The sequence below is a fragment of the Bacillus zhangzhouensis genome, assembly GCF_000715205.1.
GTDB classification, from domain to species: Bacteria; Bacillota; Bacilli; order Bacillales; family Bacillaceae; genus Bacillus; species Bacillus zhangzhouensis.
This window is the reverse complement of sequence record NZ_JOTP01000001.1, coordinates 115344-230686: the sequence shown is the minus strand read 5'-3', so window position 1 is coordinate 230686 and position 115343 is coordinate 115344. Positions and strand designations below refer to the sequence as shown.

Here is a 115343-nt window from a genome sequence, read left to right as displayed (position 1 = left end):
AACGACGCCTTCTACTGGCACCGTCAGCACGTCTACTTCACAATGCGGGAAGTTTTGGGCAAGCTGCTCTTTCAGTGCGTCTCCCTTCCCTTTTTCAACGATGGTAAGGATCGTCGGCCCGGCACCGCTTAATGCAGTTCCATACGCTCCTTTTAGTGAAGCGACATGCTCCACCTTCGACAGCTCTGGGACAAGCATGGTGCGATAAGGCTGATGAAACAAATCTTTATTCATCATTTCCCCTACAAGTGGCCAGTTCTGCGTCATTAAGGCGGCGACAAGCACGTTACTCACAGCACTCGCACTGACGGCATGCTTATAGGAAAGATCCTCTGGCAGGACATCACGCGCATCCTTTGTCAACACTTCATAAAAAGGAATAACGACGACTACATCTATATCCACATGCTGCACTTTGACGGCATGTGTCTTCTCTTCTTCATGAAGGCCGATGAGTAAGCCACCAAATAGCGAAGCACCAGCATTATCTGGATGACCTTCTACTTCACTTGCAAAAAAGAGCTTCTGATCATCTGACATATTCAATTCAAGCAGCTGATTGGCAAGCTCAATGGCGGCCACGATAGCGGCAGCACTGCTGCCTAGCCCCCTAGCCAATGGAATATCACTCCACACTTTGACATGAACAGGCGGGAGTGTTTTTCCAAAGTCATCTGCGACCTTTTTGGCTGTTTGATAAATGAGGTTGTCGGTGCCTGATGGAATACCAGACACGACATCTGTTTCTGCTTCAAACAGCCAGCTATCATGGTCATAGACCGATAGCTTTAAATAGCGGCTGAGCGCCATTCCGACTGAATCAAAGCCTGGTCCTAAGTTGGCAGTGCTTCCCGGTACTGTGATTGAAAAAAGCATGGAGGCTTCACTCATACGCGTGCGGCCTTTTCTAAATGTTCGAGAATTAGATCTTCATCTGCATCGAGTGTGACCGGTTTGATGTGTGAAATATCAATGGCCGTATTCGGATCTTTCAGCCCGTTGCCTGTTAATACAGCGACGACTTTACTGCCTGGCTTGATTTCTCCAGATTTCACCTGCTTGAGTACGCCCGCAATGGATGCACATGAGCCTGGCTCTGCAAACACCCCTTCTTCACGTGCAATCAATTGATACGCATGAAGAATTTCCTCGTCTGTCACTTCATCAATTTTTCCATTTGATTCATCGGCAGCTGCAACAGCTTGCTTCCAGCTCGCTGGATTTCCGATACGAATGGCTGTTGCTACTGTTTCTGGTTGCTCAATTACTTCATTTCGAACGATCGCTGCTGCACCTTCTGCTTCAAAACCGCGCATAACAGGCAGACCAGTTCCTTTTTGCTGATGATATTCCTTGAAGCCTTTCCAGTAGGCTGTGATATTCCCTGCATTTCCAACAGGAATCGCCAATACATCTGGCGCAGAGCCTAGCTGCTCACAGATTTCAAATGCCGCTGTCTTTTGTCCTTCAATTCGGTAAGGATTGACGGAGTTTACGAGTGCAATCGGCGCTTTTTCACAGATGCTGCGAACAATTTTAAGCGCATCATCAAAGTTGCCGTCAATGGCAATGATCTCTGCTCCGTACATCACAGCCTGTGCGAGCTTACCGAAGGCAATTTTCCCATCTGGAATGATGACAATACATTTCATATCAGCGCGAGCTGCATAAGCCGCAGCCGCTGCTGAAGTATTTCCTGTCGAAGCACACATGATCGTATCATTGCCTTCTTCTTTTGCCTTTGCGACGGCCATGACCATTCCTCGATCTTTAAAAGAGCCCGTTGGATTGACACCCTCTGTTTTCACATACAGCTCAATTCCCAGCTTTTCAGAAAGCTTGGCGAGGTGGATCAGCGGTGTATTCCCCTCATTTAATGTTAGTTTGGGTGTATGTTCGTTTACTGGTAAGAATTCTTGGAATTCTTCAATGAGTCCATTCCACTTCATCAGCTTAAACCGTTCCCTTCTACTCGGTACGTGCTCTTCACTTGAACCACCACGTCGAGATCGTTTAATTTTTGCAGGATATTAGAGAAATCTTCTTCTGAAGTCTGATGTGTAATAATCACAATTTCAGCCAGCTCATCTTGACCTTTCACAGGAAGCTGAAGGATTTTTTCAAAGCTGATGCCTCTTTCAGAAAAAATAGATGTAATCCGGGAGAATGCCCCGACTTGATCTCTGACATGAATTCTTAAGAATTGCTGAGCAAAGACTTCCGATGATGATTTGATTTTCTTCTCAAATTGCGCTGCGATAAATCGGCTTCCATTCACGCCAAGACGCATGTTTTTCATCACTGCGACTAAGTCAGAAACCACAGCTGTTGCCGTTGGCAGACTTCCTGCTCCAGGTCCGTAAAACATCGTTTCTCCCACAGCACTTCCGTAGACATACACAGCATTGAATTCATTGTTGACGGATGATAGCGGATGATGATCAGGGAGTAAGGTTGGCTGTACACTGACCTCCACTTTCTCTCCGTCTCTTTGGGCAATACCGATCAGCTTCATTGTATAGCCAAATCGTTTGCTAAAATTAATGTCCTCATCAGAGATGTCAGAGATGCCTTTGACCTTCACATCTTCTAAATCAACATTCATCGAAAAGCCGAGTCTTGCAAGAATGGCCATTTTTCTTGCCGCATCCAGTCCTTCTACATCAGCTGTTGGATCTGCTTCTGCAAAGCCGAGATCTTGCGCTTCTTTTAATACATCTTCATATGCACTTTTATTGACATTCATTTTCGTTAAAATAAAATTCGTTGTGCCGTTCACGATGCCCATCATCTTTGTGATTCGGTCAGAGGCTAATCCTTCCTCCAGTGTACGCAGAATCGGAATCCCTCCAGCGACACTTGCTTCATAATAAAGATCACAGCCATTTTCTTTCGCAACATGTAAAAGCTCCGTTCCATAAAGCGCCATTAAATCTTTATTGGCTGTAATGACATGTTTCTTCTCGTTTAACGCATCTATTAAATATTGTTTTGTATCTTCAATGCCGCCCATCACTTCAATAATGACGTCGACCTCTGGATCTTTAATCACATCGTACACTTCAGTTGTGAAGACTTCTCTTGCTACATCCACATCTCTTTTTTTATCGGGATTGCTCACAAGCACTTTTTGTATTAATACCGGACAGCCGATTTGGTGCATTAATTTATCCTGATGATCTTGGATAATCTTAACGACACCGCTCCCCACTGTTCCTAATCCTAGTAGTCCAACTCGAATTGCCTTCACCTGAAATTCCACCTTTCTCCGTAAATGTCCTCTCTAAAAAGACATTTGTTAACCTAACACAGACATTCAATGTACACACATTATAAAGGGGTATCCTCATTTTGACAAGGTAATAAAATATAAGAATGTAAGAATGAAACCGCTTAACAGCTATTAATATCAAGATTCTATATTTTCAAAATATTTTTGTAAGAAAAGCTCCCGAAAGTCGGGAAGCCTTACATTATGGATGAACCGGCGTTTTGGCCTGCTGACCTTGTAAGACAAGCGCAATATTTTCAGCACATAAACGCATCATCGTTTTTCTCGTTTCAACACTTGCACTTCCGATATGAGGGAGAACCGTCACGTTAGGTAATGTCGTTAACGGATGAGCCGGGCTGACAGGCTCTTGTCTAAATACATCGAGGCCTGCTCCTGCAATTTTCCCTGTAGTAACAGCCTCATATAAAGCATCCTCATCTACAGTCTGTCCTCTTGATACGTTAATAAAATAAGCAGAGTTTTTCATCAGATCAAATGCTTTTTCATTAAACATATCTTTCGTTTCCGGAGTTAAAGGGGTTAGACAGACGATGAAATCAGACTGCGTGAGCAGTTCATCAAAGGTGGCATAGGTCACACCTAGTTGAGCCTCTGCCTTCGGCTTTCTTGAACGGTTATGGTAAAGCACCTTCATATCAAAGCCCGCTGCCCGCTTGGCAAGCGCTGTTCCAATGCTGCCCATTCCGACAATCCCAAGGGTTTTGTGATGAACATCGGCACCGGCAAGAAGAAGCGGTCCCCAGCCTGTCCATTTTCCTTCTTTAATCCAGTCACTCGCCTCAACAATCCGTCTAGCTGATGCCATCAGCAGGGCGAAGGCTAGATCAGCTGTGGATTCTGTTAATACGTCTGGTGTATTACACACTGTGATACCATGCTTTTTAGCTGCCCCAAGATCAATATTGTCATAACCAACAGCAAGGTTCGCGACCACTTTTACATTCGGGGCATTTGATAAAAGTGCCTCGTCCACTTGATCTGACAGCATTGTGAGAAGCCCATCAGCCTTAGCAGATTGTTTTTCTAACTCTTCTCGTGGACATGGCTCATCTTCGCTCGGCCACATCTCAATATGAGCGACTTCTTTTAATGGTGTAAGTGATGCTTCATCTAGCTTTCTTGTGATATAGACATATGGTTTCGTCAAGAAGAACACTCCTTTGGTTCATTTCTTTAAGCATAACGAAAAACGCCTCTAGAGAAAAGAGACGTTTCGTTTGTTCACTGAAACTTCAAATCAGCGGATTGATGAATCCATGCAACGGGGGGAATGAGATTCCCTCCGCTACGCATGGCACTCATTTCTTGAAAAACCTTGAGAAAATATTCATAGCGGTTGGCATCATTTAAGACGTAATCTAACCGCTCTTCATAATATGATTTTTCATTTTCTCCCGACATGTAGTAGCCTTCTACAATTTCAAAGTAATGAAGCGGGAACAAAAGGCGGCTGTATAACAATCGCTTTGAAAAGGATGAAAGGGGTGTAACCTGCTCATATTGCTGCAGAAAGGAAAATCCTTCTTCAATTAAATCTTCCTTATGCTGGACAAAGGTTTCTCTTAAATATTCGGCAATATCCCGGGTTGGATGATCAAAGACCCAATCAACAGGTAAACGAAGCGGCTGCTCATGCGGCCATGTCATACGTGAAAAACGCTGATGACAGACAGTGCCTGAGTCACATTCTTTCGGTTCATCATCCAGCTCTGTATCAACTAAATATTGAATGGCATTTTCCGTTAACCCAAGATAATACGGAAAGGATTCAATGAATTTTTTTTCAAACCGTTCAAGCGGTTTTTGATGCATTTGCTGCATCCAAAAGCCTTCCAGTTGATCTAACCGTTTTGCCCATAATTCCTTCCAGGCCCCCACCCGTTTTGTTTCAGATACCTCATACGGAAATCCTCTTCCCCTTACATGAAAAGCCGCCAGCTCTGACGCAGGCTGAAACGATCGGCTTGTGATCGGCGGTGCTGCCTTTAATAAAGTGTACAGCTCCTTCCCATGAGTAAAGGTCGGTTTCTCTTCATTCGTTAATTCAAATACAGCGACGTATGGGTCACCGTTATTCAGTAAATACTGACTGATATGATAAAGCTCTGTGAGTTCTTCTTCTCGCAAATGAGAGACTGGAACAATGAGGAAGAGAGCCTTCGCCGTTTGAAAGCTCTGATAGCTCCCATATGGCATAAATTGACGAACATCAATACCAAATGTGTGATAAATGGTTTCTTTCATGTTTTCACCTGCGTTCATATGATCAGTCTCTTATCATATCGTAGTCGCAGGTTGAGGGATTTATGAATACTATTTACTATCCGAAACTTTTCACAACGTTGTGGACAAATTACGAGGATTGGGTGAGGAATACATGCCGCATCATCATGAGATGAACGAAGTAGAAAAAACAGCAAGACGCCGTTTACAAGAGCGAGGCGTAACCATTCAAGATATAGCAGACCTTGTCTACTTTTTACAGGAAAAGTATCATCCTGGCTTAGACATGACAGAGTGCATCCACAATGTGGAGCGTGTCATCGCAAAACGTGAAGTCCAAAATGCTATTTTAACAGGTGTTGAACTAGATGTTCTAGCGGAGCAAAAGAAGCTGACCGAGCCGCTGCAATCAATTCTTGAAACAGACGAAAGCTTGTATGGCGTCGATGAAATTTTGTCCTTCGCCATCGTCAATATTTATGGATCGATCGGCTTTACAAATTACGGATATATCGATAAAGAAAAACCAGGAATTCTCGGAAAACTCAACGATAAATCCACAGGCGAGTGTCACACCTTTTTAGATGACATTGTCGGTGCCATTGCTGCAGCAGCATCAAGCAGATTGGCACATAGTGCGAGAAATGCGGAATAAACCAAAAAAAGAGGACGCGCGTCTAACGCTTGTCCCCTTTTTTGATTATGATAATCGCTCGATCCACTCGGATAAAGAATCTATGACATAGGTTGGCTGCTTGTCATACTGCTGAAGCAGCTCTTTTGTGGTCACGCCTGTATGAACGAGCAATGTATCCATTCCTGCATTCATCCCTGCCATAATATCGGTATCATAGTTATCACCGACCATGAGCGTCTCAGATACATCTGTCCCGAGCACCCGCATGGCTTGTTCCATGATGATCGATTCTGGCTTTCCAATAAACGTTGGCTGCACCGTTGTAGTGACTGTCAGGACAGATGTTAACGAGCCGTTCCCTGGCAACAGCCCTCTTTCCGTTGGAATGGCGATATCGCCATTTGTCGAAACGAATTGTGCTCCTTGACGGATGGCAATTGCACCTACTGCTAATTTTTCATATGTAATGCCTCGATCAATTCCAACAACAACGAAATCAGCATCTTCCTGACCAAACGTCAGCCCTTTTTCTTCAATGGCCTGCTTGATCCCTTCTTCGCCGATGACGTAAACAGACGCATCTTTCTTTTGTTCCGCAATATAGTTTGCCGTCGCCATACTTGTTGTAAAGACTTGTTCTTCCGTTGCTGGAATATTGAAAGAAACAAGTTTTTCCGCTACCTGCTTCGGGGTGCGTGAAGAGTTATTCGTGACAAACAAATAAGGGATGTTCAACTCATTTAACTTGTGAACAAATTGTCCAGCCTCTTCAATCTTTTCTGTTCCTTTATACATCGTCCCGTCTAAATCAATTAAATAGCCTTTGTATTTCATGATGCTCACAACTCCAATGGTTTATTTAAATGCTGATACTGGTCCAAGCTCCTGTTCCAAATAGGTGCGGATTCTGTTCGGAAATACTTGAAGCGCCTGTTCTACCTCGCTGATTACCTGCAATAAGTCGTGATGATCCACTTCCTGATATTGCTGAACAAGCGTTTTGCGGCACGAGACAAGCTTTTTCAGCTGGCTGCCTTCCTCTTTTGGTACGACCTTTTCGTCGACAAGAATATCCATGATGTCATCATAGCTTCCTGGATCACGCATAATAAAGCCATCAATCATGTCATTCCCCGTATCAAGAATACATTCGACGAGCAGGTGAACGATTCGTTCCAGCGCTTTTTTCTCTAGAGGACTTGTCCATGTTTGATGACTGCGCATCAAATCATATTGCTCTTCGAAAAAACGTAATGTCTCTTCAATCTTCTTTCTGTCTACGAAATACATCATGACGCTCCCCTTTGCGTTATTTTCTAATTCGTTTTAAGACAAAATAGGCACAGCCAAAGTTACAGTATTCATAAATGTATTCATCGAGTGTGCTGATTTTTGTATCAAATGTGGCCTTTTGGTTTTGGTCATCAAAGAACCCTTTCAGCCTAAGCTGATTGTAGCCCCAATCACCCACAATATAATCATACTTATTTAAAATATCTGAGTACCTTGCTTTAAACGCTTCCTCATCAAAGCCGTCTTTGATATCTCTCACAAGATCAAAGGTAGCATTCTGAATAACGATCATCTTCTCACCTCTTTTTAAACGATCCATCTTTAATGATAATTCATTGGAAGAACTCCATCAATTGCTAAAGCATGTTTTTTCCGTTTTAGTCGAAGCTAAAGAAAAAAGGAGGTCACATTTATGATGAAACAACTGACAGCCACTATTCTCCTCTGCATGCTTTTAGGCGGGTGCGGCTTTCAATCAGGTATGAACAAGCAGATGGATGAAGATTCTTCAAGTAAAACCATCCGGTTGTCTGATCGCCATGAAGGAAATAATTCTAACATGCCAGAAGCAGACACAAATAGAGCAGGATATGTTCGTTATCAGCGGCAGCAAGTAACGGATCAGAAAGAAAAAACACCTGCTTTAAATCGCGAGCACCTTGCCCACGTCATTACAAGTTTAGCTGTACAGCTGCCAAACATCAAAGATGCAGCGACACTTGTCACAGATGAGGATGCACTCATTGTGTATCGTACAGGAAACAAAAACAGAGATGAATCTGCCGATCAAGTGAAGAAAACGGCGGTTTCCGTTCTCCCTCGTTATTATCATGTATACGTCTCTGATAACCCAGAGCACTTTCAATCCATTGCCAATTTTTCACGTCTTCAAACCAATTCACGTGATTTTGATCAAATTTTAACAAAAACGATTCAACAAATGAAATATTCCCCTCAAGGTGGGGATATTTCAAATCAAGAAGATGCAAATGGCATGACGAATTCCGACCGCACCATGAGAAGAAACGCCCCTTACGGCCAAAATTAATACGAGAAAAAACGCCAGAGAGCTCTGGCGTTTTCTTTGTTATGCTTGCGCCTGACGCTTTTTAGACGCTTCGTTTACTTGTTCGTCTGCATGGTAGGAAGAGCGGACAAGCGGCCCAGCTTCACAATGGCTAAAGCCTTTTGACATTGCAATTTCCTTCAGCTCTGCAAACTCATCTGGATGGTAGTATTTTTGAACTTTCAAATGCTTTTTCGAAGGCTGTAAATACTGACCAATCGCCATGATGTCGACGTTATTAGCAAGAAGATCATCCATGACTTCAATGATTTCTTCCTTTGTTTCACCGAGTCCAATCATAATGCTTGATTTCGTTGGAATGTCAGGCTGCATTTCTTTTGCACGACGCAAGAATTCTAATGAACGATCATATGTAGCACGTGCACGAACCCTTGGTGTTAACCTGCGTACTGTTTCAATATTGTGATTTAAAATGTCAGGACGTGTATCCATCAACGTTTTCAAGTTATCATAATTGCCACCCATATCTGAAGGGAGAACTTCAATTGTGGTGAATGGACTTTTTCTTCTAATGGCACGCACTGTTTCAGCAAATACGCCTGCTCCGCCATCTTTTTGGTCATCCCTTGCAACCGCTGTTATAACGGCGTGCTTTAAATTCATCAAAGCCACTGAATCTGCAACGCGTTCTGGCTCTTGCAGGTCAAGCTCAGTTGGAAGTCCAGTTTTCACCGCACAGAAACGGCATGCGCGCGTACAAACAGAACCAAGGATCATAAATGTAGCGGTTCTTCTCACTGCCCAGCATTCATGAATATTCGGACATTTCGCTTCCTCACAAACAGTATTCAGGTTGTTTTCCCGCATCATTTTTTTCAAACCGGTATAGTTTTCATTCGTATTCAACTTAATTTTAAGCCAGTCCGGTTTTCTTACGTGCTCTTCCTTCTTTGCCAATTCCATCATCTCCATATGAATTCGTTAAAGGTGCATATACAAAAATCTTCCTGCTATATACGATGGATGCAGCCAGCAGCTACAAAAAATTGAATCTTCGGCCTAAAGCCTTTTCTTTAGACACTTTAACATAGTACAGATTGAACAACAAGAGAATGAGCTGCAAAAATACCCAAAAGCCTCCTAAAAAATCAGAAGAAAATTACTAACATTTTCTTCTTATGAAATATAGCGATCTAACCACACTAAACGGTAGAAGATGATGCTCGAAGAAAGGAGATGGACGTTTGTGAAAGTGGTTTTAGCCATCATCATCGCTCTTTCAATGATACCTTTACCTGTTCATGCACAAGGGGCGAGCAAGCAGCCAGATGAGTTGAAGCAGCGAATGGCACTATACGAAAAAGTCGCCATCACGACACAGGTCCCATGGTATGTACTTGCTGCTGTTGATCAGTATGAACACAATATTCGAAAAAGCAGAAGAGATTTACCGAAACAAAAAGGCGTCATTGGCATCTACATTCCCCGGGAAATGTGGATTGGACCAGAAAACCCGAATAAGCAGGATACCTCTCCCTTAAGCATTAAAGTGTTCGACGGCATTGGGCTTGATGGCAACGGGGATGGAAAAGCTGAAATCGATAACGATGAAGATGTACTGTTTACGTTTGCTCAATACTTGCTTCACTATGGCAGCAGCATCGACCAATTAAAAATTGCCTTATGGGACTATTATGGACGTGATCAAACCGTTGGAATCATTTCATCCTTTATGAAGCTATATAAGCATTACGGCCATCTTGACCTCGGAAAGCATGCATTTCCTCTTCCAGTCGGAGCTGATTACAGCTACCGGAGTACATGGGGAGATGCAAGAGGTTTTGGAGGCAGAAGAATCCATGAGGGCACTGATTTATTTGCTCATTATGGTCTTCCTGTTCGTGCGACATCATATGGCGTTATTGAAATGAAAGGCTGGAACCGCTTTGGCGGCTGGCGGATTGGCATACGAGATATTCATAATCATTATCATTATTTCGCTCATTTAAATGGCTTTGCAAAAGGACTGAAGACAGGCCTAATTGTGGAACCTGGACAGGTCATTGGGTCTGTCGGAAGCTCCGGTTACGGCCCTCCCGGCACAGCAGGAAAGTTTCCTCCACACCTTCACTATGGCATGTATAAGGACAACGGACGAACCGAATGGTCATTTGATCCATATCCTCATCTGCGCGCGTGGGAAAGAGCTGAGCGGAAACGATAATCATAAAAAAACAGCCCAATGACTTCTTGGGCTGTTACTCTTCTTTCTTCTTTTTCTCTGGCAGAACAATCGATGGAGCACCGGAATTTGTCCCGCTGCCATTATAATAATCTGGGACATCTCCTTGAACGGCTTGGATGGAGACAGGCACGGAATTTTTGACGACGATCGTTTCAGATGCAAACGGAATGATGACTCTCACCTTCACCTCAATCAGAACACTAATATCAATCAAGGCATTGTTAATGCCATAAGGCTTGATGTTTTTTTCAACATCCGTATGCGGGTCACCAATGACACTAAATCGTACAGGCACTTTTGGTCCTAGGTTTGCGATCAGTGCATTTCCAGACGCTTGCCCAAGTGGAATATTGTATATAATGCCGTCATGGCCATCTGTTTGATCTTTTAATGCCTCTTTCGCTTCCTTTTGAAAATTCCCCTTTTCAATGTCCTCTAAATTTTTTTGAAGGTGACGTGATAGGTCAGCCATTGCTTTCGATGTTGCTTGCGCATTGAAATCGATCGTCGTCACTTTTCCGTTCTCGCTTGTATTCATCACCACCATATCCTTCATATTCTCCTGATCGTCTGCAAAATCTTGAACAGAATATTGAATCAGATGATTGGCGATTCGCTCTGTTTCTAGTTCAGCAATGTGAATCAGAGTTGGTTTAATAGAACGGTTAATGAAGAATAGACTAATGACCGTTGAGAGCACAAAAAATAATATGGCAAGTAGCATGACGTAACGAAACGGCAAAGGGCCCTTTTTGTAGGGGCGATAACGGCGGTTCATTCTCAATAAAAAATCCCCCCTTCTCCATTACAAGTGTATGCAGACAGGCGGGGGGATAGGAATCATCTCTCCATTTTATTTCACCATTTTTAATAATGCGTCTCTGCCGATTGTTCCAGCTGGAATGCCTAGCGCTTCTGCGGCGTATGTCACAGATTCTAAAGGTGCATCAAGCAATTGCTCGATGGTTCTCACACCGACCGCTCTTCCTGCGATGATTCCTCTATCTGCAAGCTTTTCATTTAAGAGCCCGACATCAAGTGCACCGCACATAATATAACCATGCTCGTTTGTCACTGCCATAAAATTGGTCTTCGGCAGTTTGACGGTGACGGCTGTAAAGGAATGGCCATCAATTGTAATCGGTGTTAAATTCACCAAATCCCTTCACTCCCTTCATCACAATCTATGTGAAGGGAGGGCGAGTGTTGTTAGGCTGAAGCGGATTTCATCTTGCTTCCTTCAAGCGCCAGCTCAGCACATCACGTAAAAATTCCGGCATGAAATATTCAATATGTTCATGGTCACGTATATGAGGAAACAGGGAGCCGAGTGTATACATATCTACTGTGCCAATCGTATATGAATCATCCTCTTTGATTAATTGACCATGGACAAAGACTTCTTTCACCCGTCTGGCTTCGCCTTCTTCTAATGTATAGGTGAGTCCGCTGTATAGCATTTTCCCCATCAACTCACCTCTAAAGCCGAAGCCTTTGATGCGCAGCTGTTCCATTTTTTCTTCACATGCCCGTCGAACGGTTTCTAGCAGCTGTTTACCGGTAAGCGTCACCCGAATTGGATTAATTGGATGCGGACATATTCGGTGGATCTCTTCTCTTGTCACAACACCAGCCTCTAATGAATCAAGCAACATGCCTGCATTCATCATGCCGATATCTGCCCCGCACCATTCTTTAATGGCATCTGTTAACAGCTGAGGAAGCGGAGATTCATCGAACCACTTTGTTTCAAGCTTCGTCTCGATCGATGTCACTTTTTCCTGCATGAGTGATTTTGCTCTTCTTTCAGCTTGCTGTAAGGTTGTGATGGCTTCATCCGATTCACTAATGAGCTGATCCACTGATTGCACTGTCGCTTTTTTCTCTATAAGCTCGTTGCGCGTTGTGTCAATGGTCAGCTCTACACAGCCAATGTAATGCCCATACTTTTCAGCACATGCAAGAAGTACACCATTGTCCATCTCACCATGTTCTAACAGGTGATGCGTGTGTGAGCCTAGGATGATGTCGATTTCGGGAAAATCATGAGCTACCTCCCGATCATGGATGATACCAAGATGGGAAAGGAGCACAATCACATCAGCCTGTCCTTGTACTTCTTGCAGCATGTCCCGTATGCTGTCAAACGGGTCTGTAATGTCCCAGCCAAGCTTTTCATATACAGGTGTATAAGCAATCGTTACCCCTAAGAGGCATATCTTCAGGCCATTTTTCATTGTGATCATATGATAAGGCTTTGCCCACGATGGTCTTTTCCCTTTCTCAAATAAATTAGACAGAATCACTGGAAATTGAGCCTCTTTGTATAATTGATCCAGTTGATCATGAGGCAGCGTAATGCCTTCATTATTCCCAATTGTGACCCCATCATAGCTAAGCTGATTGAGGAGCTTGACGTTTACCTTTCCATAATCAGCTTCTGACACTAGGTTCACTCGGTCCATATGGTCGCCAATATCAAACAAAAGCATCTGATCGTGAACTTGACGCTTTTCTTCAATATAAGCTGCGATTTTTGGCCAGTTCTCAAAGTGGCTGTGCAAGTCGTTTGTATGATATAACCATAGCTTCTGCAGCATGTTGATCTCTCCCTCAAGTTGTCACTGAACCGTTTCATTCAGCTTGAAAGCCGCAGCTCTCATTTAACTAAATAAATCTAACTGCTTCGGAGATAAGCTTGAATAGGTAATATCCAGCAAATCAATCATTTGCTGGCCATTCGCCGCTGCATCTCCGCCGGAGTTATTATTAAACACGACATATACATCTTTCGATTGCTGATGCAGGATGTCGAGATTCTTTTTCCATTCCTTTAATTCAACTTCATTATATAAATATAAGTAACGTACTTCTCGCCAGTTCTCATGGTCTGCCGGGTGAAGCCAGCCCTGTTTATTTCTTCCGTGAAAACGGACTAATGTTTTATCACGGTGTGTGGCATGTATGACTGGCGGAATGGATCCTTCTCCGACTTGTGGTTCATCACAGACGGAATGAATCCACCCTTCATTCTCCATAAAGGACAAGGTTTGCTTATAAAATTCGTTTGAAAACCATGTCCGGTTTCGGAATTCGAGGGCACACGGAATGTCACCCATCTTTTCCTTACACCATCTTAAATATTGGACATGCTCTTTTTTGCAATCAAACCATGGTGGAAATTGAAACAGGACCATGGCCAGCTTCCCTTCTCGAATGAGCGGAGTCATTGAGAGGATAAAAGCGTCAAACATTTCTTCCTTCGAAGCAAAAGGAATCTCGCCTCTTTGATGTCCGGTCATTCCTTGGTATGCTTTCACGACAAATTGAAAGGTGTCCGGTGTATCCTTTATCCATTTTTCATGATTGCGCTCAGGCTGAACAGCATAAAAGCTTGCATCCAGTTCCACAATAGGGAACGTTGACGCGTAGTGAAACAGCTTTTGAGCGCTTCCTATTTTTGGCGGGTAAAGACTGTCATGATCCCCCCAGCCAGTTAATCCGATATAAATCATGTATCTCACCTCTTGCCACTTACGGGTATAGGCGGCTTTCTCACATCAAAGCCTTTGTCTCTTGGGATACCCATATTTCTGAAAGAAATTCTTCTGTCTACAACATATCACATTTGCCCGTAATTCTGAATGAAGATGACTGATGGCATGCGATTGTGTCCAGCCCACCCTGTTTGCTTGTGATATTAGTTGACAACTTTCTATGTAAAATGATTTTAGCTGATAACATAATGCATATCAGAGATGTTGACAGCGTTTGTCCATTTTTTTATTCATCTTCACCAACAGCTTTGGCTCTCAATAAAGGAGATTGAGTGGATATGAACATGGCCGATAATCATGTTGAAGCATTTAAAAAAATGACCCAAAGTATTCACAAACCTGCCTATTTGCTGAATCGTCATGGACGCATTCTCTACACCACACACACAATGATGACAAGTCCAGAGTTGATCCAAGTCCTTCACTTTTTTCAGAGCACGACAAGCCATTATTTTTCTATGGTACATGCTAAGCAAACCTTTTCCGTCTTTCCCATTTATATCACCGAACAAACATGTGATTATTTAGTGATTCCTTCCTTCATTCCACCACAGGAAAAAGAACTGCATGTGATGATTGAACAAGCAGTAAATGAATTGTCTATTGCACGAATGAAGCAACACGCCATCGAACAAACGGCCAAGCGAGCCCGAAATGAAGGGTTTCGCAGATGGATAGAAGGTTCGATGTCTTCCGAGCAAGACGTTGTCCGCCTTGCACAGTCGTTTGGATTAAGCACAGGAAGCACCTATTTATGTATGGTCTGTCAGTTTGATCAGAGTAGTGATTCCACGTGTGTCATTGAGCAGCAAATCGTTTTAGATCAAGTGGTTGATTTGCTTGAAAGCGCACTTCCAAGCTGTCCATTTCCCGCCTTTCTGTTTGTCAAAGGTGATATGGGTATTCTATTGATGGAAGAGACAGGCAGCTGGTCTGAGGTAAGCGGCATGCTCATCTCTTTTTTAAAACAATTGCAGCTGCTCGTGAAAAAATATGTGAATGGTACCATTTCCTTTGGTGTGAGCCTGACGGGACATCTCATCACTCATCTGCATGAGGGCTATAGGGAGGCATTGGATGCTTTTCAAGCAGGCCAGCTCTCATCGCAGACTGAATATATTCAGTTCTATCAGGCAAAGGACGTGCCAGATTTATTGAAGCTGATTCCAAGAAAGGATTTAGTCACGTTCCACCAACTGCACCTTCACCCATTATATGAACCATCACTAGTCGACCAAAGTATTCTCCACACCTTATCTGTATATTTAGAAACACATTGCCACATTTCAGAAACAGCCAAGCGTTTATATGTTCATCGCAACACTGTGATTTATCGACTGGAAAAGTGCGAGGAATTGCTTCGAATCAACCTAAAAGACCCTGACGCAACATTGCGGCTTCGCTTAGCTTTACGCATTCAAATGTATCTCTCCTCCCATTCTTATTGAATCTTTTTTTCCGGAGCTTCATATAGTTTGGAGGAGAAAAAGTGAGACACGAGGAGTGGTGACAAATGGATGAGGAGCTTCGTCACATCCCGCAGCCGATTCGAGAAGATGGCGCCGGTGCAACCGATTTAGGACCGCGAGACGTCCTTCGAGATATGGAGAATCCAGATATGCTGGTTCCTCCTAAAACCGATGCCGGGACGATCCCTAACTTAAAATTTTCATATTCAGATACGCATATGCACTTGAATCATGGCGGCTGGTCGAGGGAAATCACGGAGCGAGAGCTGCCTGTTTCAACAACTGTTGCTGGTGTAAACATGCGGCTTACACGCGGAGGCGTTCGTGAGCTTCATTGGCATAAGCAGGCGGAATGGGCGTATATGATTTTAGGCAAAGCCCGGATCACATCTGTGGATGCAGAAGGACGAAATATGATCGCTGATGTAGAAGAAGGAGATTTGTGGTATTTTCCGCCTGGCATTCCGCACTCCATTCAAGGTCTTGAGGGTGGCTGTGAGTTTCTTCTAGTTTTTGATGATGGCACTTTTTCTGAATTTGATACGTTCACCATCACAGACTGGTTTGCCCATACACCGAAAGACATTCTTTCCGCCAATTTTGGCGTTTCAGAGAAACAGTTCGACCACATTCCGAATAAGCAGCGCTATATGTTTCAAGGCTCTCCGCCGGCATCATTGGAAAGTCAGAAAGTACCTGATCCATATGGCAGTATAGAACCGCCCTTTACGTACCGGCTTCTTCGTCAAAAGCCAATCACGACGTCTGGCGGAACAGTACGAATCGTCGATTCACGCAATTTCCCGGTTTCTAAAACCATTGCGGCTGCGCTTGTTGAAGTGAAACCTGGAGGCATGAGAGAAATGCACTGGCACCCTAATAATGACGAGTGGCAATACTATTTAACCGGTACAGCCAAAATGACGGTCTTTGGAGCGGGCGGGACTGCTCGCACCTTTAATTACAGAGCAGGTGATGTCGGCTATGTTCCTTTTGGTATGGGGCACTACATACAAAATATCGGCCAAACGAGCCTTTGGTTTCTAGAAATTTTTAAAAGTGATCGGTTCGCAGATATCTCTTTGAATCAGTGGCTGGCCTTAACCCCTCCTCAACTAGTGAAAGAGCATTTACATGTAGATGATGCTTTGATTCGTGCGCTTCATAAGGAAAAATCCCCTGTCGTTAAATATGAGAGATGATGCTAGCTTGTTTTAAAAAAACCGATCGTTTTTATATGATCGGTTCAGGGTGTAGACAAACCCTCGCATTCGGTGTCAGTCCTGCGTGTCGGTGCTCACGAATCTCAAATTCGCTCCGGTACTCGTCCTTCCTAGACTGCAAAGGTTTTCTATCACGCTGAAAAAAAGCAGACAAAGGGCTAAAATAATGATCATTTTAGCCCTTTGTCAACAATCTGCGTTTTCTATCATTGTTTTAGGACGTTAAAGTTATCGGTACCAAGCTTTTGCTAAATTGTTTTTAAAGTTACTGTCTTTGAACGGTACGTTTGCACTTCCAAAGTTTGTTGTATTCAATGCGTGTCTTGCAGCAGGCGTCAAATCATCCCAGCCAATTAAAGGCTGCATTCCTTTTCCGCTCACATTGCCGCTTACGTTTAACTCGTGATTCAATGGCCAGTTGCTATCATAGCCTACCAATGGATTTGTCCCTAAAATACTTGCCGCACTTGGTGCTACTTTTTTATACTGCCCATGACCAGAATAGGCAATGGAATATACACGCGGGTTGGCAACAGCTGGGTTATCAATCCAAACAACAATGGATTCCCAATCATGACGATGACCAAAGCCTGGAGAAGGATTATCTTTTGGGAAATACCAAGCATACATCATCGCCCAGTTGCCATTGTACCAATCTGAACGTGAATATACTTGACCAATATTGCTGCTGCAGCCTCCATTATGTGAACCGCTTATGTTTAATCCTCTGCTTGTGTTTCCAGCAGCATCTACAGCTGGAAATGGCACACACCCATGCCATACTTTCAGATAAGGCTGAAACTTTTTCGCAGCTTTTTGGGTAACCGTTGTTGGGCTGACTTCCCTAAAACCAACCACTTTGTCATGATCAATCTCTGCCGCATGAACTGCTGGTGGCACCGCTGCACTAAATAGGGTGCCGACAAATAAGATCATGGCAAAAATAAACTTCTTCATTCTCTCAATCCCCTTTTGTCTTGATTTTTCAGTTGCCTCATGCTGTCGAGATTGATGTTACCATTGCAGAAAATCCCTATCAATCATTTTTTGCACAAAATGTATAATTCAGTATTCTATTAACAAACGTTTATAGATTACTCTTATTACCTAGATCAAATATATACTAGTTCTCATTGGAATTTTTCTAAATAGACTGTATTCAATAAAAAAGACTGTAGATCAACTACAATCTTCTTGGCATCGCATGAGTATGTTCTACTTTTTTCGCCCATACGATAGATGCAATAAAACTGGCGCAAAGCACAAGTGTCCCAAACATAAAAGGAAGCTCAATATTCACATCAAATAAAATGCCCGCAAGACTCGGTCCGACGATATTGGCAAGACTCATAAAGGATGTATTGAGACCGCCTGCTACCCCTTGCTGATTCCCCGCCATCTTAGACAGTAATGTATTGAGGGCTGGACGAACAAAAGAGGTAGCCGACAAAAATAAAATCGAACCTGTAAAGATCAACCAAAAAGACGGCGCAAAACGGCAGGCAATCAGCATGATAGCCGCACCTAGCAGCGCATAACGCACGACACGCATCTCGCCAAATCGTTTCACACAGGTATTCACTAACGCACCTTGGACAAGTACTCCTGCAAGTCCGGCCACCGTAATCACAAACGCTATATCTTTCGGTGTAAATCCGTGTTTTTGGTCTACATATAGACCGAAAATCGATTCAAAATGAATGATGCCAAAATTGAGGACAAAGGCCAATATAAACAAAAAGCCATAGGATGTCTTTAAAGCATGAGTCATCTGTACAAAAGGATTGAAATGAATGTCTTTGTTCAACCGCGCTTCTTCCTGCTTTTCCTTTGTTAGTGTTTCAGGTAAAAACAGGATGGATAACAAGGTAGAAAGTGCTGCAAAAGAACCTGCGATAAGAAAAGGAAAAGCGATTCCGAACTCAACCAAATATCCGCCTACGCCTGGTCCAATGACAAAACCTAGTGTCATCGCTGCACTAAATAGGCCCATCCCTTTCCCCCGGTCCTTTTCACTTGTGATATCGGCGATGTATGCAAACATAGCCGGCATCAGCAACGCCCCTGCAGCTCCGCCTAAAAACCGAGACACAAACAGCATCCAAAGCTGATCGGCAAACGCAAAAATAAATTGGGCAATGGTGAAGCCAGCAATCCCAGCAATAATCAATTTTCTCCGTCCAAATCGATCGGTCAGTACACCGGCGATCGGTGATAAAGCAAATTGTGTAAGACCCGTTGCAGCAACGAGAAAACCAAGTGTTTTTCCTGTTGCGCCAAAGGCTTCAATGTAACTTGGCATGACAGGAACAATGAGGCCAAAGCCAAGCATGGCAATAAAAATATTGAGCATCAAAATGTATAATCTGCCCTTCTTTTTCATATCAAAAAACCTCTTTCTGCAAAATAAATGAAAATGCTGACAAAAATGATAAGAACTTCTCCAGTATAGCGATATCGTCGTCTATTAGTCTAGTTTTTCAAAAATTAGGGTTCTTTTCCAAATAAAAAAATACCCGCAGATGCGAGTATGGGAAATCACTTTATTCAGCTTGTTCATAGATAGAAAGAGCCGCCTGTAGCCCTGCTCCGCATGTAATGGCCGCGCCGTATTTGATCAACATCGCTTCAAGTCCTGCTAAAACAAACAGAACGTTTTCCTTTCGGCAGCTATAGCCCATTGTGCCGATTCTCCATATACGCCCCGCAAGCGGTCCAAATGAACTCGCAATTTCAATTCCAAAATGATGGAGCAGATCGGCACGTACCGCTTCGCCATCAATACCACTTGGGATCAAAACACATGTCACAACCGGCATTTTACAACCCGGATCACCAAATAATTCAAGCCCCATCGCTTCAAGACCTTTCATTAAAGCTTTTTCATGAAACAAGTGACGCTGAAAACGTTCATCTAGCCCTTCTTCCAGCACAAGTCGAACCCCTTCTCTAAGTGCATAAAGCATGGTTGTCGCTTCCGTATGATGATTTAATCGCCTTGGGCTCCAATAATCTTGCAGCTGGCTTAGATCAAAGTAATTGCTTTTGATTGGAGAAATATCCATCTGTTCTTGCAGTTCGTCCTGTGTCGCAATCCCCTTTTCTACTTTCTTTCTCGATTCAACGACAGCCGCCACCCGGTCATTATATGTGATAGGAGACATGCCTGATGGAACAGACAAGCATTTCTGTGTACCGCCAACCGCCGCATCAATCTTCCATTCGTCCACCTTGACCTCGACCCCGCCAATTGTTGCCACGGCGTCTACAATGAAAAGAGCATCAAGCGCTCGGCACGCTTCACCAATTTGCTGCAATGGCTGCAATCTCCCCGTGGATGTTTCACCATGGACCATCGCGACGATTTTAGGCTTGACTCGTTTCATTTCATGGATGATGTCGCCAGGTTCAAAAACGGTTCCCCATTCACATTCCATTGTATGTACCTCAGCACCATAGCGCTGCCCTATTTCAATGAGCAAATGACCGAAGCGTCCAAAGATAGGAACAAGCATTAGATCTCCAGGCTCGATCACACTGGCAAGTACAGCTTCAAGCCCTGAACGTGACGTACCATCAATCGGATAAGCCCATTCATTTTCTGTTTGAAAAAGTGACCGCAATAAGGTCATGGTTTCATTCATAATCTGTGTAAATGCAGGATCAAATTGACCGAGAATCGGTGTACTCATCACACGCAGCACTCTCGGGTCTACTTCAACAGGTCCTGGTGTCATAATGGTTCTCGAAGGTGTTTGCAGTTCTTTCACGTTATCCATCCTCTCCCTTGCTGTCCATGCTTATATGCCCACTTATACAGCAATACTTCTAAAATAGCAATCTCTTTTCTCACGAATTGATTACATAAAATTTACGATAAATCCATTTATTTCTTCATGACAATATGATAGAAATAAAGAGAATACATTCTCTATCAAGGAGGAAATAGAATGAAAAGAACATTGTTTGGAACTGTGGCCGCCGGGATCATGATTTTCGGGACGTTAGCCACCCCGCTGCCTCCAGCTGCGAATGCTCAAGGATTCTCTCTAAATGAACCGAGCCAAACGATCACCTTTTCCCCGTTACAGCTTCAAACCGAAACATCTGCTCAACAAGCGCAAACAACCGCCACAAATCAAATCGATTCCTATTACCAATCTGCTACTGGCAAATCAGGACCCGCTCTTAAGAAAGCTTTACACGATATTATCGATGATCATACGCAGCTATCCTACAATGAGGTATGGAATGCATTAAAGAATACAGACGAAGATCCAAATCATCCAGACAATGTTCTTTTGCTCTATAGCGGAGTCTCCCGCTCAAAGCAAGCGAGTGGTGGAAATGTCGGCCAGTGGAATAGAGAGCATGTGTGGGCAAAGTCTCATGGCAATTTTGGGACAAGCCAAGGACCTGGGACAGATCTCCATCACCTTCGTGCGACAGATGTGCAAACGAATAGCACACGCGGAAATTTAGATTTCGACATAGGTGGAAATGAATACAAAGGAGCGCCTGGCAACTTCTACGATAGCGACTCCTTCGAACCTCACAGCCGGGTCAAAGGGGATGTGGCGAGAATGCTCTTTTATATGGCGGTTCGATATGAAGGTGATGACCGCTTTCCAGATTTAGAGTTGAACAACAAAGTGAATAATGGAAGCGCCCCTCTTCACGGCAAAATGTCCGTGCTTCTGAAATGGCACAAGCAAGATCCAGTCGATCAAATCGAACGGAATCGCAACGAGATCATTTATCAAACATATCAGCACAACCGCAACCCTTTCATCGATCACCCTGAATGGGCAAGCGCGATTTGGGAATAAAACAAAAAGGCACTGCTATGAACAAGCAGTGCCTTTCTTTTTTTCAAGCGGACAGACGAGACAATAATCAAGACTCTCCGATTTTTTCTCCAGCTTATAATACATACAACAAGTCTTTCGATTAGATGTTTCCAGTAAACTGTCGTCTAAGTTTAAACTGTGTTGAAAAGGATTTTGCTGAGCTCCAAATACATCCCCAGCCGCTTGCTTCAGAAAAAGATAATCCTCCTGAACGCGCTGTTTCACCGCAGGCTCTTCAGTTTCCCGTATCATGCTGCGGTAAAGAGAGTTGATACGAACCGCTACATTCTCCCACAAAATAGAATATGGAAGTCTTGATGTGCGGTTCAGCACGTCTAGAAGAGGTGTGACACACTGCGTAAACAGCTTGCGTACAACCTGCTCTCTCCACTCATGATGATCTCCATCCAGCTGCACAAATGAACACGCCGTCTCATCAATTTCGATTTTACGATCCTCTCTAAATGCACAGGCCGCCGGTGAAAACTGATAGACACCGTCATACATCGTCATCAGGTACAAAGTGGAACTAACAGCTAAGTATGCATAGCGCTTTGAAAACATAGAGGCCGCCACTGCTAGATTTGGTGCGTGCATGGCTGATTTTTCAGCTTCCAATAAACGCGTGACGGATTCTTCTGAAAAAAGCGCAGCAAGTGTGCGATCAGATGTCATTGGTCCCTTTGTGATGTGTACCCCGAAATCAAGTAATTCTCTCTCAACCCACTCTGGCCTCATATCAAAACCCCCATCTTTCGTTTATCGATTTCGCTGTTGATATAACAAATAAATAAAGAACGGTGCACCAATTGCCGCCGTAAATACACCTGCTGGTATATCTAACGGTAGAAACGCGGTTCTAGCAACAAGATCTGCCAGCATCACTAGAATACTCCCAACAAGCGCAGAGGCTGGGACAAGCGCAATGAAAGAACGGCCGATGATCATCCTTGCGACATGCGGTGCCATGAGTCCGACAAATTCAATGCCGCCTGCAAATGCCACCGCAATACCAGCTAATGTCACACTCATCAGCAGAAAGAATAACCGCTTTGCCTGTACTTTTACCCCAAGACCTGTTGCAAGGTCATCTCCAAGCTCCTTCACATTCATCGTTCTTGCTAACACCATGACGATCGGTAAAATGATCATCACCCAAGGAAGCATCGCGGTGACGTCCTTCATCGTAGAACCATATAAACTGCCCGTCAGCCATATGTATGACTTTGTCGTTGTCATCGTATCACTGAGAACAAGCGTAAACGTCACACACGCCTTCATAATGGCGGAAATACCGATTCCCATCAGGACAAGCGTGATAGGTTTGACCCCTTTTTTCCATGAAAGCAAATAGATCAAACACGATACCACAAAAGCACCTGCAATTGCCCATAATGACTGATAAGCAATTGGCACGGTGCCCATCCAAAAGACGATGAACATAATCGCACCAAACGAAGCACCACTCGTAATTCCAATAATATCAGGCGATGCAAGCGGGTTTCGAATTAACCCTTGTAATATAAGCCCTGATACAGCAAGCGCGGCCCCAACTAAGACAGCAAGCAGCGTTCTTGGGATTCGCAGTGTATTTAATACAAAATGATTTCCCTCTCCTTGACCGATTAAATGAAGCAGCACATCCATCGGCTGAATGAACCTGCTGCCCATACAGAGACTGAGAATAAATAAACCAAAGGCAATGGCCGTCAATAAAAGTAAAATGAAAAAAGTCCGCTTTGAAAATTGAAATGAAATGCGTCCACCCTTTGATCGCACTGTATATGTTTTAGCCACCTGTCTTCAACCCCCTGCGCACGAGATAAACAAATAGAGGCGCTCCTGCTACCGCCGTCATGACACCAATCGGCACTTCCTGCGGCATAATCAGAAAACGAGCCGCAAGATCTGCGACAAGTAAAAGCGACGCCCCCACGACGGCACAATACGGCAGTACCCAGCGGTGGTCAGGTCCGACAAGCTTTTTCACAATATGCGGAACAAGAAAACCAACAAATCCAATCGAGCCTGCAACAGCGACGGAACCTCCTGCTAAAAACACGACAAGTACCCCCATCGTGATTTTCAGTAGCAGCGTACGCTGACCAAGCCCTTTGGCAATATCATCTCCTGATAAAAGGACATTAATCGAGCGCCCAAGAAGCAGCGCGACAACAGTTGCCCCTACTATATAAGGCAAAACAGGAAGCAACATATCAATACTTCTTCCTGACACGGAACCAGCCATCCAAAACAGGATACTTTGAATCGACTGTTCATTCACGATTAAAAGTCCTTGAGTAAAGGATGCAAACAGTGCGGATATGGCAGCACCTGCGAGCACGATTTTGACCGGCGTCAGTCCATCTCTTCCAATGGAGCCCAAGAGAAACACGAGCATTCCTGCAATCGCAGCACCTAAAAAGGCTGTCCACATATAGCCTGTTAACGACTCTGTTGAAAAGAAGACAATCGAAATAACGATAAAAAATAGTCCCCCTGCATTAATTCCTAATAAATCAGGCGCAGCAAGCGGATTTCTCGTCAAAGCCTGCATCAGTGCACCTGAAATGGCTAGACTTGATCCAACGACTGTTGCGATTAAAGCTCTTGATAATCTGGATGTCATGACAATGACACTGTTTGGATCTGATTCATCAAAATGAAGAAAAGCATGGATGGTGGCTTTGAGGGAAATCGAGGTTTGCCCAAGGGAAATACTGAGCATAAAAAAGACCAACATCAACACAATGAATCCAGCAAATAGCAGTGCCTTACTCGAATCCTTTTTTAATAAACTTCTCATCTGATTCCCGCTTTCAATCTGTTATGGAAAAAAGGAGAAAATGGTGTTTTCACATTTTCTCCTCTGGTATGTCTTATTTATCAATTCCTAGACGATCGTAAATATCATCAAGCATCATATTTGCAGCAATGATACCGCCTGCCATGTTCCAAGTGATTTCATCGACTTTATGCACTTGTTTCGCTTTGACTGCGTCAAGCTGCTTCCATAAAGGATGACTTGTCCACTCTTTATATGCTTTTTCAACTGCCTTATCCTGATCATCCATGAAGTAATAGATCACATCTGCATTCATCTGTGGAATGCTCTCTTTGTCTGTTAGTGTCACGATATCTTGTTTTTTATCTTTGATATTCTTAGGACCTTCAAAGCCAAGCTCTGTTAAAATCGACCCTGCGAAACCAGTTTGATAGATTCTTGCATGATCTGCACGGAAGTTGACAACTGCCACATTCATTGGCCAGTTTTTGATGTCTTTTTTCGCCTTTTCTTTGAAGTCAGCGACGCGATCATCCCACTTCGTTAGCAATTCTTTCGATTTGTCTTGCTGATCTAACGCTTCACCCATTAGTTTCACTGTATCTTTAAATGTGAACACTGTTTCTGTTGCAACAGTTGGAGCGATTTCTTTGAGCTGATCAAAAATTTGTTCATGACGAACTTTTGATGCAATGATCAAATCTGGCTTAAGCTTTTCAATTTCCTCTAAGTTTGGCTGTGTTTCCTGCCCAACAATTTTAACATCCTTTAAATCATCTCTTAAATATTTATAAGTAGGTGTTTCAAGCCATGATTCTACAACACCAACTGGTTTAATACCCATAGCGACTGCTGCATCTGTAGCTCCTTGGTACAGCGTCACCACACGTTTAGGCGATCCTTTTATTTCAGTTGAACCGATAGCGCTTTCAACGGTTCTCGTTTTCTCTTTACTATCTGACTTGCCTTCACTGCTATTGCTGCCGCAAGCTGCAAGTAAAACGATGGAGAGCACAACTAACAACGACCAAAAAGATTTTCTGAACATGTACCTCACCTATCCATTCTATATGTAGTTATATCGTTTGATAACGATTCTCATTATCACAATTTGATTTTATCATAGAAAAAGATGGTGTCAATGTAAAATATGAAAATAACTGATGGTGATCTCCTAAAAACACAATTACAAATTATGGGAAAATACAATACTTTTGTCTCTTTTTTATCGTATTCTATTTTCCTATAATGAAGTTGTAAGAAAATACAGATTTTGGAAAGGGAATGATCGTAATGAAATGGAAAAAAACAATGACTGGTGTCGCTCTTTCTTTTGGGTTACTTCTTTCTTCGTATGTTCCAACAGCTAGCGCTACTTCAACAACAGACAGTACAACAGATGGCGTTGCACGTACAAGTGCTTTTATCACTTCCTGCCCTGATGAAATTTTAAGGAAATTCCGAAAATCAAACAAGCCTTATTTATGTATGTACTCGGACACAGCTATCTTTGCGAACTCTTTCACAGATAGCAATGGCGTAAAATGGTATTTCCACGGAAGCTCTGGACTCTACGCTTACTACGAGGGCTAAAATATCATCCATAAAGTAAAAAACACCGATAAGGGCATGTTGTGATCTTTAGCAACGTTTCTTTTATCGGTGTTTCTTTTAGATAAGAATTAGATAAGTGATTCACAATGAATCTTATTAAGTAATCTCCCGCAAAGGGAAAGTCTTGCTTTGAATAATGGCAACAATTTGTTTTAACGCTTTTTTTGCTTCGGGTATAGGGAAGACGTAATTTATTTCATAGCCATGCTTTTGGGGACAGTGTAATGACAATATTTCTAGAAAGAAATTTTATTTTTCAGCATCAATTTCTAATTCCGCATTCAACGATAATTCTTCATGAACAAATCCATTGATGATGACATACTTTTTTCCAGTTAATGATGTTCATTTTACTCGGCGGTCACAACAATAAGCCATAGGCTGATGAATTTCAGAACAACAATCATTTTTTATGATGATCTGTATGTATTGAATCTAATTGTTTACTAAATATACATTTTCTATTTTTGTTATAGACTTAGATTGCAAACTTTGACTATCCATTTCTACGTGAAGGGAAAAATCATTGTTTTCAACAAAAATTATATCGTTTCCATTATTAAGTTTTATTTTTAATGCATTGCCTTCTTTTTGAGTATTACGAAAGGTATTCTCAATCATATTGTAGTCTAATTCAGTCCACTTGCCATTGATTATCATTTTGGTCATCCCCATTATCTTATGACTGATACTATTGGGAGTCATTTTCTTTTGAAATTTTTCAGAAATATCTTCGTTATCTAATTGCTGAAATCCAATTTGAAAGGCCTCTTTTTCAAAATAAGGTAAGTACATGTTTCTCCATAGTGATGAAATTTTAAGTAGTCCAAATAACTTATATTCGATTCTTTCTGGCGTTTGTACATCAAATGCTTTGTCTAAAAGCGATTGATGTAAAGAATCAATATCTGATACATCAATCATTAAGCATATGGCTCCTCTTGTGCCTCGATGATACAACTCTGTCCAATCTTTTTTCCAGCCACCGCCATCCTTCTGTGTGATATTCACTAATTCAAGATACTCCTTTCCAATCCAAAGATTGCTTATTTTAAAGCCCTTTGTTCTTTTACCTTTTTTAGGTGCATACGGAAAACCATTTTGTTGTATCATATCTATCATTTTTTTGTCTTTTTGATATTTATCATCAACATTGATAACAATATGATCGATTTTATTCATCGGTTAACTCCCCCGTCTTCATTAAATGAATAGCTTCATAAAGATACTTCATTTTCATTTCTTCCATTTCATAAATGTAATCAAACGTTAGTCTTGTTAAAGGAGATAGATTCATTTGTTTCTCTTTTTCTTCTTCACCCTTTTTTATTTCTGCTAAATGTCTTTTTTGCGCTTCAATTTGAATATTTAATGATTTAACAGCTTCTTGTTTTTCGATTTCGTCAGCAAACATTAGTCCAGCAAAAAGTTGAGTTGGATAAGTATTTTGAGATTCCACAAGACATTTCATCACACATTCTTTCTTGCGTTTTTTTCCAATTTCTGTAATCTGGTAAATTTTAGTACTCTTTTTCCCTACCGTCCTAGTTTCACAAACTTTTATATAGTTTCCTTTTTCTAGTTTGTTTAGCGCATAATAGATTGAGCCAACTAGAATTCCTCCCCATCTATCGACCATTGTATTTTTTAAATTCTGCTCAACATCATACCCTGACATCGGTTTCATCGATATTAATCCTAATATATATAAGTCCGTCATCAGATTCCTCCTAAGCAATATCTATTTACACGATACTCAACATTGAGTATTATTTCAAGATTAGATTAAAACTTTCTTTCATGCTAAACACTTTTTCAGAGCTCTCAAAAAATCCTGTAAGCAAGCATTAGCGCGATGTTCATAAATGAAGAGGTGTGCAATACGATGAGTGATCCACCTCGATCAAACTAAAAAAGACGAACGGTAACCATTCGTCTTCTTTCATCACTTCACTTCCTCATGCTCTTGAGCAGAATGTCTTTTATTGGCGATAAAGAGTGCACAGGTCATAGCAAGAATGGCCAGCGCCCACCAGAACGTCGATACAGCCTGTTCATGATCGATGATAATCAAACGGATGACAGCTGTGATGCCAATATAAATGAAATAGCGAAGCGGGAAATGAAAGTTTGATTTAAAGTATTTAATAATTAAGGCAATAAACTCAAAATACATAAAGAAGATCAGCAGTTCTCCCAGCATGCCATAATAGCTTTCTCCTTTGTTAAACAATGTCTTGTAGACAAATTGTACAATGTACCATGTTTCACTGATTAAGAGGACGCTTAAAGCAAGGGCTAGAAAGAATAGACAGATATTCAGAAGACCTTGCAAGAGATCGGGTACCTTTTGGAAGTTGTTGAATCGTTTCATTGGATAGTCTCTCCATTCCAGTATATTGATTTGTCGTCTACATTTTGATGTTCCAAAAACGCAGCACGATGTAGTAAGTAGCGTTTCTTTCTTTACTTTCAAACTGTCCCTGCATGCGAGACATCATTCGCGCAATACTTCGTTCACCAAGTCCATTGCTTTCCGGCGTGACATTCATCTCTTTTATCGCATTGCTCACATGGATCTCAAAGATTTCTTGATCGGATAAAAACGTCATATTGATGTCCTTTTTTGGATCTGCGTATTTACGTAAGTTTGACATCACATTATCAAACACTCGGCCAAGCTCCTCGATATTCACGTTGATATAGCTGTCCGGCATTTCCCCTAAAATATGGACCGTGAAATTCTCCTGATGCAGCAAACCGACCTGATCTGATAGAAGATCATAAATCACTTCTTTGACTGCAACGGTCTCAAGCTCAGATTCATGCTCTTTATCAAGCAGAAAATAGGCAAACAGATTGTCCGACAAGTTTTTTAATTGCAGTGCTTTTCCATAGGCATTGGCTATATATTGATCTTTGCGGGTATCCGCTCCAGCCTCCGCTTTTTTTGCAAACTCCAGGTTCATCATCAGCGATGTCAGCGGTGTTCTCATATCGTGTGACATTTCGGTCACCAAGCTGCGGCTCTCTCCCTGCAGCTCGTCAATGGCTTGAAGCTTGTCCAGAAAAGCTTTACGAAGATCCTCAATACTTTTGGCAATCATGGCTAATTCATCATGCCCTTTTACCGTCATCTCATAGTCCAGCTCGCCACCTTCAAGAATATGGATTTCTTGGTGAATCGTTTGCAGGTAGCGTAAACTTTTGCGAATGCCAAGAAGAACAATGATGAGAAAAATAAGCGTCGCCCCGAGCAGTTCGAGTGTAAAGGCAAGATCGTGATATCGAGATGAATAAAAGCCATCTACCATAACACGGCCTTCACCGTCGCTGAACTGAACCGGATACGAATGATGCTGAGCGTACTGGGTCACCTTTTCTTTTCCGTACGCCGATTCATCGGCAGCGGAATAAATGGAATCATATTGTAGCACTTGATCCTTGAAGATGGTGAGATTAATGTAATTTTCTTTTTTCACCCACTCACCAAACGCTATTAGATCAGTTGAAGACAGCTCATTCTCTGACACGTAGCGGCTGAATTTTTGAATGTACTTGGCTGACTCTTCCTGATAATACTCATCCGAACTCAAATATCCTTCGATCAGGTGATCGGTCATCTTTTGCAGCGTCAAAAAGACAGTTCCACTCACAACGGCAGCCACCAAAATGAGCAGTGCCAGCTTTTTGGTCAGCATATATTTACGATGTGCCAAATCGATAGCCTCTTCCCCATTCCGTTTTGATATACACGGGACGAGCCGGATCCTCTTCAATTTTGGCACGCAGCTTTCGAATATGCACCATCACCGTATTGTTGGAACAATAGAAATATGGCTGTCCCCACACGCTCTCATAAATATTTTGCGCAGAAAATATTTTGTTTCGCCTGCTCATGAGCAGCTTCAACATACGATATTCTAAATCAGACAGCTTGATTTGCTGATTTTCTTTCCATACTTCGTTAAATTCTTCACTCACTCTTAGCTTGCCCCCAACAAGAAAAGTCTCATCCTGTTCCTTCTTTTCCTGATAGACGGTATACCTGCGTAATTGTGCAATGACTCTAGCATGAAGCTCCTCTTCTGAAAAAGGTTTTGTCATATAATCATCCCCGCCGGCAAGTAAGCCTTCGGTTTTATCGAATGTACTTGATTTGGCTGTCAGAAATAGAATGGGGACGTTAGAGGAGGCTCTCATCTGCTGGCACGTCTCGATGCCTGAGATGCCTGGCATCATCACATCCAACATCACCAAATCGAGCGAATCGTTCACAAGTTGCAATGCTCGCTCGCCATTCATCGCTCTTAGCACCTCATATCCTGCACGTGTCAGGGATTCCTGCAAAAGGTCTCCAATATCCTGATCATCCTCTACTACTAATATTCGATGGGTCATGTCTCTCTCACCTCATGATACGTGTCTTTTATGTCTTTACTATATATCATCTAGCTACGTGAAAAGAATACGGTATAAATCTTAACAGGATATGAAAGTGAAGGTCTGCCATCAATTTGTCACATTTATTTCCCAAAAATTGCTTCTTCATAAATGGTTAAGAATTGGTCTTTATATTGATTCATTGTAAGGATCAATGATCAGATCCGAATCACATCTATCATAACAAGAAAAGGAGCATGGATATGAATGCAAACAAAGTAGAACACGCGATGAGTTTGAAGGATCGGGTTCATTTCTTAGACATCGTACGGGGATTCGCCTTAATGGGAATTATTCTGGTCAATTACTTTTTGATCGTGGATTCGGCAAAGGGGTTCGATATGGAAGCAAATGATGTCTTTCACAACTTGGTGAATTGGTTCGCCTCAGGGAAATTCATTACGTTGTTCTCCTTCCTATTCGGGGTTGGTTTTATGATTTTTATGGACCGCGCTGCTCAGAAGGTGGACAGTCCGAACAAGCTGTTTGCCCGCAGATTAACCATTCTCTTAGGGTTTGGCCTTCTGCATGTCACCTTTGTTTGGATTGGTGATATTTTGGCCTATTATGCAGTCGCTGGCTTTTTATTGCTTTTCTTTTACAAACGCACAGCCAAAACCATCCTGTACTGGCTGATCACTCTCTTTGTGATTCAATTGCTCACGCCTTTATTCACAATGCTGCTCAATACCATCAGTACGAGATCATCAGGCAAGCCGGATTTTGCTGATTTCGAGCTGTCTAGCCACAACAGCCTGACTTATCTAGCATCCATTGGTGATCGATGGGCCGATATGGTGACGATGGCTTCCAGCTCATTTTTCACCGTCTATTCCATGTTCTTCATGTTTTTACTTGGTGTGTATTTTGTAAAAATGGAGTTTTTCAAACACATGGAGGCGAAAAAAGCGATTTGGAATCGCATTTGGATCATTTGTACAATCGCTTTTCTCATCACACAAGGCAGTACGATCATTACGGCGGTCAATCCTTTTGAAAATACGCTCTGGATGGACACTATCTCTGCCCTTGAACAAAACGGCGGATTAACTGGCAGTATGTTCTATATGAGTTCACTTGCGATGCTATTTCTGCACGTTCCTCAGCTGCGAGGTGCTTTAATGGTCTTTACAAAAGTCGGACGGATGTCCCTGACCTGTTATTTGCTTCACTCGATCATTGGAACCATGCTATTTCTAAAGTATGGAGCGGGGCTTGTCGATCATCTTCAGCCGGCTGGTACGTTCTTCATTGGAATTGGAGTATATGCCTTCCTTGTGCTTTTCAGTACGTTTTGGTTAAAGCGGTTTAAGTATGGGCCGATGGAGTTTATTTGGCGTCAGCTGACGTATGGGAAGGTACATGATCAACCGAAAACCAATACAGTCACTGCGGTGAAATAACTGACATGGCAGATAAAAAGCGTAAGAAAAAGGCGAACTGTAGTGGTTCGCCTTTTATGAAAAAACACAACGCCATGAAGGCATTTGATTAACAAGTGGTATCATAACGGATCACTCGAAATCAAATGACTTCAAAAAGCGTTGTGCTTCAATGTTCTTTATTAACCAATAGAACCTTCCATCTCGAACTTGATTAACTTTGCTCGAAATGGCACGAATTGATTTGCAAAAAAACTCCTCAAACCTTTGATACAAAGCCATTTCTTCAAATGGTTTAAAATGAATTATAATATCAAGTTGGCACGGACTTAGCACGATTTTGGCTCGAAGTTGGCATAAGAGTTTTCAACTTATAAAAAAATCTAGGTAGATGTTATAGCTTTAGAACCCACCATCAAAACGTGGGTTCTATACTAACTATACTGCTTTGTACCATACTTAAAGAAAGGGCTCTTATAATTTTGCTTTACCTTTTCGTTTATGTTTGCGGCTCAATCTTCTGTTCATTAATTTTTTCCATATTATCCGAAACGATAAAATAGTTTCTTCTTCTATCCCTAAATGGTCACGTAAAACTAATTGATCTATCTCATCCAAGATAGGCTCTATATCTTTCTTAGCTCTAATCGTTCGGTCAATTTTTACAATTAAATCTTCAACAATCTCCGAATTTAAGGATTGAAGGTTCGGAAGCATTACCTTTTCAACTTCCCCTGGCAATATTTCTAACACTCCTCCACCATAACTTCTGCCCTCAATTTCAGTGAATGCAAACGTTATACTATTATAATAAGATAACAATACTTTTTCTCTATTAATTCCCTCATTAAACTTTACTCTATGCATTGTATCAGTGCTAACAGCATTGATATCGTTTAGAACAAACTTAGGAAAAGTGTTATTTCTACGAAGAAAGAATGCGTCAGGTACCCATATAGATGGAACACGATACCATCTCTCTCTGATACTACATTTATACCCTGTATGTGCTTCTTCTTCTTCTCCACGTCGAATATATGCTTTATGTCCTTCTAGATATTCTTCATAAGGAATATTCGGAAAATCTATAAGATGAGCTGCTGTTCCTTTATTGACATTACCCAACCAATCTTGTTCTGTAAAATATAAGCCACTAGCATGGGAACTTCTCCCAATAAGGGGGCGTACAACATTTTGCAGCTCATATTCCTCAACAACATTTTTATTTACTGAGAAATATTCATTATTTCCTGTTGTAATTCCGATATCAACATCTGCAATATCAGAAAATGCAACAAAACGCTCATCTTGTTGAATCTGATAAATCAGATTAGCTTCTTCTGGCTCTAAGAAATATTTTGTCCATTTATCCTTGTCTTGCATTGCTCTCTGATAATTTATAGGTGTACGAAAAACCTCTTCTTCATTAAGGAAATCTGTATTTTGCCATTCAATAACCCTTATAGTACTTTTAGAAGTTGAGAGCTTGTCCTTATCTTTCTCTCCAAGAAGAATAACAACTTCCTGCTGTACATCAGGAAAGACAAGTTCCTTAAAAGTTATAACAGTAGTTCGGGATAAATTATTGACTAAAAATAATCTAAGATCCTCAGCATAGGCTACTTGTAATAATTCTGCTGGGATAACTAATCCTATTTTACCGTTATCATTTAACAACTCCACACACGCCACTACAAATGAAACCCATGAATTAATAAGTTTATTCGATTTCATCCCATTTGAAACTAATATATCTGATTGAGTTTCTCTCTGTGCTGCGGTTAAATACTGATACCTAATATAAGGTGGATTTCCCACAATGGCGTCAAAGCGCTGTTGTGTTCCAAAAAGGGAATCTTTTTTTTCTTCATAGACATTGTAGAAGTCTGCATTAATAACATCTAAATTAGGGCAATTTTCAACTCTCACTTTCGCCTTTTTAGCCTCTTCTTCATCAAGTTCAACAGCTAGACATTTTAATTGAGAAATCCGAGGATGTACAGAGAGTGACTCGAGAAATGCTCCATCCCCACAACTTGGCTCAAAGACAGTAGTTGTTTGTTCATTATGGAGTGCCCATTTTACTATAAAGTCTGTTAATTCTTTTGGCGTGTAGTAGCCCCCACGTAATTTTTGCGCTGAATTTTGAGCCTTTAATTTCATTTACATCACCTTTGTTTCCTTCATTAAAACATGCATTAATTCTTCTATACCGTATAATTTAGTTACATTATCAGTTATTTCTCTAATCAAACCACTTCTTTCACGAAGTAATGCAGTTCTTTCTTTATTACTTAATTTTCTAGCAAGTTTATCATTAATTTGATAAATCTTCCTTGCTGCTTCAACAATATCATTATAAAAGCTAACTTGCACCTTGTTTTCAAAATCTATAGTTCGAACAGGCATATCATAAAGAACAGCAGTACCTGTTGCGTTAAATCCACCTTCAAAGTCACTACCTATTATAGATGATAAGATTTGATACGCAGGGTGGCTTAGTACTGCCTGAATGTACTCAAGTTCATATGGACTACCATCTTTTTGAGCAATTGCAACATAACCAGCAGTTCCTCCCGAAGCAATAAGCATATCATTTTTGTCCATTCTATACAATGGAACTTCGTTTTTCATGACCTTTACAATTAACTTATCTTTATTATTAAAGCTAGTAAGATGTTGACTTCGACCATAATGATACCAAGTGTCTGATGTAGCATGTTTTACGTCCCTTCCTTTTTTAGAGGGACTTAACTGCTTTGGTAACAACCGATCATAATTATCTTTTAAGTACTCCCACGTTCCGGGAAATTCAGATTCCAATGTTTCTTTATCAATAATTTCCCCATCCATGTCATAAGGGAATATTAAATACATTCTTGGGATCTCATAATCATATGTCCCCTTACCTTTTTCTTTTCCTACGGGTTTAAAGTAATCACGAACAATTCCTTTTTCTATTTGATATGTCTTTCCGTTTTTTTTGATTTCATAATTAGTTTTTGTTTCACCAATAATTTCTTTTAAACCAAAAGGGTACACATCTTCTGCGCTAGTTTGAATACCATTTAAAACTTCTGTAATATCCTTTAATTTAACAGAATTTTCATATAAATTTTCTAGAAGAAGTTTTTCATTTGGATTAGTAACTAAAATCCAAGGTGCATCACTAATCACATGACTAGCGTATTTTACCCGTTTAAGTTTACTAAGATCTTGTTGGTTTACCCACCATTCTTGTAAATCAGTAACCTCTTCAAAGACGAACTCTTCTTGTTGTTCTTTCTTAGCTGTTAGAATAGAGCTATATGTTAATATTTTTTTGTGTGCAAACAATTGTGTTGACCCAAAATCAATAAATTCCGAAACATAGCTATTCTTAGTTAAAATTTTACGCAAACAAACACCGGAAGGAATTTTTGAAAACTTAGATGGAACGATATAACAAAGAACTCCACCTTCTTTGAGCATTTCCAAAGCTCGTTCAATAAATATAAAATATTTATCAAATTGCTTATAAGATGAATCATATTTATTTTTGTATATTGCAACTTCTTGTTTAGGCAATATGTTTATCATATCGTCTGTTGTTACATATGGAGGATTTCCAATAATAACATCAAAATCTTGAACTCCATTTGCAAATTCCCAATCAAATGGGAAAATATTGTTTCTATCTTCATCAGTTATTTTCATCTTTCCTAAATAATCAGTTTGAATAAGTGAATTTCCAGCTTGTATGTTTTCATCCAACATTGGGAGAATTTCATTGTATCCCTCTAGGGTTGGAGTAGTTTCATTATCTAATAAACTTATCAAAAGACTAAACTTTGCTGCTTCCACTGCGTTGGCGTCTATATCAATACCATAAATACAAGAAGTTAGTATCTCTTTTTTATCTTCAAAAGGTATATGTCCTACTCCATCTTCACCAGGAATTAAATGTTCCGGTTCATGGTCTTGATACCAATTAGTACAATATTGAATTAAATAATCAAGTACCTCTAAAAGAAATACACCTGAACCACATGCAATATCAGCAATTTTTATTTTTAGTATTTCTTGTGGAGCTTTCCCTTCAATTGTTGGTGCTAAAGTTTTATTCACCATATATCTGACAATTTCTGTTGGTGTTGATACAACATCTCGATTTACATTCTCCGCTTTTTTTGTTAGACCAATTGTTCCATCTTCTTTTATATATAATTTTTCGGTTAAAAAGTATTCGTATATTTCGCCTAACAAATTCGCTTCTATCACCGCAAATTCATATGGACTATGAGGTCGATACAATTTGTTTACAATATCCATTATTATCTGATTATTTAGATCAATGATAATATGGTCTCCATCAAACAAACCTGAATTGTACTTTTTATCAGCTTCTTCAAACATTTTTAGCATCTTTTCTTGGACTTCATTTGGATCTTCAATGGTTTTTTGTAGGTTATGATATATTGGTAAATTCCTGTCTTCACATAAGCGTAAAAATATCATTTGATTAATAAATTTTTGTATTAAGTCACTTATTATAGCAAGCGAATATTCGGGGTGACTTTTATACAGTTCATTTGCTAATAGTAATCTCCACTGCCTAATTTGTTGTAGGAATAGCTCGTCAATTGGCATATGTACTCCTTGGTTCACCAAATCTTCGAGATTATTCTCAAAACTCCCACTATAGACAGTTTCTTTTGAAAGCAGTTTTTCAATTTCGTCAAAATTTTCTTCATACTTACTATAATGTATAGGTTGCATTAATAGAGCAGTATAAGGATTATCTGTTTCCTTCGGCTCTACGGTTGCGTCGTATATAAGAAGGTACTCAAAGTTTGTAAGGACCGTAATTAAGTGTTTTGCATTATATCCGTAACGTCTAGCTTGTAAGATTGATTCCATATCGGAAAGAATTCTAACTGCCGGTTTTTTTGCTTCGGTAAAAAATTTCTTTACTCCCGATAGTGTAAATGCATAGTCTGGTCTGGATGTTGAAGTCAAATAGTTTTCACGCATTACTTCTCTTAAATTAGGTCTTACATTACTTCTGTTATGAATATCCCAACCCAATATTTCAAAAAAAGGATCAATAAATTCATTTCTAGTATCAGTTTCGTTATATCTGCTTTTAGCTTCGGTATAATACTTTTCATTACTTTTAAATTTTTCAACGAGTTTTTTTAATTCTTCTTTTTTATCCATCGTTTTCCCCCGATTTCAATATATCTCCATAGAATGATTTTAACATCAATTTTTTTTGAAAAAAATACATTCTCTACTTATAGTACGAAAAATTTAGCAAACAAATTTTTACATAATTTGATATTATTAAAATAGTTCAGTGCATTGGGTAGGAGGTAGAAGATGAATACTTTAACAGAAGATAACTTGGAAACATCCACGGATATTGTAAATATCAATAAGGAAATTGAACGTATAAGAAGTCTGTTAGAAAAGAAAACAGATAAAAAATTGGAGGTTGTTCGCTTGTATCTACTTATGCATCATGAGGTCTCTATTTCAATTGCTAGTGTAGTTGTATTAGCCAATTTCCTTCGAACAAGAAAAGTAAATACTGACTTATTAAGCTGATAATTATGTTGATGTAACCGAAAAAATAGAAGAAGACGAACTTAAAAAGTTCGCCTCCTACCTAAAAGATAATTTCAACTTGGCACGACACCAAGTTGGCGCGGGATGCAACCCCTCAAACCTTTGATATATAAAGGTTATCCAATCGAACCTTCCATCTCGAACTTAATCAAGCGGTTCATTTCAACGGCGTATTCCATTGGTAGTTCTTTTGTGAATGGCTCGATGAAGCCCATGACGATCATTTCTGTTGCTTCTTCTTCAGAAATTCCGCGGCTCATCAAGTAGAATAGCTGCTCTTCTGATACTTTTGATACCTTTGCTTCGTGCTCTAATGAAATGTTGTCGTTTAAGATTTCATTGTAAGGGATTGTATCAGATGTTGATTTGTTATCCATGATGAGTGTGTCACACTCGATGTTTGAGCGTGCACCCTCTGCTTTGCGTCCGAAGTGAACGATTCCGCGGTATGTGACTTTCCCGCCTTGTTTGGAAATCGATTTCGATACGATCGTTGAAGATGTGTTTGGTGCAAGGTGAATCATTTTTGCACCTGCATCTTGGTGCTGACCTTTACCTGCTAGGGCAATACTTAATGTCATACCACGAGCGCCTTCACCTTTTAGGATAACCGCTGGGTATTTCATTGTCAGCTTAGAACCGATGTTACCATCAATCCATTCCATTGTCGCATTCTCTTCACATACCGTACGTTTTGTCACAAGGTTGAAGACGTTGTTTGCCCAGTTTTGAATCGTTGTATAACGGCAGTAGCCGCCTTTTTTCACGATGATTTCAACTACCGCACTGTGAAGTGAGTTTGTTGTGTAAACTGGTGCTGTACAGCCTTCTACATAATGCACATGTGCGCCTTCGTCTACGATGATCAGTGTACGCTCGAACTGACCCATGTTTTCAGAGTTAATACGGAAGTATGCTTGAAGTGGCGTATCTACTTTAATTCCTTTTGGTACGTAGATAAAGGAACCACCAGACCATACAGCCGAGTTAAGCGCAGCAAATTTGTTGTCAGTCGGAGGAATGACTTTTGCCCAGTGCTCACGGAAAAGATCTTCGTTCTCTTTTAATGCACTGTCTGTATCTTTAAACACAATGCCTAGATCTTCAAGGTCTTGCTTCATATTGTGATACACAACTTCAGATTCATACTGAGCAGATACACCTGCTAAATACTTTTGTTCTGCTTCTGGGATCCCAAGCTTATCAAAGGTTTGTTTGATTTCTTCTGGTACTTCATCCCAAGAACGCTCAGAACGCTCAGATGGCTTTACGTAGTACGTAATTTCATCAAAGTTTAATGCATTTAAATCTCCGCCCCATTGTGGCATCGGCATGTTGTAAAAGTGCTCAAGAGATTTCAAACGGAAGTCGAGCATCCACTGAGGCTCATCTTTCATACGAGAAATTTCTTCAACGATCTCTTTTGTCAGTCCGCGCTCTGAACGGAAAATGGAAACGTCTTTATCAGAAAAGCCGTATTTATATTCACCAACATCTGGCATTTTTTTAGCCATCCATTTTCACTCCAATCTTATGATTTGCCGTTATCTTCGGCAGATGCGCCTTTTTCAAGCGCCTTCCAGGATAATGTTGCACATTTGATGCGTGCTGGGAATTTTGCCACTCCCTGCAGCGCCTCAATGTCACCAAGATCAATGGAATCGTCGTATTCTTTTCCTAGCATCATATCGGAGAAAATCTGAGACATTTTCAAAGCTGTTTCAATATCTTTCCCTTTAATCGCCTGCGTCATCATAGAGGCAGATGCCATCGAAATAGAGCATCCTTCTCCTTCAAATTTCGCATCAGTGACTTTTTCGTCCTCGATTTTCATCGTAAGACGAATGCGGTCACCACACGTTGGGTTGTTCATATCGACGACAATGCTGTCGTTTAACACACCTTTGTTTCTCGGATTTTTATAATGATCCATAATCACTTGTCTATACAGTGTGTCTAAGTTTACATTAAAAGACATTCGTAAAATACTCCTTTGTCTTACGGAGCGCTGCAATGAGTTTGTCAATCTCTTCTTCTGTATTGTACAAATAGAAGCTTGCCCTTGCAGTCGCTGATACACCAAGCCATTTCATGAGCGGCTGTGCACAGTGATGTCCAGCACGAATGGCGACACCTTCTGTATCCAGAACAGTTGACGCATCATGCGGATGGACGTCGTCTAAGTTAAACGTCACAAGTCCAGCCCGGTGCTGCGGTCCATAAACAGTCGCACCTTCAAGCTCCTTAAAGCGCTCAAGCGCGTAAGTGGCAAGCTGATGCTCGTAACGGCTGACTTCCTCCATACCGATTTCATTTAAGAAATCAATCGCTTTTCCTAGTCCAACTGCTCCTGCAATAATCGGTGTTCCCGCTTCAAATTTCCACGGCAGCTCTTTCCAAGTGGAATCATACAGATCCACAAAGTCGATCATTTCACCGCCAAACTCAGCAGGCTCCATATTATTCAAAAGGTCCTTCTTCCCGTAAAGCACACCGATACCAGTCGGTCCACACATTTTATGCCCAGAGAATGCGAAAAAGTCACAATCTAGATCCTGAACATCAATTTGCATGTGTGGGGTACTTTGCGCACCATCGACAACAATAATGGCACCATGATCGTGCGCAATTTTGGCGATCTCTTTAATCGGGTTGATGGTTCCTAGTACGTTTGAGACATGTGTGACAGCGACAATTTTCGTTTGATGTGTGATCGTTTGCTTCACATCTTCAAGCGATAGCGTGCCGTCTTCCTGTAAGGGAATATATTTTAATGTGGCGCCAGTTGCTTTTGCTGCTTGCTGCCAAGGGATGATATTCGCATGATGCTCCATGTGCGTAATGACAATCTCATCGCCTTCTTTGAGGTTTGCTCTTGCATAGCTGATCGCCACTGTGTTCAGTGCTGTTGTTGTACCTCTAGTAAAAATAATCTCCTGGACAGATGAAGCACGGATGAATGCACGAACTTTCTCTCTGGCACCCTCGTATGCGTCCGTTGCTTTTGTGCCAAGGGTATGAACACCCCGGTGGACGTTCGAGTTATAAGACCGGTAATACTCATTCATTGCATCAATGACCACTCTTGGTTTTTGAGAAGTCGCCGCACTGTCCAAATACACCAAATCATGTCCGTTCACTTGCTGATGAAGGATTGGAAACTGCTCACGAACGTCTTTGATATTCATTATTTTACTTTCCTTTCAATCACAGAAACGAGCTGCTTTTTAACTCCTTCAATCGGCAGTTCTTTGACAACTGGATTTAAGAAGCCATAAATGACAAGTCTTTCTGCATCTTCTTTGGAAACCCCGCGGCTCATGAGGTAATACAATTGAATTGGATCTACACGTCCAACAGAAGCAGCGTGCCCTGCTGTTACATCATCTTCATCGATTAAAAGAATTGGGTTTGCGTCACCGCGTGCTTTCTCACTCAGCATGAGGACACGTGATTCCTGTTCTGCATTTGACTTCGTTGCACCATGCTCGATTTTACCAATTCCGTTAAAGATAGAGGATGCTTGATCCTTCATCACACCATGCTTCAAGATATACCCTTCAGAGTTTTTACCGAAGTGGATGATGCTTGTTGTAAAGTTTTCCGTTTGATTCCCGCGGCCAACAACAACTGATTTCGTATCACCGAATGTGCCATCGCCTATGAGCTTTGTAATGTTTTCAGACACTACGTCTCCATCATTCATAAGGCCAAGCGCCCATTCGATTTTACTGTCACGGCCATTTGCCATACCGCGTCTGTTCACATACACTGTGACACCTTCTGCAAGGTTATCTACTGCACCGTATGTGACGCGAGCATTTGCTCCTGTAAATACTTCAGAAACGATGTTGAAGATCGCTTCTTCCGGCTTTGCAGTACTAATGTAGTTTTCTACATATGTGACAGCACTATGATCGTCCGCTACGACAATGACATGGTTGAACAAAGTGGTTTCGTCATTTTCATGAAGGTAGACTGCTTGAATTGGTGCTTCAAGCTCTACATTTTTCGGTACATAGAGGAAAGCTCCACCATTAACTAAAGCAGCGTGTAAAGCTGTTAGTTTATGCTCATCCACTTTCACCGCGTCTGTCATGAAATATTTTTCCACTAAATCTGAATGTTCGCGGATCGCTGTATGAATATCAGTGAAGATCACGCCTTTGTCTTTTGCTTCAGCTGAAAGAGACAAGTATGCTGGCGTTTGATCACGCTGAATGTAGACCGTCTTATCCGTGTCCTCTAGATCAATCAGCGATTTCACTTCTTCTGGAAGCTCTTCTAATGATGCAAATGGCGCACTTTCGACTGTATGCTGTTTGAAATTGGTTAAATTCCATTTTGAAATGTTCGTTTTGTCAGGCTTTGGCATTGGGAGATCTTCTGCTTTTTCAAGAGCTTGTAAGCGAAGGGAACTCATCCATGCCGGTTCCTGATGCTTCTTGGAGAAGCTTTTGACATAATCTTGATCTACTGATAATTTCGTTTCTAATGTCATCAATAATCCTCCTAACGCTTACGCTTCTTGACCAACAGTTTCGTCTTCAATTCCTAACTCTTTTTTAATCCAGTCATAGCCTTCTGCTTCTAAACGCTGTGCAAGCTCTGGTCCGCCAGATTTCACGATACGTCCTTGCATCATCACATGGACATGATCTGGTGTGATGTAGTTCAGTAGACGCTGATAGTGAGTGATCATTAAGCAGCCGAAGCTTTCGCCGCGCATTTGATTAATTCCTTTAGAAACAACTTTCAAGGCATCGATATCAAGACCAGAATCGATTTCGTCAAGGATGGCGATCTTTGGTTCAATCATCATTAATTGAAGAATTTCGTTGCGTTTTTTCTCCCCGCCTGAGAATCCTTCGTTTAGGTAGCGCTGTGCCATATCTGGGTCCATTTCAAGGAACTCCATGTTTTCGTCCATTTTGCGGATGAATTTCATAAGAGAGATTTCATCGCCTTCTTCTCTGCGTGCGTTAATAGCAGAACGAAGGAAGTCAGCATTTGTCACACCGCTGATTTCAGATGGGTATTGCATCGCAAGAAAAAGACCTGCTTGAGCGCGCTCATCTACTTCCATTTCAAGTACATCTTCGCCATCAAGCAAGATGCTACCTTTTGTGACTTCATATTTCGGGTGACCCATAATGGCAGCAGATAAAGTTGATTTACCTGTACCGTTTGGTCCCATTACTGCGTGGAATTCTCCACCTTTTATCTCGAGGTTTACACCCTTTAAGATTTCTTTCCCTTCAATCTCAACGTGCAAGTCCTTAATTGTTAATGTCGAAGCAGTCATATATCGATACCTCCAAAATAATCATTATTCTCAATTTATTCTCATTCTAATTTTATAACAAATTAAAACTGAATACAACACATTCACGATATGCGTGAGAGGATGCTCTCAAAATTCTAACAAAAAATGCAGGTAGATAAAAGGATTTATGTCGAAAAGACTGTTTCCATAAAGAAAGGACGGGAAACTGTTCTCCCCGCCCCTTAGCTATCAATAGCCTCGTATATTCATTTTTGCGAGCTGCCTTTTCTCATCTCGATAGGACTGCTCTCGTTTATATTCCACTTTCATCCGTAAGTCATGGTCTCTTTCGTACTCTGCATAGCTCATGCCATGAGATTTATGCATGGCCTTTTCCATCTCGGCGGTATAATCCAATCCCAGTGTACTCTGGTCCGAACAAATAATAAACCATTCCCTTCTTTTAGTGTAGCTTTATTATATCAAAGGAATGCTGCTTCACTCAAAAGGGATATAACGCGTTATGCTGGCATATTTTCTCACACACTCGGATGAGAAGCACTCAACTCTCCGAGATGGAAAGATACCATGTTTTCCTTCTATTAATGCGTCTGTCCTCCAAATTCATCAATACATTGCTGAACGACAGTGATTCCTTGGCTAAGGGCTGCCCCGCCTCCGAACGCTGCCGCCACACTAACGACCTCTAGTAAATTCTCTTCTGTCGCCCCTTGATCGAGCGCTCCCTTTGTATGATAAATCATGCAGTATTCATCCTGTGCATGAATACTGATGCCAAGGGCAATCATTTGTTTTTCCTTTTGCGTTAATGAATCGCTCTGAAAGCACTGCTCCGTGAATTCATTGAATTTCTTCCCAAACACCGGCATTTTCTTCTGAAATTCACCCATTGCCGTTTTATAATCAGTCAGTGATTGCTGCATGGATCCGCTCATATGCTGTTCATTCATCTTCATTCCATCCCTTCAGGTCATTTGTACGTTTTTATTATGAGCGAGATTTGAAAAAATACACAAAAAAACCTCGCTTTGATGTAAGCGAGGTTTTGTAGCGTGTCAGCTAGATACATTATTCAGATACAGGCAGAACGGCACCGTCATATTTTTTGTCGATGAATTCTTTGATTTTATCAGAGTGAAGAACTTCCATTAATGTCTTGATCTTATCTGATTTTTCTTCACCTTTGCGAACCGCCACGATGTTTGCATACGGGTTGTTCTTTGTTTGCTCAAGTTCAATTGAATCTTTTTTCGGATTCAATTTATTTTGAATCGCATAGTTGACGTTAATAAACACGGCATCGCCTTCACTGTTTTCATAAGCTTTCGCTGTTAGTTCAGGAGCGATTTTTTTGAACTTTAGGTTCTTCGGGTTTTCTTTAATGTTCTTTACTGTTGCGTTGATTGTATCAACTTTAGGATCAATCTTAATGACACCAGCATTTTGCAATAGTGCAAGCATACGGCCTTGTTCAGCTACGTTGTTTGTCATGATGATCGTTCCGCCGTTTGGAATCTCTTTGACTGATTTGTATTTCTTAGAGTAGATACCAAAAGGCTCAAGGTGAACAGCACCAGCACTTACTAGGTTATAATCTTTGTTTGATTTATTTTCTTCATTTAAGTAAGGGATATGTTGGAAAAAGTTTGCATCCACTTCTTTTTCAGCTAACGCTTTGTTGTACATTTTATAATCACTAAGTACTTTCACTTTTAGATCGTAGCCTTTTTCTTTTAGAAGTGGTTTTGCTTCTTCAAGAATTTCGGCATGTGGTGTTTTTGAAGCGGCAACCGTAATGGTTTTGCTATCACTTGCGTTATTAGATGAACCGCATGCAGCTAAAATGCCTGCAAATGCTAGAAATAGTGCACTTAAAATCAATTTCTTCATGAATAAATCCTCCCTTAACGTTTATCAATTTTATTTGTAATCAAATCACCGATTATTTGAATAATAAAGACGATGATGAGAATAAACACAGTAGCTACAAGTGTGACATCTGTATTACCAGATTGGTATCCTTCCACATAAGCAAGGTCACCAAGTCCGCCTGCTCCAATTGCACCTGCAATCGCAGTTGAGCCAATTAAAGCAATCGCTGTTACGGTAATACCTGAAATGAGGGCTGGCAATGATTCTGGCAGCAATACTTTGAAAATGATGGTCGACGTTTTCGCTCCCATTGACCGTGCTGCTTCAATGACTCCTTTGTCTACCTCACGCAGTGCAATTTCAACAAGACGTGCATAGAATGGAGCTGACCCAATGACAAGGGCAGGGAGTGCTGCATTTGGACCTAGAATTGTATGCATTAAGAATTTCGTAAACCCTAATAATAGAATGATTAAAATGATAAAAGGAATCGATCTGAAAATGTTGACGACTGCACCGATGACAGCATTGATCGGTTTATTTTCCCAAAGACCGCCTTTTCCTGTAAGGAAGAGCAGGAGTCCTAGGATAATCCCGATTGCAAAAGCAAATGCCAATGAAATGAGTGTCATATACACTGTTTCACCTGTTGCACTCCAGATGACGTCTAGGTCAACGTTCGGAAACCATTTCTCAAACATGTGTCATCACCTCAATTTCAACCTGTTTGCTTTGGATATAGGCGATGGCTTTTTCTACCTCGGTCTCTTCTCCATTTATATGGATAAAGAGTGTTCCAAACGCGCCTTCCTGCGTTTGAGAAATCTTTCCTTGAAGGATGTTTACATCGACCTTGAAGGATCGAATGATTTCAGTGATGAGCGGTTGCTCGGCAGAATCGCCAATAAAGGACAACCGTACGACCTGACCTTCTTTTACACGCTCTAAGACGTGCTCGATTGTTTCTTTCGCTTCCTCTGGTTCAGCAAGCTGTTTTACAAATCGCTTCGTCATTTCTTCCTTCGGCTGTCTGAAGACGCGTAATACTTCACCTTCTTCGACAATGCGTCCATTCTCCATCACTGCCACACGATGACAGATTTTGCGAATGACGTGCATTTCGTGTGTGATGAGCACAATTGTCAGCCCTAATCGTTTATTGATATCAGCTAAAAGATCAAGGATGGAATCTGTTGTTTGTGGATCAAGTGCAGATGTTGCTTCGTCACATAGAAGAACCTTTGGATCATTCGCTAATGCTCTCGCAATACCCACACGCTGCTTTTGTCCACCACTTAGCTGAGAAGGATAAGCATTTTCTTTTCCTTCTAAACCGACCAATTTAATAAGTTCATTTGCACGGGCTCTCCGTTTTGACGTCGGAACACCTGCAATTTCGAGCGGGAACATAATATTTTGTCGCACTGTTCTTGACCAGAGTAGGTTAAAGTGCTGGAAAATCATGCTGATTTCCTGTCTTGCTTTCCGAAGTTTCGCATTCGATACTTCATTGATCCGGTTGCCTGCCACTTCAACAATTCCTGCTGTTGGCAGCTCCAGACCGTTTAATAGGCGAATAAGCGAGCTTTTTCCGGCACCACTATACCCGATAATTCCGAATATTTCACCTTTACCAATATCCAAGTTGACGTCTTTCACGGCATCAACATTTCCGCTTTTTGAGTGGTACGTTTTTGATACATTCTGTAAATGGATCACAGTCTGTTCACCTGCTTTCTTGCTGAATCTATAGGTTGCCATCACATACGTTCATTTATTCTTCGTGCTGTCATGACTCTAGCCTGTTGCCAGGTCAGTAAAAAAGACCTAACTGCAACGCAAGCAGAAAGGCCTTTTATTTCAAATACGCCTTTCTCTCATCTTTCAAAGCGTTGCGGCTTTGAGTGAATTGGCACCAATTTCAGCTATGCTGACGGTTGCCGGGTTTCATAGGGCACGTCCCTCCACCTCTCTTAATAAGAGAAAATATGTTGTTTTATGTGATGTTGATGTTTTTACTAACGTAGAATATCATGCTACCCGAGATATGTCAACGCTGTAAATCGCTAATTTCCAAGTAAACGACTAAGTTATCATTTTTCGAAAAAAACCGTTCGTCAGCCAAAGTACCGCCTCTAGTCTTAGGAGCGCACGGAATGACCCTTTTACTTTCACTTGTCCCCTGCCAATGAGCTGCTGCAAGGACATATCTCCATCTAATAATTGAAGAATTTCTTTCCTCTCACCATAAAAAATGAGATCCGATAACTCAATTGCAGGTAGTTTCTTCACTTCACCACGTTCATCCACAATCAATGTACAAGAGTCAGTTTCCGCCTCAAATGTAATCTTCAAGGATGAGGAGGAGAGTAGCGGCTTTAGCAATAATCGCTGCCCTGCGTTTCCATGGGCTTTCACTTTTTCCACATGTATAACCTCCCTGTCATTTGGTTATACATAACATTTCTCTACAAACATCGGCTTGTCCTTTATAAATAGCTCGACAAATTTTCAAATGAATTGCTTGAAATATGACAAAAAACCGCTTTATTTAGCGGTTTCGATCATTTCATGAAGATATGGAACTGAGTGAAAGGCATAGCCTTTTTGTATAATTTCACCTTTTTTAAACAGTAGAAAGCAAGGTACACTTTCGATTTCAAATGCTTTCGCAAAGCCTGGTGAGTAGTTTAAATTGTTCTCATAAAATGGAACATCCGGCTGCATGGCATCTACCACTGTGAGCATTTTCTTTGCCAGCTGGCATGTTCCGCAAAACGGTGTATATAAGTACAAAAGAAATAATTCGTCCTCTATCTCCTTGAATTCATGTTCTTCAATCTCTTTCATCTACGTCCACCCTCATAAATATTTCGAATGAACATCAATGTTTGCAGCTAATAGGATAGATGCAATGTGGGCTGACGGTGAAGCGGCCACTTCACGGTACGTTCTGTCGACAAACAGATGAAGTGCTTCAGGGAATTCTTTTCGAAATTGCTTCCTCAGTTTGTCGCCAGCATCGTCACTGTCTGCTAATATGTAAACGTCTTTTCCCAATAAATCGTCCACGAGCTGATCCAGCTTCGATGTACTGATCGTGCCATTGGTGCAAATGATGGTAACAGGTTCACTAATGACTTCTTTTAGCTTTTGTTTGTCTGATTTACCTTCTACAATGATGACCTTCTCTATCTCGACGTTCATCACGATCACCCGGCCCTTTTGACGTTGATTCACTTCTTCCTTAGATTACAATCTTTCATTCAGCTTGTAAAGATCGGGCACTTGGTCGACAAAAAGACTGCAGCACTCACTCACTGCAGCCTTAACTGTGATTAGCACCAGCCATTTTCATCGTCACAGTCTACATATTGTTCTGTCCCGTGGGTCAATGTATCTGACAGACGATAAAAACGATTTTGATCATAGGAATAACCCGATTTCAACTCATATTGATTTTCACTAATCATCGTGCCAATCTCTTCATTTTGATGATAAAGCACCATGCCGCTTTCTTTGAATCGCCCAGTGACATGTTCTGTTATATCCACCTGTTCTTTTTGAAAAGACAAATTGGACACCCCCCATAAAGGTAGAGTGTCCAATTTCACATAAATTAGTCTTCTTTTGTCATTTCTTCGTATTGTTCCGCTGTCATTAAGTTCTCGATTTCAGATGCATCAGCTGGTTCTACAACAATCATCCATGCTTTTTCGTATGGAGAGTCATTCACGAATTCCGGGCTGTCATCCAGCTCATCGTTCACTTCAACGATTGTGCCGTTGATCGGTGCATAAAGTTCAGAAACAGTTTTGACTGATTCTACACTTCCGAAAGGCTCGTCCGCTGTGATTTTGTCTCCTACTTCAGGAAGCTCAACGAACACGATATCGCCTAACTCAGATTGAGCAAAATGCGTAATACCGATACGCACCTTATCTCCTTCTACTTTGACCCATTCATGTTCTTCTGAATAACGTAAATCTTTTGGTGTGCTCATTCAATACCCCTCCAGTCTTTTCTTTCCGTCTATATTGAAGATACCACAATCTGAATGAAAGTTACATCATTTCCAGACGCTTTTAAATGTATCTTCATTAAATCCAACCGTGACTCTTTTACCGTCTGTTGTAATCGGACGCTTGATTAGCATTCCGTTAGACGCGAGTAATTCTAGCTGCTCGTCCTCTGACATTGCAGGAAGTTGATCTTTCAGTTGTAGCTCCCGGTATTTCTGTCCGCTTGTATTAAAGAATTTCTTCAGCTCTAAACCACTTTTTTCGTAAAGGGCTTTTAGGGTTTCTTTATCAGGCGTCTCTTCGACGATATGTATGCTGTTGATGTCTTTATTGTGTTCTTCCAGCCATTTTTTTGCTTTTCGGCATGTACCGCAAGATGGGTATTCGTAAAAATCTAAAGCCACCATTTTCACCTCCTGCAAATTGTGACAACATTTTATCACAAAATATTTTAAAAACCTAAATGTATGCTTACAAAAAGGTGCGGAGTGATATCCGCACCTTTTAGCCGTCTTATACGATATATTTCTCTGCTTCAAAGATTCGTTTCGCCACTTCGCGCTTTTTGGCGATGACATTAATCGGGGTGAATCTTGTCAGTTTGCGAAGGGCTGACAGACTCATGCGGAGTGCATCTCCTTCTTCCATTGCGATCAAGGATTCTTTTGCATGAGCTTCAATTTTTAAGAAGGCCTCCTGCGTGAAAATTTGTGTGTAAGCAAGCTTTTGAGTATTCTTATCTAGCCCTGATGCAGCGATTGCCTTTTCAGTACGCAGAATCGCCGATTCAGCCGCAAAAATTTCATTGACGATATCCGCTATGTTCACAAGAATCTCTTGCTCTTTGTCTAACGCTTTTCCATACTTCATTGCCGCCATTCCAGATACCATTAAAGCGATCTTTTTCGCATGGGCAAGCAAATATTTTTCTTGATCGAGCGGCTGATCACCCGGCTCTTCCGGCATCATCATCATAAGCTCTTCCTGTAAGGTTTGCGCCTTTTGAAGAAGCGGAAGCTCTCCCTTCATCGCTTTCTTCAGGAATGTGCCTGGAACTAGCAGACGGTTGATTTCGTTTGTCCCTTCAAAAATACGGTTAATCCGTGAGTCACGATAGGCTCTTTCGACCTCGTATTCTTGCATGAATCCATATCCGCCGTGAATCTGCACACCCTCGTCCGCAATATAGTCTAAAGTTTCAGAGCCAAGCACTTTACAAAGAGAGCATTCAATTGCATATTCTGCAATGGACTGGGCAATTTGTTTGCCGTCCTTTTGGTCTTCTTCACTTAATAGACCCATGCGCTGTTCAAATAATCCGACTGTGCGGTAAACAGCACTTTCCATCGCATAGAGCTTTGCCGACATGTTGGCTACTTTTTCACCAATTAAGCTAAATCGAGAAATGGGCGTTTGGAATTGCTTACGCTGGTTTGCGTATTCTGCCGATAATTGAATGACACGTTTTGAAGCGCCAACTGTCCCGACAGCAAGCTTATAGCGACCGATATTTAAAATGTTAAAGGCAATGACATGACCTCTGCCAGCCTCACCTAGTAAATTCTCTTTTGGCACTTGAGCATCCTCAAGGATTAACGTTCTCGTTGAGGACCCTTTAATGCCCATCTTTTTCTCTTCAGGTCCCGTTTTGACACCAGGGAAATCCTTTTCTACGATAAAAGCAGAGAAGTGTTCACCATCAATCTTCGCATATACGACAAAGACGTCGGCAAATGCGGAGTTTGTGATCCACTGTTTTTCCCCATTCAACACATAATGGGTTCCGGCTTCATTTAACACCGCAGTTGTCTTTGCTCCAAGAGCGTCAGAGCCTGATCCTGGTTCAGTTAGGGCGTACGCCGCAATTGTTTCTCCAGAAGCGAGTCCTGGCAGATATGTTTCCTTTTGCGCTTGATTTCCGAACAGTACGATTGGCAGAGATCCAATGCCGACATGGGCGCCATAGGAAAGCGAGAAGCTCCCTGCTCTGGAGAATTTCTCGGTAATAATGGCTGAACTGATTTTATCTAATCCAAGCCCGCCAAATTCTTCAGGCACGTCAGCTCCTAGCAGCCCAAGCTCTCCAGCCTTTTTAAGAAGCCTGACGGAATGCTCAAATTCATGCTTTTCAATTTGATCTATATATGGAACAACGTCTTGTAAAATATAATCCTCTGTTGTCTTTCCAATCATTTGATGCTCATCAGAGAAATCCTCTGGTGTAAAGATATGCTCATAATTCGTTTCATCAATTAAGAAGCTTCCACCCTTTTTTACCTCTTCCATTGCTTTCATTCTGTTTTCCCCCTTTAGATCAATTCAAAAATTCCTGCTGCTCCCATGCCCCCGCCGATACACATTGTGACGATGCCAAATTGCTCGTTTCGCCGTTTCATTTCATGAATGAGTGACAATGTCAATTTCGTTCCTGTACAGCCCAGCGGATGTCCTAGCGCGATTGCCCCGCCATTGACATTCACTTTCTCTTCATCAATTCCTAAATGACGAATGACTTGAATGGCCTGAGAGGCAAACGCTTCGTTTAATTCAAACAGTCCGATATCTTTCAGCTCAAGTCCAGCGATTTTCAGCGCACGTGGAATGGCTTCAATTGGACCGATTCCCATCACTTCAGGCGGTACACCGCCAACAGCAAACGCTCTGAACTTGGCGAGCGGCTGAATGGAAAGTGAGGATGCTTTCTCTCGATCCATCATCATCACACACGCAGCGCCGTCACTTGTTTGTGAAGAGTTTCCTGCGGTCACCGTGCCTTTTGTTGAGAAAGCAGGTCGTAAGGTTGAGAGAATTTCCTCTGTTGTGCCAGCTCTCACGCCTTCATCCTGTGAGAACGTAAATGGATGTTCTTCTAATTGATATTGCTCTCCTACCCGTCTTTCCGTTACATCAACGGGCACAATTTCATCTGAAAATTTTCCTTCCTGCAATGCCTTTGCTGCCTTTTGATGACTTCTCACCGCAAAGGCGTCTTGATCTTGACGTGTGACCTGATACTTTTGCGCCACTTGCTCCGCCGTGTGACCCATGCTCATGTAGTATTCAGGCGCTTGCTCTGCCAACAGAGCATTCGGACGAATGGAATGACCCATCATAGGGACTTGCGACATCGATTCGACTCCTCCGGCTAAAATCGTTTCTGCCTGACCAAGCATGATTCGTTCACCCGCATAAGCGATAGACTGAAGACCAGACGAACAGTAGCGGTTAATGGTGATGGCAGGTACCGTATAAGGCAGCCCAGCTAATGCCCCAATATTCCGGGCCACATTTAACCCTTGCTCTGCTTCTGGCGTCGCGCATCCGATAATCAAATCATCGATCTGCCCGTCGTAATCACCCGCGCGCTTTAGTGTTTCTTTGACACACAATGCGCCCATATCATCAGGCCTGACATGTTTTAACGATCCTTTTTTGGCCTTCCCTACTGGTGTTCTTGCGCCAGCCACAATGACTGCTTCTCTCATTTTGACTCCCCCCTAGTTACGTAAAGGTTTTCCTTTGACGAGCATGTGCTGCATGCGTGCCTGTGATTTCACTTCTCCTACAAGACTTAAAAAGGCTTCTCTTTCAAGCTCTAATAAGTATTGTTCATCCACCTCTGTACCAAATGGCAACTTACCGCCAGAAATGACATGAGCTAACTTTTTCGCAATGGTCATGTCGTGCTCTGAAATGTATCCAGACAATCTCATATTTTCAGCAGCCAATATCATCGCTGCATAGCCTGTTTCTCCCATGACGGGCACCTTTTGCTTGAGCGGCGCACGATAACCCGCTTCATCAAGAGAGAGCACAAGTTGTTTCGCATCATAGATCAAGTGATCTCCGTTCATACTGATTCGGTCACTCGCACGAAGCATGTTCATATCCCGCGCTTCCTCTGCCGAAGTGGATACTTTCGCCATTGCAATTGTTTCAAATGTTTTCATCGTGGCGTCTTGTATAGAGGTCTGCGATGGCTTCGCTGATCCTTGCAGATGGCGAAGGTATAATTCTTTGTTTCCACCGCCGCCTGGAATCAGTCCAACTCCCGCTTCGACAAGACCCATGTATGCTTCACTCGACGCCTGAATAGCTGCTGCCGGCAGACACACCTCTGTTCCGCCTCCGAGTGTCATACCGAACGGTGCAGCAACGACTGGACGCTCGCTATATTTCACCTTCATCATCACCTGCTGGAACCTGCGAATGACAAAGTCAATTTCAAAGAAATTATCGTCCTGCGCTTCCATTAAAATCAGAGCAAGATTTGCGCCAACACAGAAGTTCTTCCCTTGGTTTCCGATGACAAGCCCTTTATAATTCTTTTCCGTTTCATCTACAGCGCGATTGATCATATCAATGACATCAAGCCCAATGGCATTGCTTTTAGAGTGGAATTCAAGCAAGGCGACATCATCACCGATATCCATTAAGCTTGCACCTGTATTTTTGAAAATGACACCTTGTTTCTTTTTCAATCTAGCTAAAGAAATATTCTTTTCGTTTCCTTTCTCCTGTTCATAAGCGCCATTTTGATAAAAAGCACGCTCTCCTTCGGCATTCTCTTGATAGAATGTTTCATGTCCTTCTGACAGCATATCTTGCACCCATGCTGGGATGCTGTGACCTTCTGCTTCCATTCGACTGGCAGCTTTTTTGACACCAATCGCATCCCATAGCTCGAATGGGCCATGCTGCCAGCCAAATCCCCATTTCATGGCGTTATCGATGGACTGGATATCATCCGCAATCTCGCCTTTGAGTTGGGCTGAATAAAGAAGTACTGGTGCCGTCATGTTCCAGAGCAATTGCCCTGCACGCCCATCTTGATAAATAAGCGCTTTCAATTTTGCTTTTGTTCCCTTTTGCTGCTTCGCCATCTCAATGCCTGGGTCCTTCAGCTTCGTCCGTTCTCCATATGTGAGTGTCACAGGATCAAGCTCTAAAATGGTCTTCCCATTTTTTTGATAAAATCCTTGCCCTGCCTTGCTGCCAATCCACCCTTTTTCGAGCATTCTTTCAATGAACTCAGGCAGCTGGAAAATATCCTTCTCCTTTCCTTCTACCTGTTCATATACGTTGCGGGCAACATGAGAAAACGTGTCGAGTCCGACCACATCAAGTGTACGGAAGGTCGCACTTTTCGGTCTGCCAATGAGAGGACCTGTGACAGAATCCACTTCTCCGATTGTGTATTTGTTCTCAAGCATTTCACGCACTGTGACAAGTAGTCCATAAGTACCAATACGGTTGGCAATAAAGTTCGGCGTATCTTTCGCTTCAACAACGCCCTTTCCGAGAACATCCTCACCAAACGTTTTCATAAATGTAAGTACTTCTGGATCTGTTTCTTGAATAGGAATGATTTCTAAAAGCTTTAAATAACGAGCTGGGTTAAAAAAATGGGTGCCTAAGAAGTGGCGTTTAAAATCCTCTGATCGGCCTTCTGCCATTTTTTCAACCGAAATTCCGGATGTATTACTTGATACGATACTGCCTTCTTTGCGGTGTTCGTCGATGAGAGAGAATACGTGCTTTTTGATGCTGAGCTTTTCAGTAACGACTTCAATAATCCAGTCAGCGTCATGTAATAAGGAAAGGTGGTCTGTGAGATTTCCGGGTGTGATGTATGATAGGTTTTTTGCTGAAGTAAGAGGTGCTGGCTTTTGCTTTAACAACTTTTTCATCGCTTCTTGACTTAATCTATTCCGAACACTAGGGTGATCAAGCGTGCGCTTTTTTGCCGTTTCTTCCTTTGTCAGTTCATTTGGCACAATATCTAGCAATGTTACTGGTATCCCGATATTGGCTAGATGCGCAGCAATGCCTGAGCCCATGACACCTGAACCAATGACAGCCGCCTTGCGAATATGTTTGCCCATAAATATCCCCCTAAACATTTTGAATGAACAGTCATTCATTTTTTGTCCAAAAAAAACAATACCTCTTCCTTTATCTTAAAAGATTTTCCGAAACAGTTCAATAGCAGATTTCAAAAATTTTCACATCCTCTTGTGCTTGACATTACAGCGTATGAATTAAAGACGAGGGGGAAATGTAAGAATGGAGGTGATGTCCACATGTCTCGATTGAAGAAAAATCCATCGAAAGCAGGCGTAAGTGCTGCAAGTGTAAAAGGAAACGCAGGTCCATCACAGGAAGCAGACCTAGGCGGGAAAAAGACCAGTCAAAATCAGCAATATAAAAAGAATCAGTAAGGAAACAAAATCGTAAGGAGGAACACAACTTGAACAATCAGCAAATGAATATGCCCCCGCAAGTCATTTCAGTGAAGGATTCCTTGTACTTAGAGGATATGTTGAACTGGAATTTGATTGCCATGAAAAAGGCTCACTTTATGGCCGAGCATTGCCAGGACCAAACATTGAAACAAGAATTAAATCAAGTGGGCCAAATGCACCATCAGCATTACACACAAATTCTTCAGCATTTAGGCAGCTCAGGGCAAGGCCAGTCTACTGGCTTTATGCAATAGGAGGAAAAAACATGGAACAGCAAAACCAACAAAAAATCGGGAATCAACAAACCCCGGTTCCCGCGACAACAAACATGAATGATCGTGATTTTATCACAGATCTCTTGTCGACTGAGAAATATATGACAAGTGGATATAACACAGCGCTCAATGAATTCAGTCATGAATCTCTTTACCAAGATATTCAGCGAATTGCGCTTGAAACACAGAAAACACAAAGACATTTATATGATGTCATGTTCAGATATGGCTGGTATTCTGTTGAAGCGGCTGACCAGCAAAAACTCCAGCAAGCACACCAGAAATTCCAGCAAACACTGACAGATCAATCTCCATACGGATCATCACAGATGTCATAAAGAAAAAACCTGCTAGTATGATGCTGGCAGGTTTTTATCGGTCTTTTTTAGCTCGATGTGCTTCATTCAGTTGCTTGATCCGCTGAATGGTTTCTTTGATCTCCTCTTTTGCCTCTGGATACGTTTCGTTAAAATGCTTTGCTAAAGGCGGCATGCTTTTTGCAATATGTGAGTAGATCACCCACTGTTTCACATCTTTTTTCAGTGCTTCGGTCGTTTCACCAAGCAGCAGCTCTGTATATTTATCAAGCAAGCCTTCAAGCTTTTCGTCTAATTCAATTCCCATTCATTTTCCGCCCCCTTTTTAAGAAAAAAGCCTGACTCTGTGCGTAACAGATATCAGGCTTTTGACATACGATTATCTTGCAGCAAGAAATGTCTCGGCTTGCGCTTGTTGTACAATACAGCGTCCTCTGCCGTGCGGAATACATAATGGTGTTCCGAATAAAGGATCTGTCGTCACTTGGCAATTCATATCAAAGACATTTTTGACGAGATCACAGTTAATAACGGTTTCTGGTCTACCTTCTGCATAAATCGACTTGTCTTTAATGGCAACAAGGTGATGCGCATATCTGCATGCGAGATTGAGGTCATGAAGAACCATCACAATCGTGCGCTGCTCCTTTTCATTTAAGTCAAAAAGAAGGTCAAGGATTTCAATTTGATGCGTCATGTCTAAATACGTCGTCGGCTCATCTAACAAGATAATATCTGTCTCCTGCGCTAACGTCATCGCAATCCATGCACGCTGTCTTTGTCCACCTGATAATGAATCAACCGTTCGATCAGCGAGGTCTTCCATCTTTGTTGACTTCAGTGCACGATTCACCGCTTCTTCGTCTTGCTTCGACCACTGCTTCAGCCAATTTTGATAAGGATATCTGCCTTGCTTCACTAGCTGATGCACGGTTAATCCTTCTGGCGCTTCTGGTCCTTGCGGAAGAATAGCGAGCTGTTTCGCTACTTCCTTTGTTGGTAATTTGGCAATGGAATGACCTTCAAGCAGGACAGACCCACCCATTGGCTTCATGAGACGGGCCAAAGAGCGAAGTAGCGTGGATTTACCGCATCCATTGCTGCCAATAAATACTGTGATTTCACCCTTAGGGATCGATACATTTAGTTCATCTATGATCATTGTTTCTCCGTAGCCTAAGCTTAAACCTTCAGTAGAAATGGCACTCATTCCGCTCAAACGCTCCTTTTCTCATCCAAATTTTTATATTGAATATCGTCTATGTATAGACGTAAAAGATCACTTATCTCAATTTAGTGTATCAGATTTAAGTGATCTTGAAAATCATTTTCAATTAAAAATTGAGAAAGTCTCGTTTACTTCTTTTTTTGGAATGTACGTTTTGTCCCATCTTCGAGCTTTATATCGACCTGAATCCGCTGATAATCGTCATCTAAATTAAAAGCAGCTAACAGTTCATTTACATACGTCTCATTCAGCTTTGCACTAGGAATAGACATATCATTTAACTTCATTTTCAACTCTCGCAAAGCTTCTTCTCCCTCATAGCGGACACCATTCATATGATCGCGAATGAGCGCTTCTTCTTTGCCGCTCGCCTGACGGTAGGTAGCTTCGTATAGCTCGTTTTTTTGTCCATATTGTACTTGGAAGTGCAGATGCTGAAATGGCAGTTCCTTCATTTGAACAGCTGACAGACTCTCTGCTTCTGCTTCATTTGTATGTTGTAACGGTTCGATTGATTGACAGCCGGACAGCATAAAGAGCAGCACTCCTATTAGTCCCGCCTTCTTCCAACACATCATGTGTATCCTCCTATTTCACATCATCGTTTTTTATTCTTCTCCAAGCTTCTTTTCGTTATTCAACTAAACACTGTGTTATGGTAAATGAAAACAAAACATATACGCCAAAAGGAGAACCAGATGATGAAAAAAACAGCCATTGTGACTGGTGCCAATAGCGGCTTTGGAAAACTCATCACGATGCGCCTCGCCAAGCAAGGTTATACAGTGATTGCTGGTGTCAGGCAGGAAGCCAATGCCAAAAAGCTCGCCGAAGAAATGAAGCAAGCCTCTTTATTCGAATCTATACATATTGAAGCATTAGATGTGACGGACACGCAGTCGATTCAAGCATTTAAGAAAAAGCTAGATGCCTATGCACCCATCACCTTGCTTGTGAACAATGCAGGGACAGCCTATGCTGGTTTTGCTGAAGAGGTTCCTATTGACACGTACCGCGAGCAGTTCGAGGTGAATGTCTTTGGTGTAATGGCAATGACACAAGCGGTTCTTCCGTTCATGACAAGTGGTGCAAAGATATTCAATATGAGCAGCATCAGCGGGTTAATGGGAATGCCCGCGCTCTCTCCGTATGTATCGTCCAAGTTTGCTTTAGAGGGCTATACTGAGAGCTTGCGGATTGAACTGGCTTCGTTTGGGATACAGGCGGCCTTGATCGAGCCAGGCTCTTTCCAAACAAATATTTGGAACACCTCCATGAACGAACAGATGATTCAGCCAGCAAAAGATTCTAAATACACAAGCATTTATCAAAAGATGATGGGCTATATCGATGCCCAGAAATCTAACTACGGAGATCCTCGTGAAGTCGCGGAGCTCGTTGTCACACTTGCAGAGAAGAAACAGCTAAAAAAGCTAAGATATCTTGTTGGGAAAGGCGTTCGACTTTCATTCATAGCAAAGCAGCTCTTGCCTTGGAACTTGTGGGAAAAAATCATCTTACGTACACTCTCATCAAAAAAATAAGCACAAAAAAACAGGTGGACCTTTCATCCACCTGTTTTCATTTATTCATTATCAGACTGTCCAAGGGTAATATCTAGGTTTTTGTTCTTCCCATCACGGATAACGGTCATTGTGGCTTTATCGCCAATCTTTGTTTCTTTGTAAAGAATTTCTTTCAGCTGAGAGCTGTTCGCCACGTCTTTCCCTTTAAACTTGATGATCACATCTCCAGATTTCAAGCCTGCCTTTTGTGCAGGGGATCCTTTTGATACATCTTTTACGTAAATGCCTTTGCCGATTTGTTTATCAAATAATCCGAGCGTATTTTCCTGATACGTTTCAGGCACTTGCTCTAGGTCAATCATTTGTACGCCAAGATAAGGACGTTCGACTTTTCCATTTTTTAATAACTCATCTACAATCGGTTTCACATCGTTACTTGGAATCGCGAATCCGAGTGATTCCACACCGCTTTCGCTGATTTTCAAGCTGTTGATACCAATCACTTGACCATTCGTATTGATCAGTGGACCTCCACTGTTCCCTGGGTTGATCGCTGCATCTGTTTGCAGCACATTCATCTCAACAGTACCAGATGACGTATTCGCTTCAACGGTACGGTCAACACCACTAATAATCCCTTCTGTCACAGTACCTGAGAACTGCGCACCGAGCGGATTTCCAATGGCGATTACTTTGTCTCCAGCACGAAGCTTAGAAGAATCACCAAAGCTTGCCACTTTATCAATACCGTCAGCGTTAATCTCGACAACGGCTAAATCTGTCATGACGTCACTGCCAACTAGCTTCGCTTCTTTTGTTTTCCCATCATAAAGCGTGACCTTTAATTTATTGGCACCCTCGACTACGTGGTTATTTGTAATAATGTACGCCTTCTTGCCATCCTTTTTGAAGATGACACCTGAACCCGTTCCAGCTTCAGCTTCTGTTGAATCACCGCTAAGACCGAACGAATTTTGTGTAGATTGATAGTTTGAGACCCCTACAATAGTCGGCTCTAAATCTTCTACCATATCAGCTACATTCGTAGCATTGGTGATTTGTTTTGTTGAGAAATTATCCGAGGTTGCTGGTTCACTTGACGCTGTTTGGGTTTGAGTGTTTGCAGCTGTATCCTGTGACTGCGGCAAAAGCGGCGTAATGCCAAGCACAAGACCTCCGCCAATAATCCCTCCAAGAATCGGGCTCAGCCATGCTGCCTTCCGTTTTTTCTCTTTTTTAGAAGCACGGTCATCCATCATTTGAGGAGATTTGTTTGTCACACTCTCCTGAGATGCAGATGTTTCGTTTTCATGATGGTGAAAAACGAGTTCTTTCTCTTTTTGTGGTTCGTCTATTTGTTGTTCATTCTCTTGATGTGTTTCTTCTTGATGTGCGTCTTCTTGATGATTCATCTTTTTCTCTTCATCTTCTCTTCGGAAATCCATCGCTTGCACTCCTTTGCATCATTTTCATGACATGCTTCATTCATATGTGTAGATAGGACTCATGTCCTCTTAATGGCAAAATCATTGAAAATACTTTATGGCAATATGTCAAATTATATAATACTTATTCATAGAAAAAAAGCAAGGTGCGCACATTGGTGAAAAGCACCTATTTATCAGCTTTTTGTCTATGCCCTTTTTTCCCTTGAGCTTATCATAATCAAACATTATGGGATAATGATGAGAAGAATATGTGAAATTGTGAAAAAAGCGTGTGATTGTTGACATGCCGCCTTTGTATCCCGTTATAATGACGTTGAGAGGATGTGGAAGACTTTGTCGTACACCATATATTTAGTTGAAGATGAACAAAACTTAAATGAACTATTAACCAAATATTTAGAAAGTGAAAATTGGAATGTCTCCTCTTTTTTAACCGGAGAAGCGGCACGTAAGGCAATGAACAATCCGCCGCATCTATGGATCTTAGATATCATGCTGCCTGATACAGACGGCTACACACTCATTAAAGAAATCAAAGCCGCGTCACCTGACGTACCGGTCATTTTCATTTCAGCACGTGATGCAGATATTGATCGTGTCCTCGGCTTAGAGCTAGGGAGCAGTGATTACATTGCGAAACCATTTCTTCCGCGTGAACTGATTATCCGGGTGCAAAAACTGCTGGAGCTTGTGTATAAAAACAGCGGTACCCCGCAGCAGCAAAGCATCACACCCGTTTCCTCCTATGTCATTCATGAGGATGTAAGAGAGGTGTATGAAGGGGATCAGCTCATAAACTTAACTTCTAAGGAATTTGACTTACTGCTCTTATTTACACATCATCAAGGACATGCTTTTTCACGAGAAGATATACTCGTCAGGATTTGGGGACACGATTACTTCGGGACAGATCGTGTTGTCGATGACCTTGTCAGACGGCTGCGCAAAAAAATGCCTGACTTAAAAGTCGAGACCATCTATGGATTTGGCTATAGGATGCTAAAGGGATGAAGAACAAACCACTCGCTTTTCAAATTTGGGTCGTGATTTCCGGCATTTTGCTGACGATTTCGATTGTCCTGATCATTTTATTTTCAAACACATTACGTAATTTCTTCACGAATGAAATTTATAAAAACATCGAGAACGAGCAGCAAGTGCTAACAGAATACCCGTTGAACCGAGACGGCTCGCCAAAGTCGACTCCAGAAAATCGCTCGGTTCAGCACATTCTGATCCCGTCTGATGAATTAAATCAGATGGCGCAGTTTTTCCCGCATGCGTTTATTGAGAAGGTCCAATCCTTTGTAAAAAAGCAAAAAAGCGCAACAAAACGCTATTCTGAAGAGGTCAATGGCCAGCATATCTTTTTTGTGATCAAAAAGGTATCAACAGGCAATACACAATATATTCTCCTGTCTTATGCACCAGATTCTTATCGAGACGACTTGTCCTTTACGCTGTTTAAACAGCTGATATTTATCTTAGGCACCGTTATTTTACTGAGCTGGATTCCATCTATTTGGCTTGCACGCTACTTATCGCGTCCGATCGTTGCCTTTGAAAAGCACGTGAAGCGGATTGCACAAGAGGACTGGGACGACCCTGTGATCGTTGACCGGCAAGATGAGATCGGCAAGCTCGGTCACACCATTGAAGAAATGAGACAAAAACTCATTCAAAAGGATGAAACGGAACGAACACTTTTGCAAAATATATCACATGACTTAAAGACACCTGTCATGGTCATCCGCGGCTATACGCAGTCCATTAAAGATGGTATTTTCCCCAAAGGAGATCTTGAACAAACGGTAGAAGTCATCGAAGGTGAAGCGGAAAAGCTTGAGAAGAAAATCAAGGATTTGCTGTACTTAACAAAGCTTGATTATTTATCAAAACAACACCCCGCACATTCTTCCTTCCTCGTGAGTAATACGATGCTGGAAGTGGTCGACCGAATACGCTGGTCGAAAAATGAATTGCAGTGGAACGTGGACTTAGATGATGAGGCTACACTTGAAGGCGATCCAGAACAATGGAGCAAATTATTTGAAAATGTACTAGAAAATCAACTTCGCTACGCGAAAAGTAAAATTGATATTCATATGAAGCAGGAAGAGGAACAAGTCCGCATTGTCATTCGGAATGACGGTCCTCCAATTGAAGAACATATGCTATCCAACCTATACGAACCTTTTAGTAAGGGAAAAAAGGGCGAATTCGGTATTGGATTAAGCATTGTCAAAAGAATCCTTTCAATGCATCAAGCGTCCATATCTATTGAAAATGATGATCTAGGTGTACGTTATACGATCACTGTTCCAAAGAAGAGACTGTAGGTTTTTGACCGCAGTCTTTTTTTAGATGAATGAATACCCATTGAAATCACGGTATGTGGCTTTGATCTTCTTGCCAGCTTGATACATCCATTTCTTTTCAATTGTGGTTTCTTTCGGCATTTTGACTTTTTCTACTTGAATCCCTTTTGTTCGCAAGCGTCTAATCATATCATCGATTTCTCTCATAGAACATCATCCTTTCACATATTTTGACCAGTTGGTCACCTTACTTTATAATATAAAGAATTACACTGTAAAAAACAAGTTACAATCTGATTAATTTTTGAAAACTTTCGTCGTTTATGACCGATAAGTCACATCTCTTTGCGTACGTTCCCTAAGACATTTGTCTCTCGGTAAGAAAGGATGACATCCATATTGAAAAAGAAAGAAAAAATGATTATTGAGGCCGGCATGAAATTATTTGCCAGTAAAGGCTACAATACAACGTCTGTTCAGGAAATTGCGGATGATTGCCATATATCAAAGGGTGCTTTTTACCTTTATTTTAAATCAAAGGAAGCACTGCTCATTTCGATCTTGCATTACTATTACGATAAGGTATTTACCCGCATTCACGAGGTTCAAACAGAGGGCGGCACACCAAAAGAAGCCTATCGTAAACAGCTCACTGTCTATTACGATAATATTTTGCAGCAAAAAGATTTTATTAAAATGCAGCTGAGCGATAGAGCGCTTCCATTGAATGAAGAAACGCAGCAGCTCGCGAAACAAATTAGGCTTGCGACCATCCAGCTTCACATTGATAACATTAAACAGGTGTATGGAGACGTTGCTATTCCTTATATGGCTGATCTTTGTTTGACGATAGAGGGCATGAGTCACGTTTATTTTGAGCTTGCGATTTTATATGATTTTCAGCTAGAGGCTGAGGAGCTTGCCACAACCATGATTCACCGTATTGATGATTTGATGGGCGGCATGATGAAGAGAAACGATGTTCCGCTCATTTCCGTAGATCAAGCGAGTGATTGGTTTGGTCCTATTTATGAACGGTCATTCGACCCGCTGACCGAATCTCTGTTAAAAGAATTAAGAGAGCTTGCAGAAGAACACTATGAAGTGAAAGACGAGCCTGATTTATTTGAAGCGCTTGGCATTTTAGAAAATGAGTTCAACAAACAAAAGCCAAGACAAGTCATCGTCAAAGGCATGCTGTATCAACTGAAATTGCACGTGCCGCTTCAAGCCATCTCTGAATCACTTTTGCGCATTTTGAAAGAGGATCACTTGTAAAACCCAGGGCAGCCCCTGGGTTTATTGTTGTGATAAATAATTAAAATCCTTTTCTGTCAGTGCAGGAAGTTTGTTGGCTTGAACTCTTTTTAGTAGGTTATCTACATATCTTTGAATGGCAAGCATGTCACAAGGAAAATCAAATTCAAATTCTTCTTCCACTGATATTGTGTCCATACAATACGAACAATTCGGCTTAGAGCCAAGCATATCATTATTGAAACTTAAAACATCTTCATATGTTTCTTCTGACAGGTCAAAATGAGAGATCAAAAATACATCAATATGATTACCATCCTGCGACCGCCTTTGATCAAGATATAACAAAAAGGCCGACTCTTTAGAGTCGTGCGAGATCACTTGAAAAAATTCTACATCACGTGTACGTAACCATCTGATAAATCTTGTTTTTAACGTTCTCAACAAACATTCACCTCTATATTTTTGTTCAAATAAAAACCAGGGGCAGCCGCCCCTGGTTCCTTATTTTGCTTTCGGTGTCACCATTTCTTCTGGTTTGACAAACTGTTCAAACTGCTCTTCTGTTAAGAGCTCTAATTGAAGTGCTGCTTCTTTTAATGTTAATCCTTCTTTGTGCGCAAGTTTGGCAATTTTCGCTGCATTTTCATACCCGATGTGCGGGTTAAGTGCCGTCACAAGCATCAATGAATTATTCAAGTTTTTCTCGATTGTTTCTAGGTTTGGTTCGATTCCAATTGCACATTTGTCATGGAATGAGTTCATACCGTCAGCAAGTAACTCAACTGATTGCAGGAAGTTATAGATGATGACCGGCTTAAATACATTAAGCTCAAAGTTTCCTTGGCTTGCTGCAAAACCGATTGTTGCATCATTTCCCATGATTTGCGCTGCAACCATTGTTAAAGCTTCACTTTGGGTTGGGTTGACTTTTCCTGGCATAATAGAGCTTCCTGGCTCATTTTCAGGAATGATTAATTCGCCAATTCCGCAGCGAGGACCACTTGCAAGCCATCTCACATCATTAGCAATTTTCATTAAATCAGCCGCAAGTGCTTTTAAGGCACCGTGTGCATACGTAATTTCATCATGGCTTGTTAGCGCATGGAATTTATTTGGTGAAGAATTGAATGTTTGACCTGTCAGCTGGCTGATTTCTTCAGCGACATATTGACCAAACTCAGGATGTGCGTTAATCCCTGTACCAACAGCGGTTCCGCCAATCGCAAGCTCTCTCATTTTCTCAGTTGATTCTAGAATCATTTCTTTCGAACGATCCAGCATGTAAACCCAGCCGCTAATTTCTTGACCAACTGTAAGTGGTGTTGCATCTTGCAGGTGCGTACGACCGATTTTGACGATCTCTTGATACGCCTTTGCTTTCTCATCAAGAGTTGCTCTTAACTGATCAATCGCAGGTACTAATTTTTTGTACACAGCTAAAACAGCTGCTACGTGCATAGCAGTTGGGAATGTATCATTTGAGCTTTGGCTGCGGTTTACGTCATCATTCGGATGAATGCTGAATTCACTATTTTTATCCTTCAAGTAAGCAGTTGCTCTATTTGCAACGACTTCGTTCATGTTCATGTTACTTTGCGTTCCACTACCTGTCTGCCAAACAACAAGCGGGAAATGCTCGTCATACTTTCCGCTGATGATGTCATCACATACAGCAGCAATCGCTTCTGCTTTTTCACTTTCAAGGTTGCCAAGACGTTCGTTGGCAATCGCTGTGCTACGTTTCAAAATTGCAAACGCATTCACAACTTCCTTTGGCATTTTCTCAGAACCGATTTTGAAATTTTCTTTGCTTCGTTGTGTTTGTGCACCCCAGAACTTGTCCTTTGGCACCTTGATTTCGCCCATTGTGTCTTTTTCGATTCTAAATTCCGTCATTATGTATCCCTCCATAGCTTCATCACTCAACTCTATTCTATACAAAAAACGAAAATCCTTTAAGCGTTTTCAATTAAAATTTTATCTTTATTTTAATTTTAGTTCAATATAAACGCGAACATCCTTCGAATATTTGTATTTTGGGTTCGTTTTTCCGTAATCCTTTGACGTATACGTCACCTCGTAATGCTTGTCAAACGACTGTAGAATACGGTCAATCTCCTCTTTTGTTCCTGCTAAACGAATTTGTGCCATCTTGTTTCCTCCAAAACCCTCATTCTTTCTTTTACCACAAAATAATGTAACACAGAATATTGTTTTTTCAAGCAGGTAATGCTAAGAAAAAGATGTTAAGGCGGGTGATCCTTTTGAATCAAACTCCATTGAAAGAGCACTTATACGATAATCTCTCCGTCATTCTCCCGCAGTTAAAGGATATGGACGATTTGATCCATGAGAAAAAAACGTTACCTCACGGACAGGTTGTTTATTATTTATACATTAAAGAAATGAACGAAACCATGCACATTCAAACCTTCTTAAAGCTGCTGCTGCAAGATCATACCTCTCTGACAAAAGAGAAGCTGGAATCCAATTTATCGATGATGACAACCCGTACGGTGAAGACATTTGAAGAAATAATTGATGCGATTTTTCAAGGACACTGTGTGGTTTTGATTAACGGATTTCAACAAGCTTATATTTTAGAGACGAAGGGAACGAAGAAACGCAGTTTAGGGGATTCTACATCTGAAACAGTCGTAAGAGGGCCAAAAGTTGGCTTCATTGAAGATTTAAACACGAACTTGGCTCTCGTGAGACAGCGCTTGAAAAACCCTGACCTTAAAACAGTGGACATGAAGATCGGGGAAAAGAAATACACCCAAGTGACCATCATGTACATTGACGGTATCGTTGAAACCTCTGTTTTAAAAGAGGTAAAAAAACGACTCAAACAAGTCACCATTGATGATATACAAGACTCTGGTGTTCTTGAGGAGCTCATTGAAGACAATGTGTATTCTCCTTTTCCGCAAATTCAAAACACAGAACGACCTGATAAAGTCGCCTCTGCTTTGAACAATGGGCGAGTCGCCATTTTTGTCGATCATTCGCCTTTTATATTAATTGTGCCTGCTTCCCTTGCGACGATTATGCAATCACCTGATGATTATTATGAAAGATGGATCGCCGCCTCTCTTATTCGTTTGCTGCGATTTACCTCGATCTTTCTCACGCTGTTTTTATCAGCAATTTATATTGCTCTCGTATCCTTCCATCAAGGGCTTTTACCAACCACTTTGGCCATTTCGATCTCAAGCACAAGGGAGAATGTCCCCTTTCCACCTATTGTGGAGGCACTCATTATGGAGATGACCATTGAGCTATTACGGGAAGCTGGCTTAAGGCTGCCAAATCCACTTGGTCAAACGATCGGACTTGTGGGCGGAGTGGTCATTGGACAGGCTGCCGTACAAGCTCATATTGTGAGCTCGATCATGGTGATTATCGTGAGTGTTATTGCACTTGCATCCTTTACCGTTCCTCAATACGGGATGGGCATGTCATTCCGCGTGCTTCGCTTTGTATCCATGTTTACGGCGGCTGCATTTGGCTTATACGGGCTTGTGCTGTTCATGCTCGTACTACTTACACATTTGACTCGCCAAAAAAGCTTTGGCACACCGTACTTCTCGCCGGATTTTGTGTTCAGTTATAAAAACGAAGACAATTCCATCATTCGATTGCCTTTGAAAAATCAAAAGAAAGGAGAACGACATGGTCAATCATAAAGAGTCGATTACAAGCTATCAGGCAAGTGCCATTATTGCCAATACCACACTAGGCGCAAGTATGGTGATCATGCCAAGAGCGATGGCTCAGGCTGCATCTACACCTGACGGCTGGATTGCACTCTTACTGATGAGTTCCGTTTACATTGTGTTTATTTTTGTGAACGTGCTCATGATGAAAAAGGTTCCTTTCTCCTCTTACTATGATTATACGAAGGAAGGGCTTGGGAAATGGATTGGCTCTTTTGCCAACCTGTTGATCATTATTTATTTTCTTGGCGTCGCCAGTTATGAAGTACGGGCCATGTCGGAAATGGTGAAGTTCTTCCTGCTTCAAAACACGCCAACAACTGTCACAATACTTAGCTTTATTTTGGTCGGCTTTTATCTTGTGATTGGTGGGATTGGTGATTTTGCCAGGCTGTGTCCTTTTTTTCTCATCGTCACACTCATCATCTTATTTGTCGCCTATGGTTTCAGTCTACAAGAGTTTAAGCTAGATAATCTCCGGCCCGTATTAGGAGAAGGCTTCTCCCCTGTCATGAAATCACTCAATGCGTCGGCAATATCTTTTGTAGGGATCGAGATGATGCTGTTTATGCCCGCATATATGAAAACTCAAAAACACACCTTTGCATACAGTACAGTCGGCTTTTTGATACCTTCGATCATTTATATCTTCACCTATGTGCTTGTCGTTGGTGCGCTCACTGTAAAAGAAACGGCGACGTTGACTTGGCCAACCATTGCTTTGTTTCAATCCTTTGATATCCAAGGTATTTTTATTGAACGATTTGAATCATTTTTACTGATCGTATGGCTTGTCCAGCTTTATACAAGCTTTGTTGGTTATACATTCTTTGCAGCAATCGGTGTCTCAAAACTAACCAAGCTTCCTAAAATAATGGTGCTTGCGCTGATGACAATTGTGATCTATTTTGCGGCCATTTTCCCAAAGGATGTCGATACAGTGCGAAATTATTTAATATATGTGAACAATCTATTTTTCCTTTTGTTCGGAATACTCCCCTTTCTCTTATTCGTTATTGTGGTTCTGAAAAGGAGGAGAAAATCAACATGAAAAAGAGAGCGGTCCTCACCCTCTTGCCCCTTATCTTGTTATGCGGCTGCTGGGACAGTACAAATATTGAAGAACTGAACATGGCCATCGGCTATGCACTTGACAAAGGTGATCATGATCATAAATTAAAGCTATCCTTGCAAGTACTCGTGCCTCAAAAAATTGACCAGCAAGCTAGTGTGAAAGACCCGACCAAAATCATTGAAACAAACGGTAATTCTGTACACCAAATCTTTCGATCCACTACGCTCAAAAGTCACCGCATTTTCGCACAGCAGCTGAGAATTTATCTGTTTTCTCAAGAGCTCATTAATGAAAACGATTTTGATTTGGTGATTAACCAATTTATTCGGGATAATGAAACTCGCAGAGGCAGCCTAGTATTCATGACCTCTGAAAAACCTGGTGAACTGCTTAAAATCAATGATGATGGGCAACCAGCATCATCGACCCTATATGATATTGCTCAGAACACAAAGTCATCTATTCAATTATTTCCCCCTGTATCTCTCGGGGATATTTCATCAGCCATGCAAAACAATGTATCATTTGCTATCCCAAGGGTCTCTCAAGACAAAGGAAAATTAATGATTGACGGAGCTTCTATTATTAAAAACAAACGCTTTTTAACGAATCTCTCTCTTCTCGATGTACAGGCCTATAATCTATTAACCGGTAAAGCAAAGGGTGGAGTAATTGAATTCAAAGACGATAAAAATAATATCTATTCATATGAGTTGTTTAAACTAAAGCAAAAGGTTCGAACAACTAAATCAGCCAGCGGAAGATATCAATTTGATGTGACGGTTGAGATAGAGGGAAGGTTGTCAGAGGATTGGAATAAGCGTGAAAATGCCTTTGATGAAAAATACCTGAGAAAGGTAGAGAAAATTGTTCAACAGAAGATAGAGAACAACGTGAAGAATTTCACCGAAGTATTACAGCACGAGTTCAAAGCAGATATTTGTGGATTTTATCAAAAAGCGAGTATTGCATACCCGAAGGACTTTCGAAAAGAAGCAAAGCATTGGGATGAGATTTTTAGTGAATCGGATATTCATTACAAGGCAAATGTGAAAATCCGTGACTTCGGGACTAAGGGCGCAACACAATCCTTATAGAGTATGTTAAAATGGTAAGAAAAAAAGGGTGTCAATCATGAAACGAGCTTTACTTTCGGCCGGCATTCTATTTTTGATTTTAGGAATACTTCTGTTAATCGTTGTATTCATGCAGTCAAAAGAAGATTTCTTCATTGAAGCCGACAGCTTTTCGAGCACATTATTGATCGTGATTTATTATGGACAAACCCCTGCGCTCCTTCTAATTGGAGGCGGATTATTCGTCGGACTATCACAGATCATTGATTTGCAGGAGAAAAAAGCAGCAGTGGCAAAGGAGAGCGTAAAGCTATTATCCGAAATGAAGAAAACCCTGGAAGACAAATCGGCCGTGGAGCAGGAGGCTTTTCCAGTTCCTGAACTCCATCAACTATCCGAACGTCCGATCACAGGACAGAAGGACTAATTTTACGCATGTTCTAGCAGCTTTCATTTGAAAGCTGTTTTTTTATTGAATCAGCTTATGGCGATGTGCATACACAGCCGCTTGTGTGCGATCTTCTACATCGAGTTTTGAAAGAATGTTGGTAATATGCGTCTTCACCGTTTTAATTGTAATAAATAATTCCTCGGCAATGACCTTATTCGATTTCCCATCCGCAATCAGCTTCAATATTTCCATTTCTCTTGCTGTTAATGAATCGTGCAGGATTGACCCATTTGATGAATGACGGAGTTTATTCATGACTTTTCCAGCCACTTTTGATTCAAGTCTTGGTTCGCCGATACTCGCAGACCTAATAGCATCAGCAATTTCTCCTGCCTTGGATGTCTTTAATAAGTAGCTCAAAGCACCAGCTTCAATGACTGGATAGACTTTATCATCATCAATAAAGCTCGTCAGAACGATGATTTTGGCATCTTCGATTTTCTGACAAATTCTTTTCGTTGCTTCGATACCATCCATCCCTTCCATCACAAGATCCATTAAAATCACATCTGGCTTTAGTTCAACCGCTAGCTCTACACCTTTTTGTCCATCTGACGCTTCACCGATGACTTCAATATCAGCCTGTGCCTCTAAAAAGGCGGCAAGCCCCATTCTCACCATTTCGTGATCGTCGATTAAAAGCACTCGAATCATCGAACGTTCTCTCCTTTTCCTTCATCAAAAATGGGAACCTTCACATCAATTTGTGTTCCTTTTCCCTCAAATGACATAATCTCTGCGACACCGCCCACTTCACTTGTTCTTTCTCGAATCGATTCAAGTCCGTAGGAGGCCGTCGTCTTCACATGATCCGTTTGAAAACCAATACCGTTGTCGATAATCTTCAGCTGCACTTGCCGATTTCTAATGAGCAGACGCACGGTTACCTTTGTCGCCTTTGCATGCCTAAACACATTTGAAAGGGCTTCTTGCACAATTCGGAATAGGTGATCTTCCACCCCTTTAGATAACGGGACATCATCTTCGATTTCCCAATCAATATCAATCGGCTGCTTTGCCTGGAATTCATTTAGCAGCTCAATCAAGCCTTTTTTCAAGTCTTTTCCTTCAAGCGTGATCGGCCTTAGATGCAGAAGTAGTGCGCGCATCTCATTTTGTGCATCGCCAGCCATTCGTTCGACAAGACGCATTTGCTTTAAAACCTTTTCGTCCTGTTCCTTCATTCCTTCAAGAATGGCAGAGGTCATCATGGAAATCGCAAATAACTGCTGGCTGACCGCATCATGTAGTTCACGTGCTAGACGCTGACGCTCTCCTGAAACAACCGATTTCTTCATTTGAACCTGCCATTCAGCCCGCTCATTTGAGAGCTTTTGTAAGGAGGCTACTTGCCCCTCAATCCGTTTCGCCATCTCATTTAATTGATCGGCCGCTAAGCCAATTTCATCATCACCTAGAGACGGCAGCCTATACGCGAAATTCCCATTTTCAAACTTCAAAATCGACTCCACAAGCTGATCCAGACGCTTCTTATGCTGGTAGCCAAACACATGGCCCGCTGAAACGCCAATGGCGAGACTAATGATGAGTAAAATACAAAAAAACGGGATGCCGAACCACCGCGTAGACAGCAGGATCATGGGGTCAAGCTGATAATATAAAAACATTGGCAGCGTCGTCATGATGACAACACCGAGCGAGATCCCTACTGCGAGACGAACAGATTGCCACTGGATGCCTAAGTGCAGTTTTTTCATAAGTACCTCACATCCACATCCCCAATCAGTAGAGAAATGGAGATTTTCACTTTTCGCTTACTCTCATCGTAATCATTGGTCATCACATAAACCTTACTGCCGAACCCGCTTCTTTTTTCATCAATGATTTTCATATCACCAATCGCGACTGAAGCACTCACACATACTTCAATATCCTGCGGTACGTAAATATCTACATCTCCGATGAGTCCACTAATCACGATCGTGCTTTCTTCTTCCGCGATGATGGCCTTTGATAAGTCGATTTTGACATCACCAATAAAGCCTGAAATCGTCAAATCACTTAATTGAAACGGTTTTTTCATCAGCCTGACTTCACCGATAAAAAAGTCATGCTCTTTGTTTGGCTTTGTCTGGCTTTTTGTTTTCTTTTGGTCGCTCTTTTTTTCAAGATTGACTTTCAGTGAAGGTTTTTCCTTCTTTGATGATTCCTTTTTATCGACATCAAAAACGGGTTTGTTCTTCAATAATCGATAACCAGCATAGATCAAAAAGGCAGCAAATAAATATCCTGTTAAACTAAAAGTGATATTGAGCAGAAACTTCAAGAAGAGAAAGCCGGCAAAAATATAGGAAACTGAACCGAGCCAACGTTTGGATCGTGAGTGCAGCCAATAGCCAGCTAGAGCAAAAAACACAGGCCAAAACAAATCTGCTCCGATCCCAATAATTTTGAGAAATAGATTAATACCAAAAATCACAACAATGATGCCTAAGATTTGATTTCTTGAAAAACGCAGTTGACTCGCCTCCTTCCTCTCTCACGTTCATTACCGTAGTTTTAAGTTGCCACTTGTCATTTCAATATCGACTAAGTGCGTTCCTTTTCCTCTCGTGCCCATAAAGCCTCGTCCTTCATTATCGACCTGATCAAAGTTGTAAGAATGATCGATACTTCCAGTCGTTTTCCTTGTTTGAACCTTGAAGTCCCCTTCATCTGGTAAGTTCAACTTCGCACTGCCAGATGTCATTTGAAAGGAGACAGGTGCATCAATTGTATCAAAGCTGGCAGTCAACCTACCGCTTGTCATACCCAATTGCAGCTGCCCTTTGACATTTTTAATATCCGCACGACCTGATGTTGTACTGATATCACTATCCTCGGCATCGATATGAGATACCGCCAATCTGCCGGATGTGGTATTGATTTCAACACGCTTTGCTGAGAAGTTCTCAGCTGTCAGGCGTCCGCTCGTTGATTTGAGCGTCACATCTTGAAGAGACAGCTTCCCTTCGCCATCTACCTCACTCACACCACTTCCACCCGTAATCTTCACATTTTTATGATAATCTGTTGGAATCTTCACTAAGAGTTCTCCCTTTTCAAAGCCAGAGAAAAACAAGAATCCTTTATTTTCAGCACGGATTTTAAATGTACCGCCTGTTTGCTCCGCATACATCTTTCCTTTTCCATTGACAACAGACACGGAAATATCAGAACGATTCTCAGGCACCACCTTCACGCGAAATAGAGAAAGAGAGATATCCAATTGATCAACCTCATCTTTTTTCGCTGAAGCTGTTGTCACCGCTTTTTCACGGGAGAAACTCAAATGAAAGAGATCTCCATTTTTGAAAAGCATCCCAATCATTAAAAGAACTCCTACAAGTATACAAATTAGACCGATTAACCGCTTCATTCATATCATCCCTTTATCTTTTGACCTTTTTATTATAAGGAAAAGCGAACCAGAAAGAAATTAAATATCGGAAGAAAAAACCTACTTTTCTTCCGACTTGACACATATTCCTTATTTTGCTTGCTGCTGTTCAGGCTTCTTCTCCAACTTGAGCTTCTGCCATTCTTTTTCAACCTCATCGGCATAATCTAGATGAGCATATGCACCTTGCTCTGTAAATTGTGCATAGCTGCCTGCTTTTGTCTCCATTTCTTCTATACGATTCTCCATTCGAAGAAATTCCTTATATGCACTTTCACTGTCTACTTTATTAATGGATTCGTTCATATGCTGCTTTGCTTGTGCGGCATTGGCTCTTGCAATGAGTGCTTGCTTCTTGTCTTTAATATCACGCAGCTTCGTTTCTAAATGCTGCAATTGTTCTTTCAGCTCTTTCAATTGTTTCACAGATTGCTGGTAGGCATCCTGATACTCCTTATGCTTATCTTCAAAATACTTCATTTCAGTGAGCGCTTTTCGTGCAAGCTCTTCCTCTCCCGCATGAAATGCCAGCTCAGCCTGCTTCTTTCGCTTATCAGCAAATGCTTCTGTCTCACTTGCTTGACGCAGGAAGCCTTGCTGAATTGTTTGTTGTTTGATGATCGCATGTTTCGCTTTGGCAATATCGTCCTCCATATCACGAACGTATTGATTCAGCATCACACGTGGATTCTCCAATTTATCTAAGCCTTCATTGACGGTTGCAACAAACATATCTCTTACTCTTCTTAATACCATTTGATATTCCTCCCTTTATTTTTTCTTTAAAAAATCTTCCCATTCTTGATCAAATGACGTGTTGATGGGTTCTTCCATGTGCGGTGCCGTGTTTGGCTCCCTATATGATCTGCCTGATGATTCTTTAGCAGATTCACCATTTAGCATTGTCCAGCCAAAATAGAGAAGTGCTCCAGCAAATGCGATTCCGAGTAAAAATGGCAAAGATTGCACGACGAGCAGCACACCGATGACAGCTAAAATGACACCTGTGGTTTTACTGCCTTTATCATATTTTTTTACACCTACATAGATGAGCCACGCCCCAATTAGAGTTGGGATCAGCCCTCCTAGTGAACCACCAAAGAAGATGGATAAACCAACAAACATAAGAATTGAACCGATGATTGTTTTACCTGTTATTTTCATCTTCATGCCTCCTTTCTTACTCCTTGCTTTTACTATAGTCAAAAAAGAAAGCCAGCAAAACGTGTCGCAGATTGATCTTTGATTGCGACCAGAGTCGTAACTATGTTCAGACTTGCCTTTGAATCTAATTAAAAAGCACTCAGCTTGTAGAGAAGTTTTTTTTACAAGCTGAAAGTAGTTAACGACCTTAGATAGATTCATTTTACGTTCACTGTAAGCCCTGGAAACAAGGAACTTAAAGATGCCCCATCGATTCTGTTGAAATGACTCTTCTCAAAGGGATCTAGGCTATGTTCTATAGCATATTTATGAAGATTTTGATGTTTGAATCATATTTTTCACTATCCCATTTTATTGATTGATCATAAGCGTCGTCTTTCACTATTTCTATCTCTTGAGGGTGCTAATCGTATGATAAAATACAGAGGGGAATTACTATATAAAAAATACGTAAAGAGGAAGCAGGTGCAGTACATTGACAGATGGAGATAAATTAGCCACCCTATTTGCTAGTGGTTCTTTTGACATACAAGATGTTTATCGTTTAGTCATCCAGCCTAATAGTACATTACGTGAGTTTAAGGCGGAAAATCATGGCTTTCTTTTTACCATTCGTGGGGAAGCTAGAATGAGTGTCAATGGAATGGCCTACGAGTTGCAACCAGGTTCAGTATTACATGTAACGCCAGAGAGTCAGCTTGCCTTGCAAGTCATCGGACAATCAGAGTACGAGTACCATTCACTTTTCTATAGCTTGGACCGTGATAAGGCATCTGAATGTAATAAACCTTTTAAGCTAGAACCGGGAGCAAATCCGAGAGTCATAGAATTGCTGACCATGCTCCATCAGAATGTTCATACACCTGGCGGAATGGGAAAGCTTCGTGTCAAAGAGTTATCTCTACGCATCATGTATCAAGTTCTGATGGGCTGTAAGCAGCGAGATAGAGATAGCTCTCCAAACAAAAGGGTCATTGAGGAAGCCGTTGCTTACATTAGAGGGCAATATATGAATCCATTGACACTCCATGATCTAGCTGAATTGTATGATATGACTCCAAAAAGCTTCTCATACTTTTTTCACAAATATACCGGACTTCACCCAATTGACTATGTGATCCAGTATCGTATGGAAAGAGCGCGTGAAATACTTAAGGCAGGCAACATTCCAATCCGCGATGTTGCTGTGACTGTCGGCTACCCCAACCCGCTATATTTTAGCAGAGTATTTAAAAAGAAATTTGGTGTGTCTCCCAGCGCATACATCTCAAAATTAGATCATCATCTGTAGGAGCCTTATATTTCACCTCAAAACGTTGTTTTCTACAATCAATGCAGCCTAACTCATTCGTTCAACCTTGATTGGAATCATCCCCTTCTGCGACGGTTAACCAAAGGACTTGATTGGAGCCCCATCCTTCTACGGAGCGAACAGCATGAATGCCTCAGCCATTGAAGTCCATCAGGTTCACCATTATTCAGTCAGACCAGATTAGATAATAATGCATGTTATATTCGTCATTTGTGTATTCGCATTTCATGAGGTCCTTGCTATACTATCTATTGATAATGATTATCATTTTCAATTGTTGCAGAGTGATATACACAGTGCTCTGCAACAGCAAGGAGGTGAAGACTTGACTGAAAAAAGACAGCTTTGCATCGGGTTGTCCCTGTCAACAACCTGGTTGAAAGGGACAGGTTGGCAGCAGCCTGACAGCATGGTAGAACACTTATACTCGAGCAACTTTTACGTCATGCTAGCGAAGAGAGCGGAAAAGGCTAAACTTGACTTTCTTTTTAAGCCTGATGCGTTGCTTCTCAACACAGAGGTATTGGATCAATCGCCTGGCTTTGGGGGCCTTGATCCAATCGTTTTGCTTGCCTCGATTGCTAGTGAGACGGATCGAATCGGACTCGTGACAACTGCCTCGACTACGTTCAATCCGCCCTATGTGGTGGCTAGACAGCTTCAGTCTTTGCATTGGATCAGTAACGGACGTGCTGGCTGGAATATTGTCACTTCTATCGACGGTGCCGATAATTTCAGTAATGCACCCATGCCGTCGTCAGAAGAGCGGTATGCGAAAGCGATGGAATTTACGGATGTTGTACGCAAGCTTTGGGAGAGTTATCCGTATGAGGCATTGCTCATCAACCGAACAACGGGACAATTTGCCGACAAGGAGAAGATTTCCCCCATTCATCATGACGGTGATTTCTTCAATATTAAGGGACCGCTCAATTTGCCGACCCATAAGTCGGGATCGATCCCCTTGTTTCAGGCTGGTGCTTCGGGAACGGGACGAAATTTTGCCGCTTCGACTGCGGATGCTATTTTTGCAGCGACCCCTGATATCACCTCAGGCATCGAATTACGGCAAGACCTAAGAATGCGAGCAAGAAGGCATGGCCGCCAGCCAGATGCGGTTCGTGTTCTGCCCGGTTTGTATTTCTTCTTAGGAAAGACGCGTGACGAGGCGCGTGAATTATATCGGAAGGCGCATACCCATCTGAGCACTGCACATCGCTATGCATCGATTCAATCGATTCTCGGTCTCGATATTAGTCACCTGCCCTTGGATCAACCCGTTACTGCCGATTTGCTGCAAGGGATCAATCATCCGGTACGTAGTCAGACACATGCTGATTTGCTGCGCAGTCTGATTGTACAACAGCAGCCTACTGTAAAAGAGCTGCTATTCAGGCCGGAGGTCATCGGATCGGCGCATTGGGTGGTCGTGGGAACGGTTGAAGATGCACAAAGAGAAATTACTACGTGGTTTGAAGCGGGTGCAATGGACGGATTCATTGCTCTTCCGGGCTCGGTACAATCACTGGAATTATTTTTTGACGAGTTGGTACCTATGCTCACCCAACATGGCTTGTATAGGAGCGAATATACAGGCAATACCTTGCGTGAGCATATGGGGATTAAATAACGACAATATACGATTTGAGAGGAGTACTGGAAAGATGAATAAAAAGTTAATACTCATGGTCTTGATTACATTATTCATGCTTGTTATGGCTGCATGCGGAGGAGGAGACAAATCGAAGCAATCAAACACAGCCTCGGGAAGCAACACGGAAGAAAATTCAGACACAAGAACAGTAGAATACCTTGGAGAAAAGTATACCGTCCCGAAAAAGGTAGAAAAGATTGTCATTACTGGGGCGATGGAAGCCATGGAAGATGCGGTTGTCCTTGATGTTCATCCTACAGGAGCAATATCTGTAGGAGGGAAGTTTCCAGAAATATTTGCTTCAATAACAAACAATTCGGAATCAATCGGTGAGAAACAGCAGCCGAATTTTGAGAAAATAATGAAATTGAAGCCTGACGTTATTTTAGGCTCCTCCAAGTTTCAACAAGTGGTGCAGGATAAATTAGAGAAAATTGCTCCGACAATTTTGATATCCCATATTGCGACCAATTGGGAGGCCAATTTAGAGCTAATGGGAGAATTAACAGGGAAACAGGCTGAAGCAGATAAAATCCTCGCACAATACAAAACAGATATCAAAGCTGTAAAGGCATCGTTAAAAGAGAAACTCCAAGGGGAAAAAATAGCCGCAATTCGAATTCGGGGAGCACAAGCCTTCGTATACCCGGAGGATGTTTACTTTAATCCGATCTTGTATAACGAGTTGGGTCTGGAGGTCCCTCAACAGATTAGCCTGGCAAAAACGCAAGAAGCAATCTCTGTCGAGCAGTTGGGGGAAATGAATCCGGATTATTTATTTGTACAATTTTCTACGAATGAAAATCAAGAGGCACAAAATGCATTTGATGACCTGAAAAGGAATCCCGTTATCCAAAATATAACGGCCTTTAAAAAGGAACAGGTCTATGTCAACGTAGTTGATCCGCTTTTGGAGGGTGGACCTGCTTACAGCCGAATCAAGTTTTTGAAAAGCTTGCAGCAGCACCTAGATAAGTAATGGATGAGAGCGGAAATGCTTCAGTTGTTGAGCAAGAGATGGATTCAAATCTTTTGGCTTGGCCTTCTTTTTAGTAAGAACATCCTCATATCGGTTTTTTATGGCTTGAAATCAATCAGCGATGGAGCTGTGTAGCAGTCACTTGTTCAATTCGATTCGGGGAAAAAAATCATTTCATTATTCATTGATATTAGATGGAAATGATCAGGAAGACGATTTTCTTCTCCAGCTACACGGCTTATCTGCAATTTTTAAAAAAGAAAATAAATGAAGTCAAAAGAAGTGAGGCGAAATGTACGATGAATGACAAAGAAATATATGATGTAACGATTGTTGGCGGTGGCCCTGCTGGATTGTTTTCCGCCTTTTATAGCGGCTTGCGTGAAATGAAAACAAAACTGATTGAATTCCAGCCATTCCTTGGCGGGAAGGTCCATGTTTATCCGGAAAAGATGATCTGGGATATAGGAGGCTTGACGCCTGTTCCAGGCTCGCAACTGATCGAACAAATTGTCGCCCAAGGAATGACATTCCACCCGAAGGTTGTTCTTGGAGAAAAGGTCACCTCCATTTCTAAAGATGAAGCAGGCAACTATGTTCTACATACGGCCACCAACCAAACACATTGCTCCAAGACCGTCATTTTGGCTGTTGGAGGAGGAATTCTCAAGCCGATTAAATTGGACATCGAGGGAGCAGAACGATTCGAAGTCAGAAATTTGCATTATACGGTCAAATCGCTTGCACGCTTTAAAGAGAAGACTGTGTTGATCTCAGGTGGCGGTAATTCAGCCATTGACTGGGCGAATGAGCTGGAGCCGATTGCCAAGCAGGTATATTTGACCTATCGGAAGGATGCCCTGAAAGGACATGAAGCCGAAATATCGCGCCTTAGAAACAGCTCTGTCCAATGCCTGCTTCATACATCGATTGAAAAGCTAGTCGCGGCGGCAGATCATGAGCGGATCGAAACGGTCGTGCTGAAAAATAATAAGGACGAGGCCTTATTTGAGCTGGCCGTAGATGAGGTCATTATCAATCATGGCTACGAGCGAGACAAAGAATTGCTGGCGAACAGTGCGATTCAGCTGGAACAGAAGGATTACTGGATCGCCGGAACTCCGAGGAGTGAAACGTCGATTCAGGGCATTTATGCAGCAGGTGATATTTTGCATCATGAAGGAAAATTACATTTGATTGCAGGAGCATTTCAAGATGCCGCGAATGCGGTGAACCAAGCAAAACAATATGTGATGCCTGATGCCAGCGCGCATGGGATGGTTTCCTCACACAATGACTTGTTTATTCAAAAAAACAGGGAGCTAATGAAGCATTTGTATACGAAATAAATGGCAGTGCGAATTTGAGCAAGGGTTAGACAATGAATAGCAAACTCGATCGCTTCTGAGCATACAGAGAGGGAAAGGGATGTCTGAAAAGTTATTTCTCGATTTCAAATTCTCTACTACGTTTCATATGAGACAGTACTTACTTATATCGCCATAATCTTATATGTGACGCTCATCAAGTCCATGGAATACACACTCAAACATTCATATTTCCTTGATTTTTATTTAGGTCATCGTATCAAGGAAAAATCACGATATAATGAATAAAGCTGTCGAGATTTTCTCGACAGCCTCTGTACGCAACTACGATAGTGTCTACACACTGCGAAACACGTCTGCACTTCGTTCATATTCAACATCAGCTTCATCGAGCCGATGATTGACAATACGTGCTGCTGCAAACAAATAGTCAGAAAGCCGGTTCACATATGTGAGCGTAACTGCTGGAATCTCCTCTTGTTTCGCCAGCGTCACAATATGCCGTTCTGCTCTTCTGACGACTGTCCGCGCCACATGTAAGAAAGCAGCGCCTTCCTGGCCACCCGGTAAAATAAACTTGGTGAGCGGTGAGGCTTCCTCTACATATACATCCATTCTTTGCTCAAGGATTGCCACCGATTCTTCTGTTAATTTGCCTTCTTTACATGGTTTCACCGCTGCTAAATCACCGCCGCAGTCAAACAGCTCATGCTGAATGACGATCAGCTCTGACAAAATATCTTGAAACAATTCGCCATGCTGTCGTAAGTTTGCATGCGCAAGTCCAATGAAGCTATTCGCCTCATCTAACGTACCGTACGCTTCTACTCTTATGTCATCTTTATCGGCTCTCCCGCCAATCAAGCCTGTTTGGCCTTGATCCCCGGTTTTTGTATAAAGTTTCATCGGTTTCCCCCTTGTTCATTACTTTGTCCTCTTAGTATACCCTTGAAGTGAATAGGATGTATTGGTTTTACTATGAAACACTGTGATTTTCATGCTCTGTCGATTAGAATACGAAACGATGACTGAAACGCAAAAAAGTGAACGAGTCAGTTCACTTTTTAATTGCAGCCAATGTATGAAGAAGCCGGTGCACTTTCTTTCGTAATCTTTCGTGTAAAATCACATCAGGTTCCTTCTCTTTCGCATTGACAGAAGCGATACAAAGATGATGGATGGGGATGCTCGTCTTTTGTTGAATGATCTGCATAAGCTGGCCCATCAGCTGAATAGACGCTCCATCTGATAAAGACCCTTTCAGCACAAGCCAAACAGTCAGCTCTTCTTGCTGACGCATCCCGTAAAGAACCATATCCTCTTCATTGTCTTCTGCGGCGTATTGCTTTGGTCCGTCAGATTGGCCGAGAAACAAGCTATCCTCACAACCATCTAGCATTTCATGAAGGGTCTCATTTCCCGTTACGAGTGATCTTTTCCAAAAGAAGCCTCCGCTTTTCTCATGTGAAGAAAGTATACGAAGCGGCTGTTTGATGGAAAACGTCATTCCTTTTGAGCCATGTGCTCTCCAGCCATCCGCTAACTTCACACTTGATGCTTTAGAAGTGGCAGCAGGTTCAATCATCAGCTGTGGGTTTGCTCGCAGTGGATGCTGAAGCGGTGTAACACTTGTTTCATACACACGGTTGATCCGCTCTGTCGTCAAGACGTGATGCGGTTGTCCTAACATTTCAGCCTTTCCTTCATGGAGCAATAGTAGCCGATCGCAATAAAGACTGGCGATGTTTACATCATGAAACACACCGACCACCGTTAATCTAGAGGAAGTGGTCTCTTCTTTAATTAAATCAAGCAATTCTTTTTGATAGGCTAAATCAAGAAAACTTGTTGGTTCATCCAGTAATAAATATTCAGGCTGCTGAGCTAACGCCTGAGCCAAATACACACGCTGCTGTTCTCCCCCACTTAACTCATGGATGGATTGATTCTTAAATTGAGCAACATCCGTTTGTTCCATCACTCTGCTTACGACCTGCACATCTTCTTTCGTGACAGATTGCAGCCATCCTTTTTGATAAGGATAACGCCCAAATTGAACAGTTTCTTCGACTGTAAACGAGAAGGCCTGCTCGGTTTTCTGCGGTAAAACAGCTAGTTTTTGCGCAAGCACCTTTGAGCGGTAGGATTGAATTGGCTGATCGCTCAGACATACTTGACCGCTCTCTGGTGCTAAAATACCTGCTATCATTTTGAGCAAGGTCGTCTTGCCGCTCCCATTTGGTCCAAGTATACCGAGAAATTCTCCTTGCTTCACATTAAAACTGATGCCACGAATGACCTCTTTCTCACCATATCCACCTCTGACATCCTTCACTTGAATCATAGATGCGTTCCTCCTCTATATCTGCGAATGAGGATGATGCCAAATACAGGTGCACCAATTAACGCAGTAATGATGCCAATAGGCAATTCAGTCGGCTCAATGATGGTACGGGATAACACATCTGCTAAAACGAGAAAGGAAGCGCCATTCAGCATAGACAAAGGCAGCAGATGCCGATGATCCGTGATCGCTAAAAGACGGATAAAATGCGGGATCACAAGCCCCACAAATCCGATCGTTCCTGATACTGCTACCGCACTTCCAGTCAAAATTGAACCAGCAAGCAGAACCACATATTTGCTCCGTTTCACATGAACCCCTAATAGCTTTGCCTTTTCTTCGCCATATGTCATGACATTCAAATCTCGCCCCATCAACATGAGCGCAAAGGTACCAACGAGAAAGAAAGGGAGGAAAAGGGCGATATAACGCCAACCCCTCATGGACACACTGCCAAGAAGCCAATGAATAATCTCTTTTAGATCATCACCCGTTAAAGCGATCATTAATGAAATAAGCGCTCCCAAAAAAGAGCTAAAAATCACTCCTGTCAAGATTAAAGAGGAGATGCTCATCCCCCGATGAACAAGACGTGCAAAAAAGAGGACGAGACATAGTGTTACAAGCGCTGTTGTCATACTGAAAAAAGGCAGTGTAAAACTGCCCAACAAGGGGAGCTGCCAGCTAAAAAATAAAGTCGCAACGGCTCCAACAGATGCCCCTTGAGAAACCCCTAGCGTATAAGGATCAGCGAGAGGATTTTTTAATAAACCTTGAAAGGCTGCACCAGATAACGCCAGCGCTGCCCCGACTAATGCCGCTAATATCACTCTCGGCAGTCGGATGTTCATCATAATATTGCGATCAATGGTATCAATGGTTCCGACCTGGACACCAAATAGTTCATGAACAAATATACGAAGAATAGAAGGAATGGGAATCCCTAAACTGCCAAATGAGATTCCCATTCCAATGCTTACCACAAGAAGTAAAGCACTTAGTGTGTATGCGATGATATATTTATTTGAACGTGTCAGGATAAATGCTTTTCGCAAGAGCCTCGACTCCTTCAATCAATCGCGGTCCCGGTCTTGATGCGAGATCCGTATTCAATTGAAAGACTTGTTTTTCTTTGACTGCTTTGATCGTATTCCAGCCGTCTCTTTTTTTCAGATCAGTTAAGCTGGAACCATCAATTGTGACAATGACATCAGGATTTCGTTTGATAATCGATTCTTCCGTCATTTGCACCCAGCCAGTTTGGTCGGCCGCGGCATTTTTTGCATGAATGACAGAAAGCATTTCGTCCATAAATGTATGTTGACCTGTTGTATAGATTTCAGGAGCACCTGACACTTCAACAAAGACTGTTTTTTGTTTGTCTTTAGAGATCGCATCTGCTTGTTTCTTGATGTTATTCAATTTTGCTTTCATCTCGTCTACAAGCTTTGTTGATGCTTCTTTTGCACCTGTTGATTCACCGATCATATTGATCGATTTGTACACATCCTTAAAGGAAGTGGCATCATTTACAGTCAGCACTTGAATACCTGCATCTTCAAGCTGTTTAAATCCATCTTTTGATCCCATCTGTGATGCATGTGCTAATACAAGATCAGGTTTTAATGAAATGACCTTCTCTACATTGAATTCAAGACCACCAATCTTCTCTACCTTTTCGACTTCCTTTGGATAATTATCAAAATCTGATCGTCCGACCATTTTGTCTCCAAGACCAAGTGCATAGGCAACCTCTGTATTACTTGGAATTAAAGAAACAATCCGCTTAGGCTGTTCTTTGATTTCGACTGTTTTGCCAGCTGCATCTTTAATTGATACAGGAAATGCCGCAGCTGCTGTTTCTTTATTTTGTGAACCCGTTGATTTGTGATCTGTTTCAGCACCTGCACATCCTGCTAAAACACCCATCACTAGCAATAAAGATAGCCAAATGGCTGTTAACTTTTTCATGAATGAACCCCCTGCTTTATGTACTGCTTGACGAAATCTCTTTCGTCAATTCTTTTCTAATTTCGGGAATATTATACTACAGTGCAGATAGGTTGTATATGTGATTTCTAAAAGCGTCTTTTCTGACGTTATAAAAGAAAAACAGCCTCTAAAAAGACTGTTTTTCACTCTTCTAACGGTTGATTTGTTCCCCATTGATGACGACTTTCTGAAAAGAAGGAGAGACTGCATGCTCTAAAGAAAGTGGATACGTCACATCATCTATCACACAATCTTTCATTTTGAAATGTGTGACTGGGGAATGTGAGTATGCGGCTATTTTCACACCATATCGTCCGCCAATGCTTTTTAGTCCTTCTACTTCAATATGACGTACAACAGGACGGTGAGGACCAGCATCTCCTTCCTCATACATCATGTCGATACAGACAACTTCATGCTTTAAGCTTTTGACTGTATTGTTTTTAAAATAAATGTGTTCAATGGTACCGCCTCGGACAGAGTTGGTTTTAATGCGCAGTGCCCGGTCAAGGTTTGGACTATCCATTAAATTATCCTCTGCGTATACATACCTGACCCCGCCAGAGATTTCACTCCCGATCGTCACTCCGCCGTGTCCATCACGCATTTCATTTCTACGAATGACAATATTTTCAGATGGGACCCCGATTCTCCGTCCGTCCTCGTTTCTGCCTGATTTAATGGCAATACAATCATCTCCATTATCAAAATAACAATCTTCAATGAGCACATTCCGACAAGACTCTGGATTCACACCGTCTGTGTTTGGTCCATGCCCGATGATATTAACCCCGCGGACGGTGACATTTTCACTTAACACCGGATGAATTTGCCACATTGGTGAATCCTTTACTGTTACTCCTTCAATGAGAACTTGTTGACATTGGTATGGCTGTATAAAGCTCGATCTTAAATAATGACCTTCTCCAAAAACTCTCTCCTCCACCGGTATTCTCTTTTCAGCCATTTCAAACAGAAGCTGACGATCTCGATCCTGAGAGGGTTGACCATTTGTTCCATACTTCCAAGGCCACCAATGATGCTCATCACCTCTCCCGTCAAGCGTTCCAGCTCCTGTAATGGCGATGTTTTCTGCATGGTGAGCATAAACGAGCGGAGAATAATTATAAAGCTCTATTCCTTCATATCTTGTCAGTACGAGTGGAAGGTAATCGCGTGGATCTTGGCTGAATGTCACATAGGCGTTCTCATGGAGATGAAGCTCTACATTGCTTTTCAATTCAAGAGCTCCTGTCAAAAACGTCCCTTCAGGAATCAGCACACGCCCCCCTTTCAAACGATGTGCATCGTCGATTGCAGACTGAATAGCACTTGTAGAAAGCTCAATCCCTTTTTCGTCTGCACCATAATGAATCACATTGAATTCACGATCGGGGAACATTGGCGCTTTTATCTGCTTTAACACATGACCCATACCGTTTACTTCTTTGTCTTTCTTCCCTTGCTTTGCTAAACGTGCGAGTCCGATTCCTGTTAGTACCGTTCCTGCTGTGATATACATCAAATCCCGTTTTTTAGACATTTTCTCATCCCCCAATCGCCTTAAAGTGTGACACCTGTTTTAAAAATAGCCAGCTCTCTAAAATTGTTTTTTTCATGATTTAATAGCTTTCCACTCGCCACATCAATAACCGTTGAAATGAATTTTTCTAACACAACATCTTCTGGTACATCCTCAAGCAATTCACCAGCATTAAAGTCAATCCAGTGTTTTTTTGTTTCATATAAGGCTGTATTGGTTGATACCTTCATCGTTGGGACAAATGTGCCAAACGGTGTCCCTCTGCCTGTTGTAAAGAGCACCATCTGACAGCCAGATGCTGCAAGAGCGGATGAAGCAACCAAATCATTACCAGGCGCACTTAATAAATTCAGTCCTTTTCGTTTCAGCAGCTCTCCGTATTTCAATACATCTTTGATATCAGAAGTACCTGCTTTTTGTGTACAGCCGAGAGATTTATCTTCTAATGTCGAAATTCCACCTGCTTTATTTCCCGGGGAAGGATTTTCATATACTGGCTGTCGATGATCCAGAAAGTATTGTTTAAAATCATTGATCATTTGCACAATATTGTCGAAAGTCTCTTCTGATTCCGCTCGCTCCATTAAGATTGTCTCAGCACCAAACATTTCGGGCACTTCTGTTAACACCGTCGTTCCGCCTTGGGCCACAATAAAATCGGACAGCCTGCCCAAAAGCGGATTTGCAGTAATACCAGAGAACCCATCTGATCCTCCGCACTTCAAGCCGATTTTTAGCTCAGATAACGGGATCTCTTCACGCTGATCTTCTTTCACCGCGTCATAAATTTCCTTCAGTAATGCAACTCCCGTCTCAATTTCATCCCCTACTTCTTGGCTTCTTAAAAATTTCACCCTCGCACGGTCATACTCACCCAATGTCGATTGAAAATCTTCAATATCATTGTTTTCACAACCAAGCCCTAGAACGAGTACCCCTCCTGCATTTGGATGCTTCACGGCATTTTGTAAAATGGTTTTTGTATTTTCATGGTCGTCCCCAAGCTGTGAGCACCCATAATTGTGCTTTAATACAAGAGCTGTTTCAAAAGGGTGAATGTTTCCGCCCATTTCAGCAGTGAATATTTGGATGATTTGATCGGCAATACCATTAACGCAGCCGACGGTTGGGACGATCCAAAGCTCATTGCGTATGCCACTTTCGCCATTTTTTCGTTTATAGCCTTTAAATGTAAAATTCGTTTTTCCATAGGGATTTTCTGTTAAAGAAGGCCGATATTCGTAATCGAGCTTGCCGGATAGATTGGTTTTAATGTTATGCGTATGCACCCATTCTCCGGCAGAAATCGCATTCGTTGCATGACCAATCGGATAACCATATTTGATGATATTCTCTCGTTGTTTAATATCAGCCAAAGCAAATTTATGACCTTTTGCGACGGTCTCTTTTAAGACAACGGGATGTCCTTGATGCTGTAGCTCCTCGCCTTGCTCAAGCACTTTTAAAGCGATCCCTACATTATCTGAAGGGTGAATCACAATAAAGTCTTTCATGCCTTCTCCCCCTGACTTTCATATTGATGATGGAGCATTCGGTGAACAGCTGCTCTCATCCCATGCTCCTGTATGAAGGTAAGCTGATCAGCTACCGCGTGGCTCAATCCTTCTATATCGGTTAAATCCCTTCCCCATAATTGCTCGTTTGAAAGAATGTGGACTGCAATCGTGTCATTGGAATGGTTCTCCTCTTCCCAGGCTTCCTTCATCAATGTCATCACAGTCTCATCATCCTTTACCTTATCTGCGCTTGCTCTGTAAAAATAAATGAGACTGCTCAGTGAAAAGACGAGCTTCATTGGTAACTGTTTCTTTAGCACGACATAATCAAGCAAGGACGGGAGAATACGCGTTTGAAATTTAGATACACCATTCAAAGCAATATCCAGTAATTGATGCTTCACAAATGGATTGCAAAAGCGGTCCCAAACAGATTGTGTATAAAGAACCAGCTCATCTTCTGGAAGCTTCAGCCCTGGCAGTACTTCCTCCTCCAGCATATGTCGGATGAACGGACCAACATGCTCATCTTCCACAGCCTCTTTTACGGTCTCTAAACCACAAGAATACGCAATCGGCACCATCGCTGTATGTGCTCCATTTAGAATGCGGACCTTGCTCATTCTGTAAGGCGCAATATCCTCTACAAAAAGCACATTTAATCCTGCTTCTTGAAAAGGAAGCTCTTTTTCCACAAAGGCAGGGGCTTCAATGACAAACAGGTGATAATATTCTGCCGTGACAAGCAATTCGTCCATATACCCTTCTTCCTTTTGTACGGCTTCAGCCGCTTCCTGAGAAAATCCAGGTACAATCCGATCCACAAGCGTATTACAGAACGTGTTGGCTTCCTTTATCCAAGTTATAAAGGCTGGCGGAAGATCCCACTCATCTGCCATGCCGATCACATATTCTTCTAATCGATCACCATTGTGCTCGACCAATTCACAAGGCAGGATAATCAGCCCCTTTTGCTCATCTCCAGAAAACGCTTTAAACCTTTGATACAAAAAGGCCGTTAGCTTTCCTGGAAAACTGGCCTGCGGCCGATCCTCCAAGCGATCCTCTTTTCTGAGCACAAGCCCTGCCTCTGTCGTGTTGGAGAAGACAAAGCGCAAATCCGGGTTTTCAGCTACATGTAAAAAGCCTTCGTAATCGGTATACGTACTGATTCCTCTGCTAATCGATTGGATGACCATGCGTTCATTCATTTCTTTCTGGTCATGATAGCCCTGAATACATAAGGTGTACAAACCATCTTGTTCATTTAAAGCTGTAACTGACCCTTTTCGAGGAGGAACAACAACGGCTCTTCCTTTAAAATCTGTGCAGTCGTTCAGCTTTTGGATGTGCCAATTGATAAATCCACGCATAAAATTCCCTTCACCGATTTGCAAAATCGTTTCCGGATACTCAGCCGCCGGGTATATAGCTTTAGATAGTCGTTTCAAATGGTTTCCCCTCCCTGTATGTTTATGCACACGTGAACATTTCTTCCTAAAAAGGTACTGATTACTGCACCTTTTTAACTGAATCTCTGATCATTAGTTCTGTGTGTACATACACTTTTTCCATATGATCTTCTTCTTGCTCTTCACCGTTTATGACTGAAAGGATGGCTTCTGCTCCAAGTGCACACATTTTTTCAATCGGCTTTTTCACTGTTGTGAGTGCAGGCGTGGTATAGGATGAAAATGCAATATCATCAAAACCGATAATAGAGATATCGCCTGGACACGTTTTGCCTTTTGCATATAAAGCATTCATTGCACCAATGGCCATGTCATCGTTTGAGCAAAAAAGCGCTGTTGGCGGATCATCAAGAGAGAGCAATGTTTCCATTGATTCATAGCCGCTTTTCATGTGATAGTCGCCTGTGATCATGTATTCTTTCTTCATGGGCACATGATGATCAATTAACGCTTGCAAAAAACCAGCTTTTCTTTCCTGAGTCGATTTAAAGCCTTCTTTCCCCTCAATGATAGCGATTTGTTCATGACCGTGCTGAATGAAATAGTCCGCTGCTTGGTATGCCCCTTGACTATCATCAGCTAATATATTCATTACTTCATTACTTTCCACACGGCGATTTAGCACAATGATGGGAATGCCCTGTTTTTTCACATGATGGATAAACGCTTCATCGTGCTCGCTTTGACTCATGAGCAAAATGCCATCATAGCGTTGTTTATGAATGGTCGTGTAATCGTGAAAGTCGTCAATTCCTCGTACAAACAGATTATAGTGCTCTGTCATGACACTGTTGACGCCTTTTAACGCATCCACAAAGAAACTTGAGGATGTGCCTTCTGTTAAACTCGTAAAGAATAGACCGATTGTAAATGATTTTTGTGATACAAGGCCTCTGGCATGGACATTCGGTGAATAATTCAGCTGTTTTGCAATCGACAAAATCTTTTGTTTTGTCTTCTCTTTAATAAAAGGACTGTTATTCAAAGCCCTTGATACCGTGGTATGAGAGACATTTGCCAATTTTGCTATGTCTTTGATTGTGACTGTCATGCTATTCCGCCTTTTATGATTTTTTACCATCTTATCATAAAACCGCTTTCATTTTCTCTCATTTTTCTTCATGTAATCTTGCTTTGATGCTGGAGCTGCTTTGCCCGGTCAAATTGAAAATACTGCTTGGCATTTTCATAGCTGATTCCTTTCACGATTCCTCCAAGCAGCTCGAGATCATGTGGTGCTTCTCCTTTTTCTACCCAATCTCCGATAATGTCACATAGCAGTCTGCGGAAATATTCATGTCTTGTATATGACAGAAAGCTTCGTGAATCTGTCAGCATACCAATGAAACGGCTGATCAGTCCAATACTGGAAAGAGCCATCATCTGCTCTGTCATTCCTTGCTTCGTATCATTAAACCACCAGGCTGTGCCGTGCTGCATCTTCCCAGGTGTCTTCCCATCTTGAAAGCTTCCAGCCAATGTTGAAATCACCACATTATCCCTAGGATTCAAGGAGTAGAGGATGGTTTTTGGTAGTGCGTGTTCTTGTTCTAAGCGATCTAATATGCGGCAAAGCGGCTTGGCAATGTCCTCATCATTCATCGCATCATATCCCGTATCAGGTCCAAGCCGCTCAAACATTTTCGTATTGTTGTTTCTAAGCGCATTGATATGAAGCTGCATCGCCCAGTCCCGCTCACAGTATGCCTGACCTAGCACAATGAATGTCTGCGTTTTAAATTTGATCTTCTCTTCTTCCGTCAATGGATGCCCAGACAGCCTTTTGTGAAAGATGATTTCGACTTCTTCCTCTGTCGTTTCTTCATACGTCATTTCATTGATGGCATGATCTGAGATCAAACAACCCTGTTCATGGAAGAAATCAATTCTCACACGTAGCGCTTTTAAAAAGTCTTGATAGGATTGTATGGTGATAGCGGAAACCTCTGCCAGCTGTTGAACATACTCGACAAACAGATCATTCGTTATATCGAGTGCCTTATCAGGCCTAAACCCTGGCAGCACTTGCACAGAGAATCCTTCTTCCCGCAGTTTCTGATGATAGTGAAGCGTATCGACCGGATCATCTGTTGTCACAACCGTTTCAACATTCGATTTCACAATGAAGTCTCTCGCACCAAAACCCTCTCCCTGCAGCTTTTCATTTACTTTTTTCCAGATGATGTCTGCGTTCTCCTCATTCAAAAGTTCCTCAACATCAAAATATCGCCTGAGTTCTAAATGGGTCCAGTGATAGAGCGGATTTCCTATAGTCATTGGAACGGTCTTTGCCCACGCTAAAAATTTCTCATGGTCTGAAGCATTCCCTGTTACGTGCGTTTCGGGTATGCCATTTGCTCTCATGGCACGCCATTTGTAATGATCTCCATAAAGCCATGCTTCGGTTATGTTTTGGAATGTTTTATTTTCATAGATTTCTTTTGGACTTAAATGACAATGGTAATCTATAATCGGAAGGTCTTTTGCAAACTCATGGTATAGCTTTTCCGCCGTTTGACTGTTTAGTAAAAACTGCTCATCTAAAAAGGCTTTCATGAAACTCCCCCATCTCTCTTATAGAATCAAACATAATTTGTTCACGTTAACAATTTTATTGTAATCGTTTACAAAGTTGATTTCAATCCTAAAACAGGAAAAAACGATCTCCTTTTGAAAGGAAAATCGTTTTTTGGCTATTTTACAGGTGATGATTTTTTTAGGACAATCACAATAGTTGTTCCTTCACCTAGTTCACTTTCAACTTGAATATCACCGTCATGCAGCAAGACGAGCTCTTTTGCAATCGCCAGCCCGAGTCCTGTTCCATTCGTTGGATCGTTCGTATTTGTTCCTCTGTAGTAGCGGTTAAATAAATGGTCAACCGTTTCTTGTTCCATTCCGCATCCGTTGTCTTTCATTTCGATCCGAACTTCCTTATTTGTTTCAGATAAGGTAGCTGTAATATGAGTTCCTTTTTGGTTATGCTTGACTGCATTCGCTAGCAGGTTCTCAATCACTCGTCTGAACCAGGCTTTGTCGATCTCAAACATGACACCATCAGTTTGATCTTCGAAGGAGGATGGGAAATCTTCTGAAAATGAGCTCCTTGAAAACTCGTCTATAATGGATGCTAAGAATTCACCGAGCACGACAGGTTTTCGATTAATAGGCAATGCGCCATTTTTTAGTCGATACGTGAGGTTTAAATCCTCAATCAAGGTCGACATGTACTCTGATTTTTCACGGATGACCTGTCCCATTTCCATGACTTCTTCCTTGGACCATTGATATTGATTGGATTCAAGCATCAGTCCATAGCCGTAAATCGTACTAAGGGGCGTTTTCAAATCATGAGACAATCCTGCAATCCATTCTTCTCTTGTGGTTTGAATTTTTCTGCGGTTTGCTTCATTCTCTTTTAAGGTATTCGTGAGCTGATCCATTGTTTTGAGGATATCCTCAAACAATCGGTATTCCCGCTTAATACGGCCCTTTTTATTTTTACTAACTGGAATCCCTTTTCTGTTTGTTGGTTCCTGCAATTTATTTCTTGATAAAAAAATCAGCCAGCGAATAATGTGATAGATCGGCAGCCCATAGCGATACGAGTACCATGATGTCATGACGATAATAATAGTGAGTGCAAGACCTGCAATCAAGATGGTTCTATATTGATTTAAAGCATCTGTCTCTTTATCATACAATTCGTCTGGGCTATATACTTTGTTTGGTACCGAAACGATCAAATATAGATTTTTATTCACTCTGATATAAGATAGGTCACTTCTAAACTCCCAAGGCTTCGATTGGTACTTAAGCAATTCAACATCTGTTACGTTATGTTTCAAATCGTTTTTGGCTCGAATGCCTTTTAAGTATTTTCCTTCTTCATTGAACAGGTGCACCGATCCATTCATTCTTTTCAAGAATTCTTTCGTTTCAAGCGAATATTGAGAAAGTGCAGCCAGATTTTTCTCATGCTGCTTAAGATAATTGGCTACCTTTGTGCTGTTCGTTTTGAACCCATATAACACGATAAAGCTTTCTTGATCAATCTCAATTGGCCAGAAGTACATCTTGTAATCTTTAAATTGTCTTTTTTCAAAGATCTTGATCATTTCATCCTTTTGATAGGATGTTGGAATATTTTTAGGAAGGTGATAGCTATATACGTTATGTTTTTTTGAATCAATCACTTGCAGCCAGCCGTCACGTTTTTTCACTGCTTGCTTGAGTTGATCTTCGGCTTCCATTTTGCCATCCTCGTTAAAATAGAGCCAGCTCATGAGTGTGTCCCCATCAGCCTTTGTTAAACCAGTTTCGGTCATATTCTCATAGTGTTTTTTATAATATAGATTCTCAGTAAACGTATTCCCGATCAGCAGAATCGCAATGACGATAAACATCTGTCCGACAAAGTGAAAGAAAAGTTTTGTTCGTAAATTCATGAATTAATTAAGAACCTTCACAGGGTGCGGAATAAATTTATATCCCATACCACGGATGGTCACAATATATTCAGGCTGACTTGGATCTAATTCAATCTTTTCTCTCAGCTTTCGAATATGAACCATGACGGTGTTGTTATCACCATACGACGGGACGCCCCATACTTTCTCATAGATTTGATCTTTTGAAAGAACCACATTCGGATGATCACAAAAGTACTTCAGCAAGGATAGAAGCTGAGCTGAGCATGCCGTCATCTCTCCTCTCACTTTCAGTTCGGCTGCATGAGGATGATAGGAGAAATGGGCATATTCATATTGGTTTTGAGCCTCTTCTTGCTCTTCCTGTAAGGAGATATATGTTCGGTTTAAGTGGGCCTTAATTCTAGCCACTAGCTCTAACGGGTTAAATGGCTTTGTGATGTAATCGTCTGCGCCTTGCGCAAAGCCGGTCAGTTTATCTACATCAGACGTTCTTGCAGTTAAATAGAAAATGGGTGCTTTCGTATATTTTCTCATTTCAGGAAGCACGTCAAAGCCAGATTTACCGGGCATCATCACATCTAGAAGTAAGAGGTGGATATCCTCGTTTTTGACTACATCTAATGCTTCATCTGCATGGTAGGCTTTATAAATATGTTGAAATCCTTCTTTTTTTAATACGCGTTCAACCATTTTTACAATTGCTTCTTCGTCATCTGCAATCAATATTTTTGCTGTTTCCACGCATCTCTTTCCTTTCCAGCTATGATCTCTAACCGTATATTACCATTGTCTAAAGTAAAAAAGTACCTCTTTTCTGCATAAAAGCGAAAAAATATCAACTGGAGAAAATGGAAGCACTAGGTATTTTCGGGGAACACAAAAAAACCCGGTAGCCACACCGAGTTCCTTGTCCATCTATTATCCATTCACAGCTTCTAGCTTTCTTTCATGATTCATTAAGTCATATGTTAAACAGATCGGCTTATTTGTTCTAGGATCAAGAACAATTTCTGCATCAATGTGGAACACCTGACCGAGTACCTCTTTGGTCATGACCTCATGAGGTGTACCATCTTTTATGACTTTTCCTTGATTGAGAGCGATCATGTAATGTGAAAAGCGCGCTGCATGATTCAAATCATGAATGACCATCAGCACAGTTCGGCCCTGCTCTCTGTTTAAGCGTTCTAATAGCTGAAGAATCTCAAGCTGATGCGCAAGATCTAAATATGTCGTAGGTTCATCTAATAGGAGCAGCTCTGTTTCCTGAGCAAGTGCCATCGCAATCCATACACGCTGACGCTGTCCACCGGAGAGTGCTTCAATTGGCCGGTCATGAAAAGCGATCATCCCAGTTTCCTCAAGCGCCCATCTGATGATTCGTTTATCTTCATTTGATAAACGTCCAAATCCATTTTGATGTGGGAAACGTCCATATGACACTAGCTCATAGACTGTCAGCCCGCTTGGAGCTTCGGGAGTCTGCGGTAAGATCGCCATTTGTTTTGAAATTTCTTTTGTTGGCGTTTGATGGATGGCCTGGCCATTTAAGTAAACAGCTCCTTGATTGGACTTCATGATACGGGACATTGTTTTTAAAATCGTTGATTTCCCGCACCCATTCGGTCCAATCAATGTCGTCACCTTGCCTTTTGGGATACTGATATTTAAATCGTCTACAATCAAACGGTCATTATAGCCAATACAAAGTTTTTCTGTTTCGAGCGATTTCATATGTTGTACTCTCCTTCCTTATTAGTTCGTTTTCATCAATAAGTAAATGAAGTAAGGTGCGCCTAACGCCGAAACGACAAGACCAACTGGCACCTCTGATGGTGCAAGTATGACGCGGCCAAGTGTATCTGCCAGTAATAATAGTAGCGCGCCAATCAGAGCTGAGGCTGGGATCATTGCTTGATGCTTCGGTCCAACAAGCTTTCTCGCCAAGTGTGGCGCAGCTAATCCTAAGAAAGAAATACTTCCTGCAACAGCGACACTAGCACCTGCTAATGCAACAGCAACCAGCATAAAAAAGCTTCTTTCTTTATGAACTGAAATCCCTAAGCCGTAGGAAAGCTGGTCACCCAAATTCATGATATTTAAGTAGCGTGCTCTTACAATCGCTAATACAAGGAAAATCAGCATCCATGGCAGGACAGCCAGGACATACGTCCAGCTTGAGCCCCAAATGCTTCCAGATAACCACACAATGGCTTGGTTAAAATCATTTGGGCTCATTTTTAATTGAATCACCACAATCGCTGCTGAAAATGCAGCATTGACGCCAATACCAGTTAAGATCAAACGAACAGGTGTGATGCCCTTTTTCCACGCTAACACATAGATGAGAAATGCAGCAAAGCCTGCACCTACAAAAGCGAAGAGCGGCAGTACAAAGATCGTTAAATCACCTAAGTTTGACATAGAGCCTTGGAAAGCAAAAATAAACAAAACCACTGCAAAGCCTGCGCCCGCATTGACACCAAGAATGCCGGGATCGGCTAAACCGTTTTGAGAAACACCTTGCCAAATCGCTCCTGATACAGCGATAGATGCGCCAACAAGTAAAGCGATGACCATTCTTGGAAGTCTGAACTCGAATAATACAAGCTCATCCATTTCACTTCCGAATCCAAAAAATGTTTTCAATGTATCCATCGGAGAAATGCGAATTTCTCCGGTATTTAAACTAATAAGGAACACAGCCACGATCGCCAAAAAGATCATGAGCATCGTTCGTTTGTATTTCTTTTTCTTTGCCTGCTGCACCATTTCCATCTAAATCCCGCTCCTTTCACGTCTAGCTAAATATAAGAAGAAAGGAACGCCTATAATTGCAGTAATGGCACCGACTGGCGTTTCAAATGGGGCATTGACCAGCCTTGCAGCAATGTCTGCATAAATTAACAGAACCGCCCCTAAAATAGCTGAGCATGGGATAATCCATCGATAGTCAACTCCGACCAAGAAACGAGTGACATGAGGAATCACAAGCCCGATAAAGCCAATAGAACCGGCCACTGACACGGCAGCACCTGTTAGTAGAATGACGACCAATATTCCAAGTACCTTGACAGTTTTCGTGTACTGTCCAAGCCCTTTTGCCAATTCATCCCCTAAGCTGAGAACAGTGATCGAGCGGGCAAGAATCATTGCGATGATCAGTCCTGCAATCGCAACCGGAATAATGATGTGAATATTGCTCCAATTCACACCTGCCACACCGCCAGCATACCAAAAGCTCATATCTTGAGCGACGTCAAACCGGATGGCAATTGCTGAGGAGATGGAGCTTAAAAGTGCCCCAACAGCCGTACCAGCTAGTGCGAGCTTCACTGGGGTCAATCCACCCTTTGAAAGAGTACCGACACCAAACACAATAGAGGCAGCGAGTGCTGCACCAACAAATGACCAAAGAATTAATGTAAAAGAAGATTGTCCTGGGAAAAAAGCAAACGCAATGGCAATCGCAAATGCAGAGCCATTTGTCACACCCATAATTTCAGGAGACGCAAGCGCATTTCTTGTCATGCCTTGCATAATAGCCCCCGATACGGCTAAAAAGGCACCGACGAGTGCTGCTCCAATTGTACGAGGCAACCTTAATTCTCGGATGATTTGATGTGAAGTTTGTTGTGGATCAAAATGAAAGACGGCATCCCACACAGTGTGCAAATGAATGTTCGCCGCTCCTAATGATACCGATAAAAAAACACCAAATGCTAAAGCGATGATTCCTATGATGACAACAACTGCTGTTCCAAAGGGCTTCGTGACAATTTCGATCACATCGTCTTTGGCTGGCAGCTGTTTATTCGATTGTGAGCCCAAAACCAGTCTCTTCCTTTCCGTTCATATCTATTCCTTATCAGTGATAATGATTATCAATCTCGAAGTCTAGTATATCACTTTCTTTTCTTTTTGAAATCATTGTTCTGATAATTTTCTTTATTTTCATTGAAAAAATAGGAGAATTTCTTCATTTTGATATAGGTCCTAAATAGCCGATGTATTTTTGCTTCCAACGTGTTACGATATAATTGAAATTGAGAATCATTATCAAAAATGATTGAATAGGAGAGATCTTTTGTGAAAAAACGAACTGGATTTCTTTTGATTTCCTTAACCATCCTCATGCTTTTTACAGCTGCTTGCGGCAGCACTTCAAATAAAAAATCTACAGCCAAAAAAAATGACACGATTACTTATCAGGATGCAAAGGGCGAGGTCAAACTCCCTCAAGATCCGAAACGAATTGTGCTACTTGCAGATAGCTACTATGGGGACCTTATCACACTTGGTAAGACGCCAATTGCTGCAACTGCGTCCATCTTTAAAAATCCTTTCTATCAAGGAAAAACGGATGGGGTCAAAAATCTTGGAAAGACTCCCTCTGTTGAAAAAGTAGCAGCTTTGAAGCCCGATCTGATTATTGCTTGGGGAGAAGATGAAAAATTTGATCAATATAAAAAAATTGCCTCAACAGTTGCGATTAAATACAATCAATATTCTTTTAAAGATCAACTAAAAGAATTCGGAAAAATGACAGGCACACCGAAAAAAGCAGCAGATTGGATCACAAAATGGAATGCCAAAATTGCTGAAGTGAAACCAAAAGTAACAAAAGCTGTAGGAAACAAAACCGTTTCGATCGTATCACCATATGATAAAGGCATTTTCATTTTCGGAAACACCTTTGCACGCGGCGGTGAAATTATTTATGACGAGCTGAAATTAAAAGCACCGAAAGCCGTCCAAAAAGAAGCCATCGACAGTGGTGTCGGCTATGCAAATATTTCTCTTGAGAAGCTACCAGAGTTTGCAGGCGATTATATTTTCACCAGCCCATGGAGCGGCTCAAAAAGTAATGGTGATCAAGTGTATAAAAGCAGCATCTGGACATCACTTCCTGCTGTTCAAAATAAACATGTATTTGAAATAGACCCGGTCGGTTACTTCTTTAATGACCCAGTATCACTAGAAGGACAGCTCGAGTTTATTGTGGACCGATTAACATCCACATCATAAAAAAACGTTTCTCCACTTTTGGAGAAACGTCCAGATTGTTGACAAAGGACTAAAATGATCTTTATTTTAGCCCTTTTTCTTCTTTTCAGCGTGATTGAAAACCTTTGAAGTCTAGGAAGGACGAGTACCGGAGCGAATTTGAGATTCGTGAGCACCGGCACGCAGGACTGACACCGAATGCGAGGGTTTGTCTACACGCTGAACGTTTCTCCATTTTTGGAGAAACGTCTTCCTTAATCCGTTCCTTTGGCAAATCCTTTTGACATGAATGGATAAAGCAGAATACCAACTAAGAACAGGCCTATTCCGAGACCAAATGTTTTCAAATCAGCTGTTCCTGAAATAATGACCCAAGCAGAATACCCCATAGCAACAAGCGCGATAATCCCGTCTCTTGTTCGATTACCTTTTTGAAGCTCATACGTGTCACCTTGCATAATAACCTTAAAGCTGTAGATCGAAGACACGATATACGGAATGAGATACGCAAGTGTCGCTGATGTTGTTAAAAAGGTAAAGGCTTCATTAATCGTGCGTGACATGACTGAGAAAATAAACAGCTGTGACATGATATTTGTGACAGTCAAAGCGAAGACAGGACTGCCTTTTTTGTTTGTTTTTGCAAACACTGCTGGGAAGTCGCCAGCCTTTGCTGCTTGATAAGGTACCTCTGAACCGAGTAAGATCCAGCCAAGCATTGAACCAAATAAACAAATGATCGCAAGCAGTGCCATGACAATCCCGCCAGCCGGCCCAATAATGAGCTGAAGCACATCCACGAATGGTTTGTCTGAGCCTTGCAATTGATCGTGCGGCAGAACGCCCATTGTAATCAGGGTAATAATCATGTAGATCGAAAGTGCGATTAAAAGACCCGTAATCGTTGCACGTTTCACATCACGCTGTGAAGACGCTCTCCCTGATAAAATAACCGCAGATTCGATTCCGATAAATGCCCATAGGGTGGAAATGGCCGCATGATGAATTTGGCCTCCAAGTCCGAGCACTCCTTCGCCCCCTGATGCAACCGGGAAGTAATAATGCTCAAATAATGCCGTTTGGAATGCAAATAAGCCCGCTACAATAAAAAGGACGAATCCGAGCACCTTTGAAAAGGTCGTAATAAAGTTTAATTTACTTGCAGCACTTAAGCTTGTGATTAAAATGGTATGTGTTCCCCATAGAAGGATGGTACATACGATAAAGGTCATGAGCTGACCAAGTGTGATCGCTTCTTTCCCAAAGGTAAAGATCACGGTCTTGACGGTTAAAATCGGGAAAAAGGTTGTTAAATAGCCGGCAAGGCTCGTAATAATCGCGACGTTACTAATCCAGCTTGCCACCCAATATCCCCATACCATTGTAAAACCGGCTGCTTTTCCTTTTTTCGGATCTTTAAAAAGCGCCCTTGCATAGCTTTGTGGTCCAGCCGTCAGCTGCGGCTTATGAATAGACAAATGCCCAAATACAAGTGCAATCATCAGCACACCACCACCTGTGACAAGCCATGCCATCGTCACACCTAAAGGACTTGCATGCTGGGCAAGCGTACTTGGCAGCATAAAGATGCCTGAACCTACCATATTTCCGACGACAAAAGCCGTCAATAACCAAAAACCCCATTTTTTTGTCTGTTCCATTTCCGTACCTCCGTTTTATTCACTTTGGACCAGACCCGGCAGTATCTTCATTGATATATTTGTGAAGCAATGACTTGCATTCTTTATGTTCATTATGGGTCACTTTCTTAACAGCATCCCCTTATCTTTATCACTCAGAACATAAAAAAAAGCCTGAACAAAAGTCCATGCTTTTCAAAACATACACCTTGATCTCCGGATAGCCCTCCACGCTTTTTAGACGTGGCAGTCCTGCATTTATTCAATGCAGACCCAGCATAAAGAAAGTTGGAGCTCTCTCTACACTTCGGCGCTGATGCCTTTTTTCTCATGATCAACGATTCCATCTCTCCCATGAGTGACTCATCATCCGCGCAACCTCTACCTCACTGAGACATAGCGTGAGGATTTCTATTCATTTTTACTACACGAAGGTTATCAAACATTCTCACATCTGTCAAAGGGAAAAACATAGAAAAAAGACAGAGGAGTGATTCTCTGCCTTTTACCTGCTTATTGATGATTGTTTTTCTTCTTCTGTACAGCTTCCTGAAGCGGATCGCCTGCTAGTTCTTTACTTGCTTCTTCTAACAGCTGATCTACCTGCTGATGGTCTTTTTCACTTTTTGCCTTTTTATCCTTTTGGAAAAATGACATCGCTGCTTCCCCCCTTTTCATAAAATGCGTATGCCTGTTTAATTTGTGCTACAGCGCTCAGCATTATACAAGGAGAAGTGGCTCATTCATCATGAAAGGTCTGTCTCATTTTTTGCAAATAAGCCAAAAAGGTCTTCAAGTCTTCCTCTGTGAAGTCTGACATCATATGCTGAATCACCTTTCCAAAAAGGCGTGTATGCTTTTCGTAAATAGCCAGCCCTTTTTCCGTGGCTTCTAACCGGACAAGTGAATGATCTTCCTTGTCCCGTTCTCTCTGAATATAGCCCTGCTCACATAATTTATTGAGTGCAATCGAGGCGGCACCTGGGTTTAAAGAAAGTCTTTGCTTTAGCTCTTCGGCATGTGACACTTTGCCTTGTATCAAAATAGAAAGAGCATATATCTGCGGAGGCGTGATGTCTTTTTCTAACTCAAGTAACTTGCGGTTTAATTTACGGCTGACTTCATAATGTACAAGAACAATTTCTTTTAAAATGTCTGCATTACTCATCCGAATCGCATCCTTATCGTTAGTATCAACATGACTTCCCTCTTATTATAGAATGTTTTTCCAATCAGCCAACCATTTTGTCCTTTTTTCTTTAAAAATAAGCCTTGATGAATGAATTCACCCTTGATATAGTGAGTACTTGAACTAAAGATAGAACAGGAGTACGCATCATGACAGGAAAAACACATATCATGGGCGGAATTGCCGCCTCCACAGCCGTCGCCTACTACTACGGACTCGACCCAGTCATTATGGCTGCTGCTGGATCTGTAGGTGCCCTTATCCCAGATATTTGTCATACAAAAAGTAAAATCGGCAGGAAATTCCCCCTGCTCTCGACACTAATTAGTCATGTTTTCGGTCATCGCACCTTTACACACAGTTTATTATTTCTGCTGATTATTTATTTTATTGCGACCACATACATTCCAAATGACAGCCTTAGTATCGGTTTACTAGTTGGGATGGCAAGCCACCTCATCCTTGATGCAGGAACAGTGAACGGCATTAAATTTTTGTTCCCAGCTACCATGAAAGTACGCCTCCCCTTCTATGTCAAAACAGGCAGCACAGGTGAACAAGTCGTACTAGCTGCTCTCACAATTGTCACCTGCTATTACATCGCCGTCATTTGCGGTATACCCGTCCCATTCCAGTCCTAAGAGAATGAAAAAAGAGTTTTGCAAAAAAGACAGGATATGAATTGATCATTCCTCATTTTTTTAGTAGTTTTAAGATAAGTGTTTTTGCCTTGCAGCTGAATACAGAATGGTGAGGAGCTACATAAATGAAAGCGTTTTTCAAAGATCACTGGTTTTTAGTGTACTCCATCCTCTTTATGTGGATGAAAACATACATCATTTATCAATTCGGATTTCATATACGAACGGCCAATCTGTTTCACGAATGGCTGCTTTTGATCAATCCACTTAGCTTTTTGCTCCCTTTGTTTGGGATAGCTCTTTTTTTAAATGAAACCAAACAAAAGGTTTTTTTATTGACCACAAATTTTATACTGACGGCGATTCTCATATCAAATACAATCTTTTACGGATTTTATATTGATTTCATTACGATACCCGTGTTATTTCAAGCCAAGAACATGGGAGATATGGGCAGTAGTATGACTGAATTGTTCCACCCGCTGTTTGTGCTGATGCTCATTGATTTCGTGGTACTGGCGTGGCTGTTAAAACGTAAACCATTGGCTCCAAAAGCGTCATTCAAAACGATCAAAACGTATTATGCGGTATGCTGCAGCTTTCTATTATTTCATGTCAGCTCAGCCATGATGGATCATCCTCGATTTCTGACAAGCTCTTATGATCGAGAAGTCATCGTACGAAACCTTGGGCTTTTCCAATTCCACCTGTATGACGGCGCTGCCCAAACGGCGCGTATTGGACAAAAAGCCTTTGCAGACGAAGATACACTTTCAACAGTTGCAAACTACACAAAGGCTGATTACAGTGCACCAAACGAAGACTACTTTGGACTTGCTAAAGGCAGGAACGTCGTGTTCATTTCACTTGAATCTACGCAGCAATTTGTCGTTGACCAAAAGGTGAATGGACAATACATCACACCCTTTTTAAATCAACTGGCCAAAAAGAGTTTTTATTTTGATGAATTTTATCAGCAGACAGAGCAAGGGAAGACATCGGATTCAGAATTTATTGTCGCAAATTCCCTCTATCCATCTAGCAGCGGCGCTGTCTTTTTCACAGCGAGTGACAACGAATATGACACGTTATACAAGCAATTGAAAAAAGAGAACTATCAATCCGTTCAATTTCATGCGAATAATAAAACGTTTTGGAATCGTGATGTAATGTATGAATCGCTTGGGATTGATCGCTTTTATGATGTCGATTCGTTTGATGTCAATGAACAGAATTCGACTGGCTGGGGCTTAAAGGATATCGACTTTTTTGATCAATCCATTGATTATTTAAAGAAGTTGAAGACTCCTTATTACAGCACGTTCATTACATTGACTAACCACTTTCCATTTGAAATCGACCCAAAGGATCAATTTATTGATGAATATGATTCGTCTAGCTCCATTTTAAACCGCTACGTGACGACCGTTCGCTATCAAGACGAAGCCATTAAGACATTTTTTAACCGCATGAAAGAAGAAGGACTGTATGAAAATACGATGTTCGTCCTCATGGGTGATCATTATGGCATCTCAGAGGCACATCATGAGGCAATGGCGGATCTCCTCAAAAAGGATGAAATCACACCATTTGATGCTGTCAAACTACAGCGGGTACCATTTTTAATTTACATTCCTGGTGTCACGGATCAAGCACCGCAAACAATTTCTGAAACAGCCGGCCAAATGGACGTGAAGCCAACACTCCTTCACTTGCTCGGTATAGAATCCAAGGATGCCATTCAATTTGGAAATGACTTATTTTCAAACGAACGGACGCCTTTCGCTGTTCTGAGAAATGGAAACTTCATTACAGATGATTATCTCTATACAAAGAACACCTGCTATGACCAAAAAACAAAAGAGCCTGTTGAACAAGATGATGTGTGTCAGCCGTATATAGAAAAAGCCAATAAAGAGCTGTCCTTATCAGACAAAGTCATCAATGGGAATTTACTTCGTTTTTATCAGCATTAAAAGCCGCCAGATGGCGGCTTTTAGATTGTTGACAAAGGGCTAAAATGATCTTTATTTTAGCCCTTTGTCTTCTTTTCAGCGTGATAGAAAACCTTTGCAGTCTAGGAAAGACGAGTACCGGAGCGCAGCGAATTTGGGATTCGTGAGCACCGGCACACAGGACTGACACAGAATGCAAGCGCTTGCCTACACGCTGAAATTCTATGAATGGTCAGTTAAGTTTGATTATAATAAGAGATACACGATATTGAATGATGAGAGGTGTGAACATGAAGTATACATTCTTAGCCTTCATCACCCTATGTTTGCTCCTGACCGGATGTCAAACAGAGATGAAGTCATCAGATAAGAGCAAAAAGACGGAGCTTGTAATTTCAGCAGCTGCAAGCCTTCAAGATGCACTAAAGGAAATTGAATCCGCCTTTAACGATCAGCATCCGAACGTGACATTAACGAATAATTTCGGGTCATCAGGCGCACTGAAGCAGCAAATCGCTCAAGGAGCAAAAGCGGATCTCTTTTTCTCTGCGGCTGAGGAGCCCTTCGATGAACTTGTCCAATCTGGAGACATCGATCAGGATCATATAAAGGATGCCATACAAAATGAGCTTGTCCTCATTGTGCCAAAAGAGAGCTCTTCCTCTATCAAAAGCTTTCAAGACGTCCAGCACTTAAAAGGAAAGATTGCTCTTGGTACACCTGAATCTGTTCCTGCTGGTACATACGGAAAAGAGATTTTCACAAAGCTGAACATATGGGATCAAGTGAAAAAGAACGCTGTGTACGGCAAAGATGTGCGTCAAGTTCTAAGCTACGTGGAAACAGGGAATGTGGAAGCAGGTGTTGTGTATAAGACAGACGCCCTCGTTTCCAAAAAAGTAAAGATTGTGGATGAGGCAAAACCGGACATGCATTCCCCCATCATTTATCCTGTAGGGATTGTAAAAGGGACAGAACATTTAGAGGAAGCCAAGGTATTTTTTCAATATCTCCAATCAGATACAGCCGCATCAATTTTTAAAAAGTACGGCTTTCAAGTGAAATAATGCCTATGCTGACTGAAGACTTTTTATCTCCTATTTGGCTATCGATTCAAGTTGCCATCGTCAGCGGACTATTGGCTACTGTTTTTGGCACAACGATTGGCTTTTGGATGGCACGAACATCTTTTAAGGGGAAAATGATCGTTGAAACGCTCCTCATGATGCCGCTTGTTCTCCCACCAACGGTCGTAGGGTTTTTATTGCTTGTCATGTTTGGAAAGCATAGTGTGATTGGAAGCGCCATTGAATGGATCTTCCATCAGCCTGTTATCTTCACATGGTGGGCGGCAGTTATTGCATCAACGGTTGTGGCTTTCCCGCTCATGTATCAATCAGCAAAAGCGGGGTTTTCTACAATTGAGTCAGACATTGAAGGTGCTGCAAAAGTAGACGGTGCTCATTCATTCCAAGTCTTTGCCTATATCACCGTACCACTTGCCCTGCCTTCCCTGCTGTCAGGTAGCGTTCTTAGTTTTGCGCGGGCTCTTGGAGAATTTGGGGCGACTTTAATGTTTGCCGGCAACATCCCAGGAAAAACTCAAACACTCCCAACCGCTATCTATGTGGCCATCGATTCTGGACGAATGGAACTTGCTTGGACTTGGACGATTTGTATTGTGATCTTGTCTTTTATCATGCTGCTGGCTGTGCGCCGAAGCAGCACGTAAAAAATCCCCTTTCTCAAAAGAGAAAGAGGATTTTTTCATTTATTCAAACCCAACCGTCATCGTCTCTGGATTCGAGCCGACGCGCTCATTATTATTTAATGCATCGATTTTTTCCATGTCTTCTTGAGAAAGCTCGAAGTCAAAAATGTCTGCGTTTTGTTTAATGCGTTCTTCATTAATCGATTTTGGAATCGTCACGACGCCGCTTTGCAGATCCCAGCGCAAGATGACTTGAGCAACAGATTTGTTGTAGCGTGCAGCAATATCCTTCAATACGTCATGATCTAGCAGCTTCCCTTGCATAAGCGGAGACCACGCTTCAATTTGAATGCCTTTTTCTTTTGCGTATTGACGTAACTCGACAAGTGTCAGTTTCGGATGAAACTCAACTTGGTTCACAGCTGGAACAACCTCAGCTTCTTTTAACAGCTCTTCTAAATGCTGAACGTAGAAGTTGCTGACGCCAATGGCTCTGACTTTACCATCTTTATAAAGCTTTTCAAGCGCACGCCATGTGTCTTTAAATGTATCTGCATTTGGTCCAGGCCAATGAATCAAATAGAGATCTAAGTAATCAAGACCTAAACGATTTAAACTTGCATCAAATGCAGCTAGCGCCTTGTCATAGCCTTGATCTGTGTTCCATACTTTAGACGTAATGAATAAATCTTCTCGTTTCACGCCAGATTCTTTAATGGCTTTCCCTACGCCTGTCTCATTTTTATAAACGGCAGCCGTATCAATGCTGCGATATCCGTTTCGTATGGCTGCTTTTACGGCATCTACCACTTGATTGCCGTCCTCCACTTTGAATACACCTAAACCAAACCAAGGCATTTCCACTCCGTTATTCAGTGTTACGGTATCATTCAAGCTTTTGACCATGTTAACAACCACCTTTTCATAGATTCCATCTATTTCATTATCTCATGTTGCGCTTCAAAACTCTATTATCAGACGTTTCTCTTCGCTTCGATGGCTAAAAGCAAAGCGCCTGTCATGCCAGCCTTGTCCTCAAGTCCAGGAGAGACAATGTATGTATCAAGCGGCGGCATGTCTACATAATCATTTACATATGCAGCAAGCTTCTCTCGAATCAGCGGAAATAGCTGCTTTTGCTTCATCACGCCTCCGCCCATAATGATGCGTTCTGGGCTTAAAATGAGCGTGTATTGCATCAAAGCCTGTGCCAAATAATCCGCTTCAAGTGCCCAAACCGATTCTTCCTGAGCAAGCTCTTTGGCCGGTTTTCCCCACCTTTTCTCAATCGCTGGTCCAGCTGCCAGCCCTTCTAAGCAAGAACCATGGGCTGGGCAGACACCTGCAAATTGGTCTGATTCATGCTGCCTTATCAGGATATGTCCCATTTCTGGATGTGAATGACCATGAAGAAGCTCATTTTTCACAACAGCCCCGGCACCAATCCCCGTGCCGACCGTGATATACATACAACTGTTCAGCCCTTTGGCTGCTCCTTTTGTCAATTCACCTAATGCCGCCGCATTTACATCTGTTGTAAAAGAGACAGGTACTCCTAATTGTTTCTCTAGCTCTGGGATGAACGGGTAATGCTTCCATTCGGCTTTCGGCGTGTTCATGATATAACCGTAAAAAGGATCGTCCTTTTGGACACAGATCGGACCAAAAGAGCCGACCCCTAACGCTTCAATTGCATGTTTTCGAAAAAATGGAATGAGTGTTTGTAATGTTTTTTCCGGGTGCTCTGTGGGAATGATCCATTCCTCTACAATTTCCCCATGCTCGTTGCCAATTGCACAACAAAACTTTGTACCTCCAGCTTCAATTGCTCCATAATACGCCATCATTGATCTCCCCCTGCGCGTTCTCTTTCTTCATCATAAAACATAGGGGAGAAGATGACAACATCACGTATTGGTTAGCAAGACTGCTTCCATGTCATTGATATACTCCCTTAAATGATGGGCAATATCACGATTGATTTCACCATCTTCATATAAGGTTTGAATTTCATTACGAATTGTCTGTACAGCTTGGAAGTTGAGCTCCTTTTTCTTCCGGTCAAAGGCACGATCTTTTTGCTGAAAGAAAGATGGACCGTGTTCACAGCGGAAAATCACTTGATTGTAAAAACCAATGACTTGATGACATGTTTGTTTATTTTCATCTGTCATATGCTGTTTGATCGAATCTACTGCAGCTTCAGCGGTTTTCTTACGGATTTGTTTGTACGATCCCTCGTTTTCTAAAATACCGCTTGAAACGCGCTCATCCGGCCGCCATAATTGGAGCCATTGAAGCAACCGCAGAAACTTCACTTTTGAAAAACGAATTTTAAAGGAGTTGGAATACAGCATTTCCAGCTCATGAAATCTCTCCTGTAGCTCATAGGCTTCTTCTTTATCTAATTTTTCTTCATCAATTAATTGCTGAAGCTTCATTTGCTCTGCTTTAATGCCATGCAATCTGATTTTTCGTTCCTGTTTTCTCATCCCAAATTGGTACGGCTCACGCTGAATATTTCTCAGCTTCATCCGGTAATCATTGATGAGTGTAAGTGACACTTCCCTATTGTCCTCATTCATTCCCTCTCTTAAGGTTTTAATGGCACTTCTAAGTAACTTCCGTTTCACGTGTTGAATCTTTGTATCTAAGTCCACATCGATTTGCTTGTCTTTTTTCTCAGATAAAAGAGGCAATAATACACTAGCTAAAATGAGTGTACATAAAATCACGCCTGCTGCGAGGAAAATAATCAAATGCCGCTCGGGGAACGGTGATCCGTCCGCAAGCGTAAATGGTATTGAGAAGGCACCGGCTAAAGTGACAGCACCACGAACACCAGAGAATGTCATCAGCATCGAAGCCCGCAGCTTCGGTTTTTTCACATTCTGCTTTTTCGTTACACTCCAGTTACCTGCCCAGAACAGCCATACCCATAAAAATCTTAGAACCATGAGACAGAGTGTAATGATTAAAATGTAACTGATGACCTGCATATTATTAAATGCTTCATCTTGGAAAATAACTGTGGATACATCAGGAATCTGTAATCCTAGTAAAACGAAAACAAGGCCGTTTAATATAAATAAAATAATATTCCATGTGTTTGAAGAAGCAATTTGCAGTTTTGCTAAATTTCCTTCCATTCGATCTTGCTCAATTGCATGCGTCACACCACCAGCAACAACCGCTAAAATGCCGGATACGCCGATTTCTTCAGCAGCTAGATAAATCACAAATGGCGTGAGGATTTGCAGGATGATGTGCATTGTGACATCGTCCATTCCTAAACGGCGGAGGAAATAGCGGAAACGAATGATAAAAAAGGATAGAATAAATCCAGTCAATAATCCACCAGCGGCAATAAGGACAAAACTAAAGGATGCCTCAGCAATTGAAAAAGCCCCAGTAACCGTTGCAGCAATGGCAAATTTAAAGGCAACAAGTCCTGATGCATCGTTCATCAGCCCTTCGCCTTCCAGCAGCCTCATGATGCCTTTTGGCATATTCACACGGCTGGATAAGGCACTTACTGCGACCACATCTGTTGGTGAAAGAATCGCTGCAAGCGCAAATGCGGCTGGAAGCGGAATGCTTGGAATCATCCAATGAATGGTATATCCTGCTACAATCACTGTCGCAAACACTAAACCAAGTGCTAAGAGAAGAATAGGCGCTCTTAATTTCCATAGCTCGTCCCTTGGCGTACGCTTCCCATCATTAAATAACAGCGGCGCAATGAATAAAACGAAGAATAGTTCAGGATTTAAAGAAATATGTAAACCTGAAGGAAAAGCGGCAATTAAAATTCCGAGTCCAATCTGAATTAACGGAACTGGGATAAATGGTACGAATCGATTGATAATATTAGATGATGCAATGAGTGCTAGTAATACAAGCACTGCTAAAAAAATCTCCACTAGTACATGTCCCTCCTATTTCATTTTTTCGTCATGTTTTGCTTACATGCAAAGATGTGTTCATTTTCATTTTGATCCATCCGTCCCATCATGAGTGCTTCTTTAGTATTCCGCAAAAAGTGAAACCAACACATAACAATCCATCTAGGCAAAAAAAGACTGAATTCAAATATTCAGCCGACTGACAAAATTTTTATCACATGTATTGTTCCAAAGATGAACAAAGACCCTGCTTCTATTTTACACGAAAACTCCATCATCTGCTGACATCCAGCTTGCATAAAACACAATGAACAAAAAAAAGAGCGACATCGCTCTTTCTTGTTTCACCCTTTATTTAAAAAATAAGACCTAGCGGGAAGCCGCCATTTGAATAAGTAGGAACAAACCCGGCATGTGACGAGGATGAGAAACAGCAAATACAGTGCGAGCTCTCCTTGGGCTAAACCAAGTCCTACAAATAAGCCGCCAAGTGCTGCCCATACTGCGTAAATCTCCGCTTTTAAAACAAGCGGCTTGCGCCCTGCCAGGAGATCACGCACAATCCCGCCGCCGCTTCCAGTCAAAATGGCTGCCACAATGACCGCACTGAGCGGAAGCTCTCTTTGCACAGCAAATAATGCGCCTTGAATCGCAAACGCTGCTAACCCGATCGCATCCGAGAAATTCCCCCATGTGCTCCAGTGCTTGAGCAAAAGCTTTGGAAATAGAAACACAATCGTAATGGATACAAGGGCAATCGTAAACATCTTGCCCTGTGACCATAAAGCCGACACCGGAAGACCGATTAATAGATTCCGAATCGCTCCACCGCCAAATGCTGTCACAACCCCTAAAATGTACACACCAAGAATATCGTACTCTTCCTCCATTGCCACAATCGCGCCACTAATGGCGAATGCGACAATGCCAATGATACTTAAGACTTCCCATGCCATTTTCCGCTTATCTCCTTACCATTGTCTGATCATTTAACACTACACCCTTAATGTATATCTGACACAGGCGAAAAGCAATACAAATTTTCCTTAAATTTTATCTTTTTGCAAAAATAAAAAAACCTGCTTCAAAAGCAGGCTTTTTCACTCAATCTTCTTTTGCATTTAACAGCAGCATACTGATGATGATGAGAATAAATGCAATAAGGGCTAGTAGTGGAATGGTGATAAAACCAAACCAATTCAGATAATCAAAGGAACAAGGAATGCCGCTAAGGCAAGGGCGAATAGATGCAAAACCAGGTATCTTTTGTTCCATATAATGATAGATGGAAAAACAAGCACCAATCGCAGCCAAAGGCAGAACATAATATTTCACTTTGACATCGCCGCGGAATGTAGCAATTCCAAGTAAAAGCACGAGCGGGTACATGAAAATGCGCTGAAACCAGCACAGATCGCACGGGATAAACTTCTTTACTTCACTTAAATACAGGCTGCTCATCGTCGCAACAATAGAGACGATCCAAGCGCTGTATAAGTAAATCAGCTTATTCTTCATGATTTTTTCCCTTTGAGCTCTTGATCGATTAATTCCTTGATTTCATCATAGTCATAAAAGTTTTGGACTTGTTTATTGTTAATAATAATAGTTGGTGTGGCATTTACTTTGAACTGGTTTACCAACTGATCATCCGTGTTCAGCTGTGGTTGATACGTTTTCTTCGATAAGTTGTCTTTTAGCTTGTCCGTATCAATTTTTGTTGTCTTTTTCGCTAGTTCAGTCAGCTTAGCAGGTGTGACCCATTCTGCTTCACTATCTGGCTGTGCATCATAGACAGCTTCATGAAATGCCCAGAAGTTCTTTGGGTCTTCTTTCCACACTTCTTCAGAAGCGAGTGCTGCTAACACCGCACCATCTCCATGAACAGGAAGTGGTAAGTTAATAAACGAGAAAGATACATCGCCTTTATCTATGTAGTCTGCTTTCAGCTTTGGGAAAATGTCGGTTTCAAATGATTTACATGATGGACATTTGTAGTCCCCAAACTCGACAATTTGCACTTTTGCCTTTTTATCTCCCATGACAGGCTGTCCTTTAATAGAAGGTGTCCCGTCAACTGTTTGTGCTTCTTGGCTGTTGCCTCCCCCAATGACAACGAAAATACCGATGAGAAGAGCTGCAATGATGGTTAAAATAACAGCAAACTTGATGGATGAAGATTGATTATTTTTTTTACTCACAAAAGCACCTACCTTATCTTTTTCATTCCTTAAAATAAGAAAAAGGATAATAGCTCAAGGAAATGCCATTATCCAACTTCTTCTATTTTAACAAGAGGGGGTCCATTATGAAAGACGCTATTCATGAATTTTTCCTTACAATTTCATTTCATGACCCTCATTGCATTTAGAACAGCCAGTACGGTTACACCTACATCCGAGAAGACTGCTTCCCACATGGTTGCAATACCGAATGCACCAAGTAATAGGAAAACTGCTTTGACGCCAAGAGCAAATGCGATATTCTGCCAAACGATGGCTCGCGTTCTTTTAGCGACAGCGATGGCTTCTGCTACCTTTGATGGCTGATCCGTCATGATGACGATATCAGCCGCTTCTACAGCTGCATCTGAACCAAGTCCGCCCATCGCAATCCCTATATCTGCTCTTGCTAATACCGGAGTATCATTAATGCCGTCCCCAACAAACAATAATTTTTCTTGAGGGGCTTTTTTCTGATCGATTTCTTCTAATTTCGTTACTTTATCCTGTGGCAATAATTCAGTATGCACTTCGTCAATACCAATTTGCTGGGCGACCGCAGTCCCTACTTGTTTGGCGTCACCAGTGAGCATGACTGTTTTAATCCCAGACGCTTTTAAAGCAGAGACAGCTTCGATCGCATCATCCTTTAATTCATCTGCAATCAAGATAGATCCAGCAAACTCGCCGTTTATGGCCATGTATACAACGGTGCCGCTACGTTTTTCTTTTTCATACGCAATGCTTTCTCGTTCCATCAAGCGGTGATTTCCCGCTAATACATGGACACCGCTAATCGTGGCTTTAATTCCGTGTCCAGCAATATCCTCATATGCTTCGATCTGGCTCTCATCAAGCGGCGAACCGTATGCAGCTTTAATTGATTCAGCAATAGGATGCGAGGAATGTGCTTCTGCTAGAGCCGCAAAAGAAAGCAGCTCCTCTTCTGACCATTTGTCATTGGCTGTTGCGATATTGGTCACCGTAAAGTTCCCTTTTGTGAGGGTGCCTGTTTTATCAAACACAGCATAACGCACAGCGTTCAATGCTTCTAAATAGTTACTGCCTTTCACAAGGATGCCTCGTTTAGATGCTGCCCCGATTCCCCCAAAGAATCCTAATGGGATGGACACAACAAGTGCACAAGGACAAGAGATCACGAGAAAGACAAGTGCCCGGTAAACCCATTCAGACAATTGTGCTGATGGAATGAAAATCGGCGGCACAAAGGCAAGCAATAAGGCAAGCACGACGACAGCAGGGGTATAATATTTTGCAAACTTGGTGATAAAGTTTTCTGTTTGTGCTTTTCGGCTACTCGCATTCTCGACCAAATCTAAAATCTTCGTGACAGCCGATTCGCTTAGCTCTTTTTGTACTTCAATTTCAAGAATCCCGTTTTGATTCACAAATCCTGCTAGAACTTCTTTCCCTGCTTCTACATCTCGAGGAACAGATTCCCCTGTTAGTGCAGAGGTATCCACGAGTGAATAACCTTCAATGACAAGTCCATCCAGCGGAATTTTTTCACCCGGTTTGACGACGATGCGATCACCAACTCTTACTTCTTCCGGCTTCACTTTTTTCGTTTCAAGTCCCACTTTGAGATTCGCATATTCAGGGCGGATATTCATTAATTCACTAATTGATCGTCTTGAACGGTTCACTGCCGCCCCTTGGAAGAGCTCTCCAACTTGGTAAAACAGCATGACAGCCAGTGCCTCAGGATATTGCTGAATGACAAAAGCACCAACCGTTGCAATGGTCATTAAAAAGTTCTCATCAAATACTTGGCCGCGCACGATATTTTTCAGCGCTTTAAAGACGACATCACCGCCGACTAGTAAATACGCTGCGAAAAACATGATGAACTTCAGTAAACCATCTTCAGGTATAAAATAAGCTGCTGTTCCAATGACTGCACCGCCAATTAATTTCAGCACAATCGTTTTCAAATTCTTTGTCCCATGATCATGATCGTGGTGATGCCCTTCTTCTTTAGGTGATACACTCACATGAGGTTCAATGGACTGAACGGTTTTTTCAATGCGCTTTGACATGGTTTCTTGTGTATCTGCATGTGTCACAGTTAATGTACCTGTCGCAAAATTAATCGAGCATGCCTCAACTCCATCCATTTTGCTGACACCTGTTTCAATTTTACGTGCACAGTTTCCGCAATCAAGACCGCTTAATACGTATTCATCCTTCATTTTCTTCATGTTCTCACCTTTTTCTATATAAGTAGCCTTCCCTGATTCAATCAAACCTATCAGCTGCTGTAGATATTATATATGAGCACATATTCATATATTGAATTACCCTTATTATATGAGGAAATCTTATAAACTGTCAATCATTTATGAGCAAATGAATGGTTTTTTTGTGTCCAATGCTGTCACTTTGATTTTCAATAAGCCATGCTCATGTCCCCCACTTCTCGCATACCATGAAAACGATCGTTTGATCTCTCACATAATAAGAAAACAGTATTTCTCTTTACAAAAGAAGGACTTACGCTTAGAATAAGATAAAAGTTTCCCTAAGGAAACAAATTAGCGCAAGAGAATCATTTCATCCTTTAGTCAAAATTATTTAATGTATGCATATATCTTTAGGAAATGCAATGATGATCGAAAGGGGCCGCAAGAGATGTCAAATGCTTTAACAATCGACCGTCTATATGTCTCATATCACGGACAGGATGCATTAGAAAACATCTCTCTTTCCATACAGGAAGGGACGATGACAGGAATCATTGGTCCAAATGGTGCAGGTAAATCCACTTTATTGAAAGCATGTTTGGATTTAATTGAAAAAGATCAAGGGGATATTCACTTTTTTGAACAGCCCTTTAAACAAGTCAGAAAACAGATCGCATATGTACCGCAGAGAAATGATCTAGACTGGACGTTTCCTATTCACGTACTGGATACCGTTCTACTTGGAACATATCCGAAGCTTGGACTAATGAAACGACCTAAAAAAGAAGACCGAGCCTATGCATACCATTGCTTAGAAAAAGTCGGGATGCAGGACTTTGCCAAAAGACAGATCGGTGAATTATCCGGCGGTCAGCAGCAGCGTGTCTTCCTTGCAAGAGCACTTGCTCAAAACGCACAGCTCTTTTGTTTAGATGAACCTTTTGTCGGGATTGATATGGCAAGTGAAGAAACGATGATTCGCATTTTGAAGGAATTACGAGATGATGGGAAAACCATTCTGGTCGTCCACCATGATTTAAGTAAGGCCGATGATTACTTCAGCCATCTCGTTCTTTTAAATAAAAAATTGATCAAAGCAGGACCAGTGCACGACATCCTTCGTCCAGAGGTGATGCTGGAGGCATATGAAACGCAGCTACCATTCTTAAAATCAGTAGGAGGAGACGTGTAATGGAATTTTTAACCGGACTCTTTGAATATGCGTTTTTACAAAAAGCGTTATTTACTTCCGTCATGGTGGGCATCATTTGCGGTGTCATTGGCTGCTTTATCATTTTACGCGGCATGGCACTGATGGGAGATGCCATTTCGCACGCTGTGCTGCCCGGTGTCGCCATCTCCTATATGCTAGGGATTAATTTTTTTTTCGGAGCCGTCTTAACTGGTGTGCTAACAGCGATTGGCATCGGATATGTCAGTCAAAACAGCCGCATCAAAAATGATTCGGCCATCGGCATTGTATTCACCGCCTTTTTTTCAATTGGGATCATTTTAATTACATTTTTGAAAAGTTCCAGTGATTTATATCATATCTTGTTTGGAAACGTACTAGCTGTCCGTTCCTCTGATATGTGGATTACGCTCGGAATCGGCATTTTTATTTTACTGGCCGTCATCGTGTTCTACAAAGAACTCCTCATTAGTTCGTTTGATCCGGTGATTTCTTCTGTTTACGGTTTACCGAATCGAATGATCCATTATTTTCTTATGACATTATTGACCCTTGTAACCGTCGCGTCGCTGCAAACCGTTGGTATTATTCTTGTCGTTGCGATGCTTATTACGCCGGCCGCCACCGCTTATCTTTTGACAGACCGGCTATGGATCATGATTTATTTATCTGCATTTTTCGGTGCCATTTCCGCCATCGTGGGACTTGGGCTGAGTTTTACGTATAACTTGTCGTCTGGTGCTTCCATCGTGCTAGTCGCGACTATT

Annotated in this window: 115 protein-coding genes and 2 riboswitches (2 of these 117 cut by a window edge); of the genes, 31 read left to right on the top strand and 84 right to left on the bottom strand. The window is 41.7% G+C overall.

The genetic code is table 11. The features are described 5' to 3' along the window. The 5 genes from thrB to yutH all read right to left on the bottom strand — a co-directional run. Positions 1–891, bottom strand: the 5' portion of a protein-coding gene (gene thrB / locus BA70_RS01165) for a homoserine kinase (protein ID WP_034317064.1). Its footprint begins 30 nt before the window's first position; only the first 891 of its 921 coding nucleotides appear in the window; its start codon is at positions 889–891; its stop codon lies off the left edge, out of view. Continuing rightward, complete coding sequence (gene thrC, locus BA70_RS01160; protein WP_034317061.1) at positions 888–1949, bottom strand: threonine synthase; 1062 nt, start codon at positions 1947–1949, stop codon at positions 888–890. The genes thrB and thrC overlap by 4 nt, the downstream gene beginning before the upstream one ends. Continuing rightward, positions 1949–3250, bottom strand: coding sequence for a homoserine dehydrogenase (locus BA70_RS01155; protein ID WP_034317058.1), 1302 nt, complete (start codon positions 3248–3250; stop codon positions 1949–1951). Before BA70_RS01155 ends, thrC begins: the two co-directional genes overlap by 1 nt. Positions 3251–3473: 223 nt before the next feature. Further along, on the bottom strand, positions 3474–4442 hold the full coding sequence (locus BA70_RS01150; protein ID WP_034317055.1) for a 2-hydroxyacid dehydrogenase: 969 nt from the start codon (positions 4440–4442) through the stop codon (positions 3474–3476). A gap of 74 nt (positions 4443–4516) precedes the next feature. Then, the gene (yutH, locus tag BA70_RS01145) at positions 4517–5557 is read right to left on the bottom strand and encodes a spore coat putative kinase YutH (RefSeq protein ID WP_034317052.1); all 1041 of its coding nucleotides are present in this window, start codon (positions 5555–5557) and stop codon (positions 4517–4519) included. Between the two features lie 115 nt (positions 5558–5672). On the opposite strand from yutH, the gene BA70_RS01140 reads away from it, so the two are divergent. After that, positions 5673–6173 (top strand): phosphatidylglycerophosphatase A family protein, encoded by a 501-nt coding sequence (locus tag BA70_RS01140; protein ID WP_025094161.1) that lies wholly within the window; start codon positions 5673–5675, stop codon positions 6171–6173. 45 nt (positions 6174–6218) lie between these two features. On the opposite strand, the gene BA70_RS01135 is transcribed toward BA70_RS01140, so the two are convergent. From BA70_RS01135 to BA70_RS01125, 3 genes are read right to left on the bottom strand one after another with little or no spacing between them, the layout of a single operon-like run. Further along, positions 6219–6992 (bottom strand): TIGR01457 family HAD-type hydrolase, encoded by a 774-nt coding sequence (locus BA70_RS01135; protein ID WP_105927420.1) that lies wholly within the window; start codon positions 6990–6992, stop codon positions 6219–6221. An 18-nt stretch (positions 6993–7010) separates the two neighbouring features. Continuing rightward, complete coding sequence (locus BA70_RS01130; protein WP_034317046.1) at positions 7011–7445, bottom strand: DUF86 domain-containing protein; 435 nt, start codon at positions 7443–7445, stop codon at positions 7011–7013. A 19-nt stretch (positions 7446–7464) separates the two neighbouring features. Continuing rightward, positions 7465–7740: a YutD family protein gene (locus tag BA70_RS01125; RefSeq protein ID WP_003213192.1), complete on the bottom strand. Its 276-nt coding sequence runs from the start codon at positions 7738–7740 to the stop codon at positions 7465–7467. Between the two features lie 120 nt (positions 7741–7860). Here BA70_RS01125 and BA70_RS01120 point away from each other — a divergent pair, with 120 nt between their 5' ends. Then, entirely contained in the window at positions 7861–8496 is a 636-nt protein-coding gene (locus BA70_RS01120) for a YhcN/YlaJ family sporulation lipoprotein (RefSeq protein WP_034317043.1), read from the top strand. Positions 8497–8535: 39 nt separating this feature from the next. On the opposite strand, the gene lipA is transcribed toward BA70_RS01120, so the two are convergent. Beyond that, entirely contained in the window at positions 8536–9432 is an 897-nt protein-coding gene (lipA, locus tag BA70_RS01115; RefSeq protein WP_034317455.1) for a lipoyl synthase, read from the bottom strand. 325 nt (positions 9433–9757) lie between these two features. On the opposite strand from lipA, the gene BA70_RS01110 reads away from it, so the two are divergent. Next, positions 9758–10699, top strand: coding sequence for a M23 family metallopeptidase (locus BA70_RS01110; protein ID WP_239646609.1), 942 nt, complete (start codon positions 9758–9760; stop codon positions 10697–10699). Between the two features lie 34 nt (positions 10700–10733). Here BA70_RS01110 and yunB read toward each other — a convergent pair whose 3' ends face one another. The 4 genes from yunB to BA70_RS01090 all read right to left on the bottom strand — a co-directional run bounded on the left by yunB (position 10734) and on the right by BA70_RS01090 (position 14235). Next, a complete protein-coding gene (gene yunB, locus BA70_RS01105) occupies positions 10734–11504 on the bottom strand; it encodes a sporulation protein YunB (RefSeq protein ID WP_078061617.1) in 771 nt (256 codons plus the stop codon). 69 nt (positions 11505–11573) lie between these two features. Next, positions 11574–11879, bottom strand: a complete 306-nt coding sequence (locus tag BA70_RS01100; protein ID WP_034317038.1) for a YunC family protein — start codon at positions 11877–11879, stop codon at positions 11574–11576. A gap of 67 nt (positions 11880–11946) precedes the next feature. Then, positions 11947–13320 carry a bifunctional metallophosphatase/5'-nucleotidase gene (locus BA70_RS01095; RefSeq protein ID WP_034317035.1) on the bottom strand — a complete coding sequence of 458 codons (1374 nt, stop codon included), beginning with the start codon at positions 13318–13320 and terminating at the stop codon, positions 11947–11949. Between the two features lie 63 nt (positions 13321–13383). Further along, the gene (locus tag BA70_RS01090; protein WP_034317033.1) at positions 13384–14235 is read right to left on the bottom strand and encodes a DUF72 domain-containing protein; all 852 of its coding nucleotides are present in this window, start codon (positions 14233–14235) and stop codon (positions 13384–13386) included. A gap of 320 nt (positions 14236–14555) precedes the next feature. Here BA70_RS01090 and BA70_RS01085 point away from each other — a divergent pair, with 320 nt between their 5' ends. Together BA70_RS01085 and BA70_RS01080 are read left to right on the top strand one after the other, a co-directional pair. Then, positions 14556–15725, top strand: coding sequence for a PucR family transcriptional regulator (locus tag BA70_RS01085; protein ID WP_034317031.1), 1170 nt, complete (start codon positions 14556–14558; stop codon positions 15723–15725). A 65-nt stretch (positions 15726–15790) separates the two neighbouring features. Further along, positions 15791–16948, top strand: coding sequence for an oxalate decarboxylase family bicupin (locus tag BA70_RS01080; RefSeq protein ID WP_034317029.1), 1158 nt, complete (start codon positions 15791–15793; stop codon positions 16946–16948). A gap of 249 nt (positions 16949–17197) precedes the next feature. Here the strand turns inward: BA70_RS01080 and BA70_RS01075 are convergent, their stop codons facing one another. The 3 genes from BA70_RS01075 to BA70_RS01065 all read right to left on the bottom strand — a co-directional run bounded on the left by BA70_RS01075 (position 17198) and on the right by BA70_RS01065 (position 20748). Beyond that, positions 17198–17926, bottom strand: coding sequence for an NPP1 family protein (locus tag BA70_RS01075; protein WP_034317026.1), 729 nt, complete (start codon positions 17924–17926; stop codon positions 17198–17200). 226 nt (positions 17927–18152) lie between these two features. Next, positions 18153–19427 (bottom strand): MFS transporter, encoded by a 1275-nt coding sequence (locus BA70_RS01070; protein WP_275574573.1) that lies wholly within the window; start codon positions 19425–19427, stop codon positions 18153–18155. Between the two features lie 85 nt (positions 19428–19512). Then, a complete protein-coding gene (locus BA70_RS01065; protein ID WP_034317020.1) occupies positions 19513–20748 on the bottom strand; it encodes a pyridoxal-phosphate-dependent aminotransferase family protein in 1236 nt (411 codons plus the stop codon). Between the two features lie 171 nt (positions 20749–20919). Here BA70_RS01065 and BA70_RS01060 point away from each other — a divergent pair, with 171 nt between their 5' ends. Further along, positions 20920–21798: an endonuclease I family protein gene (locus BA70_RS01060; RefSeq protein ID WP_034317018.1), complete on the top strand. Its 879-nt coding sequence runs from the start codon at positions 20920–20922 to the stop codon at positions 21796–21798. A 15-nt stretch (positions 21799–21813) separates the two neighbouring features. Here BA70_RS01060 and BA70_RS01055 read toward each other — a convergent pair whose 3' ends face one another. The 4 genes from BA70_RS01055 to BA70_RS01040 form a co-directional block, all read right to left on the bottom strand. Next, on the bottom strand, positions 21814–22557 hold the full coding sequence (locus tag BA70_RS01055) for an IucA/IucC family C-terminal-domain containing protein (protein WP_034317011.1): 744 nt from the start codon (positions 22555–22557) through the stop codon (positions 21814–21816). 21 nt (positions 22558–22578) lie between these two features. Next, positions 22579–23616, bottom strand: a complete 1038-nt coding sequence (locus tag BA70_RS01050; protein WP_034317009.1) for a FecCD family ABC transporter permease — start codon at positions 23614–23616, stop codon at positions 22579–22581. Then, positions 23609–24625, bottom strand: coding sequence for a FecCD family ABC transporter permease (locus BA70_RS01045; protein ID WP_034317007.1), 1017 nt, complete (start codon positions 24623–24625; stop codon positions 23609–23611). The genes BA70_RS01050 and BA70_RS01045 overlap by 8 nt, the downstream gene beginning before the upstream one ends. A gap of 73 nt (positions 24626–24698) precedes the next feature. Beyond that, positions 24699–25652, bottom strand: a complete 954-nt coding sequence (locus BA70_RS01040) for an ABC transporter substrate-binding protein (protein ID WP_034317005.1) — start codon at positions 25650–25652, stop codon at positions 24699–24701. A gap of 245 nt (positions 25653–25897) precedes the next feature. Here BA70_RS01040 and BA70_RS19235 point away from each other — a divergent pair, with 245 nt between their 5' ends. Then, positions 25898–26197 carry an LCI fold-containing protein gene (locus BA70_RS19235; RefSeq protein ID WP_078061616.1) on the top strand — a complete coding sequence of 100 codons (300 nt, stop codon included), beginning with the start codon at positions 25898–25900 and terminating at the stop codon, positions 26195–26197. 456 nt (positions 26198–26653) lie between these two features. Here BA70_RS19235 and BA70_RS01030 read toward each other — a convergent pair whose 3' ends face one another. From BA70_RS01030 to BA70_RS01010, 5 genes are all read right to left on the bottom strand, one after another. Beyond that, entirely contained in the window at positions 26654–27400 is a 747-nt protein-coding gene (locus BA70_RS01030; RefSeq protein WP_034317000.1) for a hypothetical protein, read from the bottom strand. Next, the gene (locus BA70_RS01025; protein WP_034316998.1) at positions 27393–27938 is read right to left on the bottom strand and encodes a PadR family transcriptional regulator; all 546 of its coding nucleotides are present in this window, start codon (positions 27936–27938) and stop codon (positions 27393–27395) included. Before BA70_RS01025 ends, BA70_RS01030 begins: the two co-directional genes overlap by 8 nt. A 225-nt stretch (positions 27939–28163) precedes the next feature. Further along, positions 28164–28592 carry a phosphate-starvation-inducible protein PsiE gene (gene psiE, locus BA70_RS01020; protein WP_034316995.1) on the bottom strand — a complete coding sequence of 143 codons (429 nt, stop codon included), beginning with the start codon at positions 28590–28592 and terminating at the stop codon, positions 28164–28166. A 37-nt stretch (positions 28593–28629) separates the two neighbouring features. Further along, positions 28630–29937 (bottom strand): HAMP domain-containing sensor histidine kinase, encoded by a 1308-nt coding sequence (locus BA70_RS01015; protein ID WP_034316993.1) that lies wholly within the window; start codon positions 29935–29937, stop codon positions 28630–28632. After that, a complete protein-coding gene (locus tag BA70_RS01010) occupies positions 29924–30619 on the bottom strand; it encodes a response regulator transcription factor (RefSeq protein ID WP_034316990.1) in 696 nt (231 codons plus the stop codon). The genes BA70_RS01015 and BA70_RS01010 overlap by 14 nt, the downstream gene beginning before the upstream one ends. A gap of 245 nt (positions 30620–30864) precedes the next feature. On the opposite strand from BA70_RS01010, the gene BA70_RS01005 reads away from it, so the two are divergent. Beyond that, the gene (locus BA70_RS01005) at positions 30865–32064 is read left to right on the top strand and encodes a DUF418 domain-containing protein (RefSeq protein WP_034316987.1); all 1200 of its coding nucleotides are present in this window, start codon (positions 30865–30867) and stop codon (positions 32062–32064) included. 453 nt (positions 32065–32517) lie between these two features. Here BA70_RS01005 and BA70_RS01000 read toward each other — a convergent pair whose 3' ends face one another. Next, positions 32518–34206 (bottom strand): N-6 DNA methylase, encoded by a 1689-nt coding sequence (locus tag BA70_RS01000; protein ID WP_034316984.1) that lies wholly within the window; start codon positions 34204–34206, stop codon positions 32518–32520. Then, positions 34207–37242 (bottom strand): Eco57I restriction-modification methylase domain-containing protein, encoded by a 3036-nt coding sequence (locus BA70_RS00995; RefSeq protein WP_034316983.1) that lies wholly within the window; start codon positions 37240–37242, stop codon positions 34207–34209. Positions 37243–37404: 162 nt separating this feature from the next. Between BA70_RS00995 and BA70_RS00990 the strand changes: the two genes are divergently transcribed. Further along, a complete protein-coding gene (locus BA70_RS00990) occupies positions 37405–37632 on the top strand; it encodes a hypothetical protein (RefSeq protein ID WP_034316980.1) in 228 nt (75 codons plus the stop codon). A 137-nt stretch (positions 37633–37769) separates the two neighbouring features. Here BA70_RS00990 and sufB read toward each other — a convergent pair whose 3' ends face one another. The 19 genes from sufB to BA70_RS00900 form a co-directional block, all read right to left on the bottom strand. Then, positions 37770–39167: a Fe-S cluster assembly protein SufB gene (sufB, locus tag BA70_RS00985; protein WP_034316977.1), complete on the bottom strand. Its 1398-nt coding sequence runs from the start codon at positions 39165–39167 to the stop codon at positions 37770–37772. A 17-nt stretch (positions 39168–39184) separates the two neighbouring features. Further along, positions 39185–39631 (bottom strand): Fe-S cluster assembly sulfur transfer protein SufU, encoded by a 447-nt coding sequence (gene sufU, locus BA70_RS00980; RefSeq protein WP_012011181.1) that lies wholly within the window; start codon positions 39629–39631, stop codon positions 39185–39187. Then, positions 39621–40841 carry a cysteine desulfurase gene (locus BA70_RS00975; RefSeq protein ID WP_034316974.1) on the bottom strand — a complete coding sequence of 407 codons (1221 nt, stop codon included), beginning with the start codon at positions 40839–40841 and terminating at the stop codon, positions 39621–39623. The genes sufU and BA70_RS00975 overlap by 11 nt, the downstream gene beginning before the upstream one ends. Then, on the bottom strand, positions 40841–42154 hold the full coding sequence (gene sufD / locus BA70_RS00970) for a Fe-S cluster assembly protein SufD (protein ID WP_034316971.1): 1314 nt from the start codon (positions 42152–42154) through the stop codon (positions 40841–40843). Before sufD ends, BA70_RS00975 begins: the two co-directional genes overlap by 1 nt. An 18-nt stretch (positions 42155–42172) precedes the next feature. Beyond that, positions 42173–42958 carry a Fe-S cluster assembly ATPase SufC gene (gene sufC / locus BA70_RS00965; RefSeq protein WP_034316968.1) on the bottom strand — a complete coding sequence of 262 codons (786 nt, stop codon included), beginning with the start codon at positions 42956–42958 and terminating at the stop codon, positions 42173–42175. A 210-nt stretch (positions 42959–43168) separates the two neighbouring features. After that, entirely contained in the window at positions 43169–43306 is a 138-nt protein-coding gene (locus BA70_RS20245) for a YuzK family famiily protein (protein ID WP_167331417.1), read from the bottom strand. Positions 43307–43521: 215 nt separating this feature from the next. Beyond that, entirely contained in the window at positions 43522–43890 is a 369-nt protein-coding gene (locus BA70_RS00960; RefSeq protein WP_003212803.1) for a carboxymuconolactone decarboxylase family protein, read from the bottom strand. 118 nt (positions 43891–44008) lie between these two features. Further along, positions 44009–44830, bottom strand: a complete 822-nt coding sequence (gene metQ / locus BA70_RS00955; protein ID WP_034316965.1) for a methionine ABC transporter substrate-binding lipoprotein MetQ — start codon at positions 44828–44830, stop codon at positions 44009–44011. Between the two features lie 14 nt (positions 44831–44844). Then, the gene (locus BA70_RS00950; RefSeq protein ID WP_024423401.1) at positions 44845–45513 is read right to left on the bottom strand and encodes a methionine ABC transporter permease; all 669 of its coding nucleotides are present in this window, start codon (positions 45511–45513) and stop codon (positions 44845–44847) included. Continuing rightward, the gene (locus BA70_RS00945) at positions 45506–46531 is read right to left on the bottom strand and encodes a methionine ABC transporter ATP-binding protein (RefSeq protein WP_034316963.1); all 1026 of its coding nucleotides are present in this window, start codon (positions 46529–46531) and stop codon (positions 45506–45508) included. The genes BA70_RS00950 and BA70_RS00945 overlap by 8 nt, the downstream gene beginning before the upstream one ends. A gap of 155 nt (positions 46532–46686) precedes the next feature. Next, positions 46687–46795, bottom strand: a riboswitch (SAM riboswitch). A gap of 102 nt (positions 46796–46897) precedes the next feature. Then, entirely contained in the window at positions 46898–47239 is a 342-nt protein-coding gene (locus BA70_RS00940) for an SCP2 sterol-binding domain-containing protein (RefSeq protein WP_034316958.1), read from the bottom strand. 120 nt (positions 47240–47359) lie between these two features. Continuing rightward, the gene (locus tag BA70_RS00935) at positions 47360–47662 is read right to left on the bottom strand and encodes a thioredoxin family protein (protein WP_034316957.1); all 303 of its coding nucleotides are present in this window, start codon (positions 47660–47662) and stop codon (positions 47360–47362) included. Between the two features lie 12 nt (positions 47663–47674). After that, positions 47675–48019, bottom strand: a complete 345-nt coding sequence (locus BA70_RS00930) for a ribonuclease M5 (protein ID WP_034317449.1) — start codon at positions 48017–48019, stop codon at positions 47675–47677. A 131-nt stretch (positions 48020–48150) separates the two neighbouring features. Then, positions 48151–48387 carry a YusG family protein gene (locus BA70_RS00925; protein ID WP_034316955.1) on the bottom strand — a complete coding sequence of 79 codons (237 nt, stop codon included), beginning with the start codon at positions 48385–48387 and terminating at the stop codon, positions 48151–48153. Positions 48388–48431: 44 nt separating this feature from the next. Next, complete coding sequence (gene gcvH, locus BA70_RS00920) at positions 48432–48815, bottom strand: glycine cleavage system protein GcvH (protein ID WP_008347039.1); 384 nt, start codon at positions 48813–48815, stop codon at positions 48432–48434. A gap of 66 nt (positions 48816–48881) precedes the next feature. Then, a complete protein-coding gene (locus BA70_RS00915) occupies positions 48882–49238 on the bottom strand; it encodes an arsenate reductase family protein (RefSeq protein ID WP_034317446.1) in 357 nt (118 codons plus the stop codon). 109 nt (positions 49239–49347) lie between these two features. Next, positions 49348–51129, bottom strand: a complete 1782-nt coding sequence (locus BA70_RS00910; protein ID WP_012011195.1) for an acyl-CoA dehydrogenase family protein — start codon at positions 51127–51129, stop codon at positions 49348–49350. A gap of 14 nt (positions 51130–51143) precedes the next feature. Then, entirely contained in the window at positions 51144–52319 is a 1176-nt protein-coding gene (locus BA70_RS00905; protein ID WP_034316953.1) for an acetyl-CoA C-acetyltransferase, read from the bottom strand. 12 nt (positions 52320–52331) lie between these two features. After that, positions 52332–54719: a 3-hydroxyacyl-CoA dehydrogenase/enoyl-CoA hydratase family protein gene (locus BA70_RS00900; RefSeq protein WP_034316951.1), complete on the bottom strand. Its 2388-nt coding sequence runs from the start codon at positions 54717–54719 to the stop codon at positions 52332–52334. A 198-nt stretch (positions 54720–54917) separates the two neighbouring features. On the opposite strand from BA70_RS00900, the gene BA70_RS19230 reads away from it, so the two are divergent. From BA70_RS19230 to BA70_RS00890, 3 genes are read left to right on the top strand one after another with little or no spacing between them, the layout of a single operon-like run. Then, positions 54918–55055: a YuzL family protein gene (locus BA70_RS19230; protein ID WP_003212904.1), complete on the top strand. Its 138-nt coding sequence runs from the start codon at positions 54918–54920 to the stop codon at positions 55053–55055. 44 nt (positions 55056–55099) lie between these two features. Further along, positions 55100–55333, top strand: a complete 234-nt coding sequence (locus BA70_RS00895) for a hypothetical protein (RefSeq protein WP_223250686.1) — start codon at positions 55100–55102, stop codon at positions 55331–55333. An 11-nt stretch (positions 55334–55344) separates the two neighbouring features. After that, positions 55345–55692, top strand: a complete 348-nt coding sequence (locus BA70_RS00890; RefSeq protein WP_034316948.1) for a spore coat protein — start codon at positions 55345–55347, stop codon at positions 55690–55692. Between the two features lie 34 nt (positions 55693–55726). Here BA70_RS00890 and BA70_RS00885 read toward each other — a convergent pair whose 3' ends face one another. From BA70_RS00885 to BA70_RS00875, 3 genes are all read right to left on the bottom strand, one after another. Further along, positions 55727–55978 (bottom strand): YusU family protein, encoded by a 252-nt coding sequence (locus BA70_RS00885; RefSeq protein ID WP_034316945.1) that lies wholly within the window; start codon positions 55976–55978, stop codon positions 55727–55729. Between the two features lie 72 nt (positions 55979–56050). Then, a complete protein-coding gene (locus BA70_RS00880; RefSeq protein WP_008347057.1) occupies positions 56051–56881 on the bottom strand; it encodes an ABC transporter ATP-binding protein in 831 nt (276 codons plus the stop codon). A 146-nt stretch (positions 56882–57027) separates the two neighbouring features. Next, positions 57028–57474 carry a YusW family protein gene (locus BA70_RS00875; protein ID WP_193352333.1) on the bottom strand — a complete coding sequence of 149 codons (447 nt, stop codon included), beginning with the start codon at positions 57472–57474 and terminating at the stop codon, positions 57028–57030. 126 nt (positions 57475–57600) lie between these two features. Here BA70_RS00875 and BA70_RS00870 point away from each other — a divergent pair, with 126 nt between their 5' ends. Next, complete coding sequence (locus tag BA70_RS00870; RefSeq protein ID WP_239646600.1) at positions 57601–58443, top strand: oxidoreductase; 843 nt, start codon at positions 57601–57603, stop codon at positions 58441–58443. Between the two features lie 41 nt (positions 58444–58484). Here the strand turns inward: BA70_RS00870 and BA70_RS00865 are convergent, their stop codons facing one another. Further along, a complete protein-coding gene (locus BA70_RS00865) occupies positions 58485–59870 on the bottom strand; it encodes a S1C family serine protease (RefSeq protein WP_034316934.1) in 1386 nt (461 codons plus the stop codon). Between the two features lie 336 nt (positions 59871–60206). On the opposite strand from BA70_RS00865, the gene BA70_RS00860 reads away from it, so the two are divergent. Together BA70_RS00860 and BA70_RS00855 are read left to right on the top strand one after the other, a co-directional pair. Then, positions 60207–60884, top strand: coding sequence for a response regulator transcription factor (locus tag BA70_RS00860; RefSeq protein ID WP_034316931.1), 678 nt, complete (start codon positions 60207–60209; stop codon positions 60882–60884). After that, positions 60881–62212, top strand: a complete 1332-nt coding sequence (locus BA70_RS00855) for a HAMP domain-containing sensor histidine kinase (RefSeq protein WP_034316928.1) — start codon at positions 60881–60883, stop codon at positions 62210–62212. The genes BA70_RS00860 and BA70_RS00855 overlap by 4 nt, the downstream gene beginning before the upstream one ends. A 21-nt stretch (positions 62213–62233) precedes the next feature. Here BA70_RS00855 and spxO read toward each other — a convergent pair whose 3' ends face one another. Beyond that, positions 62234–62398 (bottom strand): anti-adapter protein SpxO, encoded by a 165-nt coding sequence (spxO, locus tag BA70_RS20240; protein ID WP_003212782.1) that lies wholly within the window; start codon positions 62396–62398, stop codon positions 62234–62236. Positions 62399–62590: 192 nt separating this feature from the next. Between spxO and BA70_RS00850 the strand changes: the two genes are divergently transcribed. Beyond that, positions 62591–63469, top strand: a complete 879-nt coding sequence (locus BA70_RS00850; RefSeq protein ID WP_034316925.1) for a TetR/AcrR family transcriptional regulator — start codon at positions 62591–62593, stop codon at positions 63467–63469. A 21-nt stretch (positions 63470–63490) separates the two neighbouring features. Here the strand turns inward: BA70_RS00850 and BA70_RS00845 are convergent, their stop codons facing one another. The 3 genes from BA70_RS00845 to BA70_RS19225 all read right to left on the bottom strand — a co-directional run bounded on the left by BA70_RS00845 (position 63491) and on the right by BA70_RS19225 (position 65602). Beyond that, positions 63491–63829 (bottom strand): hypothetical protein, encoded by a 339-nt coding sequence (locus BA70_RS00845; protein WP_034317442.1) that lies wholly within the window; start codon positions 63827–63829, stop codon positions 63491–63493. Positions 63830–63952: 123 nt separating this feature from the next. Then, positions 63953–65347, bottom strand: a complete 1395-nt coding sequence (gene fumC / locus BA70_RS00840; protein ID WP_034316922.1) for a class II fumarate hydratase — start codon at positions 65345–65347, stop codon at positions 63953–63955. An 87-nt stretch (positions 65348–65434) separates the two neighbouring features. Beyond that, positions 65435–65602 carry a YvzF family protein gene (locus tag BA70_RS19225; RefSeq protein WP_003213147.1) on the bottom strand — a complete coding sequence of 56 codons (168 nt, stop codon included), beginning with the start codon at positions 65600–65602 and terminating at the stop codon, positions 65435–65437. Positions 65603–65715: 113 nt separating this feature from the next. Between BA70_RS19225 and BA70_RS00835 the strand changes: the two genes are divergently transcribed. From BA70_RS00835 to BA70_RS00820, 4 genes are read left to right on the top strand one after another with little or no spacing between them, the layout of a single operon-like run. Further along, positions 65716–67140 carry a spore germination protein gene (locus tag BA70_RS00835; RefSeq protein ID WP_034316921.1) on the top strand — a complete coding sequence of 475 codons (1425 nt, stop codon included), beginning with the start codon at positions 65716–65718 and terminating at the stop codon, positions 67138–67140. Next, complete coding sequence (locus BA70_RS00830; RefSeq protein WP_034316918.1) at positions 67127–68221, top strand: GerAB/ArcD/ProY family transporter; 1095 nt, start codon at positions 67127–67129, stop codon at positions 68219–68221. Before BA70_RS00835 ends, BA70_RS00830 begins: the two co-directional genes overlap by 14 nt. Next, the gene (locus BA70_RS00825; protein ID WP_034316917.1) at positions 68218–69342 is read left to right on the top strand and encodes a Ger(x)C family spore germination protein; all 1125 of its coding nucleotides are present in this window, start codon (positions 68218–68220) and stop codon (positions 69340–69342) included. Before BA70_RS00830 ends, BA70_RS00825 begins: the two co-directional genes overlap by 4 nt. A gap of 37 nt (positions 69343–69379) precedes the next feature. Then, entirely contained in the window at positions 69380–69748 is a 369-nt protein-coding gene (locus BA70_RS00820; RefSeq protein ID WP_034316915.1) for a hypothetical protein, read from the top strand. 42 nt (positions 69749–69790) lie between these two features. Here BA70_RS00820 and liaR read toward each other — a convergent pair whose 3' ends face one another. The 6 genes from liaR to BA70_RS00790 form a co-directional block, all read right to left on the bottom strand. After that, positions 69791–70426, bottom strand: coding sequence for a two-component system response regulator LiaR (liaR, locus tag BA70_RS00815; RefSeq protein ID WP_034316913.1), 636 nt, complete (start codon positions 70424–70426; stop codon positions 69791–69793). Further along, complete coding sequence (liaS, locus tag BA70_RS00810; RefSeq protein ID WP_034316911.1) at positions 70423–71490, bottom strand: two-component system sensor histidine kinase LiaS; 1068 nt, start codon at positions 71488–71490, stop codon at positions 70423–70425. The genes liaR and liaS overlap by 4 nt, the downstream gene beginning before the upstream one ends. Beyond that, on the bottom strand, positions 71487–72251 hold the full coding sequence (gene liaF / locus BA70_RS00805; protein ID WP_034316908.1) for a cell wall-active antibiotics response protein LiaF: 765 nt from the start codon (positions 72249–72251) through the stop codon (positions 71487–71489). The genes liaS and liaF overlap by 4 nt, the downstream gene beginning before the upstream one ends. A 30-nt stretch (positions 72252–72281) precedes the next feature. Then, entirely contained in the window at positions 72282–73151 is an 870-nt protein-coding gene (gene liaG / locus BA70_RS00800) for a LiaG family protein (protein WP_034316905.1), read from the bottom strand. A gap of 111 nt (positions 73152–73262) precedes the next feature. After that, positions 73263–73928 (bottom strand): stress responsive protein LiaH, encoded by a 666-nt coding sequence (liaH, locus tag BA70_RS00795; RefSeq protein ID WP_034316902.1) that lies wholly within the window; start codon positions 73926–73928, stop codon positions 73263–73265. 15 nt (positions 73929–73943) lie between these two features. After that, complete coding sequence (locus BA70_RS00790) at positions 73944–74336, bottom strand: V-type ATP synthase subunit I (RefSeq protein WP_034316899.1); 393 nt, start codon at positions 74334–74336, stop codon at positions 73944–73946. Positions 74337–74811: 475 nt separating this feature from the next. Between BA70_RS00790 and BA70_RS00785 the strand changes: the two genes are divergently transcribed. The 4 genes from BA70_RS00785 (at position 74812) to BA70_RS00770 (ending at position 79630) form a co-directional block, all read left to right on the top strand. Continuing rightward, positions 74812–75627, top strand: coding sequence for an AraC family transcriptional regulator (locus BA70_RS00785; protein WP_034316896.1), 816 nt, complete (start codon positions 74812–74814; stop codon positions 75625–75627). 346 nt (positions 75628–75973) lie between these two features. Beyond that, complete coding sequence (locus BA70_RS00780; protein WP_034316893.1) at positions 75974–77278, top strand: NtaA/DmoA family FMN-dependent monooxygenase; 1305 nt, start codon at positions 75974–75976, stop codon at positions 77276–77278. A 34-nt stretch (positions 77279–77312) separates the two neighbouring features. Further along, positions 77313–78281 carry an ABC transporter substrate-binding protein gene (locus BA70_RS00775; RefSeq protein ID WP_034316890.1) on the top strand — a complete coding sequence of 323 codons (969 nt, stop codon included), beginning with the start codon at positions 77313–77315 and terminating at the stop codon, positions 78279–78281. Between the two features lie 299 nt (positions 78282–78580). Beyond that, positions 78581–79630 carry an NAD(P)/FAD-dependent oxidoreductase gene (locus BA70_RS00770; protein ID WP_034317440.1) on the top strand — a complete coding sequence of 350 codons (1050 nt, stop codon included), beginning with the start codon at positions 78581–78583 and terminating at the stop codon, positions 79628–79630. A 315-nt stretch (positions 79631–79945) separates the two neighbouring features. Here the strand turns inward: BA70_RS00770 and BA70_RS00765 are convergent, their stop codons facing one another. The 14 genes from BA70_RS00765 to BA70_RS00700 form a co-directional block, all read right to left on the bottom strand. After that, positions 79946–80515, bottom strand: coding sequence for a cob(I)yrinic acid a,c-diamide adenosyltransferase (locus BA70_RS00765; RefSeq protein ID WP_034316887.1), 570 nt, complete (start codon positions 80513–80515; stop codon positions 79946–79948). Between the two features lie 151 nt (positions 80516–80666). Continuing rightward, positions 80667–81953: a heme ABC transporter ATP-binding protein gene (locus tag BA70_RS00760; RefSeq protein ID WP_034316884.1), complete on the bottom strand. Its 1287-nt coding sequence runs from the start codon at positions 81951–81953 to the stop codon at positions 80667–80669. Beyond that, on the bottom strand, positions 81950–83008 hold the full coding sequence (locus BA70_RS00755) for a FecCD family ABC transporter permease (RefSeq protein WP_034316881.1): 1059 nt from the start codon (positions 83006–83008) through the stop codon (positions 81950–81952). The genes BA70_RS00760 and BA70_RS00755 overlap by 4 nt, the downstream gene beginning before the upstream one ends. Next, positions 82974–83924, bottom strand: coding sequence for an ABC transporter substrate-binding protein (locus BA70_RS00750; protein ID WP_034316879.1), 951 nt, complete (start codon positions 83922–83924; stop codon positions 82974–82976). The genes BA70_RS00755 and BA70_RS00750 overlap by 35 nt, the downstream gene beginning before the upstream one ends. Before the next feature lie 172 nt (positions 83925–84096). Next, complete coding sequence (locus BA70_RS00745) at positions 84097–85488, bottom strand: glycoside hydrolase family 28 protein (protein ID WP_034316875.1); 1392 nt, start codon at positions 85486–85488, stop codon at positions 84097–84099. A gap of 20 nt (positions 85489–85508) precedes the next feature. After that, a complete protein-coding gene (locus BA70_RS00740) occupies positions 85509–87002 on the bottom strand; it encodes a UxaA family hydrolase (RefSeq protein WP_034316872.1) in 1494 nt (497 codons plus the stop codon). Continuing rightward, a complete protein-coding gene (locus BA70_RS00735; RefSeq protein ID WP_034316869.1) occupies positions 86999–88456 on the bottom strand; it encodes a tagaturonate reductase in 1458 nt (485 codons plus the stop codon). Before BA70_RS00735 ends, BA70_RS00740 begins: the two co-directional genes overlap by 4 nt. A gap of 61 nt (positions 88457–88517) precedes the next feature. Then, entirely contained in the window at positions 88518–89528 is a 1011-nt protein-coding gene (locus BA70_RS00730; RefSeq protein WP_034316866.1) for a LacI family DNA-binding transcriptional regulator, read from the bottom strand. A 68-nt stretch (positions 89529–89596) separates the two neighbouring features. After that, positions 89597–91033 (bottom strand): glucuronate isomerase, encoded by a 1437-nt coding sequence (gene uxaC / locus BA70_RS00725; RefSeq protein ID WP_034316863.1) that lies wholly within the window; start codon positions 91031–91033, stop codon positions 89597–89599. A gap of 137 nt (positions 91034–91170) precedes the next feature. Then, entirely contained in the window at positions 91171–92925 is a 1755-nt protein-coding gene (locus tag BA70_RS00720) for a HAMP domain-containing sensor histidine kinase (protein ID WP_034316860.1), read from the bottom strand. Between the two features lie 3 nt (positions 92926–92928). After that, positions 92929–93651, bottom strand: coding sequence for a response regulator transcription factor (locus BA70_RS00715; RefSeq protein ID WP_034316857.1), 723 nt, complete (start codon positions 93649–93651; stop codon positions 92929–92931). Positions 93652–93828: 177 nt separating this feature from the next. Continuing rightward, a complete protein-coding gene (locus BA70_RS00710; RefSeq protein ID WP_034316854.1) occupies positions 93829–94644 on the bottom strand; it encodes an ABC transporter ATP-binding protein in 816 nt (271 codons plus the stop codon). Between the two features lie 21 nt (positions 94645–94665). Next, on the bottom strand, positions 94666–95688 hold the full coding sequence (locus tag BA70_RS00705; RefSeq protein ID WP_034316852.1) for a FecCD family ABC transporter permease: 1023 nt from the start codon (positions 95686–95688) through the stop codon (positions 94666–94668). Continuing rightward, on the bottom strand, positions 95689–96741 hold the full coding sequence (locus tag BA70_RS00700) for a FecCD family ABC transporter permease (protein WP_034316849.1): 1053 nt from the start codon (positions 96739–96741) through the stop codon (positions 95689–95691). It abuts the gene before it with no gap. Between the two features lie 258 nt (positions 96742–96999). Between BA70_RS00700 and BA70_RS00690 the strand changes: the two genes are divergently transcribed. After that, complete coding sequence (locus tag BA70_RS00690) at positions 97000–97938, top strand: iron-hydroxamate ABC transporter substrate-binding protein (RefSeq protein WP_034316843.1); 939 nt, start codon at positions 97000–97002, stop codon at positions 97936–97938. 233 nt (positions 97939–98171) lie between these two features. Here BA70_RS00690 and BA70_RS00685 read toward each other — a convergent pair whose 3' ends face one another. The 3 genes from BA70_RS00685 to BA70_RS00670 all read right to left on the bottom strand — a co-directional run bounded on the left by BA70_RS00685 (position 98172) and on the right by BA70_RS00670 (position 100725). Continuing rightward, on the bottom strand, positions 98172–99578 hold the full coding sequence (locus tag BA70_RS00685; protein WP_034316840.1) for an amino acid permease: 1407 nt from the start codon (positions 99576–99578) through the stop codon (positions 98172–98174). Between the two features lie 192 nt (positions 99579–99770). Next, positions 99771–99949: riboswitch (Lysine riboswitch) on the bottom strand. 121 nt (positions 99950–100070) lie between these two features. Next, positions 100071–100214 (bottom strand): small acid-soluble spore protein SspJ, encoded by a 144-nt coding sequence (sspJ, locus tag BA70_RS00675; RefSeq protein ID WP_008347117.1) that lies wholly within the window; start codon positions 100212–100214, stop codon positions 100071–100073. A gap of 82 nt (positions 100215–100296) precedes the next feature. After that, positions 100297–100725 carry a MarR family winged helix-turn-helix transcriptional regulator gene (locus tag BA70_RS00670; RefSeq protein ID WP_034316834.1) on the bottom strand — a complete coding sequence of 143 codons (429 nt, stop codon included), beginning with the start codon at positions 100723–100725 and terminating at the stop codon, positions 100297–100299. A gap of 170 nt (positions 100726–100895) precedes the next feature. On the opposite strand from BA70_RS00670, the gene BA70_RS00665 reads away from it, so the two are divergent. From BA70_RS00665 to modB, 4 genes are all read left to right on the top strand, one after another. Continuing rightward, a complete protein-coding gene (locus tag BA70_RS00665) occupies positions 100896–101387 on the top strand; it encodes a metal-dependent hydrolase (protein ID WP_034316830.1) in 492 nt (163 codons plus the stop codon). 125 nt (positions 101388–101512) lie between these two features. After that, positions 101513–103363 carry an LTA synthase family protein gene (locus BA70_RS00660; protein WP_034316828.1) on the top strand — a complete coding sequence of 617 codons (1851 nt, stop codon included), beginning with the start codon at positions 101513–101515 and terminating at the stop codon, positions 103361–103363. A 269-nt stretch (positions 103364–103632) separates the two neighbouring features. Further along, positions 103633–104409 carry a molybdate ABC transporter substrate-binding protein gene (modA, locus tag BA70_RS00655; protein WP_034316825.1) on the top strand — a complete coding sequence of 259 codons (777 nt, stop codon included), beginning with the start codon at positions 103633–103635 and terminating at the stop codon, positions 104407–104409. Next, positions 104409–105074: a molybdate ABC transporter permease subunit gene (gene modB / locus BA70_RS00650; RefSeq protein ID WP_034316823.1), complete on the top strand. Its 666-nt coding sequence runs from the start codon at positions 104409–104411 to the stop codon at positions 105072–105074. Before modA ends, modB begins: the two co-directional genes overlap by 1 nt. Positions 105075–105113: 39 nt before the next feature. Here modB and BA70_RS00645 read toward each other — a convergent pair whose 3' ends face one another. The 7 genes from BA70_RS00645 to BA70_RS00615 form a co-directional block, all read right to left on the bottom strand. Continuing rightward, on the bottom strand, positions 105114–105959 hold the full coding sequence (locus tag BA70_RS00645) for an aldo/keto reductase (protein ID WP_034316820.1): 846 nt from the start codon (positions 105957–105959) through the stop codon (positions 105114–105116). A gap of 68 nt (positions 105960–106027) precedes the next feature. Then, entirely contained in the window at positions 106028–106897 is an 870-nt protein-coding gene (locus tag BA70_RS00640) for an ROK family protein (protein WP_034316816.1), read from the bottom strand. A gap of 63 nt (positions 106898–106960) precedes the next feature. Next, a complete protein-coding gene (locus BA70_RS00635; RefSeq protein ID WP_034316814.1) occupies positions 106961–108976 on the bottom strand; it encodes a Na+/H+ antiporter in 2016 nt (671 codons plus the stop codon). A gap of 326 nt (positions 108977–109302) precedes the next feature. Further along, on the bottom strand, positions 109303–109914 hold the full coding sequence (locus tag BA70_RS00630; RefSeq protein ID WP_034316812.1) for a trimeric intracellular cation channel family protein: 612 nt from the start codon (positions 109912–109914) through the stop codon (positions 109303–109305). Between the two features lie 148 nt (positions 109915–110062). After that, positions 110063–110476: a disulfide oxidoreductase gene (locus BA70_RS00625; protein ID WP_034316809.1), complete on the bottom strand. Its 414-nt coding sequence runs from the start codon at positions 110474–110476 to the stop codon at positions 110063–110065. Next, complete coding sequence (locus BA70_RS00620; RefSeq protein WP_034316806.1) at positions 110473–111159, bottom strand: DsbA family protein; 687 nt, start codon at positions 111157–111159, stop codon at positions 110473–110475. Before BA70_RS00620 ends, BA70_RS00625 begins: the two co-directional genes overlap by 4 nt. A 143-nt stretch (positions 111160–111302) precedes the next feature. Then, complete coding sequence (locus BA70_RS00615) at positions 111303–113402, bottom strand: heavy metal translocating P-type ATPase (RefSeq protein WP_034317439.1); 2100 nt, start codon at positions 113400–113402, stop codon at positions 111303–111305. A 430-nt stretch (positions 113403–113832) separates the two neighbouring features. Between BA70_RS00615 and BA70_RS00610 the strand changes: the two genes are divergently transcribed. Beyond that, a complete protein-coding gene (locus BA70_RS00610) occupies positions 113833–114576 on the top strand; it encodes a metal ABC transporter ATP-binding protein (RefSeq protein ID WP_034316804.1) in 744 nt (247 codons plus the stop codon). Next, positions 114576–115343: the 5' portion of a metal ABC transporter permease gene (locus BA70_RS00605; RefSeq protein ID WP_034316802.1), read on the top strand. The gene runs 105 nt beyond the window's last position; 768 of the gene's 873 nt are visible here — the first part of the coding sequence; the start codon lies at positions 114576–114578; its stop codon lies off the right edge, out of view. Before BA70_RS00610 ends, BA70_RS00605 begins: the two co-directional genes overlap by 1 nt.

Bases quoted from the DNA above. Each gene is read 5' to 3' on its own strand.
- BA70_RS01120 (WP_034317043.1), top strand. From the start codon at position 7,861: ATGATGAAACAACTGACAGCCACTATTCTCCTCTGCATGCTTTTAGGC.
- BA70_RS01060 (WP_034317018.1), top strand. From the start codon at position 20,920: ATGAAAAGAACATTGTTTGGAACTGTGGCCGCCGGGATCATGATTTTC.
- BA70_RS01030 (WP_034317000.1), bottom strand. From the start codon at position 27,400: ATGAATAAAATCGATCATATTGTTATCAATGTTGATGATAAATATCAA.
- liaH (WP_034316902.1), bottom strand. From the start codon at position 73,928: ATGGTATTAAGAAGAGTAAGAGATATGTTTGTTGCAACCGTCAATGAA.
- BA70_RS00870 (WP_239646600.1), top strand. From the start codon at position 57,601: ATGAAAAAAACAGCCATTGTGACTGGTGCCAATAGCGGCTTTGGAAAA.
- gcvH (WP_008347039.1), bottom strand. From the start codon at position 48,815: ATGAGCACACCAAAAGATTTACGTTATTCAGAAGAACATGAATGGGTC.
- BA70_RS00895 (WP_223250686.1), top strand. From the start codon at position 55,100: ATGAATATGCCCCCGCAAGTCATTTCAGTGAAGGATTCCTTGTACTTA.
- thrC (WP_034317061.1), bottom strand. From the start codon at position 1,949: ATGAAGTGGAATGGACTCATTGAAGAATTCCAAGAATTCTTACCAGTA.
- BA70_RS01130 (WP_034317046.1), bottom strand. From the start codon at position 7,445: ATGTATTTCGTAGACAGAAAGAAGATTGAAGAGACATTACGTTTTTTC.
- BA70_RS01110 (WP_239646609.1), top strand. From the start codon at position 9,758: ATGATACCTTTACCTGTTCATGCACAAGGGGCGAGCAAGCAGCCAGAT.
- BA70_RS01025 (WP_034316998.1), bottom strand. From the start codon at position 27,938: ATGACGGACTTATATATATTAGGATTAATATCGATGAAACCGATGTCA.
- BA70_RS00745 (WP_034316875.1), bottom strand. From the start codon at position 85,488: ATGTCTAAAAAACGGGATTTGATGTATATCACAGCAGGAACGGTACTA.
- BA70_RS00960 (WP_003212803.1), bottom strand. From the start codon at position 43,890: ATGAATGAACAGCATATGAGCGGATCCATGCAGCAATCACTGACTGAT.
- BA70_RS00930 (WP_034317449.1), bottom strand. From the start codon at position 48,019: ATGAACGTCGAGATAGAGAAGGTCATCATTGTAGAAGGTAAATCAGAC.
- modA (WP_034316825.1), top strand. From the start codon at position 103,633: ATGAAGTATACATTCTTAGCCTTCATCACCCTATGTTTGCTCCTGACC.
- BA70_RS00720 (WP_034316860.1), bottom strand. From the start codon at position 92,925: ATGAATTTACGAACAAAACTTTTCTTTCACTTTGTCGGACAGATGTTT.
- BA70_RS00890 (WP_034316948.1), top strand. From the start codon at position 55,345: ATGGAACAGCAAAACCAACAAAAAATCGGGAATCAACAAACCCCGGTT.
- BA70_RS01080 (WP_034317029.1), top strand. From the start codon at position 15,791: ATGGATGAGGAGCTTCGTCACATCCCGCAGCCGATTCGAGAAGATGGC.
- BA70_RS01065 (WP_034317020.1), bottom strand. From the start codon at position 20,748: ATGGATAACGTGAAAGAACTGCAAACACCTTCGAGAACCATTATGACA.
- BA70_RS00935 (WP_034316957.1), bottom strand. From the start codon at position 47,662: ATGAAAGAGATTGAAGAACATGAATTCAAGGAGATAGAGGACGAATTA.
- BA70_RS00750 (WP_034316879.1), bottom strand. From the start codon at position 83,924: ATGAAAAAGTTAACAGCCATTTGGCTATCTTTATTGCTAGTGATGGGT.
- yutH (WP_034317052.1), bottom strand. From the start codon at position 5,557: ATGAACGCAGGTGAAAACATGAAAGAAACCATTTATCACACATTTGGT.
- BA70_RS00630 (WP_034316812.1), bottom strand. From the start codon at position 109,914: ATGGCATGGGAAGTCTTAAGTATCATTGGCATTGTCGCATTCGCCATT.
- BA70_RS00710 (WP_034316854.1), bottom strand. From the start codon at position 94,644: ATGAAATCGCTCGAAACAGAAAAACTTTGTATTGGCTATAATGACCGT.
- BA70_RS00900 (WP_034316951.1), bottom strand. From the start codon at position 54,719: ATGGGCAAACATATTCGCAAGGCGGCTGTCATTGGTTCAGGTGTCATG.
- BA70_RS00765 (WP_034316887.1), bottom strand. From the start codon at position 80,515: ATGAAACTTTATACAAAAACCGGGGATCAAGGCCAAACAGGCTTGATT.
- BA70_RS00730 (WP_034316866.1), bottom strand. From the start codon at position 89,528: ATGACAGTCACAATCAAAGACATAGCAAAATTGGCAAATGTCTCTCAT.
- BA70_RS00885 (WP_034316945.1), bottom strand. From the start codon at position 55,978: ATGGGAATTGAATTAGACGAAAAGCTTGAAGGCTTGCTTGATAAATAT.
- BA70_RS00830 (WP_034316918.1), top strand. From the start codon at position 67,127: ATGGTCAATCATAAAGAGTCGATTACAAGCTATCAGGCAAGTGCCATT.
- BA70_RS00975 (WP_034316974.1), bottom strand. From the start codon at position 40,841: ATGAATATCAAAGACGTTCGTGAGCAGTTTCCAATCCTTCATCAGCAA.
- BA70_RS00950 (WP_024423401.1), bottom strand. From the start codon at position 45,513: ATGTTTGAGAAATGGTTTCCGAACGTTGACCTAGACGTCATCTGGAGT.
- BA70_RS19225 (WP_003213147.1), bottom strand. From the start codon at position 65,602: ATGGCACAAATTCGTTTAGCAGGAACAAAAGAGGAGATTGACCGTATT.
- BA70_RS00875 (WP_193352333.1), bottom strand. From the start codon at position 57,474: ATGTGTTGGAAGAAGGCGGGACTAATAGGAGTGCTGCTCTTTATGCTG.
- BA70_RS00905 (WP_034316953.1), bottom strand. From the start codon at position 52,319: ATGAGAGAAGCAGTCATTGTGGCTGGCGCAAGAACACCAGTAGGGAAG.
- BA70_RS00685 (WP_034316840.1), bottom strand. From the start codon at position 99,578: ATGGAACAGACAAAAAAATGGGGTTTTTGGTTATTGACGGCTTTTGTC.
- BA70_RS00910 (WP_012011195.1), bottom strand. From the start codon at position 51,129: ATGAAAGCAATGGAAGAGGTAAAAAAGGGTGGAAGCTTCTTAATTGAT.
- BA70_RS00880 (WP_008347057.1), bottom strand. From the start codon at position 56,881: ATGAGTGCCATTTCTACTGAAGGTTTAAGCTTAGGCTACGGAGAAACA.
- BA70_RS01045 (WP_034317007.1), bottom strand. From the start codon at position 24,625: ATGAGAAGTTTATTAAAAAAGGATTCGAGTAAGGCACTGCTATTTGCT.
- BA70_RS01140 (WP_025094161.1), top strand. From the start codon at position 5,673: ATGCCGCATCATCATGAGATGAACGAAGTAGAAAAAACAGCAAGACGC.
- BA70_RS19230 (WP_003212904.1), top strand. From the start codon at position 54,918: ATGTCTCGATTGAAGAAAAATCCATCGAAAGCAGGCGTAAGTGCTGCA.
- BA70_RS00610 (WP_034316804.1), top strand. From the start codon at position 113,833: ATGTCAAATGCTTTAACAATCGACCGTCTATATGTCTCATATCACGGA.
- sufC (WP_034316968.1), bottom strand. From the start codon at position 42,958: ATGACTGCTTCGACATTAACAATTAAGGACTTGCACGTTGAGATTGAA.
- BA70_RS00665 (WP_034316830.1), top strand. From the start codon at position 100,896: ATGACAGGAAAAACACATATCATGGGCGGAATTGCCGCCTCCACAGCC.
- BA70_RS00995 (WP_034316983.1), bottom strand. From the start codon at position 37,242: ATGGATAAAAAAGAAGAATTAAAAAAACTCGTTGAAAAATTTAAAAGT.
- BA70_RS00615 (WP_034317439.1), bottom strand. From the start codon at position 113,402: ATGAAGAAAATGAAGGATGAATACGTATTAAGCGGTCTTGATTGCGGA.
- BA70_RS01010 (WP_034316990.1), bottom strand. From the start codon at position 30,619: ATGACCCATCGAATATTAGTAGTAGAGGATGATCAGGATATTGGAGAC.
- modB (WP_034316823.1), top strand. From the start codon at position 104,409: ATGCCTATGCTGACTGAAGACTTTTTATCTCCTATTTGGCTATCGATT.
- BA70_RS00790 (WP_034316899.1), bottom strand. From the start codon at position 74,336: ATGAAAATAACAGGTAAAACAATCATCGGTTCAATTCTTATGTTTGTT.
- BA70_RS00855 (WP_034316928.1), top strand. From the start codon at position 60,881: ATGAAGAACAAACCACTCGCTTTTCAAATTTGGGTCGTGATTTCCGGC.
- BA70_RS00705 (WP_034316852.1), bottom strand. From the start codon at position 95,688: ATGGAAATGGTGCAGCAGGCAAAGAAAAAGAAATACAAACGAACGATG.
- BA70_RS00645 (WP_034316820.1), bottom strand. From the start codon at position 105,959: ATGGTCAAAAGCTTGAATGATACCGTAACACTGAATAACGGAGTGGAA.
- BA70_RS00740 (WP_034316872.1), bottom strand. From the start codon at position 87,002: ATGAAAGACTTTATTGTGATTCACCCTTCAGATAATGTAGGGATCGCT.
- BA70_RS00825 (WP_034316917.1), top strand. From the start codon at position 68,218: ATGAAAAAGAGAGCGGTCCTCACCCTCTTGCCCCTTATCTTGTTATGC.
- liaG (WP_034316905.1), bottom strand. From the start codon at position 73,151: ATGAAGCGGTTAATCGGTCTAATTTGTATACTTGTAGGAGTTCTTTTA.
- BA70_RS01055 (WP_034317011.1), bottom strand. From the start codon at position 22,557: ATGAGGCCAGAGTGGGTTGAGAGAGAATTACTTGATTTCGGGGTACAC.
- BA70_RS01075 (WP_034317026.1), bottom strand. From the start codon at position 17,926: ATGAAGAAGTTTATTTTTGCCATGATCTTATTTGTCGGCACCCTATTT.
- BA70_RS01125 (WP_003213192.1), bottom strand. From the start codon at position 7,740: ATGATCGTTATTCAGAATGCTACCTTTGATCTTGTGAGAGATATCAAA.
- BA70_RS00625 (WP_034316809.1), bottom strand. From the start codon at position 110,476: ATGAAGAATAAGCTGATTTACTTATACAGCGCTTGGATCGTCTCTATT.
- BA70_RS00670 (WP_034316834.1), bottom strand. From the start codon at position 100,725: ATGAGTAATGCAGACATTTTAAAAGAAATTGTTCTTGTACATTATGAA.
- sspJ (WP_008347117.1), bottom strand. From the start codon at position 100,214: ATGTCATTTTTCCAAAAGGATAAAAAGGCAAAAAGTGAAAAAGACCAT.
- sufB (WP_034316977.1), bottom strand. From the start codon at position 39,167: ATGGCTAAAAAAATGCCAGATGTTGGTGAATATAAATACGGCTTTTCT.
- sufD (WP_034316971.1), bottom strand. From the start codon at position 42,154: ATGACATTAGAAACGAAATTATCAGTAGATCAAGATTATGTCAAAAGC.
- sufU (WP_012011181.1), bottom strand. From the start codon at position 39,631: ATGTCTTTTAATGTAAACTTAGACACACTGTATAGACAAGTGATTATG.
- uxaC (WP_034316863.1), bottom strand. From the start codon at position 91,033: ATGAAAGCCTTTTTAGATGAGCAGTTTTTACTAAACAGTCAAACGGCG.
- spxO (WP_003212782.1), bottom strand. From the start codon at position 62,398: ATGAGAGAAATCGATGATATGATTAGACGCTTGCGAACAAAAGGGATT.
- BA70_RS00865 (WP_034316934.1), bottom strand. From the start codon at position 59,870: ATGGATTTCCGAAGAGAAGATGAAGAGAAAAAGATGAATCATCAAGAA.
- BA70_RS00820 (WP_034316915.1), top strand. From the start codon at position 69,380: ATGAAACGAGCTTTACTTTCGGCCGGCATTCTATTTTTGATTTTAGGA.
- liaS (WP_034316911.1), bottom strand. From the start codon at position 71,490: ATGAAAAAACTGCACTTAGGCATCCAGTGGCAATCTGTTCGTCTCGCA.
- liaR (WP_034316913.1), bottom strand. From the start codon at position 70,426: ATGATTCGAGTGCTTTTAATCGACGATCACGAAATGGTGAGAATGGGG.
- BA70_RS20245 (WP_167331417.1), bottom strand. From the start codon at position 43,306: ATGCATAAATCTCATGGCATGAGCTATGCAGAGTACGAAAGAGACCAT.
- BA70_RS01085 (WP_034317031.1), top strand. From the start codon at position 14,556: ATGAACATGGCCGATAATCATGTTGAAGCATTTAAAAAAATGACCCAA.
- BA70_RS00775 (WP_034316890.1), top strand. From the start codon at position 77,313: ATGAATAAAAAGTTAATACTCATGGTCTTGATTACATTATTCATGCTT.
- BA70_RS00770 (WP_034317440.1), top strand. From the start codon at position 78,581: ATGAATGACAAAGAAATATATGATGTAACGATTGTTGGCGGTGGCCCT.
- BA70_RS01090 (WP_034317033.1), bottom strand. From the start codon at position 14,235: ATGATTTATATCGGATTAACTGGCTGGGGGGATCATGACAGTCTTTAC.
- BA70_RS00990 (WP_034316980.1), top strand. From the start codon at position 37,405: ATGAATACTTTAACAGAAGATAACTTGGAAACATCCACGGATATTGTA.
- BA70_RS01095 (WP_034317035.1), bottom strand. From the start codon at position 13,320: ATGCTGCAGAAGCTATGGTTATATCATACAAACGACTTGCACAGCCAC.
- BA70_RS00640 (WP_034316816.1), bottom strand. From the start codon at position 106,897: ATGGCGTATTATGGAGCAATTGAAGCTGGAGGTACAAAGTTTTGTTGT.
- BA70_RS01005 (WP_034316987.1), top strand. From the start codon at position 30,865: ATGAATGCAAACAAAGTAGAACACGCGATGAGTTTGAAGGATCGGGTT.
- BA70_RS01000 (WP_034316984.1), bottom strand. From the start codon at position 34,206: ATGAAATTAAAGGCTCAAAATTCAGCGCAAAAATTACGTGGGGGCTAC.
- fumC (WP_034316922.1), bottom strand. From the start codon at position 65,347: ATGACGGAATTTAGAATCGAAAAAGACACAATGGGCGAAATCAAGGTG.
- psiE (WP_034316995.1), bottom strand. From the start codon at position 28,592: ATGAAACGATTCAACAACTTCCAAAAGGTACCCGATCTCTTGCAAGGT.
- metQ (WP_034316965.1), bottom strand. From the start codon at position 44,830: ATGAAGAAATTGATTTTAAGTGCACTATTTCTAGCATTTGCAGGCATT.
- BA70_RS00760 (WP_034316884.1), bottom strand. From the start codon at position 81,953: ATGATTCAAGTGAAGGATGTCAGAGGTGGATATGGTGAGAAAGAGGTC.
- BA70_RS01040 (WP_034317005.1), bottom strand. From the start codon at position 25,652: ATGTTCAGAAAATCTTTTTGGTCGTTGTTAGTTGTGCTCTCCATCGTT.
- BA70_RS00660 (WP_034316828.1), top strand. From the start codon at position 101,513: ATGAAAGCGTTTTTCAAAGATCACTGGTTTTTAGTGTACTCCATCCTC.
- BA70_RS19235 (WP_078061616.1), top strand. From the start codon at position 25,898: ATGAAATGGAAAAAAACAATGACTGGTGTCGCTCTTTCTTTTGGGTTA.